Below are 90166 nucleotides of genomic sequence, written 5' to 3' on the forward strand. Positions count from 1 at the left end.
GCCACCATCGCCTCCGCGACGGCCTTCCTCTACGCAGCCGCCGCCATGGTTCTTATCCGCCGCATCGCGCGAGCGTCATGAGTTCCGGGACGGACTCTGAATCCAATAGGCCTGACATTTATCTCGACCTTTCGAAAGGAATTTTGCTCAAAAATGAAAAGATTTTCGAGCCAATCGAGATTGACGCTTCTCAATACTTTATCGTTGAAAGTGCCCCGCTTGGACTTGCGCGTTTCTTGACAGTCTTGGCGACGATAACCGGCGCCGTTCAGACGCGTGCGGTGAAGTGGAGTAATTATATCGCCTGACCGACGGCATTCGCTTGGGAGCACATGGCGAAGCACCCTATCGCACTCCGTTTTTCCTGAAATGGCAGCTAAGACAGATCAGCAAGGAATCACCCGCATGGCCAAGGAATTCGCCGGCAAGCGCGTGATCGTCATGGGTGGCAGCCGTGGCATCGGGCGCTCGATCGCATTGGGGTTCGCAGCGCAGGGCGCGGCGGTTTCGATCTGTGCGCGGAATCCGGGACCGCTCGATGCGACGCGCCGGGAGATCGAGGCTCTCGGCGTGACGGCGCACGCGGCCAGCGTCGATCTCGCGGACGCAAAGGCGATCGAGGCCTATGTGCCGCAGGCAGTAGCCGCGCTCGGAGGCCTGGATGTGCTCGTCAACAACGCTTCCGGCTTCGGCCATGCGGATGACGAGGAGGGCTGGGCCGCCTCGCTGACCATCGACATGATGGCGATCGTCCGCGGCAGCCACGCGGCGGTCCCGCACATGAAGCCAGGTTCGTCGATCGTGAACATCTCCTCGATCTCGGCGCTGCGGGCCTCATCCCGCTCGGCGCCCTATGGCGCGATCAAGGCGGCCGTGATGCACTACACGGCGAGCCAGGCGAAGATGCTGGCGAAGCAGGGCATCAGGGTGAACGGCGTCGCCCCCGGCTCGATCGAGTTCCCCGGCGGGACATGGGAGGATCGGAAGACCTCTAACCCCGAGCTCTACCGGGCGACCCTTGCCAGCATTCCCTTCGGCCGGATGGGCAGACCGGAGGAGGTCGCCGAAGTCGTGCTCTTCCTCGCTTCGGACAAGGCGAGCTGGGTCACCGCCCAGACAATCGTGGTCGACGGCGGGCAGCTGGTTGGACCCTGATCCCGATTTGCCCAAGCGACAACAATGATTGACGTTGCGAAAGCCGAGGCTCACACCGACCGAGCGTTCCCAGGATGTCGAGCCGAGGAGATCGCATGGAATTCCTCCTGGTCCTGGCCTTCCTCGCCCTGTTCAGCCTGAGCGCGCTGGCGGGGCTGGCGCTGCGCAAGCGCCTGCACGAGCGCCATCTGACCAGCGAGAACATGGAGTCGATCAGGCTGGTGACCGGGCTGATGGTCACCTTCGCCGCGCTGATCCTCAGCTTGCAATTGTCGACGGCGCGGACGCATTACGACCTGACCAGCGCCCATCGCTCGGCCTATGCCGCGCGCCTCGCCAATCTCGACCAATGCCTGCGCGTGTTCAGGGCGGCGGCCGAGCCGACCCGGCTGAAGCTTCGGCAGTACACCGCCGCGGTGATCGCGAGCACCTGGCCGCGCGAGACAGCGCCCGAGGTCGCGGGCATGCCCGATCCGCGCGGCATGGCGGTGCGCGGCGAGGACAGCGGCCTGACCCGCTTGATAAACGCGATCGGCGCCGAGGTCGACGGGCTCGAGACCGCCGGGCTCGAACACTCGGCGGCCCGTTGCCGCGCCGCCTATGCGGCCGTTCCGGCGGCGAGGTGGAACGTCATCGAGGATGCGAACACGGCCTCGGGCGGATTCTTCGTCGGCATCGTCAGCTTCTGGCTCAGCCTGGTGTTCCTGAGCTTCGGCCTGCAGATCCCGCGCCGCGCGCTCAGCGCCGCCGTATTGGCGATCGGGGTGCTCTCGGTCTCCAGCATCATGTTCGTGATCGTCGATCTCAGCCTGCCCTATGAGGGCGTTTTTCACGTCTCCAGCGCGGCGATGCGCGATGCGCTCGCCGACATGGTGCGATAAGGAAGCGAAGTTCTCCGCGACCTCGCCGGCTCCTGCTGCGAGGGCTTGAAAGTAGGCGCATCGGATGCGTCAGCGCGCCGTCATGTGGCACGTACGGGAGATTGAGACATGAGAGGCCTCGTTCTTGGATTGTTGGTTCTTCTACATGCCTCAGGCGCGTTGGCCTGCAACGGTTTCCTCGGTGTGAATTATGCGGAAATCAATGCTCGGCAGATCCTCGTCGAAGGCCTGATCCGCTCGGTGCGCCCCGTTCGTCCTATCCGCGAAGCCGTTGTCGATCATGCCTTTGAGATCGAGGTTCGCTCGACGCTCAAGGGACCTGCGCTGCGATCATGGACGGTTTTGGTCACGATGCAGGGAGTCTACAGTGACTGGCCGGAAAAAGGGGCCGTGTATATCGGATTTGAGCTGGTGGACCCGTTTCATGGGGTCGGGCGCATTCGAGGGCATCGAGCGTGCCGACCTATTGGAATTGTGCGTGCAACTCCGGAGAATCTGAGAAAGATCGAAACGAATATTATCGAGGATTCCCGGTGGTGAGTATCGCGTTCCAGCGTCGAGACTTACCGCGTTCCTTTGAGTGACGTGTTGAAGCCGTGACCAGACATATGTCTGTATTCCCGCCGGCTCCCGCCGCGAGGGTCTGCAAGGCGAGCGCAACCCAAGGGGTGCGCGGGGTCCGGTCGCGGCGGCCTTTCGCCGCCATGGCGAATGTCGATGTCGAAGTGTCGAAGCGGCAAATGCTCGCCGCTGCCGAACCCCGCGCGCGGTTCTCTTGAAGGTGCCTCGCCGTGCCATCGGGTCGGGCAGACCCGGCTTCGCCCGGCGAGGCTCCTCCGCCATGCTTGGTGGAGCATGCTCTGATCGGAAAAGTGGTGCCCACTTTTCCGGACCATGCCCCCAGCCCGCGACGGCTGTTCAAGGCGGACACCGCTCTCCCGCCCGGCCGCACGACGCCTCGCGACAGCCCCCTTGGTCGGGCGGGACGGAGAGAGAATACGACAGGTTTCGGGAGCGGGGATTGATTGGAGAGTTGTCCCCGCGGCGATGGGTCGCCGCACGCCGTCATGCTCGCCCTCGTGGCGAGCATCCACGTCTTGAATCACAGTCTTGGACCAGCGAAGCTAAGACGTGGATGGTCGGGACAACAAGCCCGACCATGACGGAAAGGGCGCGGGAAACCCTCTTCTTCCAGGAGGGGTTCCAGGCTGTGCCTAGTTCTCCGCCCTTAGCGCCTCGGCCAGAAACCCCGCCAGCGCCTTGACCGCCGGCGTCGGACGGCCCGGCGCGAGATGCAGCGCGATTTCGGAGGCCGGCAGCGAAGGCAGCCCTTCCGCCTCGCCGAGCAGGCGCAGGCCTTCCCGCGCCGTGCCGGCCTTGACCACGGTCAGCGCCGCACCGGCGGCAGCGACAGCCTCGACCGCGCCGATGCTGGAGGAGGAGAACAGGATGCGCCAGGGCCGGCCGGCCTCGTTGAGCGCCGCGAGCGCCCATTCGCGGTACATGTTCGGCGCTTTCAGAAGCGCCAAAGGCAGCGGTCCTGCAGGAGGGAAATCGTGTCGGTCGGACCAGGCCCAGGCGGTGCGCTCGGCCCGCAGCACCTCGCCGCCGCCGTCGCCCGCCTTCTGCGTCGCCAGGACGAGGTCGAAGGCTTCGCCGAGGCTGCCGATCAGGTCGCGGGTGAAGCCGGTGGTGACCTCGAGCTCGACTTCGGGATGGGAGCGGGCGAAACGGGCGAGCGTCTCCGGCAGCACGATGGTGGCGTAGTCGTCCATCACCGCGAGCCGGACGCGGCCCGACACGCTCTGGGCCCGGACGACGTCGAGCGCCTCGTCATGCAGCGCGACGATGCGGCGGGCATAACCGAGGAAATCCTCGCCGGCGCGCGTCAGGAGGACCTCCTGCGGCGAGCGCTGCAGCAGGGTCTGGCCGGCGATCTCCTCGAGCTTGCGCACCTGCGTCGAGATGGTCGACTGCGTGCGATTGAGTGCAGCGGCGGCGCGGGTGAAGGACCGCAGTTCCGCGATGGTGACGAAGGAACGCAGCAGGTCGATATCTATATTGCGCAGTGCCGTCACCCCGTTCTCCCTCCGCCCTCATCCTGAGGAGGGCGCGTAGCGCCTGTCTCGAAGGATGCTCCAGCTTGCCACTCGAGCCTCCTGGAGCATCCTTCGAGACGCGATCCATTCGGATCGCTCCTCAGGATGAGGGCTGAGTTTCCATTCGGCTTGCAAGGTCTTTCGCGCCCGCAGCATGGACGGCGCCGATCATCCAAATCGAATAATTCAATTTTGGCTGGCCGGGCACGCCCGCTAGCTATAGGGCGAGCCCTTCTGTTCGGACGTAGCGTCAACGAGGTCAAGCATGCCGAGGCTGAGATCCGCCACCACCACCCATGGCCGCAACATGGCCGGCGCCCGCGGCCTCTGGCGCGCCACCGGCATGAAGGATTCGGACTTCGGCAAGCCGATCATTGCGGTGGTGAACTCGTTCACCCAGTTCGTGCCGGGCCATGTCCACCTCAAGGACCTCGGCCAGCTCGTCGCGCGCGAGATCGAGAAGGCCGGCGGCGTCGCCAAGGAATTCAACACAATCGCGGTCGATGACGGCATCGCGATGGGCCATGACGGCATGCTCTATTCGCTGCCCTCGCGCGAATTGATCGCCGACAGCGTCGAATACATGGTCAACGCCCATTGCGCCGATGCGATGGTCTGCATCTCCAATTGCGACAAGATCACGCCCGGCATGCTGATGGCGTCGATGCGTCTGAACATCCCGGTCGTCTTCGTCTCGGGCGGGCCGATGGAGGCCGGCAAGTACATCGCCGAGGGCGTGCTGAAGAAGGTCGACCTCGTCGACGCCATGGTCGCCGCCGCCGACAGCAGGTATTCTGACAGCGAAGTCGAGGTGATCGAGCGCTCGGCCTGCCCGACCTGCGGCTCCTGCTCGGGCATGTTCACCGCCAATTCGATGAATTGCCTGACCGAGGCGCTTGGCCTCGCGCTGCCTGGCAACGGCTCGACGCTGGCGACCCATGCCGACCGCAAGCGCCTCTTCGTCGAGGCCGGGCACCTGATCGTCGACATCGCCAAGCGCTACTATGAGCAGGACGACGAGAGCGTGCTGCCGCGCAATGTCGCGAGCTTCAAGGCCTTCGAGAACGCGATGACGCTCGACATCTCGATGGGCGGATCGACCAACACGGTGCTGCACCTGCTGGCGGCGGCGCATGAGGCGCAGATCGACTTCACCATGGCCGATATCGACCGGCTCTCGCGCAATGTGCCGGTGCTGTGCAAGGTCGCCCCGGCCGTCGCCAACGTGCACATGGAGGACGTCCACCGCGCCGGCGGCATCATGGCGATCCTCGGCGAGCTCGACCGCGCCGGCCTGATCGACACCTCGCTGCCGACCGTGCACAGCGCGACGCTGGGCGAGGCGCTTGAGCGCTGGGACATCAGGCAGACGCAGAGCGAGGCGGTGCGCTCCTTCTACAGCGCCGCGCCCGGCGGCGTGCCGACGCAGACCGCCTTCAGCCAGGACCGGCGCTATGAGGAGCTCGACCTCGATCGTGAAAAGGGCGTGATCCGCGAGAAGGCGCATGCGCATTCGCAGGATGGCGGCCTCGCCGTGCTCTACGGCAATATCGCGCTCGACGGCTGCATCGTGAAGACGGCCGGCGTCGACGCCTCGATCCTGACCTTCTCGGGCACGGCGGTGATCTTCGAGAGCCAGGATGCGGCTGTCGAGGGCATCCTGAACCGCAAGGTCAAGGAAGGCGACATCGTCCTGATCCGCTATGAGGGGCCGCGCGGCGGGCCGGGCATGCAGGAGATGCTCTATCCGACGAGCTATCTGAAGTCGAAGGGCCTCGGAAAGGCCTGCGCGCTGGTCACCGACGGGCGCTTCTCCGGCGGCTCCTCGGGCCTGTCGATCGGCCATGTCTCGCCCGAGGCGGCCGAGGGCGGCGCGATCGGCCTGGTCGAGAGCGGCGACGTGATCGAGATCGACATACCCAGGCGCAGCATCGTCCTCAAGGTTTCCGACGAGGAGCTGGCGCGCCGGCGCGCCGCGATGGAGGCCAGGGGCAAGGACGCCTGGAAGCCGGCGGCGCCGCGCAAGCGCAAGGTCTCGACCGCGCTGAAAGCCTATGCGGCGCTGGCGACCAGCGCGGCCAAGGGAGCGGTGCGGGCGATCGACTGAGCCGACCCGAGCCAGCGGAGGCCCCGGCATGAGCGAGCTCTGGGGGGTGGTGGCCGCGGCGGCGTCGAGCGCGCTTGGAGGAACCTCCATCGCCGCGACGCGCTATCTCGTCGGCCATCTCGATCCCCTGGCGATCGGCTCCTTCCGCTTCGGCATCGGCTGCCTGTTGCTCGCCCCGGTCGCCCTGCTCGGCGACCGGCGCTGGCCCGAGCGCGGCGACTGGCTCCAGACCGCCGGGCTCGGCCTGCTCTTCTTCGCGCTCTTCCCGATCCTCTTCAACGCCTCGCTGATCCATACGAGCAGCGCGCGCGGGGCGCTGGCTCTCTCGACCCTGCCGCTGCTGTCGCTGGTCGTCGTCGCGGCGCTGGGGCGCGAGCGTTTGACAGCGCGCAAGACCGCCGGGGTGCTGATAGCGATGGCGGGCGTCGGCTTCGCGCTGCTCTCAGGGCTTGCTGATGCGCCGCCGCAGGCCTGGCGCGGCGATCTCCTGATGATCGCGGCGGCCTTGTGCATGGCGCTCTATGGCATCTGGTCGAAGCCGGTGATCAGCCGCTGCGGCCCGATCCCGTTCACGACGGTCGCGATGGCGGTTGGCGCTGCGGCGCTGATCCTGATCTCGCTGGTGCGCGGCAGCTTCGATGCGGTGGCGCAGTTTGCCATCCCGCAATGGTCGGCGGCGCTCTATCTCGGCGTGATCGGCGCCGCGCTGACCTTCTATCTCTGGGCCTTCGCCTTGGGGAAGGCATCGCCGACCAGCGTCGCGGTCACCGTCACCGTGAACCCGGTCACGGCTTCGCTCGTGGCCGCGGCCGTGCTGAACGAGCCGATCGGCTGGAACCTCGCGGTCGGGATCGTGGTCGTCGGCATCGGCATCTGGCTCGCGACCACGGATGGGCGCAACGCGCCTCTCAGCGGCCGCTAAGGGGACCCAGCGTCACATCTTCGCCACGGATCGTCCGGACAAAAGCCGCATCGACAAATCGACGTGCCGGCGCGGCAGAGCGCTGGCGCGCGGATTCTGGAGGTGGCCTTGCCGGCGTTCCTGATCGCAGCCCTGCTCTGGCTCGGGCTTCTCTCACCTTCGATCGCGCAGGCGCCGCCGGCCACCCTCTCCGACAATGCCGAGTCGATTGCGGTGGTGATCGGCAACAAGATCTACAAGCAGACCAGCACGGTCGACTTCGCCCATAACGACGCCGAGGCGATCAAGGCCTATCTCACCGGCACGCTCGGCTTCCGCGAGCAGAACGTCTTCCTGCTGAAGGACGCGACGCTCGGCGAACTCACCCAGATGTTCGGCAGCGAGGCCAATCCGCAGGGCGGCAAGCTCTGGCGCAGCGCGGTCGAAGGGCGTTCCAACGTCTTCGTCTACTATTCCGGCCATGGCGTGCCTGATCTCGCCACGCGCCAGCCCTTCCTCTTGCCGCAGGACGGCAATCCCAATGCCAGCGAGAGCGGCTATGCGCTGCAGACGCTCTACCGGAACCTCGAGCTGGTGCGGCAGAAGATCGGAGCGCAGCGCCAGCTGATCGTGATGATCGACGCCTGCTTCACCGGCGAGACCGGGCGCAAGGGCGAGAGCCTGCTTGCCGTCTCGGCGCCGGGGTTCACCCCGGCCAAGCCGCGCACGGGCGGTGGCATCGTCAAGCTGGTCGCGACCTCCGGCACGACGCCGGCCAACTGGGACGAGACCCAGAAGCTCGGCCTGTTCACCAGCCGCTTCCTGATGGGCGCTGCCGGGCTGGCGCGTCCGGCTGGCGCGCCCGAGACCGGGCCGCTCGCCTGGTCCGATCTGCAACGCTACCTCAAGGACAGTGTCGAGGCCGCGGCCCGGCGCGACAGCGGCCGCGAGCAGGCACCGGAGATCGACCTCGCCTCGATTGCGCTGCCGGTGGCGCAGCCGGTGCCAGCTGTGGCGCGCGCCGTCGCACTGGCGCGGGACGAGGCCAGCTGGCAGCGGGCCAAGGCGGCGGGTGAGCGAAGCGCGCTCGAGGGTTACGTCGCGCGCTGCGGCGAGACCTGCCAGTACCGCGAGGCGGCGATGGCGCTGTTGCTTGAAAAAAGCCGCAGTGGCGAGGCCGCCACCGACGAGCAGAACTGGGTCAGGCTCGGGGGCTCCGGGCGCTACGAGGACTATCTCAAGGGCTGCGGCACGGTCTGCGCCTATCGTTCGCTGGCGGAAGGCTATCTCGGCCGCACCGACGCCTCGCGCGATCCGCGCGTGCAGGACTGCGACGAGCTCGCCGGCGATCCCGCCGATCCCGACCGGCGCGAGGGCGTCAAGGGCGTGAAGTTCGCGCGGATCGATGCGCGCGCCGCGATCGCGGCCTGCAAGCAGGCGGCGGAGTCGCAGCCGCAGATCAGGCGGCTCTCCTATCAGCTCGGCCGCGCCTATGACAAAGCCGAGCGCTACAAGGACGCACTGGCTGCTTACGACAAGGCGGCCGATGCCGGCAGCGCCGCGGCGATGAACAATCTCGGTGCGCTCTACGAGAACGGCCAGGGCAGCAAGGTCGACCTGCAGAAGGCCTTCGGCCTCTATGAGCAGGCCGCCGGCACCGGCAACGCCATCGCGATGAGCAATGTCGGGCGCATGCTGCAATATGGCCGCGGCCGGGCGCGCGACGAGGCGGCATCCTTGCGCTGGTACCAGAAAGCGGCGGAGGCGGGCGACGCCTTCTCGATCGCCAAGCTGGTGCCGGCCTATCTCGAAGGGCGTCCGGGCTTCCCGAGGAATCCGCAGAAGGGGTTCGACCTGTTCCGCCAGGCCGCCGACAAGGGCGACCCGATCGCGATGGTCTCGATGGCGACGCTGATCGACAACGGCTTCGGCTCCTACTTCCCCGGCACGAGTTCGCTGCAGATGCTGATGAAGGCGCTGGCGAAGGGTGAGGCCGGCGCGGCGGCGATCTCGTCGAGCGACGTCTCCGAGCAGAAGCTGAAGCCGGACACAATTCGGGCCTTGCAGCGGGCGGCGCAGAAGGCCGATCATTACAGCGGCGCGATCGATGGCCGCTTCAACCCCGTTTTCGTGCGGGCGCTGGACGGCTATGCGCGCTCGCTGGAGCAGGAGCACTAGAACCCGGCCGTGAGCGGTTTGCTGCGCAGCCTTTTCGTCACCGGACTGCTCGTCTCCGGAGCCGGCGCCGCGCGCGCCGATGCGCTGTCGGCCTGGCTCGACACCATCGCCGCCTGCGCCGGCAAGCGCGATCTCTCGCTGGCCGTGGTCGGCTTCGATGCCGGCCAGCAGGTCTTGTCGCGCACGCAGGCCGACGAGGTGCGCCTCGCCATCGAGAGCCGGCTGCAGAGCGAGGGGCGGGTGAGGCTGGCGGCGAGCGCCGACGTCGTCCGCATCAAGACGCTGCGCGACAGCCTCAACCTGCAGAAGCCGGGCGAAGCTGAGGCGCAGCTCCGGCGGGCGTTCGACGGCGATGCCAGCGTCTTCTTCACCGAGCCGGCGCGGCAGGAGGACAAGGCGAGCTTCCGCCTGCAGGCGATCACGAAGACGGGTGACTGCAAGGCGACGAGCGAGCCGGTCGAGATCGCGATCAGGACCAAGCCCGGCGTGGTCGATGTCGACCAGGTCATGAGCCGGGCGGTCGATAATTTGGTGCGCGCCGCGCCCGACCTCCGGCGGGTCGATATCTGCCCCTTCGCCGCGGCGAGCGGCTACAGCACCTGCAGCGCCGCGCTCGGCGAGCGGTTGCTGCTCGCGCTCGATGCCGAGTCACGCTCGGACGATCGCGTCCTGCGCGCCCGGCCACTGGACATCCGCAAGGCCGCGCCAGGACAATGCGCTGCTTCCAGCGGCGAGATGACGGCACATGGCCGCTTCGCCAGGGATCGCGACGGCCAGAGCTGGATGGAGCTCGAATTCCGCCGCGGCGATGCCGTGGTGGCCCCGACCGGGCGCAATCGCATTCCGGTCGAGGGACTAGGCTGCGACCCGGCGGTCAGGCCTTTCCTCGAGCATGTCGCCGCTACAGCCGGCTCGGACCGGGCGCGGCTCGCGCTGCTGCCGGCGGCCTCGCCCTTCGCCAAAGGGCGGCGGCTCGATGTCCGCATCGAGGGCAAGGCGGGCACGAAACTTTATTGCTGGGTGCTGGACTCGGATGGCACCGCCTCGGTCGTGCTGCCGGTTCGCGGCGGGGAGGGCCGGAGCGTGCTGCGCGCCGGCGGCCAGTCCTATCCCTATGATTTCGGGCTGACCGACATCGTGCTCGACGCCGCCTTCGAGAACCTCTTCGCCTGCTTCGGCACCGACGCCGAGCTGCCGGGAGCCTTGCGCGAGCGCTGGCTCAGGGCGGCGCCGAGCACGAGCGACGATGCGGCGATCCTGGCGCCCGACGAGGTGCTTGACCTGATCGAGAAGTTGCGGGCGGTACCGGGCGTGGTGGAAGCGACGGTGCCGATCGTGGTGCGCTGACGCAGCATCCTACGCTTGGTCATCCCGGACGCAGCGAAGCGGAGAGCCGGGATCCATGTCTGAGCCTCACTGATAAACGTTCAGGCATGGGTCCCGGTTTCCCTCCGGTCGCCCGGGACGACCGGTCAGTTTCAAGCGCTCCCTTGTTTTCTTCCCTAGGCTCAAGCACCTAAGAGAGATGCACCGTCGTCTCGTCTTCGAGGAGCCGATTTCGCGCGCGGCGATCTGGAGCCGGCGGCTGGCCCTGTTCGGGCTGACGGTCGTCGCGCTGGCCGTGCTGCTCTTCCGCTCCGGCCAGCCCTCGGTCGAGCGGCTGGCGCCGATCGCCGGCGCCTATGTCTTCGTGCTGCTGGCCTTCCTGCTGGCGCTCGCCGCCTTCGTCCGGATCTGGCAGGAGGGGCATCGCGGCGTCGCCATCGCCGTGCAGGCCTTCCTGCTCTGCCTGCTGCTGCTGGCTCCGGTCGCCTATGGCGGTTTTCAGCTCGCGACCCTGCCGCTCATTGCCGATGTCTCGACCGATATCGACGAGCCGCCGGCCTTCAGTCGTTCGCGCGTGGCGCTTGGCGCCAGAGGCGGGATCGTGCCGCCCGATGTTCCGGCCGAGCGGCGCAAGGCGCAGCGCCAGGGCTATCCTAAGGCCGTGCCGATCGTGCTCGAACTGCCGGCCGAGATCGCCTACGACATCGCCCGTAAGGCCTGCGTCAACCTCGGCTGGCAGGTACTGGAGGGCGCGGCGCCGGGCGGGCGCAGCGGGGCGGGGCGGCTCGACGCCGTGGCGCGCTCGCGCGTACTGCGCCTCTATGACGACATCACCATCCGCATCCGGCCGCGCGCCGACGGCAGCCGCATCGACATCCGCTCGGCCTCGCGGCTGGGCGGCTTCGATTTCGGCGCCAACGCCAGGCGCATTGCGGCGTTCGAGGAAGAGGTGAAGCTGCTGGTGGAATTGCGCTGAGCGGCATCGCCGTCATTGCGAGCACAGCGAAGCAATCCATGAGACTTAGAGCACTGCCACCTCTGGATTGCTTCGTCGCTATTCTCCTCGCAATGACCGTTGAGCCTCAGGCCAGCCGGTAGCGGCTCGCCAGCAACGGCGATGCATCGTTACAGAGCACCACGCCGCGCTCGACCAGATCCTCAAGCTGCGCCAGCACCGAGAGCGAGGCGGCGCCTAAGAGGCGAGGCGGCAGTTCCTGATAGATCGGTGGCACCATCTCGGCGATCGTCTCGTCGCCGGCCTGCAGACGGCTGAGGATTGCCGCCTCGCGCAGGCGCCGATGCTGAACCAGCCCGCGCAGGAAGCGCTGCGGCTCGCGCACCGGGCCGCCATGGCCCGGCCAGTAGAGCCGGTCCTCGCGGACGCGCAGCTTCTCGATCGAGGCCATATAGGCGACCATCGAGCCGTCGGGCGGGGCGACGATCGTGGTCGACCAGGCCATGACATGGTCGCCCGAAAACAGGGTGTTCTCTTCCGGAAGGGCGAAGGCGAGGTGGTTGGCGGTGTGGCCGGGCGTCTCCAGTGCCTCAAGCGTCCAGCCCGGGCCGGAAACGGCGTCGCCCTCGGCCATGATCAGATCGGGCGCATAGTCCCGGTCGGCTGAGGCGTCGAGCGGGTTGATCTCGCCCAGCACCAGTTCGCGCGCCGGCCGATGCAGGCCGCAGCCGACGATGCGCGCCCCGGTCGCCGCCTTCAGCTCCCGCGCTGCCGGGGAATGGTCGCGGTGGGTGTGGGTAATGACGATGTCGGTGACGGTCTCGCCGGCGATCGCCGCCAGCAGACGCTCGACATGGCCGGGATCGTCCGGGCCGGGATCGATGATCGCGATGCGCCCGCGGCCGACGATGTAGCTGCAGGTGCCGGTGAAGGTCATCGGCCCGCCATTGCCGGCGATCAGGCGACGCACCAGCGGCGAGAGCTGCACGAGTTCGCCCGAAGCCGCGCCAGGGTCGCGGTCGAAGTCGAGCGGCTCGTCGGTCTCGGGAGTGGGGCTGGTCATCTGCACATCCAGAAGCGGGCATGATCGCCGGCTTGTCGGCCGGCGGGCCATTTCCTATAGACGAACGAGCCGGGCGTCGACGGCCCGAAGAAGAAGGACGAGATCCGATGGCCGAGACGCTGCCACTGCCCGCCACCTCCATGGTCAACGCGGCTCTGCCGGCCCTGTCGGGTCCGCGCAGCCGAGTCCTGCGCAATGTCGGCCTCGCCGTCGTCGGCAGCCTGCTGATCATTGCCGCCGCCAAGGTCAAGGTGCCGTTCTGGCCGGTGCCGATGACGCTGCAGACGCTGGCGGTGCTCGGCCTCGGCGCCGCCTATGGCGCGCGCCTTGGCGCTGCGACGGTCGCGCTCTATATCGCCTATGGCCTGTTCGGCCTGCCGGTCTTCACCAACACCCCGCCGGTCGCGGCCGGCCCGCTCTATCTGCTCGGACCGACCGGCGGCTTCCTCATCGGCTTCGTCGCTGCGGCTGCGATCGCCGGCTGGGCCGGCTCGCGCGGCGCCTCGCTCTGGCGCCTCGCCGGCGGCGTGGTGCTGGCCGAGATCGTGCTGATGGCGTTCGGCTTCGCCTGGCTGGCGCTCGGGGCGCAGATGGCGAGCGGAGCGACCGGTATCGGCTTCGCCAAGGCCTGGGCCGCCGGCGTGCAGCCCTTCCTGCTCGGCGACCTGATCAAGGCGGCGCTGGCGGCGAGCCTGGTCGGCGCCGGCTGGTCGGTGCTGAAGCGCCGCGGCTGAACTGGTCGACACCGCAGAATCCGAGCCGGGGCATAGCCCCGGCTTTTTTGTTGCCTGGAAATGACGCGGAGCGTCAGCCTGCCGGCTTCTGGCCGGTGCAGACCTTCTTCACCGGCTGCAGGAACATGTCGAGCTCCATCATGTTGCCGCAGCGGTCGCAGCCGGCGAGCAGCATGGTGAGGCCGAGGACGGCGATGAGGCGGAAGGCGGATGTCATGCGAGCGCGGCTCCAGATTGCGGCGCGAGCATAACGAAGCGTCTCACCGCGCGCCACCGCACCGCTTGTGCATGCTGAGGCAGGCGGGCGATCGGTTCACGCATCAACTCGACAGGTCCGGGCGTTGCCTTTACAGGAGACTCAACCTATGCGTGCTTAAGCAATTTGAATTTGCGACTAGAGGCTCGATCCGAGTCCGCAGTGAACGCCTGTTCATAGTAATCGATCCCGTTTACCGGTTGTAAAGCGCCGCAGTTGCACTCTTAAGATGATTTCTTGACTGCGGATCGAATGCCGGGGGGCACGCGATGCGTGAAATCGGCTTCGGCTTTATGTTCAGCCTGGCCATGGCTTTGGCGGCTTTCCTCGTGGCGGCCTGGCCGGTTCCGGGACAACCGATCGCGGCCTTTTTCCCATCGGGAACGTCCCAACCCGACATGGCGCGCGCCATCGCCAAGGCGGGAGGCAGCATCCTCCAACTGGACGCCGGTGCAGCTGTCGCGATCAGCGTCGGCGACGCGCGCGATTACGCGACATCCCTTTATCGGGCGGGCGCCTGGCTCGTCATCGACGGTTCACTGGCTCAATCATGCATCCGTCAGGCAAGGAATCTTTCGAATGGGTGAGGTCGAGCGGCTCCGCGCACGATTCGCCAGGCTCCTCATTGCGCTCCTGTGGGCGAATGTCGCGCTGCTCCTGATCGGAACGCCGTCTGGCGGGCCGGCTCAGGCGAACCTGACGGCGATGGGCGCCGCGCTGGCGATCATGGGCACATTGGCTTGGCGGATTGACCGGATCGGCTGGGTCACGCGCCAGGTCACCAGCGTCGTGCTCGTCGGCCAAGTCATGCTCCTGGTCTACGCCTTCGCCGGCCACCCCTATCAGGCCGACCTTCACATGTATTTCTTCGCCATGCTGGCGGTGCTGGCCGGCTGGCTCGACTGGCGCATCTTCCTGCCTGCGACGCTGGCGATCACCGTTCACCATCTCGCTCTCAGTTTCGTCTATTCCGCGGGGGTCTTCCCCGGTGGCGGTGATTTGCGCCGGGCGTTGTTGCATGGTGCCATCGTCACCGTCCAGGCGGGGGCGCTGAGCTGGATCGTCTGGGCGCTGCGGCTGGCGGTGGAAGCGTCCGAGCGCGAGCGCAGCGAGGCCCAGACGGCCAGGGCGGTCGCCGACGAAGCGCGCCGGGATGTCGCGGAAACGACGGCGCAAGCTGCGAGTGAACGGCGCCGGATGCTCCACGACCTCGCCAATGAATTCGAACGCAATATCGCCGCGATCGCGCGGGCGGTGATCGCCTCGATCTCGTCGTTGCGGGCGGCTTCGCAACAGATGCGTGACGGCGCCGCGGAAGTGTCGCAGCGCTCGACGGCCGCCTCGGAGGCGTCGCGGCAATCGTCCTCGAACGTCATCGCCATCACCGCGGCGACGTCGGAACTGGCCGATTCCTTCACCGAGGTCGACCGTCAGGTGAACGAGGCCTCCCGCCTCGTCGGCGACACGACGCAGCAGGCGCTCACCGTGCTCGACCGTGTCGGCGATCTCTCGCGCAAGGTGCACGAGATCGGCAACGTGACCAATGTCATCTCGACCATTGCCCGGCACACCAACCTCTTGGCCCTCAACGCCTCGATCGAGGCCGCCAGGATCGGCAGTATGGGCGGCGGCTTCGCCGTCGTCGCGCACGAGATCAAGGGTCTCGCCGACGAGACCTGGCGTGCGACCGAGCAGATCCAGAGCCAGATCGACGCGATCGGCGTGTCGGGTGCCGATGCGGTCCAGGCGATCGATGCGATGACGGCGACGATCGAGACGCTCAACCAGATTTCGCGCGCGGTTGCGATCGTCGTCGAAAAGCAGAATGTCGCGACCGCGGGAATTGCCGAGAACGTCAGGCGCGCCGCCAGCGAGACGGTGACGGCCGGGGGGCATATCGACATCGTCAATCGCGTCGCTGGAGAAACCGGCGAAGCCGCGCATCATGTCGCCGATTCAGCCGATGCGCTGGCGCGCCAGTCGGCCGATCTCGATACTGAAGTGGCGCAGTTCCTCGGGCGGATTCGCGCTGCCTGAGACAGATTATCTACTGCGGTGGCACCTTCTCCGCCGCTTCAGGCCGGTACTGAAATGCGCTACTGCGCCTCCAGCACGAGTTCCAGCGTCATCAGCACCGGATTGTCGCCGCGCCGAAGCGCGCCTTGCGCCATGCCGCCGGTATAGTCGACCAGCGCGATGGCGAGCGCCGCTTCTGGCTTGCCGTCCATGCCAGGGGCGACATGGCCTGCGGTGATCGCGATCTCGGTGGCAAAAGGTTCGATCGAGCGGCCATCGGCGAAGCGGGCGCCGATGGTCGAGCCGACGCCGCCATGGATGACGGCGTGGGCGATGCCACGCTCGGCGCAGAATTCTTCCAGCGCGGTGAAGACGTCGCGGTTCGGCCGTAGCCGCAGCACGAAGAACCGGCCGGCGGCTTCTGCGCCAGTGCTTAGCCGCTCCGCCGGCATGAACAGCTTGAAATTGGTCTCTGGGTCATGGCCGGCGACGAAGCCGGCGCCATCCAGCCCGACTGCATCGACGCTGATAGGTTCGGCCAGGAAGCTCTGGTCCGGCAGGATATGGCCGCCATTGTGCCTGCCATGGGCCTCGCGCCAGAGCGCGTGGCCGTGGAAGAACGGCGCGCCGTCGCGCTCGCCGAAGGTCAGCGCTCCCGTCTCGATCCGGGTCACGCCCTCCGGCCGGAAGGTCTCGCTGTAGAAGGCGGCATGCTCCGGCGTGGCCGACAGCGCCGGCATGACATAGGCGAAGGGTGCCAGCGGCAGTCCCGCCGGCAGGCGCAGCACACCGCTGGAAAAGCCCTGCGCCGCGAAGGCCTCTGCGATCGCGTCGAGCAGCAGACCGGGCTTTAGCTCCAACGAGAGCTTGCGACCGTGCGCCTCCAGCCATTGGATGCGCTCGGGCTCGGCCGGCCCCGGCTGCTGGATCGTCCTCACGCCGAAGCCCCCGGCGCGCGCACGAAGTCGAGCAGGCCGCGCTTCTCCAACTCGTCGCGCACCAGCCGCTTGGGCACCTTGCCATAGCCGGATTTCGGCAGCTCCTCGAAGAAGAAGAAGCGCTTCGGCATCTTGTAGCGCGGGATCTTCTCGGCGAGGTAGCCCGCCAGCTCATTCTCGTCGACAGGGCTGCGCGCGACGCAGACGGCGACGCCAATCTCGCCCCAGACCGCATCGGGCACGCCGAGGACCGCGGCTTCCGCGATCGCCGGATGCGTCAGGATCTTCTCCTCGATCTCGCGCGGATAGATGTTCGAGCCGCCGGAGATGTACATGTCCGAGGCTCGGCCGGTGATGTAGACGAAGCCCTGTTCGTCCATATGGCCAAGGTCGCCGGTGCGGAACCAGCCATTGCGGAAGGACTTCGCATTGGCCTCGGGGTTCTCGTAATAGCCGGCGAAGACGGCCGGGCCGATCACGCAGATCTCGCCGGTCTCGAAGGGTTTGAGCTCTTCGCCCTCGTCGTTCTGGATCGAGACCTGGATGCCGGTGCGCTCGACGCCGCAGCTGCCGATGCGCGCCGCCGGCCCGTCCTCTTCCTCGTGCAGATGGGTCGGCAGCACCGTGATGTTGCCGGTGACCTCGCCGAGGCCGAAATACTGCACCAGCACCTTGCCGAGCTTCTTCAGCGCCGTCTTCTGGTCCTCGCGATACATCGGCGCGCCGGCATAGATGACATGGCGCAGGCTGGAATGATCGTGCTGATCGACGGCCGGATGCTCGACCAGCATCTTCAGGATCGTCGGCACCGTGAAGATATTGGTGACCCGGTGCTTTTCGATCAGCCGGAAGGCTTCGTCGATGTCGAAGCGCTCGGTCGGCAGCAGGATCGAGGGCGCGCCGCGCGCCGACAGCACGAGCTGGTGCACGCCGGCGCCATGCGAGAGCGGCGCGACCACGAGCGAGGCGTCGGCTTCCGTCGAGCCCGGCACGAGGTCGGCGAGATGGTTGGTGATGACGAAGCCCATCTGGCCATGGGTGAGCACCGCCGCCTTGGAGCGTCCGGTGGTCCCCGAGGTGAAGAAGAACCAGCAGGGATCGTCGCGGTCGACGACGGCGTCCGGCACGCGGCTGCCCTGATGCGCGGCGATCGCCTCGGTCAGCGTCGTCTCGCCGAAGGCGCCCGCGCCGATCCGCCAGGTAAACTGCAGCGCCTTGCTTTCCTTGGCGACCGCCGCGGCATGATCGGGGAAATCGCCATGGCAGAGGAAGCCCCTGGCGCCCGAGGAGGTCGCGAGCCAGGCGACCTCGTCCGGCATCAGCCTAAAATTGGTCGGCACCCAGACGGCGCCCAACCGGAAGGCGGCGAACATCGAGACGAACATCTCGTCGCAATTCTTCGAGTGGACGAGGATGCGGTCGCCCTTGCCGATGCCGCGCGCCGCCAGCGCAGCGCAGAGCGCATGTGTCGCCGCATCGAGCTCGGCCCACGTCCAGTGCCGCTCTCCCCAGATCAGCCCGGGCCGGTCGCCGAAGCGGCGGGCATTGCGCGTCAGGACATGCGCGAGGTTCATTACCCGTGTCGTCACGGGCTTTTGCCCACCGGTCGGGCCGGTATTCGCAGCGCTCGTCATGGCGTCGTCTCCGCTGTCCTGATCTCGTCTTGCGCCGGCCTCGCTTGCCGCCGGTCGAGCATGGCGGCGATCCTCGCCTCGACTTGCCGTGCCTCGTGGCGCAGCAGGGCGGCGAGCTCTTCCTGGCGCTGCTTCTGCATGCGCGTTTCGATCGCGGCGATGCTGAGCGCTCCGGCGATACGTCCGTCGGGATAGCGCACGCCGACGCCGATGCCCCAGGAATTGGTGACGATGCGGCCGGGATTGAGGGCATAGCCTTGCGCCCGAGCCAGTGCGATGTCGGCGATGAGCTGCGCCGGCGAATAGGCCGGATAGCGGGCGGCGAGGATGGCACCATTGGCCTCGATCATCGCCGTGGCTTCGGCGTCCGGCATCAGCGCCAGCATGGCGAGCGAGCCGGCGCCGACCCCGAGCGGGTGCTGGTCACCGGCCTGGAGGGCGTGGGTGCGCACCGGCCAGGTGCCTTCCTCGCGATGCAGGCAGATGACGAAGCGGTCGCGCCGGATCGAGAAGAAGCTGGTGTCCTGCGTCGTGTCCGAGAGCGCCCGCAGGCTGGGCATGGCGAGGTCGAGCAGGCCGTGGCGCTGGCCGCAGAGCAGGCCGAGGACGAAGGCCTCCTCGCCGAGATGGTAGCGCCGCGTGCGCGCCTCCTGCTCGACGAGGCCCGCCCGCATCAGCGCCAGCAGCAGGCGCCGGACGGTCGGCTTGTTCAGGCCGCTCTCCTCGACGATCTCGCTGAGCGGCAGGCCCGATGCGCTCTCGCGGCCGACGAGCGCCAGCAATCGCAAAGCGCGGTCGACACTCTGCGAGCCTGACAGATCGGGCGTCGATAGGGCCTCGGGCTGCATTTCCTCGATCGCATTTGGGTCCATGATGCGGACCTCTCATCTGCTTAAAGGTGTAGATGGCAGCGTCTGCGATTGCAACAGCGGTCGATCCGTGTATGTTCCAGCCGGAACGAGCGAGGCAATTCGCCATAATATGGACCCGTCAGGCTGGCGGGCGGATGGGAGGAGCGGCCCTTATGGCCGAGACAAGCACGGGCGCGGCCGCTGGCGCGCATGCCAGCGCAAACTCTAGCGACGGCGTCGCCGCGGTCCTGGAGAGTCTCGACCATACCCCGAAGCGCGTCGGCTCGGCGCTGGTGCGTCCGCTCGAGGTGATCGCCGCGTGCCTGCTCGTCGCCATCGTCACGCTTCTGCTCGCCGGCGTGACCTCGCGCTATGTCCTGTCGATCCCGGTGGTCTGGATCGACGAGGCCGCCTCGATCTGCTTCCTCTGGCTCGCCATGCTCGGCGCCGCCATCGCGATCGACCGCAATGAGCATCTGCGCCTGACGCTGTTCGTCGGCATGCTGCCCGAGCGCCTGCGCGGTCTCGCCCACGCTTTCGGTCTGCTCGCGGTCGCGACCTTCCTCGCGGTGATGACCTGGCCGGCGATCGACTATGTCATCGAGGAATCCTACGTCACCTCGGCGGCGCTCAACATTCCCTCGAGCTATCGCGTCTCGGCGATCGCCTTCGGCATCATCGCCATGCTGGCGCTGGTGCTGACCTATGCGGTCCGGACCTGCACGCTGCGCGATCTCCTGATCTCGGCTGCGGTGATCGGCCTCGTCGCGGCCGCCTTCTTCCTGCTGACGCCGGTGTTCAAGACGCTGGGCTACGTCAACATCGCCATCTTCCTGCTCGGTGTCGTCGGCCTCTGCCTCGTCGCCGGCGTGCCGATCGCCTTCTGCTTCGGGCTGGGGGCGCTCTGCTTCCTGTCGTTCAGCACCAGCGTGCCGATCTTCGTGATGATCGGGCGCATGGACGAGGGCATGTCGAGCCTGATCCTGCTTTCGGTGCCGATCTTTGTGCTGCTCGGCTGCGTGCTCGACTCGACCGGCATGGGCAAGGCGATCGTCGACTTCCTGGCTTCGCTGCTGGGCCATGTCCGCGCCGGCATGTCCTATGTGCTGCTCGGCTCGCTCTTCCTGGTCTCCGGCATTTCCGGCTCCAAGGTCTCCGACATGGCGACGGTGGCGCCGGCCCTGTTCCCTGAGATGAAGCGGCGCGGCTATCAGCCCAGGGAACTGATCGCGCTGCTCTCGACCGGCGCAGCCATGGCCGAGACGGTGCCGCCCTCGATCGTGCTGATCGTGCTCGGCTCGGTCGCCGGCGTCTCGATCGCCGGGCTCTTCACCAACGGCCTCGTCGTCGCGACCGTGCTGCTGCTCGTGCTCGCCATCCTGGCGCGCTGGAAGGCGCGCGGCGAAATGCTGAAGGGCGTGCGCCGTGCGCCTTTCACCGTGATCTGGAAGACGGCGCTGGTCGCGGCGCCCGCGCTCGTCCTGCCCTTCCTGATCCGCAGCGCGGTCGGCGGCGGCGTCGCCACCGCGACCGAGGTCTCGACGATCGCCGTGCTCTACGCGCTGATCGTCGGCATCATCCTCTATGGCGGCATCAGCTGGCGCACCTTCTATGGCATGCTGGTCGAGACCGCGGCGCTCTCGGGTGCGATCCTGCTGATTTTGGGCACCGCCTCGGCGATGGCCTGGGCCCTGACACAGACCGGTTTCGCCCGCGACCTTGCCACCGCGATGTCGCATCTGCCCGGCGGCTGGATCAGCTTCATGGCGGTGACGGTCGTCGTCTTCATGATCCTCGGCTGCGTGCTCGAGGGCCTGCCGGCGATCGTGCTGATGGCGCCGCTGATGTTCCCGATCGCCAAGAGCCTCGGCATCAACGATGTCCACTATTCGATGGTGGTGGTCACCGCGATGAACATCGGCCTGATGACCCCGCCGATCGGCATCGGCTTCTACATCGCCTGCAAGATCGGCAATGTCGAACCGGACGAGGCGATGGGCGCGATCTGGCCCTATCTGCTGGCCTTGCTCGCCGGCCTTGCCATCATCGCCTATGTCCCGTCCTTCTCGACGATGTTCCTGTGATGGGCAGGGCCGGTACGTCGCCCTCTCCTGCGAGCCCTCATCCTGAGGAGCCATGCCGGAGGCATGGCGTCTCGAAGGATGTTTCAGATGTCTGCGGAGCCTCCTGGAGCATCCTTCGAGACGCCGCTCCGCGGCCCCTCAGGATGAGGGCTGAATGGGGCATGCCAGTTCGGTATGGCCGCCAGCCATCGCGATCAGTTGCCCAAGCGGTATGTGCCGCGCCAGCATGACCAAAACGCCTTCATGCGCCCGCTCAGGGGCGCGCTGACCAATGAAGAACCTTCAGGGAGGAAAGACCATGTCGATCTCACGCCGCACGATCCTGCAGGGCGCCACCGCCGCCGCCACGATTGGCACCTTCTCGGTGGCCCGCGCCCAGACGCCGGAATTCACCTATAAATACGCCAACAACCTGCCGCTGGCGCATCCGATGAACGTGCGTGCCGCCGAGGCGATGGAGAAGATCAAGGCCGAGACCAATGGCCGGGTTGTCATCCAGATCTTCCCGAACAACCAGCTCGGCTCCGACACCGACATGCTGAACCAGGTCCGCTCCGGCGGCGTCGAGTTCTTCACGCTGTCGCCGCTGATCCTGTCGACCCTGGTGCCGAACGCCTCGGTCAGCGGCATCGGCTTCGCCTTCCCGGACTATGACGCGGTCTGGAAGGCGATGGACGGCGAACTCGGCGCCTATGTGCGCGGCCAGATCGCCAAGGCGAACCTGCATGTCCTCGACAAGATCTGGGACAATGGCTTCCGCCAGATGACCTCGTCGAAGGGCCCGATCAACTCGCCCGCCGACCTCAAGGGCTTCAAGATCCGCGTGCCGGTCTCGCCGCTCTGGACCTCGATGTTCAAGGCCTTCGACTCGGCCCCGGCCAGCATCAACTTCGCCGAGGTCTACACAGCGCTGCAGACCAAGATCGTCGATGGCCAGGAGAACCCGCTTGCGATCATCGCGACCGCCAAGCTGTTCGAGGTCCAGAAATACCTCTCGCTCACCAACCATATGTGGGACGGCTTCTGGTTCCTGGCCAATCGCCGTGCCTGGGAGCGCCTGCCGCAGGACCTGCGCACGATCGTCGCCAAGAACATCGACGCCGCGGCTTTGCTGGAGCGCGCCGACGTCGCCAAGCTCAATGCCGGCCTGCAGGCGGAGCTGACCTCGAAGGGCATGGTCATCAACCAGACCAAGGCCGACGAATTCCGGGCCACGCTGCAGAAGGCCGGCTTCTACGGCGAGTGGAAGGGCAAGTACGGCGACGAGGCCTGGGCGATCCTGGAGAAGGCGGTCGGCGGCAAGCTGGCCTGAGGTCTTCGGACGACCGAACCACTGCCGTCATGGTCGGGCTTGTCCCGACCATCCACGTCTTGATCGAGGACGGTGGTAAAGACGTGGATGCTCGGCACAAGGCCGAGCATGACGGAGCGCGGTCCTCGCCTTCGCGTCATTGCGAGCGAAGCGAAGCAATCCAGGATGGCTTGCGCTGTCCTTTCTGGATTGCTTCGTCGCTTTCGCTCCTCGCAATGACGACTGGGCCTCAGCCACCCTTCTTCGCGCCCTTGCCCGGCTCGCTGAAGTCGAGCTGCTTCTGCAGGCCAAGCTGGACGACGAAGGCCGGCACTGCCTCCAGGCCCGTGTCCTTGGTCCTGCGCCAGGCCGCCGATGCGGTCGCGGTCATGCCGTTGCCGAGGCCGCGGGCATAGTCGAGCCCGATGCTCGAGGTCCGCGTCTTTGCATCGAGCCCGAGATAGTCCTCCAGCTTCTGCCGGAGGCTCAGCGAGAGCGCGTTGGTGTCGTTGAAGCGGGCGGTGAGCTTGCCCTCGTGCTGGGTCACAAGGTTGATTACCGCGAAGGGCAGGGTGGTGTCCTCGACCGTGCGGCCCGAGGACAGATCGAGCGTCAGCCACTCATTGGGAATGCGCAGCTTCGCCGTATAGAGCAGCGTCTTCTCGTTCTCGAATTCCTTGTCCGGGAAGATGATCTGCAGCGGCGAGAGCGAGGCCTCGAAGCTTGCGCCCTTGAGCGAAGTCGAGACGAACAGGTTCGGCTGCAGCCGGTAATTGTCGCGGCGCAGGCCGAGATAGTCGATGCCGTTGGTGAAGCGGGTCCGCGACGCCATGAAGGAGACGCCGATCTCGGTGTCGCCCTGGCGCCAGGCGATGCCGGGCGTGATGCCGAGCGTCGCGAGGTTCTCGTCCTGCGGCAGGAAATCGCCATGGGCGAAGACGTTGCGCTCGTTCAGCGCGGCAAGCCGCGCCTCGGCATTGGCGAAGAGCCTGAAGGAGCCGAGGCTGAGATTGAGCCGCTCGCGCCAGGTCAGGCTGCTGCGGCGGCGCGACCAGGTCTGCTCGTTCTCGAGCGCGAGCGAGGATTGCAGGGTGAGGTTCTCGCCAATGCCGGTCGCGTGCTTCAGCGTCAGCGTGTGCTGCCGGCTGGCGGCGAGCTGGCGCGGATCGTATTGGGTATCGATGAGCAGCAGGTCGAGCCCGTAGCTGTCCTGCATCGTGCCGCGCAGATAATTCCAGCTCGCGAAGCCCGTCAGTGTCGGGCTGCCCTTCTCGCCCTTGCTGTTGGTCGGGCTGGAGTCGAAGCCGCCGCGCAATCCGACGACGGCGGTGGAGACCAGAGTCTCAGCCGTATCGTCTCGGGCGACGGCCGGCACGGCGTTGAGCAGGGCGCAAAAGAGCGCGAAGACTGAGCCGACAGCACGCATGAACATTACCCCTCTCAGTAGAGAGTAGCTGATTATGCCTAATGCAGCGTTAATATAGCTAAGTTATCGAATGTAATTTGGAGAATAGATCTCAGATAATAAGCGATTATCTGGGAGAATTGGGTTGATGTATTGGGAGCGGTGCCGGTTAAGGCTAGCAAGTATGGTTAATGATGTGTATAGGTTGCGTTCAAAATAAAATACAACCAAAACGTGCATATCGCTTCGATGCCCGGAGCGAGTGCAGGGAGAGAAAGATGAAATACGCAATTGTTCTTGCCTCGATCGCCGCCTTTTCCGTCACGCCCGCCCTCGCCGGCGGCAAGGGTGGGCGCGGCGGCGGCCTTCTCGGCGGTGTCGTTACCTCGGTGGCGTCGGTCACGGCTGCCGTCTCCAACGTCAAGGTGCTCAACAACGTCTCGGTCCTGAGCGGCAACGGCATCCTGAACGGCAACAAGGTCAGCGTCGGCCGCGGCGGCATCGGCATCGGCAATGGCGGGCATGGCTGCGGTTGCAACTGACCCCTGACGAGAGCCGGCGGACCATGCGGCGCAGAGGAAGGTGAGAAGAGGGGCGCTGGTCGCCCCTCTTCTCATGGACGAAGGTCCGATATTGCCTACCTGCCGATCGGTAGGCTAGCTTTATGCGGAGACAGCGGAGCATGATGGCGGCGATGGACAGTTTCGATGCGGTCGGCGGCAGCACGCTGCGCTCGCCCTATTTCGGCGAGGAGCACGAGGCGCTGCGCGACCAGCTGCGCCGTTTCGTCGCGAACGAAGTCAAGCCGCACGGTCTCGCCTGGGAAGAGGCTGGCATGGTGCCGCGGCAGGTGCTGGCCCGCATGGGCGAGCTCGGCTTTCTCGGCATCCGCTATCCCGCCGAGTATGGCGGCTCCGAGCTCGATACGCTCGCGACCGTGGTGCTGGCCGAGGAGCTCGGCCGCTCGACCTTCTCGGGCTTCGCCATCACCGCGCTGGTCCACACCGACATGGCCTCGGTCCATGTCTTCAATGCCGGCAGCAAGGCGCAGCGTGACCGCTGGATGCCTGATATCGTCGCCGGCAAGGTGATCTGCGCCATCGCCGTCACCGAGCCCGACGCCGGCTCCGACGTGAAGGGCATCCGCACCACGGCCCGGCGCGAGGGCGACAGCTACGTGCTGAACGGCGCCAAGATGTTCATCACCAATGGCGTCCATGCCGATCTCTACTGCGTCGCCGCCAAGACCGATCCTGCGGGCAAGCCGTCGCAGTCGGTCTCGATGTTCCTGGTCGAGAAGGGCACGCCGGGCTTCCGCGTCAGCCGCGCCCTCGACAAGCATGGCTGGCGCTCCTCCGACACGGCCGAGCTGGTCTTCGAGGACTGCCGGATCCCGGCCGAGAACCTGCTCGGCGGCGAGGGCCGCGGCTTCTACGCGATCATGAGCAACTTCCAGAACGAGCGCACGGTGATCGGCGCCATGGCGATGGGCGAGGCGCAGGCCGCGATCGAGTTGACGGTCGACTATGTCCGCACCCGCACCGCCTTCGGCGCGCCGCTCTGGGACAAGCAGGCGATCCGCCAGAAGCTCGCCATGCTCTCCGCCAAGGTCGAGGCCGGGCGCCAGCTCGTCCACCATGCCGCCTGGCTCGATACCAGGGATTTCGATGCGACGCGCGAGGTCTCGATGGTCAAGGCCTATTGCGGCGAGCTGGTCAACGAAGTCATGTACGCCTGCGTCCAGTTCCATGGCGGCATGGGTTTCATGCGCGAGAGCGCGATCGAGCGCATGGCGCGTGACGCCCGCGTCCAGGCGATCGGCGGCGGCGCCACCGAGGTCATGCTCGAAGAGGTGGCGAAGCGGCTGTGACGGTCGTGACCGGACGCGCCGAGCGGGCGGAGCTCGAAGGCGGCGCGCGCCGCCTGATCCTCGACCATGCAGCGCGCCTGTTGCGCAGCAACGGCTATCATCAGACCAGCCTGCGCGAGATCGCCGAGGCGGTCGGCATCCGCAAGGCCAGCCTCTACCACCACTTCCGTTCGAAGGAGGAGATCGTCGAGGCGGTGGTCAATGACGGTGTCGGCTTCGTCCATGACGCTGTGCTCGCCGCCCTGGACGCGACCGGCAAGGCCGATATGCGCCGCCGGCTCGAAGCGGCGATCGCGGCGCATCTTGCCGCGCTGCACGGCCATTCCGACTATACCTGTGCCAGCATCAAGGTCTTCAGCTTCGGCGAGAACCCGACGCCGGAGAGCGTCCGCGGCACGCGCCGCGCCTACGACGATCTCTGGCGGGCGCTGATCGAGGAGCTCGCTAGTGCAAGAGCGCTCACGCCCGGCATCGCGCCAGAGCGGTTGCGGCTCTTCCTGCTTGGGGCGATGAACGGCTCGGTCGACTGGTACCGGCCGGAGCGCTTCGACATCGCGCAACTCGCCGGCGAACTCACGGCCCTGGTCGCGCCGGCTGAAACGGCCTGAAGGGAGCCGGGCGTCCGTTTTAACCCGCCCTTGACCGCTGCCGGACAAGGGTACGGCATGACGCGCGATGGCCTGTTTCGATTTGGTGGCGAATTTCGTGATTCCGCCCGCGAGGCGGCGTTTCGAGATGCGCGCTTCGGCGAGACGTTGCGGCAGTGCCGGTTGATCTTCCTGATCTCGGCTGTGCTCAACACGCTCTTCCTCGCCAGCGACTGGCGCTTCCACGGCACGCCGCATTTCTTCGTCGCCGTCCCGGCGCGGCTGATGGTCGTCTTCGCCTCGCTCATGTGCTTTGCGCTGGTGCGCAGGGCGACCGCTTTCTCGCAGGCGCAGGCCGTCCTGATCGGCTGGGAGGTCATGACGGCGCTGATGGTCGCGCTGCTGGTGTCGTCCCGCAGCGATCTCGCGCTCTTCGTTGTGCTGATGCTGCCCTCGATCTTCTACCTCGTAGCGCCGACCGCCTTCCGCTGGACGCTTGTGCTTGGGGTCGGCTGCAGCGCGCTGATGCTCGCCGGCTATCTCGGCAACGGGCCGATGCCGTCGACCTTGCCCGGGCTGATCCTCGTCCTCGTCATGCTCAACTTCGCGCTCGGGCTGGTCGTCGTCCACGGCAACCGCCTGCGCCGGCTCGAATGGGCGGCGACCCAGGCCGAGCGCCAGGCCAAGGACGAGCTCGGCGCCAGCCAGGCGATGATCGAGCGCATCTTCATGGCGGTGCCGATCCCGCTCGTCGTCACCTCGCGCGGCGACGGCCGCTTCCTGCGCGGCAATGATGCCGCCAAGCGCTATTTCGGCGACGAGGTCGCGCAGGCGCAGGTCCAGGACGTGCTGCTCGATGGCGGCAATCGCCGGGTCATCGCCCGCCTGCTCCACGCTCACGACCAGATCGAGGGGCATGAAGCTCAGGTGCGCGACGGCGGCGGCGCCGTTCGCGACGTGCTGATCACCGCGACGACGCTGCCGGTCGGAGAAACGCCCGCCGTCGTCGCCGGCATCGTCGACATCACCGATCGCAAGGCGGCCGAAGCCCGCACCCGCCGCCAGGCGACGCATGACGCGCTGACCGGTCTGCCGAACCGCCTGCTGTTCGGCGAGCGGCTGCAGCAGGCGTTGACGCGGATGGCGAGCAGGGGTGGGGCGGTCTGCCTCTTCCTGATCGATCTCGACGACTTCAAGTCGATCAACGACACGCTCGGCCATGACGCTGGCGACGCATTGCTGATCGAGGCGGCGAGGCGGCTCGCCGCCGCGATCGGCCCTGACGAGCTGGTCGCTCGGCTCGGCGGCGACGAATTCGTCGTGCTCTCGACGCAGCGGTTGACGGGGTTTGAGGCGCTGGTGAAAGGCGAGGCCCTGATCGAGGTGCTGCGCCGGCCCTGCGAGCATGCCGGGCAGATGATCGCGACGCGGGCGAGCCTCGGCATCGCGCTGGCGCCCGAGCATGATCGCGACGGCGTCGAACTGATGAAGGACGCCGATCTCGCGCTCTATCGGGCCAAGGCGAACGGCCGCAACATGGCGATCGTCTACGAGCCGGCGATGCGCGCCGCGATGGCGCGCCGCGTCGCGGTGTGCCAAGGGCTCGCCGGTGCGCTGAAGCAGGAACGCATCCTGCCCTATTATCAACCGCAGGTCGCGGTCGACACCGGGCGGATCGTCGGCTTCGAGGCGCTGGCGCGCTGGCGCCATTCCGAGCGCGGCATCATTCCGGCCGCCGCCTTCCAGGAAGGTTTCCAGGACGCCGAGATCGCCAACGGGATCAGCGACGCGATCATCGCGGCCGCCATCGGCGACCTGCGCAGCTGGCTCGATGCCGGGCTCGATGTCGGCCATGTCTCCGTCAACCTCGCTGCCAGCGTCTTCCGTGATCCGGCGTTGCCGGAGCGTCTGCTCGGTCAGCTCGCCGCTGCCGGCGTGCCGGCCAGTCATTTCGGTGTCGAGGTCACCGAGACGGTACTGCTAACCCGCAATGCCGACGAGGCCGAGCGCACGCTGAAGACCTTGCGCGCCGCAGGCCTGCGCGTCGCGCTCGATGATTTCGGCACCGGCTACGCCTCGCTCACCCATCTCAAGCGCTTCCCGGTCGACGCGCTCAAGATCGACCGTGGCTTCGTCAGCCATGTCACCGAGAATGGCGGCGACGCCGCGATCGTGCGGGCGCTGATCCGGCTCGCGGCCGATCTGCGGCTCGACGTCATCGCCGAGGGCGTGGAGACCGCCGAGCAGGAAGCTTTCCTGAAGGAGCAGGGCTGCCGCTTCGCCCAGGGCTATCGCTACGCCAGGCCTGCCCCGGCCGGCCGCGTGCCCTGGCTGCTGCAGCTGCCCAACCTGCTGCCCAAGGGCGACGCCATGCACGGAGATAGCGCCGCCGCCTGATCAGGCGCACTGGTCGCGGTGTGGTTTTCGTGGCGCTATGCTGCTCTCTGTTTTGATGTCGAGAGCCTCGCATGCGTGCCTTCTATCACCCCGACCAGTCCAAGCACGATCCGCAGCAATATATGCGCTTCGGCCAGATCGTCGCGCCGAAGGACCTGCCGGAACGGACGGAGAGGTTGCTCGGCGCGCTGGCCAAGCACGGCATCGCGCCGGAGCGCCCGGCCGAGCATGGCACCGGCCCGATCCTCGCCGTCCACGATGAAGGCTTCGTCCGCTTCCTCGAAGGGTTGTGGCAGCGCTGGCTCGCTCTGCCCGAGCGCGGACCCGAGGCCTGGCCCAACACCTTCCCCTATTGGAGCGGCCGCACCGACGAAGATGTCCGTCCGCCCTGCCGCCCGACCGGCATTGTCGGCCAGATGGGCTGGTATCTCGGCGACATGTCGGTGCCGGTCGGCGAGCATTGCTGGCTCTCCACCCTGCGTTCGGCCGAGACGGCGGTCTCCGGCGCCGAGGCGATCCTCGCCGGCGAGCGGGCGGTCTATTCGCTCTGCCGGCCCTCGGGGCACCATGCCCGCGCCGATCGCGCCTCCGGCTTCTGCTATCTCAACAATACTGCGATCGCCGCGCAACGCCTGCGCTCGAAGTTCGGCAAGGTCGCGATCCTGGACGTCGATGCCCATCACGGCGACGGCACCCAGCAGATCTTCTATCGCCGGAACGACGTGCTCACCATCTCGGTCCATGCCGATCCGGTGAACTACTACCCCTTCTTCACCGGTTATGAGGATGAGCGCGGTTACGGGCCAGGGGAAGGTTTCAACTTCAATTTGCCGCTCGCCCCTGGCGCCGGCGGCGCCGAGATGGAAGCGGCGGTCGACCGCGCCGGCCGCGCCATTCGCGAGTTTGGCGCCGAGGCGCTGGTGATCGCGCTCGGCTACGACGCCCATAAGGACGATCCGATCGGCGTGCTCAAGCTGGAGGCCGCCGATTTCGGCACGATCGGCGAGCGGGTGAAGGCGCTCGGCCTGCCGACACTGGTGGTGCAGGAAGGTGGCTACGCGATTGAGGCGATCGGCGATTGCCTCGACGCGTTCCTGGGCGGGTTCAAGTAGGCCTTCCTTCTCCCCTCGGGGGAGAAGGTCCCGGCAGGGGGATGAGGGCGCTTTGACCGGGTGAGACGAAAAAAGGGCCGCTTGCGCGACCCTTCCCTCATGCGTCAGCGCTTCGCGCTGCCACCTTCCCCCCCGAGGGGAGAAGGCTCCGCTACTCCGCCGCCTCGCGACGCGGCAGCACCCAGTCCGGGCGGACCCAGTGGCAGGTGTAGCCGGCCGGGTAGCGCTCGAGATAATCCTGGTGCTCCGGCTCGGCCTCCCAGAAATCGCCCGCGGGCTTCACCTCGGTGACCACCTTGCCCGGCCAGCGGCCCGACGCGTTCACCTCGGCGATCACCTCCTCGGCGATCGTCTTCTGCGCCTCGTCGACATAGTAGATGCCGGAGCGGTAGCTGGTGCCGAGATCGTTCCCCTGGCGGTTCAGCGTGGTCGGGTCGTGGATCTGGAAGAAGAACTCGACCAGCTGCCGGTAGCCGATCTTGGCGGGATCGAAGATGATCTCGATCCCTTCGGCATGGGTTCCGTGATTGCGATAGGTCGCGTTTTTCACGTCGCCGCCGGTGTAGCCGACCCGGGTCGTCTCGACGCCGGGGAGCTTGCGGATCAGGTCCTGCATGCCCCAGAAGCAACCGCCTGCGAGTACAGCACGTTCCGTCATATGAAACCTCCTTGATCGCGGCTAGATAAGCATAGGCACGCGAATTCGCCACGTCGCTGCGTTTGGTTACATCTGACAACGCCTTGATCGGGAGGGCTGTCAGATCACCGCCTCGATCAGGAAAGGCCCCTTGCGGCCGAGCGCCCCCTGGAACAGCCTGGTGAATTCCTCGGCCGTCGTGGCGCGGCCGGCCTCGACGCCCATGCCCTTCGCCATCGACACCCAATCGAGCGTCGGCTCGTCGAGATTGAGCATCAGCTTGGCGTTGCGGCCGAAATCGTTGACCCCGACATTGCGCATCTCGCCATGCAGGATCGCATAGGTCCGGTTGGCGAAGACGACGGTGACGACGTCGAGATTCTCGCGCGCCTGCGTCCACAGGCCCTGGACCGTGTACATGCCGGAACCGTCGGCCTGCATGCCGATCACCTTGCGGTCGGGGCAGGCGACCGCCGCGCCGACACACAGAGGAATGCCTTCGCCGATCGAGCCGCCGGTGAGCTGGATGTAGTCGTGCTGGGGCGCGCCGTGGCAGTCATAGTAGAAGCTGCGGCCCGACGAGACCGACTCGTCGCAGATGATCGCGTTCTCGGGCAGAAGGCGGGCGACGATGGTGCAGACCTTGTCGGCGTCGAGCGTCCCGGTCGGCAGGGCCCCGTCGGCTGCCTGCGGCGTGGCGATGAAGGCCGGCGGCGTCGCCCGCGCCGAGAGCTCGTCGGCCAGCGCCTCGATCGTCCCCGGCAGGTCGTCGCCGGGCACGGCCAGTTGCTCGACCTGGCAGTTCTCGTGCACCAGCCGGCCGGGCTTGCCCGGATAGGCGAAGAAGCCGACCGGCACCTGGGCGCCGATCAGGACGAGCAGGTCGATGTCCTTGAGCTGCTGCAGCGCCATGTCGATCGGATAGAACACCTTCGGGATGGCGACGCGGCCGGCGCCGCGCTCGATCCGCCCGTTCGACATCTGCGCGAAGATCTGCGCGCCGGTCGCAGCGCAGACCCGCGCCGCCATCGCCATCGGTCCCTCGCGCAGCGCCGAGCCGGTCAGCATGATCGCGGCGCGCGAGCCGTGCTTGCGCAGCAGGCCGGCGACCGCGCGGATCTGGGCCGCATCGACCTGCCTGGGCGCCGGCACCGGCGTGCGCGTCAGCTCCGCCGGCTCGACGCTGCCCCAGGCGCAGTCGGCCGGCAGGATTACCGTGGTGACGCCGGGCAAGGACAGCGATGCGGCATAGGCTTCGCCGATCGCCGGGCCGACATCCTCAGGCGAGGCGATGCGGCGCACGAATTGCGACATCGGCCGGGCGAGGCTCTCGATGTCGCTGGTCAACGGTGCATCGTGCTGGAGATGGTAGGTCGCATGGTCGCCGACCACGTTGATCATCGGGGTCCAGGCGCGTCTGGCGTTGTGCATGTTGGCGAGCGCGTTGGCCATGCCCGGCCCGCAATGCAGCAGCGTCGCCGCCGGTTTGTCGGCCATGCGGGCGTAGCCGTCGGCCGCACCGGTGACCACGCCCTCGAACAGGCCGAGCACGCAGCGCATCTGCGGCTTGCGGTCGAGCGCCGCGACGAAATGCATTTCCGAAGTGCCGGGATTGGCGAAGCAGACATCGACATCGTTGACCAGCAGCGTGTCGCACAGGCGGTCGGCGCCATTCATCCGGGAGAACCTCTTAGATAGCCAAGGGCGCTTTGCGCCGAATGCTGCGAGGGGAAGGGATCACTACGAGAGTGTCAAACAAGAGAATGTCATTGCTTCCCCAAGTCCGGGTGATGCCGCCTTGACGGAATTGCATATGCATTTAACGTGAATTGGAACGAAGCTTGCTTTATCGGACACGATCGGGCTGCGTTGGCCGGGGTGTCCGCAGCAAGCGGGAACAAGAGGGGAAGAGGTTCGTCATGACAGGTGTGAAGCGTATCGGGGCGCTGGCCGGGATCGGTCTTGCGGCTCTCATCGCCGCGGGCGGCGCGCAGGCGCAGACCAAGGTCAACATCGGCATTTCCGGCTGGACCGGCTTCGCGCCGCTGACCCTTGCCAAGGAGGCCGGCATCTTCGCCAGGAACGGCCTCGACGTCTCGATCAAGAAGATCCCGCAGAAGGATCGCCACCTCGCCATCGCCTCGGGCGACATCCAGTGCGCCGCGACCACGGTCGAGACCTGGATCGTCTGGGACGCAGCCGGCATCAAGACCAAGCAGATCTTCCAGCTCGACAAGAGCTATGGCGCCGACGGCATGGCCGTGCGCGGCTCGACCGCCTCGATCAAGGACCTCAAGGGCAAGACGGTCGCGGCCTCCGCGCCCGGCACCTCGCCCTATTTCGCCCTCGCCTGGATCCTCAAGGAGAACGGCATGTCGGTGAAGGACGTCAACGTCGTCAACATGGAGCCCGGCCCGGCGGCGCAGGCCTTCATCGCCGGCCAGAACGACGCGGCGATGACCTATGAGCCCTATCTCTCGGCCGTGCGCGAGAAGCCGGAGGCTGGCAAGATCATCGCCACCACCCTCGACTATCCGATGGTGATGGACACCTTCGGCTGCACGCCGAAATTCCTGGCCGAGAACGATGCGGCCGCCGTCGCGCTGACCAAGAGCTATTTCGAGGCGCTGGAGCTGATCAAGGCCGACCAGGCTAAGGCCTATGGCATCATGGGCGCCGACGTGAAGCAGACCGGCGAGCAGTTCGGCAAGTCGGCCGGCTATCTGCGCTGGTCGGACTCTGCCGGCAACAAGGCCTTCTTCTCCGGCGAGTGGCAGGCCTTCACCAACAAGGCGGCCGACCTCCTGCTCGAGATCGGCCTGATCAAGGCCAAGCCCGACATCGCCACTCTGGTCGAGACCAAGTACGTCGCCGGCAAGTGAGCGAAGACGTCCTGCCGGACGTTCTGACCGCCGGCCTGCGTGTCGTCTTCTGCGGCACGCAGGCCGGAGCGGTCTCCGCCCGGCGGGGCGCCTATTATGCCGGCCCCGGCAACAAGTTCTGGAAGACCCTGTTCGAGACCGGGCTGATCCCTGAGCCGCTCGGTTCCTCGGATTTCCGGGAGCTGCCGCGATACGGCATCGGCTTCACCGATGTCGCCAAGGCGACGTCCGGCCCGGACACGGCGCTGATGCGGCACCATGTCGATAGCGTCCGCTTCCTGGCCAAGATTCGTGAATTCGCTCCGGCGATCGTCGCGTTCAACGGCAAGCGTGCCGCCCAGGCGGCGCTGGGTGAGGAGAAGGGACTCAAGCTCGCCTATGGTCTCCAGCCATCCCTCCTTGCAGGCAGCCGAGTCTTCATCCTGCCCTCCACCTCCGGGGCGGCCTCCGGCTACTGGTCCATCGAGCCCTGGCGTGAACTCGCCGCCCTCGTGAAGGAAACAAGTTCTAGACGATGAAACCACTTCAGCCGGTCTCCGCTGCCGCCCGTGTCGGCTACGGCATCGCCTTCTTCGCGCTCTTCGTCGTCGTCTGGTCGGTCGCGACCTTCGGCGGCTATGTCCAGAAGCTGTTCCTCGCCGATCCGCTGACCATGGTCGGCGAAGGCTGGAACCTGCTCGTCAACCATGGCTTCATCGTCGATATCGGCATGACGATCTGGCGCGTCGTCGGCGGTTTCGTCCTCGCCGTCGTCTTCGCCCTGCCGCTCGGCATCCTGATGGGCGCCTACAAGCCCATCGAGGCCTTCCTCGAGCCCTTCGTCTCCTTCGCGCGCTATCTGCCGGCCTCGGCCTTCATCCCGCTCTTGATCCTCTGGGCCGGCATCGGCGAGACGCAGAAGCTGCTCGTCATCTTCATCGGCTCGTTCTTCCAGCTCGTGCTGATGATCGCGGTCGCGGTCGGCGGCATAAGGCGCGACCTGGTCGACGCCGCCTACACATTGGGCGCCAGCGATTCCTCCGTGGTGCGCCGCGTGCTCCTGCCCAATGCCGCGCCCGAGATCGCCGAGATTTTCCGCCTCGTCCTCGGCTGGGCCTGGACCTATGTCATCGTCGCCGAGCTGATCGGCTCCTCCTCCGGCATCGGCCACATGATCACCGACAGCCAGGCGCTGCTCAACACCGGGCAGATCATCTTCGGCATCATCGTCATCGGCCTTATCGGTCTGATCTCGGATTTCCTCTTCAAGGCGGTCAACCAGCGCCTGTTTCCGTGGGCGCAGGCATGAGCAAGCTTCTGATCGACCAGGTCGGCAAGGTCTTCCCGGCCCGCGGCAAGGGCCAGCCGACGCGGGCGCTGATGCCGACCTCGCTCACCGTCGCCGACAACGACTTCATCACGATCCTCGGCCCCTCCGGCTGCGGGAAGTCGACGCTGCTGCGCATCATCGGCGGGCTGGAGACGGCGAGCGAGGGCAAGATCCTGCTCGACGGCGCCCCCGTCACCGGGCCGGGCGCCGATCGCGGCTTCGTCTTCCAGAGCTATACGCTCTTTCCCTGGCTCAGCGTGGTGCAGAACATCGCCTTCGGCCTGCGCGAAAAGGGCATGCCCGAGCGCGAGCGGCTCGACATCGCCCGCAAATGGGCCGAGCGCGTCGGGCTTGCCGGCTTCGTCGACCATTTCCCCAAGCAGCTTTCCGGCGGCATGCAGCAGCGCACCGCGATCGCAAGGGCACTCGCCAACGATCCCAAGATCCTGCTGCTCGACGAGCCCTTCGGCGCTCTCGACAACCAGACCCGGGCGCTGATGCAGGAAATGCTGCTCGGCATCTGGGAGCGCGAGCAGAAGACCGTGCTCTTCGTCACTCACGACATCGAGGAGGCGATCTTCGTCGGCTCCCGCGTGGTGGTGATGAGTGCTCGCCCGGGGCGGATCAAGGCCGACATCCCGATCGAGCTGCCGCATCCCAGGCCCTACACGATCAAGACCACGCCGGAGTTCGTCGCGCTGAAGGAGCGGCTGGTCGAGGAGATCCGGGTCGAAGCTGTGCTCGCGGCCGAAGGGCACTAGCCACCAAGCCACCATACCGGTTGACTCGGGTCCGGTATGGTGGTTCCTTCCATGCCGAAATTGGCCTGACCACATGGCCAAATCGATGCCGCCCACGATGCGCGGCGCGGGGAAGGATCCGGGGAGCTGATGCCGCTCGCAGTCGTCGAGTCGCCACGTCTGTATCGGCAGATCGCCGATCAGTTGCGCCATCTCATCGACCAGCATGAATTCCCGGTCGGCAGCCGCCTGCCGCCCGAACGCGAACTTGCGGAAAAACTGGGCGTTTCCCGCCCCTCGGTGCGCGAGGCGCTGATCGCGCTGGAAGTCGAGGGCCGCGTCCGCATCCGCATGGGCTCGGGCGTCTACGTCGTTGATCCCGCCCAGGCAGCCGCACAGCTCGCCGGCGCCGGCTTTCCCGTCGAGGGGCCGTTCGAGGTGCTCGCGGCGCGCCGGCTGGTCGAGGGCGCCGTCGCGGCCGATGCGGCGGGGCAGGCGACGCCCACGCAGCTGGCCGGGCTTGCCGGCATCCTCGGCCAGATGGAGCAGCCCGGTTTGCCGGCGGAGCAGCTGATCGCGCTCGACCGCGCCTTCCATGTCGAGATCGCGGCGATACTGGGAAACACCGTGCTGGTGCGCTGTGTCGGCGAGCTTTTCGACCAGCGCATGAGCCCGTATTTCCGCCAGCTCGCGCAGTATTTCGAGAACGAGGACTCGTGGCGCTCGGCGGCGCGCGAGCATCGTGCCATCCATGCTGCACTCGCCAACGGCGACCGCGAGGCGGCACGCGCGGCGATGTGCGCCCATCTCCAGGCCTCGCAGGAGCGCTTTTCGCAGAGCTTCGGCGACACCGACTTCAAGCGGGCAGGCGAGCGTCAGCGCCGGCCGCGCCCGATCAAATGACGCAAGGCCAGATCTTATTCGTGACCTTCAGGGAGGACAGACGATGAAACTGCATTACGCTCTCGCCGCGCTCGCCGCCGGCGCTCTCTTCGCCGGCGCCCCGGCGCAAGCCCAGACCAAGCTGAAATGGGCCCATGTCTACGAGACCTCCGAGCCCTTCCACACCGAGTCGGTCTGGGCCGCCGAGGAGATCAAGAAGCGCTCCAACGGCAAATACGAGATCACGGTCTACCCGGCCTCGCAGCTGGGCAAGGAGACCGACATCAACCAGGGCCTGACGCTCGGCACGGTCGACATGATCATCTCGGGCTCCAGCTTCGCCGCCCGCGCCTATCCGCCGATCGGCGTGACCTACTACCCCTTCATCTTCCGCGGTCCCGACCATCTCCTCGCCTATGTGAAGAGCGACGTCTTCAAGGAGATGGCCAAGGGCTATGAGGAGAAGAGCGGCCACCAGATCCTGGCCGTAACCTATTACGGCACGCGCCACACCACCTCGAACAAGCCGATCAAGACCTGCGCCGACATGAAGGGCCTGAAGATCCGCGTGCCCGACGTGCCGGCCTATCTCGCCATGCCGCGCGCCTGCGGCGCCAACACCACGCCGATCGCCTTCGCCGAGGTCTATCTGGCGCTCCAGAACGGCACCGTCGAGGCGCAGGAGAACCCGCTCAACACCATCGACGCCAAGAAGTTCTACGAGGTCCAGAAGCACATCATCCTGACCGGGCACATCGTCGATCACCTCAACACGGTCGTCTCGAAGCAGCTCTGGGCCAAGCTCTCGACGGAGGACAGGAAGATCTTCACCGACGTCGCCCAGGAGGCAGCCGAGCGCGCGACCAAGAAGATCCAGGCCGACGAGACCAAGCTCGTGCAGGTCTTCAAGGATCGCGGCCTGACCGTCACCGAGATCGACAAGGCAGACTTCCTCGCCGCCGTGCAAAAGAATGTCAGCTTCGAGCAGTTCGGCTATCGCAAGGCCGACTGGGAGCGCATCCAGGCGATCAAGTGAGCTGACTAAGGGCTCGTCATGCTCGGGCCTGGCCCGAGCATCTCTTTCAGGAGATTCTCGGGTCTGCGCTTCGCTCCGCCCGAGAATGACGCCTGGCACGCCGCCTTCGTAAGAAAAGACCATGCCATGACCACGACGCCGGAAGTCCATACCCAAGTCACCAGCGAGGAGATCGCCCACGTCTTCGACGAGGCGCCGCCGCCGGCCGATCTTTCCGGCTATGGCCTCGAGGACTGGTTCACGCTCGCAGCCTTCTGGCTGATGGTCGCCTGCGTCGTGGCGCAGTTCTTCACCCGCTATGTCCTCAACGACAGCTTCGCCTGGACCGAGGAGATCGCGATCTATGCGCTGATCGTCGTCGTCTTCCTGGGATCCTCGCTCTGCGTGCGCGCCTCGCGCCATATCCAGGTCGATTTCCTCTATCGCTACCTCTCGCGTGGCGCCGGCCGGGCGCTTTCGACCGCCGTCGATGTCATCCGCATCGGCTTCTTCGCCTATGGCACGGTGCTGACCCATCGCTATGCCCAGCTCATTCCCGACGAGATGATGACGACGATCCAGTTCCCGAAATCTGTGGTGTTCTACGCCGTCGTCATCGCCTTCGCGCTGATGACGCTGCGCGCGATCCAGGTTGCCTGGCAGAATTGGCGCCGCGGCTATTCCGTGCTGGAGCGTCCCTCGGCCTTCGACGGCTCGGAGGCCTGATCGACCATGCTGATCCTGATCGGGACCTTCCTGACCCTGATGGTGCTCGGCGTGCCCGTCGCCATCTCGATGGCGGTCGCCTCGCTCGCCTTCATCCTCGTCTCCGGCACGGTGCCGGACGTGATCCTCGCCCAGCGCATGATCGCCGGCGTCGAGAGCTTCCCGCTGCTGGCGGTGCCCTTCTTCATCCTCGCCGGCAACCTGATGAACATCGCCGGCGTCACCGGCCGCATCTATTCCTTCGCCGTCGCGCTGGTCGGCTGGATGCGCGGTGGCCTCGCGCAGGTCAACATTATCGGCTCGGTGATCTTCTCCGGCATGTCCGGCACCGCGATCGCCGACGCCGCCGGCATCGGCACCATCGAGATCAAGGCGATGAAGGACCATGGCTACTCGGCCGAGGTCGCGGTCGGGGTCACCGCCGCCTCGGCGACGCTCGGGCCGATCATCCCGCCCTCCTTGCCCTTCGTCATCTACGGCATGATGGCGAACACCTCGATCGGCGCGCTCTTCCTCGGCGGCGTCATCCCCGGGGTGATGATGACGCTGTTCATGATGGTGACAGTCGCGATCTTCGCCCGCATCTACAAATGGGGCTCGGACACCAAGTTCTCGCTGCGCGAACTCGGCTCGGCCGGCGTCGAGGTGCTGGTCGTCATGGGCTTCCCGGTCCTGGCCTATGGGCTGGTCTTCGCCGGGCTCGATCCCAACCTCGCCATCGGCATCGCACTCGCGGTCCTGTTGGCGCTCGACTACTATTTCGACTTCTCGGCGGTGATGGCGCTGATGACGCCGGTCATCCTGATCGGCGGCATGACCATGGGCTGGTTCACGCCGACCGAGGCCGCCGCCGCGGCGGTGATCTGGTCGCTCTTCCTCGGCCTGGTCCGCTACCGCTCGATGACCATGCGCAGCCTGACCAAGGCGACATTCGATACGATCGAGACCACGGCCTCGGTGCTGTTCATCGTCACCGCCGCCTCGATCTTCGCCTGGCTGCTGACGGTGTCGCAGACGGCGCAGCTGCTCTCCGACCTGATCCTCGGCTTCACCCAGAACAAATGGGTGTTCCTGATCCTGGTCAACCTGCTGCTGCTCTTCATCGGCTGCTTCCTCGACACCATCGCGGCGATCACCATCGTCGTGCCGATCCTGCTGCCGATCGCGCTGAAGCTCGGCGTCGACCCGATCCATTTTGGCCTGATCCTGACGCTCAACCTGATGATCGGATTGCTGCATCCGCCGCTCGGCATGGTGTTGTTCGTGCTTTCGCGCGTCGCCAAGCTCTCGGTCGAGCGCACCACCATGGCGATCCTGCCCTGGCTGGTGCCGCTCTTCGCGGCGCTGCTCGCAATCACCTTCATCCCCGAGCTGACGCTCTGGCTGCCCCGCACCATGGGCATGATCCGATAGCTTTGCGGGGCGGACTGGCGAGATCGGCTGGCCGCCCCCATTTCCCTGTCAGGAGGTTGACAGCAGCATGCAGCCGACGGGGATCGGCCTTGCACCGAACCCTCTGTTACGCTGCCGCGAGTGATCGCCATCTTTGGTGGCGAAGGGGCACTGCCGCGAGGTGGAGCCATGCGGGCGCTGATTGCGAAGATGTTGTCCCGGTTGGTCCGGGAACCCAGAATTGACGTCGTATTCGCCGACGGATCGCTCTATTCGGCCGGGCAAGGTGCGGTGCCTGCGGTCAAGTTGCGTATCGCCGACCGCGAAACCGAGTTCAGATTGGCCCTCGATCCCGAGCTCGCGCTCGGCGAGGCGGTGATGGATGGCCGCATCATCGTCGAACGCGGCACGATCTACCAATTGCTGGAGACCCTGGTCTGCGGCCTGTCTCGCCAGCCGCCCTCGGTCTGGGCCGGGACACTGGGCCGCCTGCGCACCGCGGTGCGGCGTTTGAAGCAGCACAACACCCCGGCCTGGGCCAAGAGCAACGTCCACCACCACTACGACCTGAAGAGCGAGTTCTTCCGCCTCTTCCTCGATGCCGACCGGCAATATTCCTGCGCCTTCTTCGAGCATCCGGGTGCGACGCTCGAAGAAGCGCAGGCCGCCAAGAAGCGCCGCATTGCGGCGAAGCTGGCGCTGAAGCCGGGCCAGCGCGTGCTCGACATTGGCTCCGGCTGGGGCGGGCTCGGCCTCTCGATCGCGAAGGAGACCGGAGCGAAGGTCACCGGCATCACCCTCTCCGAGGAACAGCTCGCCGCGTCCAGCAAACGAGCCGAGGAATCGGGCCTTCCGGTCGAGTTCCGCCTGCAGGATTATCGCGCCCTGACCGAGCGTTTCGACCGCATCGTCTCGGTCGGCATGTTCGAGCATGTCGGCGTCGGCTACTACCGCGACTACTTCCGCAAGGTCCGCGACCTGCTCGAGGATGACGGCGTCGCGCTGATCCACACGATCGGCCGCAGCACCCCGCCGGGAGCGACCAATCCCTTCATCGCCAAGTACATCTTCCCCGGCGGCTATATCCCCGCTTTGTCGGAAGTCACGGCGGCGGTGGAGAAGGAGGGGCTGATCGTCACCGATGTCGAGGTGCTGCGCCTGCATTATGCCGAGACGCTGAAGGCCTGGCGCGAGCGCTTCCTCGCCCATCGCCAGGAGGCGGTGGCGATGTATGACGAACGTTTCGCCAGGATGTGGGAGTTCTATCTCGCTGCGTCCGAGGCGAGCTTCCGCCATGACGGCCTCGTCGTCTTCCAGCTCCAGCTCGCCAAGCGGCTCGGCACGCTGCCGATGACGCGCGACTACATGACCGACAAGGGCAGGGCGGCTGCTGAACCGGTCGAACGAGCGGCCTGAGCGCTTGAGATTGAGCTGCCGCGGTGCCGCCGCTAGGTTCGGACCCGGCGGGGGCCAGCGGAGGTCAAGCATGCGATCATCGGTGATGGCGCTCGCGCTAGCGGCGCAGATGTCGGCTCTTCCAGCCCTCGCCCAGGAGCGCCAGCCCCGCGACGAGTTCTTTTGGCTCGGCGAGATCAACAAGGCCACGGCCGTGATCAACACGGATGAGGGCCTGCTCGACAAGGTGTTGGCGCCGCGCATCGCCGCCGGACTGTCCAAGGTTCTGAGCGACGGTGCCAAGCCCGGCGCGAAGCGGCCTTCGACTGTGATCAGCTTCGAGCCGCTGCTGATCGCAGCTGGCGGGCAGGAGGTCACGCTGCTGCATGCCGGCCGTTCGAGCCAGGACATGCATGCGACCTACCGTGCCGCGATCCTGCGCGACGACATGCTGGCGCTCGCCGAGCAGCTCAACCGCACCACGGCGACGCTGGTCGCTCTGGCGGAGAAGCACGCCGCGACCATCGTGCCGAACTACACCAATGGCGTCGCCGCCCAGCCGAACAGCCTCGGCCACACTTTGCTCGGCCATGCCGCCGGCCTCGAACGCGATGCGCAGCGCATTCGCGAGGCCTATGCCCGGATCGACCGCTCGGCGATGGGCACGACCGTGCTCAACGGCACGAGCTGGCCGCTCAACCGCAAGCGTATGGCCGATTATCTCGGCTTCGCGGCGATCGTCGACAACGCCTATGACGCCGGCCAGATCTCCTCGGCCGAACATCCGGTCGAGGCCGGTGCGATCGTCACCAGCATCGCGCTGCATGCCGGCGCCTTCGTCGAGGACGTGATGACGCAATACGCCTTCGCGCGGCCCTGGATGCTGCTGCAGGAAGGCGACGGCAACACCTATGTCTCCAGCGCCATGCCGCAGAAGCGCAATCCCGGCCTGCTCAACACCACGCGCCAGCAGGCCTCGACCGCGCTCTCGCTCGCCATGGGGGCCGCGATCCAGGCCCACAACATCACGCCGGGGATGAGCGACCCCAAGGATGTCAGGCCCAACAGCGCGATGGTGAAGAGCGCGGTCACCGTGCTCGCCAATTGGGACCGCATCCTGAAGGGGCTGGTGATCAGCCCCGAGCGGGCGCTTGAGGAATTGAACGGCGACTGGACGGCCTCGCAGGAGCTCGCCGACCTGCTGATGCGCAAATACAGGCTGCCCTTCCGCGTCGGCCACCACTTCGCCTCCGAGGTCGTGACCCACGCCAAGGACCACGACATCAAGCCGCTCGACTTTCCTTATGCCGAGGCGAAGCGGATCTATGCCGCGGCGGTCAAGGGCACGGAGTATCCGGCGGAGCTGCCGATCAGCGAAGCCGAGTTCCGCGCTGCGCTCGACCCCGTCGCGATCGTACGCAGCCGCGCAACCGCAGGCGGCCCGCAGCCGGCCGAGATGGAGCGGATGCTGGCGGCGGCGAAGGGCAAGATCGCGGAGCAGGGTACCTGGATCAAGGAGCGGCGCGAGCGGATCGCCGACTCGCTCGGCAGGCTCGACAGGGATTTCGAGGCGCTGCGCGCCCAGGCGCAATAGCGGAAGTCTCAGCCAGGCGCCCGTCCGACATAGCGGGCTCGCGGGCGGATCAGCCGGCCGGTCTCGTTCTGCTCCAGCGCATGAGCGAGCCAGCCGGTGCAGCGCGCCGCGGCGAAGATCTGGAACGGCGCGGTCTCCGGCAATGCGAGTTTCGCCGCCAGCGCCGACAGCGCGAAGTCGATGTTCGGTTCCTCGCCCGTCAAGGCGGCGATGGCGGCCTGGGCCTGCGCATAGGCCGGCGGCGGCTCGAACGCTGCGAACAGGGCTCGCGCCCGCGGGTCGCCGTCGGGATAGAGCGGATGGCCGAAGCCGGGCAGCCTGGCGCCGGCCTCCAGCCTTGCCGCCAGCGCAGCCTCCAGCCCGTCCCGCTCGATCTCCCGCATCAGTGCCAGCACGCGCGGCGCGACACCACCATGCGAGGGCCCTGAAAGCGCCGCGAGCCCCGCCAGCGCGCAGGCGGCGAGCGAGGCGCCGGTCGAGGCGGTGACGCGGGCGGCGAAGGTCGAGGCGTTGAGCTCATGGTCCGCGAGCAGGACGAGCGCCCGCCGGATCGGCTCGGCGCCTTTTGCTTCGCAACCCCAGGCCCGGGCCAGCCGGGCATGGATCGGCCCTTCGCCCGGCCCACCGGCGATCGCGTCGACCAGCGTGTCGAGCACGGCGGCGGCTTCGAGATAGAGCGCCTTCTTGGCGCGCCCGACCATAGGCCGGTCGGTCGCGGTCCGCGCTGCGATCGTCGCGAAGACGCGCGCCAGTGGCTCGCCCGGCGGCACGATCGTCGCCAGAGGCGGGAAGCGCTGCGTGCCGCAATCCCAGAGCAGGCGCGCGACGTCTTCCAGCTTGGCGCTCTCGGCGAGGCGGGCCGCATCCTGCCCGCGATACCAGAGGCCGCCGCGCTCGATCGTGGTGATGCTCGAAGACAGGACAGGCTCGCCATAGGCGATGGCATCCTCGGCGATCGCGGCCGGACGCCGGCCGCGCGCCTTGCGATGCTCCAGCCGGGCGATGTCCTCGGCACGGTACAGGCTGCGCCTGGAATCGCCTTCGTCGCCGCGCGCTTCGATCAGCCCGCGGCTGACATAGGCGTAGAGCGTCTGCGGCTTCAGCCCGAGCCGCGTCATCGCCTCCTGTGCCGTCAGCCAGTCCTGCATCGCCCTTCCTTAGATATATTGATTATATTGTTCAAGATTGATTGTTGCAATGCGGGAGCCGATTTTCGAGCCGAACGCTTTTGAGGAGTTCCTGACATGTCCGATGGTCTCGATGACGTCGTCGCCGCCCATACCGTGCTTTCGGAAGTCGACGGCGCTGCCGGCCGCCTGGTGATCCGCGGTCACAGCCTCGCCGAGCTTGCTGGCAGCACCAGCTTCGAGGAGATGGCGGCGCTGATGTTCGATGGGCTGCTGCCCGGCCTGCCGCTGGGGCGCGAGTTCCCGGCCGCGCTCGGCAAGGCCCGCACCGATCTCTTCGGCATCGTCGAGCGCACTGCGCTCTCGGACGATCTCGGGCCGGTCGAGGCAATCCGCGCTTGGACGGCGCAGATTGCTGACGGGGAGGAGGCTGACACGGCGCTGAGGCTGCTCGCCGCGCCAGCCGTCTTCACTGCCGCCGCAGTCCGCAAGCGGCGTGGGCTCGCGCCGATCGCGCCCGATCCGGCCCTGTCGCAGGCGGCCGACACGCTGCGCATGCTGCGCGGCGAGGCGCCGACCTCCGCCCAAGCCGCGGCGCTCGACACCTATCTCGTCACCGTCGCCGATCACGGCCTCAACGCCTCGACCTTCGCGGCGCGCATCGTCGCCTCGACCCGAGCCGGGCTGGTCTCGGCGGTGCTGGCCGGGATCAGCGCGCTCAAAGGCCCGCTGCATGGCGGCGCGCCGGGGCCGGTGATCGAGATGCTCGATGCAATTGGCGAACCGGCCAATGCCCGCGCCTGGCTGGAGGATGCGTTGGGTCGCGGCGAGCGCCTGATGGGCTTTGGCCACCGCATCTACCGCGTCCGCGACCCGCGGGCCGATGCGCTGAAACAGGCGATCGCCAGGCTCGGCGCCGATGCCGGGCGCCTGCGCCATGCCGAGGCGGTCGAGCAGGCGGCGCTCGCCATCCTGCGCGAGCGCAAGCCCGGCCGTTCGCTCGAAACCAATGTCGAGTTCTACACGGCGCTGCTGCTGGAGGCGCTCGGCTTCCCGCCGGAGGCTTTCACCTGCGTCTTCGCGCTCGGCCGCACCACCGGCTGGCTCGCCCATGCCCGCGAGCAGATCGAGACCGGCCGCCTGATCCGGCCGCAATCGGTCTATGTCGGCCCGCAGCCGCGGCAGGCGGCCTGAAGGACTCGTCATGCTCGGGCTTGACTCGAGCATCTCAGGCAGGGGAGGGCTCCGGCAGGCGCCTTCTCGTCATAAGATTCTCGGGTCTGCGCTTCGCTCCGCCCGAGAATGACGCCCTAGGTCAGGCCTCGCGCGTCAGCCAGACCGCGTAGAGTTCAGCCTCACCGCCGCTCGCCACCAGCTCGACGCCTCCCGGGGCATCCAGCACCGCACTGTCGCCGGCGGAAAGCGCCGCGCCGTTCACCTGCCAGTCGCCCTTGCGGGCGACCAAGACCAGCAGGCCTTTGTTTGCGTCGAGCGAGCCTGCGCCGGAGAGACGCTCGACCCGGTGCCGCCAGCGGCCGCGCCGGCTCATCACGTTGAGATCGTCGATCGGGCCGTCGACCAGCAGCCCCTCGACCGCCCGGTCGGCGGCGAAAGCGTAGGGCGCGCTGCTGCGATCAAGCCGCATACGCTCGCCATCGCCGAAAGCTAGTGTGATGCCGGCCCCGGTCAGCACCGACAGGGTCCGGTCGATGCCCGGGAAGGACGAGAACGGTCCGTCCTGCCCGACATGGGCCATGCTGATGCGCCAGTCGAAATCATTCAGCGAGGCGCCTCCCGGCGCCACCGCGATCTCGGTCGTCGTCCCGCCGCCGTTCTTCCACGGCATGACCAGGCAGTCGGCGGCGCGGATGATGCGCATGGAACGATCCTTCGAATTCAAGCAGCCACCCTTGTCATTCCGGGGCGCCCGAAGGGCGAACCCTGAACCCACGACGGGGTGCGACGTGGTGATCAGTAAGGTTCACCCAGTCGTGGGTTCCGGGTTCTCCGCTGCGCGGAGCCCCGGAATGACACATGGGTTCAGCCCAGGATGCCGGGCAGGTTCAGCCCCTTCTCGCGGGCGCAGTCGAGCGCGATGTCGTAGCCGGCATCGGCATGGCGCATCACGCCGGTGGCCGGGTCGTTCCACAGCACGCGCGAGAGGCGGGCTGCCGCGTCATCCGTGCCGTCGGCGCAGATCACGACGCCCGAATGCTGCGAGAAGCCCATGCCGACGCCGCCGCCATGATGCAGGGAGACCCAGGTCGCACCTGACGCCGTGTTGAGCAGGGCGTTGAGCAGCGGCCAGTCGGAGACCGCGTCCGAGCCGTCCTTCATCGCTTCCGTCTCGCGGTTCGGCGACGCGACCGAGCCGGAATCGAGATGGTCGCGGCCGATCACCACCGGCGCCTTGAGTTCGCCGGTCCTGACCATCTCGTTGAAGGCGAGGCCGAGCCGGTGGCGATCGCCGAGGCCGACCCAGCATATCCGCGCCGGCACGCCCTGGAACGCGATGCGCTCGCGCGCCATGTCGAGCCAGTTGTGCAGGTGCGTGTTGTCGGGCAGCAGTTCCTTCACCTTGGCGTCGGTCTTGTAGATGTCCTCCGGGTCGCCCGAGAGGGCGGCCCAGCGGAACGGGCCGATGCCGCGGCAGAACAGCGGGCGGATATAGGCCGGCACGAAGCCGGGGAAGGCGAAGGCGTTCTCCAGCCCCTCGTCCTTGGCGACCTGGCGGATGTTGTTGCCGTAGTCGAAGGTCGGGATGCCCATGTCCTGGAAGGCGATCATCGCCTCGACATGCTCGCGCATCGAGGCGCGGGCCGCCTTCTCGACGGCCTTCGGATTGCCTTCGCGCGCCTGCCGCCACTGACCCATGGTCCAGCCCTTCGGCAGGTAGCCGTTGACCGGGTCGTGGGCCGAGGTCTGGTCGGTGACCATGTCCGGCCGGATGCCGCGGCGGACCATCTCGGGCAGGATCTCGGCGCAGTTGCCGAGCAGGCCGACCGACTTGGCCTCACCGTTCTTCGTCCAGTGCTCGATCATCGCCAGCGCCTCGTCGAGGCTCGCGGCCTTCTCGTCGAGATAGCGGGTGCGCAGGCGGAAATCGATGGAGTCCGGGTTGCACTCGACCGCGAGGCAGGAGGCGCCGGCCATCACCGCGGCGAGAGGCTGGGCGCCGCCCATGCCGCCGAGGCCGCCGGTCAGCACCCATTTGCCCTTGAGATTGCCGCCATAGTGCTGGCGCCCGGCCTCGACGAAGGTCTCGTAGGTGCCCTGCACGATGCCTTGCGTGCCGATATAGATCCAGGAGCCGGCCGTCATCTGGCCGTACATGGCGAGCCCCTTCTTATCGAGCTCGTTGAAATGGTCCCAGTTCGCCCAGTGCGGCACGAGATTGGAATTGGCGATCAGGACGCGCGGCGCATCCTTGTGCGTGCGGAACACGCCGACCGGCTTGCCGGACTGGACCAGCAGGGTCTCGTCGGCCTCGAGTTGGCGCAGGGCAGCGACGATGCGGTCGAAATCCTCCCAGGAGCGGGCGGCGCGGCCGATGCCGCCATAGACCACGAGCTCCTGCGGGTTTTCGGCGACATCCGGATGCAGGTTGTTCATCAGCATGCGCAGCGGCGCTTCGGTCAGCCAGCTCTTCGCGCTGAGCTCGGTGCCGGTGGCGGGGCGGATGACGCGGGTATTGTCCAGGCGGGTCATGGCTTGCTCCGTTCGAGCTGGGTCGCAGCGGCGAGCGCGGCGTCGATCATGGCGGAAAGGGTGGCTTGCAGGCTGGCGGCCTTGCCCGGAGCGAAGGTCCAGGGCGCAGCTTCGTCGGTGAGATAGGCTGACAGAGCGATCTCCATCTGGAGCGCGTGCACGTGTTCGGCCGGCTGGCCGTAATGCCGGGTGATCCAGCCGCCCTTGAAGCGGCCATTGACCACCTGCGTGAAGGCGCTGCCGGCCATCGCCTGCGCCGCCGCGGCTTCCACGGCAAGCGCAGCGCTCTGGCCCGAATTCGTGCCGAGATTGAGCGTCGGCAGCGTGCCGGGGAACAGGCGCGGAATCACCGACTTGATCGAATGGCAGTCCCAGAGCAGGCAGAAGCCGTGCTGCGCCTTGGCGTGTGCGATCTCGGCGGCGAGCGCGTCATGATAGGGCTGGAAATAGGCCTCGCGCCGGCGGGCGATCTCGGCCTCGTCCGGCGCGGCCTGCCAGATCGGCGCGCCGTCGAAGGTGGTGGTCGGCACCAGCTCGGTCGTCGCCTGGCCGGGATACAGCGAGACGCCGGCCGGGTCGCGGTTGAGGTCGATGACGAAGCGCGAGAGCTGCGCTTCGATGATGGTCGGCTGGAAGCGCTCGGCGAAGCCATAGAGCTGGCGCATATGCCAGTCGGTGTCCTCGACCAGTTGTCCGCGCGCATTGAGCTGCGTCGCAATCTCGGCCGGCAGGCCGGTGCCGGGATGCGGCATCGACAGGACCAGCGGCGAGGCGCCGCGCGTGACGGAGACGATGTCGGCGCTCATGCGGAGAGCTCCGCGAAGCTGTCGACGCCAGCCGCCTTGCCGAGCGCGCCCGAGAGCACGAGCCCGGTCGCGGCGGCGAGGTCGGGGGCGAGGTAGCGGTCTTCGGTCAGCGGCGCGATTCTTTCGCGGATCAGCGCCAGCACCGGCTCGAGGCGCGGTGAGGTCTTCAGTGGGCGGTGATGCTCGATCGCCTCGGCCGCGGCCATCAATTCGACCGCGATGATGCTCGCCGCATTCTTCGCCATCTCGATCAGGCGGAAGGCGCCATGCGTCGCCATCGAGACATGGTCTTCCTGATTGGCAGAGGTCGGGATGGTGTCGACCGAAGCCGGATAGGCCCGCTGCTTGTTCTCGGAGGCCAGCGCCGCGGCAGTCACCTGCGCGATCATGAAGCCGGAGTTGAGGCCGGCGTCACGGGCGAGGAAGGGCGGCAGGCCACTCATCACGGGGTCGACCAGCAGCGCGATGCGGCGTTCGGCGAGGTTGCCGATCTCGCAGATGGCCATCGCCAGCATGTCGGCGGCGAAGGCGACCGGCTCGGCGTGGAAATTGCCGCCCGAGACGATCTCGCCGGGGCCGAGCACCAGCGGATTGTCGGTGACGGCATTGGCCTCGATCGCCAGCGTCGCCGCGGCATTGCCGAGGAGATCGCGCACCGCGCCCATCACTTGCGGCTGGCAGCGCAGCGAATACGGGTCCTGGACCTTGCTATCGCCGAAGCGGTGGCTCTCGCGGATCTCGCTCTTTGCGATGAGGTCGAGCAGCAGGGCCGCGACCTTGATCTGGCCGGGCTGGCCGCGCAGCTGCTGGATGCGCGGGTCGAACGGCGTGTCGGAGCCCTTCAGCGCATCGACCGAGAGCGCGCCGGCGATCAGCGCCGCATCGAAGACGCGGGCGACGCTGGCAAGGCCGGCGAGCGCGAGGGACGCCGAGACCTGCGTGCCGTTGATCAGCGCCAGGCCTTCCTTGGCGCTGAGCGCGAGCGGCGCCTGACCGATCCGTTTCAGCGCCTCGGCTGCGGGCAGGACTTCGCCCTTCAGCCTGATCTCGCCAACGCCCATCAGAGCGGCGGTCAGGTGGGCGAGCGGGGCAAGGTCGCCGGAAGCGCCGACCGAGCCCTTGGCCGGCACGACCGGCAGCGCACCGGCCTTGAGCGCGCCGACCAGCGCCTCGACCACGACGGGGCGGACGCCCGAGGCGCCGCGCGCCAGGCTCGCCGCCTTCATCGCCAGGATCAGCGCGACCACGGAATCGGGGAGAGCAGGGCCGGTGCCGACCGCATGTGAGAGGATGAGGTTGCGTTGCAGCGTGGCGAGATCATTGTCGGCGATGCGCACGCTGGCGAGCTTGCCGAAGCCGGTATTGACACCATAGGTCACGATGCCCTTGGCGACGATGTCGTCGACGATCGCCTGGGCGCCGGCGATCGCGCCGGTCTGCGTCAGGGCGACGGTGGCGCCGTCGATGACATGGCGCCAGTCGGCGAGGCAGGCCTTGCCGGGGGTGAGCGAGAGCGTGGTCATTGTCCGTTCCGGATGCGGGTGTGAAGCGGGTTAAAGCCGATGCGGTAGGCGAGCTCGGCCGGGCGCTCGATTTCCCAGATGACGAGATCGCAGGCCTTGCCAGCCTCCAGCGTGCCGATCTCGTCCTGAAGTCCGAGGGCGAGCGCGGCGTTGCGGGTCATGCCCGCCAGCGCCTCCTCAGGCGTCAGCCGGAACAGGGTGCAGCCCATGTTCATGGTCATGAGCGGCGAGGTCAGCGGCGAAGTACCGGGATTGGCGTCGGTGGCGAGCGCGATCGGCACGCCATGCTGGCGCAGCAGCTCGATCGGCGGCTTCACGGTTTCGCGCAGGAAATAGAACGCGCCGGGCAGGACGACGGCGACCGTGCCGGCTTTGGCCATGGCGATCACCCCGGCCTCGTCAAGATGTTCGAGATGGTCGGCCGAGAGTGCGCCGAAGCCGGCCGCCAGCGCCGCGCCGCCGAGATTGGAGAGCTGCTCGGCATGGATCTTGACGGGCAAGCCCCTGGCCTTGGCCGCAGTGAAGACGCGGGCCGTCTCCTCGGGCGAGAAGGCGATGCCCTCGCAGAAGACGTCGACCGCGTCGGCGAGGTTTTGATCGGCGATGGCATCGAGCATCGGGCCGCAGACGAGGTCGATATAATCGCCCGAACGTCCCTTGAACTCGGCGGGAACCGCATGGGCGCCGAGAAAGGTGGTCTGTACGCCGACCGGGCGCTCGCGCCCGAGCCGGCGGGCGACGGTGAGCACCTTCACCTCGCTGTCGATGTCGAGCCCGTAGCCCGACTTGATCTCGACCGTGGTGACGCCCTCGGCGATCAGCGCCGAGAGGCGCTTGTCGGCGCTGGCGAAGAGCTCGTCCTCGCTCGCCGCGCGGGTCGCCTTGACTGATGAGACGATGCCGCCACCGGCGCGCGCGATCTCCTCATAGCTCGCACCCTTCAGGCGCAATTCGAACTCGTGGGCGCGGTCGCCGCCATAGACGAGATGGGTGTGGCAATCAATCAGGCCGGGCGTGATCCAGCGGCCTTCGCAGTCGGTCACCTCGGCGTTGCCGAAGCCGGGCGCGTTGCTGCGCGGGCCGGCGAAGACGATGCGGCCTTCCTGAGCGACGACGGCGCCATTCTCTATCGCGCCATAGGGCGTGCCGGTATCGGCCACCATGGTCGCGAGCCGGGCATTGGTCCACACTCGGTGGCTGGGGGAAGGGGTCGCCGCCACGTCGCTTCCTCTCGACTTCGTCCACTTTCAGATTATGCTAGACAATTGCATATGCAAATAGCAAGCTCGATTTGCATATGCAAATAAAAAGGAAAGCCGCGTGACCGGACACACGACTCTGCACCTCGCCCAGGCGCTGCTGCCCGAGGGCTTCGCCGAGAACGTCTCGCTGACGCTCGATCAAGGAGTGATCATGTCGGTCGCGGCAGGGCAGGCGGCTCCTGCGGGCGCAACGAAGCTGTCAGGCCTGGCCTTGCCCGGCCTGCCCAATCTGCACAGTCACACCTTCCAGCGCGGCATGGCGGGCCTGGCCGAGCGCCGCGGCGCCTCAGAGGATTCGTTCTGGACCTGGCGCGAGGTGATGTACCGCTTCCTCGACCGGCTGAGCCCCGACGATGTCCAGGCGATCGCGGCGCAGGCCATGGTGGAGATGCTGGAGGGTGGCTTCACTGCGCTCGCCGAGTTCCACTACCTCCATCACGACAAGGACGGTGCCGCCTATGCCGACATCGCCACCATGGGCAGCGCGATCGCGGCGGCGGCCGAGCAGACTGGCATCGGCCTGACCCTGCTGCCGGTGCTCTATCGCTACGGCAATTTCGGCAAGGCGCCGGCCGCGGCGGGACAGCGCCGCTTCCTCAACGATCGCGACGCCTATGCCCGTCTGATCGAGGGCAGCGAGAAGGCGGTCGCCGGTCTTTCCGATGCCCGCGTCGGCTTGGCGCCGCATTCGCTGCGCGCGGTGGCACTCGAGGACCTCAACTGGGTCGCGGAGCTGCGCAAGGATGTGCCCTTGCACATCCATGTCGCCGAGCAGACCCGCGAGGTCGAGGACAGCCTCGCCATCACCGGCCGGCGGCCGGTTGAATTGCTGATGCAGAACACCGCGGTGAACGAGCGCTGGTGCCTGATCCACGCCACCCATCTCAGCGATGCCGAGCGTGATGCCATGGCGCTCTCCGGCGCGGTCGCGGGCCTGTGCCCGATCACCGAGGCCAATCTCGGTGACGGCATCTTCGACGGTGTGCGCTATCGGGCAAAGGGCGGGCGCATCGGCGTCGGCAGCGATTCCAATGTCGAGATCGGCGCCGGCGGCGAGCTGCGCGTGCTCGAATATTCGCAGCGCCTGCGTGACCGGCGTCGCGCGCTCTGGGCTGAAGCTGGCGTCTCAGCCGGCCTGCGGCTCTGGACGGATGCCTGCGCCGGCGGCGCCCAGGCTTGCGGGCGCAGCATCGGCGCGATCGCCGTCGGCCGTCGCGCCGATCTCGTCACCCTCGACGCTGACCATCCCGCGATCGTCGGCAAGGCCGGCGACGTCGCGCTCGACAGCGCGATCTTCGCCGCGCCTGCCTTGCCGGTCGCGGAGGTGATCGTTGGTGGAAAGCCTGTGGTCAGCGGCGGCCGGCACATTGACCGCGCCCGCATCGCTGCCCGCTATGGCCAGGTGATCCGCAACCTCCTCGCCTGAACGACAGGGAGCCATGAGCGCACCTCAGATCGACGCCGTGTCGCTGGACGGAGCCGGCCCGCTCTACGACCAGATTCGCCGCGCCATCCGCGATCTGATCCTGGCCGGCACCTGGCCGCCGGGAACGGCGGTCCCGGCCGAGCATGCGCTGATGGAGAAGCTCGGCGCCTCGCGCATGACCGTGCACCGTGCGCTGGCGCAGCTCGCTCGCGAGGGCTTGATTACCCGCCGTCGCCGCTCGGGCACGATCGTCGCGAGCCCGCCGGCGAGCCACGCCATGCTCGACATCCTCTCAATCCCGCAGGAAGTTCGCGAGCTCGGCCAAATCTATAGCTACCGAATCCTGCAGAGGAGCAACGGTAAGGCGTCGCGCGATCTCGCCACCCGCTTCGAGCTCGGGCGCTCCGCCAATGTCGCGCATCTGACCTTGCTGCATTTCGCCGATGGCGCGCCGCATGTGCTGGAAGACCGGGTGATCCATATCGAGACCATCCCGCAGGTCACCGACGAGAGCTTCGCCGAAACTCCGCCTGGCGACTGGCTGCTGCAAAACAGCCTGTGGACGCAGGCCGAGCACGCGATCAGCGCCATCGCGGCCGAGGCGCAGGAGGCGGAGCTTTTGAAGATCGATGCCGGCGAGCCTTGTCTGCTGGTCGAGCGCCGGACCTGGAACCAGGCCGAACCGATCACGGCGGTGCGACTGCTCTATCCCGGCGGCCGCCACCGCTTCGTCGGCCGCTTCGGACCTTACGGCAGCGTTTGAGGGGAGCGGCGGGGATGGCCCGCCGCTCGCCATGTTGTCGCAATCAACATTCGTAACGGACGCGGCGGCCCCATTCGTCGCGGCCGACGCAGACACGTCTGGGCGAGGTCGCATCGCCGATGATGGCGCCGCCGACGCCGCCGATCGCCGCACCCGCCAAGGCCCCGCCGGCACGGCCGGTCGCGGCGCCGCCGATCAGCGCGCCAGCGCCGGCGCCGATCAGGGCGCCCGTCGCGGTTCGCTCTTCGCGCGGGGTACAGGCGCCGAGCGCAGCTGCCGCGGCGGTCACCAGAAGAAGTTTCCTGATCATCGCTGTTTCGTTCCTTTGAAAGCCGACGGCTTCGCTACGAGACATTCAAGATCGCTGTCGTGGTGTGCCGCGGATGGATTGCTCGGCAGCGCCACTTGGCGCTTGCTCGCCGCCTAAATCGTGCCGGCCGGAGCCGCACGCTCGATCGATCGTCCAACCGAATGAGCCGGCTTTTGTTCCACGGGCGATCAGCTCCGCTGCAAAGCCCGCTGCAGCAGCGCCGGGCCGCCGAGAACCCTCTCGAGACCATGCGATTTTTGTCGGCGGCGGAGGGAACCCGGTCGCGTGCACCGGGTTGATGGGACGAGCCGGCCCGAAGGTCGGCCGCCTACGCTATTCATGGAGGGACCGATGAGCGCTACGATGACCGCAGCCTCTCACGCCGCCAATCCGCTGATCGCCGGAGCGCGTGTCGCCGGCACCGAAGTCTACAACACCGCCGGCGAGCATCTCGGCTCGATCTACGACGTCATGCTCGACAAGGCGACGGGTAAGGTCGCCTATGCGATCATGTCGTTCGGCGGCTTCCTTGGCCTCGGCGAGAAGTATCACCCGATCCCGTGGAGCATGCTCGACTACGATGTCGAGAAGGGCGGCTATGTCGTGCCGCTGACCCGCGAGAAGCTTGAGGCAGCCCCGATGTACGGGGCCGATGGCGAGCCGGACTGGCACGACAAGGAGTATGGCAAGCGCGTGCACGACTATTACGGCACGATGCCCTACTGGATGATGTGAGAGCGCGCCTCAGGGCCGGCGTTCCACACAAAGGCGCAACTCACGGCGGTCGCTATCCCCCCAGCCGGATCGTCGTGATTGCGTGGTGCGGGCCGAAAGGTCCGCACCTTTTTTATGCGCGCTTGCTCCCCATGGACGCGGAACCTCGGGCGAAGCCGTGCGTCATTGAGTGCCGGCCGGGGATTTCCCGCGGCGGGGCGGCTCCCATCGCGCAGCGTTGAGGTCATCATGCACATTCGTTACGGCTATCGCATAGAGCTCGTTTGCGAGCAGCCAACCGCTCTGCTCACATTGCTCGACGTCCACCCCTCGCGCCGCCATGATCTGATCCGGCCCGACGAGATGCGTGTGACCCCGCTGCGAGGCCCGGGCCGGCCGATCGCGCTCAGCCAGCATCTCGACCCGTTCGGCAACATCTGCCGCCGCCTCGTCGCGCCGGCGGGTGGCGTGAGGATCGCCTGCGAGGGCCTCGTCCATGACAGTGGTGCGCCCGACAATGTCGATCTCTCAGCCAGTGAAATCGCTCCAGCGGAGCTGCCCGACGCGGTCCTCCCCTATCTGCTCGGCAGCCGCTATTGCGAGACCGACCGGTTGGCGGACACGGCCTGGAGTCTGTTCGGCCAGGTCGAGCCGGGCTGGGCCCGCGTGCAGGCAGTGACCCAGTTCGTCCACAATCATGTCAGCTTCGGCTACGCCTTCGCGCGCAACACCCGCACTGCGGCCGAGACCTTCAACGAGCGTATCGGCGTCTGCCGGGACTTCGCCCATCTCGCGATCACCCTGTGCCGCTGCCTCAACATTCCGGCGCGGTATTGCAACGGCTATCTCGGCGACATCGGCGTGCCGCCCGATCCGGCGCCGATGGATTTCAACGCTTGGTTCGAGGTCTGGCTCGGCGGGCGCTGGCATACCTTCGACGCCCGCCATAACCAGCGTCGCATCGGCCGCGTCGTCATCGCGCGCGGCCGCGACGCCACCGACGTTCCGATGCTGACCTCCTTCGGCCCGCACTGGCTGCAGCGCTTCGAGGTTGTCACCGAAGAGGTCGAGGACGAGCCGGTGCAGACCGTGTCGGCGATATCCCGCCTTGTTCCCGCCAAGAGGGACGCCCATATCGCCGCCTGATGGCGAATGTATCGGACCCGTTGCCCGTGCTCGAAACGCAGGCGCAGCAGCGCTGCTTCCGCGTCATCGCCAATGCGCGCGCCGGCGCGGTGCTGGAGGCGGGCGCGGACGTCTTTGCGCAGCGCATCGCTACGGCGTTCGAGGTCGCCGGTTGCCGGGCTGCGGTCGAAGTGGTGTCGCCACGCCAATTGCAGGAGCGCTTGCGGGCTGCGGTCGCCGACGAAGGCGTCACCACCGTCATCGCCGGCGGCGACGGCACGATCAACGGCGCTCTGCCGGTACTGATCGGCTGCAAGCGGCCCGTCGGCGTGCTGCCGCTCGGCACGGTCAACGTGCTCGGCCGCGACCTCGGCCTCGTCGGTACGCTGGAGGAGCAGATTACCGCGGTCTGCCAGGGCGCCCCGGTCGCGATGGATCTTGGCAGTGTCAACGGCCGGCTGTTCCATTCGATTTCCGGCATGGGCTTCTTCAGCCTGATGGCGCGCCAGCGCGAATATGCCCGCCGCCGCTTCCCGTTCAGCCGCCTCGTCGCCTTCCTCTTCGCCGCGACGCGCTCGATCCTGTTCACCCATGCGATCCGCATCGAGATGGAGATCGCCGGCGAGCGCCGTCAGGTCCAGGCGGATGCAGTCCTGGTCACCGTCAACCAGTTCGACGGTGCCGAATGGCGCCGTAGCCGTCTCGATGGCGGCGAGTTCGAGGTGCACATCCTCGACACCGGGGGGCTGCTCTCGCGGGCCAAGGCGGCGTTCTCGATGCTGACCGGCAGCTGGCGAAGCTCCCATAACCTCGTCTCGCTGACCGGCACGGCGGTGACGATCATCCGCCGTGACAAGCGCCGGGGCCATGTCACCTTCGACGGCGAGGTCGAGCGCAGCGCCAGCCCGTTCGCGTATCGCCTGCTGCCGGGCGCGTTGCAGGTGATCGCCGCCCGGCCGGCCGAGCCCGAGCCCGAGCCGTTGCCCTATCCAGCCGAGTACCAGTTCCCGTCATGAGGCCCTCGATGTTTCTGCTCCAGCCGCGCTTCCTTCTGCCTGTCGCGGCGATCTTCGGCTTCATCGGCCTGGCCTTCTATGTCGTCTCCGACGGCAGTTCCGCGCTCGACAGCGCGCTGGTTATGCTGTTCCGCGACCCGGCCAACCCCTCCATGCCGATCGGCCCTGCCTGGTTCCGGGAGATGATGCGCGACCTGACCGCGCTCGGCAGTTTCATCGGGCTCGGCGTCGCTACCGTGATCGCAGTCTTGACCTTGCGGCTCTGCGGTCACCGACCCCTGGCGATCGGCCTTCTGGCCAGCGTCTTGCTGGCGACGGCGGCGAGCACGGTGCTTAAGCTCGCCTTCGGACGCGAGCGGCCCGACATTGTCGAGCATGCCGCGCTGACCTTCACGGCGAGCTTCCCGAGCGGCCATGCCTTCCTGGCGGCTGTGGTGCTGCTCAGCATCGCCAGCTTCGTAGGCATCGCCTCGCATCGAGCCGATATCGCCCGGCTCTGCCTATGGGTCGCCTGGACGCTGATGATCGCGATCGGCCTAAGCCGGGTCTATCTCGGCGTGCACTGGCCGAGCGACGTACTCGGCGGCTGGTGCCTGGGTGTCGCCTGGTCGAGCCTGGCCACCTACCTGATCGGCCGGATTGCAGCCCAGACGGAAGCCAATCTCGCGCAGGCTCTCGCGGCACGGAGCGAGCCTCTTGCCTGAGGAAGCCGGAACCGGGCGCGGGCGTCGGCGTTGATGGGAGCGCCGAGCCGGCGCCACTGCAACGGAGTTCCTGATGACGCTGTCCCGCAATACGCTTGTTCTTCTGGTCGCTCTGCTCGTTCTCGGACTCGGGGCCGTCAGCTACGCGCTCTATCAGGAGAAGAAGCAGCCGGAGGGCGTCGAGATCTCGGTCGGCAAGAACGGCCTGTCAATCAAGGAGAAGTGACGGTTCAGCTGTTTGCCAGGATCATGTTCCGCACGATCGGGTAGATCTGCCCGTCCCATTTGCGGCCCGAGAACACGCCGTAATGCCCGACACCGGCCTGCATGTGGTGGCGTTTGCGAAACGGCTTGAGCCCGGAGCACAGGTCGTGGGCGGCGGCCGTTTGCCCGAGCGAGCAGATGTCGTCGCGCTCGCCCTCGACGGTCATCAGCGCCGTGCGGCGAATGGCGCGGCAATCGACCGTCTCGCCGCGATAGGTCAGCGTGCCCGCAGCCAGACGCGCCTCCTGGAATATCCACTGCACCGTTTCGAGATAAAACTCGGCAGGCAGGTCCAGGACAGCGAAATACTCGTCGTAGAAGGTCTTGATCGCCTCCGCCTTCTCCACCTCGCCGGTGGCGAGATGGGTGAACAGGTCGATATGCGCGTTGATGTGGCGGCTCATATTCATCGCCATGAAGGCGCCGAGCTGGATGAAGCCCGGATAGACCTTGCGGCCGGCGCCTGGATGGCGCGTGGGCACGCGTGCGATCAGGTTCTTCTCGAACCAGCCGATCGGCTTGTCGGTGGCGAGCTTGTTGACCGTCGTCGGATTGATCCGGGTGTCGACCGGTCCGGCCATCAGCGTCATGCTGCGTGGCTGTGCAGGGTGAGCGGCCTGGGCCATCACTGCCGCTGCGGTGAGCACTTGCACACAAGGTTGGCAGACAGCGACGATGTGGGTCTCAGGACCGAGCGTCTCGATAAAGCGGATCAGATAGTCGACATAGTCGTCGTAGCCGAACGCCCCGGCCGAGAGCGGCACTTCGCGCGCATTGTGCCAGTCGGTGATGTAGACGTCGTGGTCTTGCAGTAGCGTCGCCACGGTGTTGCGCAGCAGGGTGGCGAAGTGGCCGGAGAGCGGCGCCACGACCAGCACCTTCGACTGCTGCAGGTCGGTGTCCTTCCTGAAGTGCAGCAGCGTGCCGAAGGGGAGGGTCAGAGCCGCCTCTTCGGTGATCGGCACCTCGCGATTGCCGCTCACCACCTTGTCGATGCCGTAGGGCGGCCGGTCATGGGTCAGCCCGGCGCGTGATATCAGTTCGTAGCCTGCAGCCACGGCGGACGCGCTCAAGGGCTGGCTGAGCATCGCCCGGCTGCCGAGTGCAACGATTGCAGCCTGCGCAAGCGTACGGGCCGGATTGATGAGGTCCGATTGGGCCTGATAGGCGAGATAGAGCATTCGTCAGCGACCCCGATAGAGCCAGCGGCAAGCGCGCAAGGCTATGTTGCGCTGCAGCAATCGCGGTTCGCAAGCACGTTTTCCATGTCGCATTCTCTGGAACATGTTTTGCTATGAACCTTGATCGAGCATGCGGAGGATGCCGAATGGCCGCCACCTTGACGATCAGCAGCAAGAATTATTCCTCCTGGTCCCTGCGAGGCTGGCTGCTCTGTCAGCTTGCCGGGCTCGAGGTGGAGGAGATCCTGCTCTCGGTGGATGACCCGTCAGCGCGGGCGGAGCTGTTGCTGCTCTCGCCTTCATTCCTGGTGCCTTGCCTCCGCCACGACGGCGTCGAGGTCTGGGATACGCTCGCGATCGCAGGCTATCTCGACGAACTCAGGCCCGATGCCGGCCTGCTGCCGCGGGAGGTGACGGCGCGCGCCCATTGCCGTTCGATTTCGGGCGAGATGCATTCCGGCTTCGCCAATTTGCGTTCGGCGCTGCCGATGAACCTCAAGGCTCACTATCCGGGCTTCAAGGTCTGGACCGGCGCGCAGGCCGACATCGATCGCGTCACGGAGATCTGGCGCGACTGCCTTGCTCGCTATGGCGGGTCTTACCTGTTTGGCGGGGACCTGACCATGGCCGACGCAATGTACGCGCCGGTCTGCCTGCGCTTCCTGACCTATGACGTCGTGCTCGATCCGGTCAGCGAGGGCTATTGCCAGACGATCATGGCCTGGCCGGCGCTGCGTCGTTGGATCGAGGCCGCGAAGCTCGAGCCCGAGGAGCTGGAGGAACTCGACGCGGAGTTCTGACGCGCGTCCGCCTGAAATCTCAGATTCTGCATGCCGGCGCGTCGCTGGCGCATGGCGCGAGCCGCGCAAAGGCGTTAACACGACCTCCATCGTTGCGATGAACCGCGGAGGCCCTGCGCATGAATGCTCCCTTCAAAAACCTGATCGCCGGCGAGTGGACCAGCTCGCAGAGCGTCTCGCGCAACATCAACCCCTCGAACACCAACGACGTCGTCGGTGAGTACGCGCAAGGGTCGGTCGAGGACCTGAACAACGCAGTCGCCGCCGCCAAGGCTGCTTTCCCGGCCTGGAGCCGTACCACCCCGCAGGAGCGCTACGAGGTCCTGAAGAAGGCCTCCGACGAGATCCTCGCCCGCAAGGACGAACTCGGCCGCCTGCTGTCGCGTGAGGAAGGCAAGACCCTGCCGGAAGGCATCGGCGAGGCTACCCGCGCCGGCCAGATCTTCGCCTTCTTCGCCGGCGAGTGCCTGCGCCTGAACGGCGAGAGCATTCCCTCCGTGCGTCCCGGCGTCGGCGTCGAGGTCACCCGCGAGCCAGTCGGCATCGTCGGCATGATCACGCCCTGGAACTTCCCGATCGCGATCCCGGCCTGGAAGATCGCCCCGGCTTTGGCCTACGGGAACTGCGTCGTGATCAAGCCGGCCGACCTCGTGCCCGGTTCGGCCTGGGCGCTGGTCGACATCATCCAGCGCGCCGGCCTGCCCAAGGGCGTGCTCAACCTGGTGATGGGCCGCGGCTCGGTCGTCGGGCAGGCGCTGCTCGAGCATAAGGATGTGCACGCGATCTCCTTCACCGGCTCGGTCTCGACCGGCCGCAAGGTCGCGGCCGCCTGCATCGCCGGCAACCCGATGAAGAAGGTCCAGCTCGAGATGGGCGGCAAGAACCCGCTCGTCGTGCTCGACGACGCGGATCTCAAGGTTGCGGTCGAGGCTGCAGTGCAGGGCGCCTTCTTCTCGACCGGCCAGCGCTGCACGGCCTCCTCGCGCCTGATCGTCCAGGCCGGCATTCATGACCGCTTCGTCGAGGCGGCGATCGAGCGGCTGAAGGGCGTCACCGTCGACGATGCGCTGAAGGCCGGCACCACGATCGGCCCGGTCGTCGACCAGAGCCAGCTCGACCAGGACCTGAAATACATCCAGATCGCCCGCGACGAGGGCGGCAAGCTCGCCTGGGGCGGCGAACTGCTCAACCGCGAGACCCCCGGCTTCTATTTGCAGCCGGCGCTGTTCACCGAGACGACCAACGCCATGCGCATCTCGCGCGAGGAGGTCTTCGGCCCGGTCGCCAACGTCATCCGCGTCAAGGATTACGAGGAGGCGCTCGCGGTCGCCAACGACACCGAGTTCGGCCTGTCCTCGGGCATCTGCACGACCTCGCTGAAGCATGCGACGCACTTCAAGCGCAATGCCGAAGCCGGCATGGTGATGGTCAACCTCGCGACGGCCGGCGTCGACTACCATGTGCCGTTCGGCGGCCGGAAGGGCTCCAGCTACGGGCCGCGCGAGCAGGGCGCCTATGCCCGCGAGTTCTACACCACGGTGAAGACCTCCTACACGCTCGCTTGAGCCTGGCGTCATCCAGGATTATCGGGGCCGCGCCGCAAGCGCGGCCTTTTTCGTATTGCTCTTCGGTTTGTTCTTCTCAGCCCTCATCCTGAGGAGCCGCGAAGCGGCGTCTCGAAGGATGCTCCAGGAGGCTCGCGAGACCACTGGAACATCCTTCGAGACGCGAGCTGTGCTCGCTCCTCAGGATGAGGGCTGTGAGTTTCCACGAGCCTCGAACAACGCGCTCAATCGAACAGCACCTGCTCCAACCCGGCGATGCTCGGCAGCAGCAGATGGCTGAGCGGGCGTAAGACCTCGGCGCTGCCGGCTCCGGTCAGCACGGCGATGCGATAGCCTGCTCCTGCCGCAGCCGCCATGTGCATGTCATGGCTGGAATCGCCGACGACGGCGACGGCATCCGCCGGCAGGCCCGTAACGCTGCAGAAGCCATCGACCATGCCGCGTCCAGGCTTCGCGCCATGGCCGGAATCATAGCCGCATTGGAAAGCCAGATGCGGTTCGAGGCCGAAGCGCTCGGCCGTCGCTAGAACCGCCGCTTCGCTGTCGCTGGACGCGATGCCGAGGACGAGCCCGCGGCCGGTGAGAGCTGCGAACAGGGCAGCAAGATCGCAAACGGGCACGGCGGCCACGACAGCGGACCGGAACAGCGTATCGAGCTGCTCGGTCAGATCTTCCACGCCGAACGGCGCACCCGCTTCCGCCCAGGCCTGCGCCACGTCCTCGGTATTGCCGGAGGCGAGCAGCCCGTCGGAGGTGGCGTAGCCTGTCGCAGGGTCGACACCGGCGATCGTCAGCAGCCGCGCCGCCAATTCGGTATCGCCCCGGGCTGCGAGCCGGCCTGCGCCGAGATTGGTCGGTGCCCAGCTCGCCTGATAGTCGATCAGCGTGCCGTCCTTGTCGAACAGGATGCCGCCTATGGCCGGCCTGGTCATGACGCTACCGGAATGACGTCGACCTTGACATCGAGCTTTTGGCTGCCGGGGCCGACCAGCACGCCGTCGAGCGGCGAGACGTCGGCATAGTCGCGCCCGGTCGCAGTGACGATGTGGTCGTCGGCGACAACGAGGTCGTTGGTCGGATCGAGCCCGATCCAGCCGGTCTCCGGCCCGCACCAGAGGATCACCCAGGCATGGGTGGCGTCGGCCCCTTCGAGCCGCGGCTGGCCCTCCGGCGGGATGGTGCGCAGATAGCCGCTGACATAAGCCGCGGGCAGGCCGAGGCCACGCAGCCCGGCGATCATGATCTGGGCGAAGTCCTGGCAGACGCCGTGGCGGTTGGCGAAGGCCTCGCGGATCGGTGTCGAGACCTCGGTCGCCTCCGGGTCGTAGACGAACTCCTTGCGGATGCGGCCCATCAGCTCGCTCGCCGCCTCGAAGACCGGCCGCTTCGTCGCAAAGCTCCTGCGGGCGTAGTCGGTGATCTCCGACACGGTCGGCACTAGCCGGCTGGGATAGAGATACTGGGCCGGGGAAGTCGGAGACAGGCTCTGTGCCTGCAGCGCGAGCTCGGCGACCTCCTCCCAGCGCCGGGTCAGGCCCGGGAAGGGGGCGGCCGCCCGCGTCACCTCGACGCGCGAAGTCATCTCGATCCTCAGCTCGCGATGCGATCTGGCGATGGTCAGCGCGGTCGTGCGATTGCCGAAGAAGCAGACCCCGTCCCGCCGCTCGGCTCCGCGCGGGTTCACCGCAAGCTGGCTCGTCAACACGCGCTGGCCGGCCCCGTCGCGCGGCAGCACGCGCAGGATGCAGCGCGCAAACGGCACCGGCCGGCTATAGGCGTAGGCGGTGAGATGGCGAATGGCGTAGATCACGCCGTCTCCCTTACGCGAGTCGCGTCATCCGCGAACCTTCCGGCCGGGAGTTCTGCAGGAAATAGCGCTCGGCCACCGCGTTCGAGAGGCCCATCAGCAATTGCTCGAAAAAGAGGATGCCGGTGCGGTCGAGCCGGCTGGCTTCCGCGGTGCGGCATTCGGCGGCGAGCTTGAGCGCGAGCCGGCGCGGCTCCTCCAGCATGCCGTCGTCGTGAAGCGAGGGCAGGGCTGCGATTTCGGCATCGAGCCGCTCGATCTGGAAAGCTACGGAGCGTGGATTATAGGGGTCGAGCATGACGAGATCGAGAACGGGTTGCAGCGCGGCGCCGAGCATATAGCGCGAGCGATAGGTGATCTGAGAATCCGTCAGGTCGAGCAAGGCGTCGAGGCAATTGCCGGGCGCGTCGTTCTCGACGAAATGACGGGCGAAGCGGCAGGTGGTGACGCCGCGCTCGATCCGCCGGCCGATGTCGAGGAAACGCCAGCCGGCGCCGCGCACCATGTTCTCCTGCGACAGGCCCGAGAAGGCGGCGAGCGATTTCAGCGCGCTGTCGGCGATCTCGAAGGCCTCGCCCTCGCTCTCCAGCTTGCCCGGTTCGGCGAGCTGGCGTTGCAGATCGCCGAAGAGTCGCCAGGCGTCGACTGAGAGCCGCTCGCGGATGACGGAGGCGGTGCGTCGCGCCTCGCGCACCGAGGCGGCAGCCGAACCGTACTGGTCGAAGTCGTGCAAAGCGAAGCGCGCCTGCGCCGCGACCGAGCGGGCCTTGGTGGTCGTCGGCGCCGCGCCCCAGGCCACGAGCAGGTTGGCGAGCCTCTTGATCGTCTCGGCATGACCCGGCGCCTGGTCATCGGCATTGATCAGCCGGCCGAGCAGGGCGCGCACCAGCCGCAAGGTCGCCTCGCTGCGCTCGAGATAGCGGCCGAGCCAGAACAGGTTGTCCGCGGCGCGGCTCGGCAGGATGCCGACGATGCGGCGGATCGCGATCCGGTCCGGGCTCGGCAGCAGCGTCACCTGCTCGACTGGCCGGTCGGAGGTGATCCAGACGTCGCTGGAGCGCACGCCCGCGCGCATGGTCACGGCCCGCGCGTCACATTCCTCGGAAATGCGGCAGAAGCCCCCGGGCATCACCTGCCAGCCATCGGGCGTCGCGGCGGCGAAGACGCGCAGCGTCATCGGCCGGGGGTCCAGCCGGCTGCCTTGCATCACCGGCATGGTCGAGAGGCGGACCACCTCCTGCCCGACATAGTCGAGCCCGCGCTCGGCGATCCGGGCGCGCAACGCCGCGCGCTCGCTCCTGTCGAGATCGGCGACCAGCATGGTGCCGCCGTCGAGCCCGTCGCCGGGCGCGCGAAAGGCGGGCGCGACGCTCATCTGCTCCAGCCTGTCGAGCACGATCCCGCGCTCGCGCGGCTGGCCGCACCACCAGGTCGCGATGTTCGGCAGGACCAGCTCCTCGCCGAGGATCTCCCGTGCCAGCCGCGGCATGAACCCCATCAACGCCCGCGCCTCGACCACGCCGGAGCCGAGTCCGTTGGCGACGACGACGTTGTCGGCCCGCACCGCGTCGACCAGGCCTGGCACGCCGAGCGCAGAACGGGCGTTGAGCTCCAGCGGGTCGGCGAAGTCGCCGTCGATGCGCCGCCAGATCACGTCGGCGCGCTTGAAGCCGGCGATGGTGCGGACATGCACGAGTCCGTCGCGCATGACGAGGTCACCGCCCTCGACCAGCAGGAAGCCGAGATAGCGGGCGAGATAAGCCTGCTCGAAATAGCTCTCATGCATCTGACCCGGGGTCAGCAGGCAGATGCGCGGCTCGACGCGCCGGGCGCGCGCGACGAGCCCGGCGCGGAACCCCTGGAAGAAGGCGGCAAGCCGCTCGACATTCATCGTCCGGAACAGGTCCGGGAAGGCGCGGCCGATGGCGAGGCGGTTCTCCAGCGCATAGCCCGCGCCGGATGGCGCCTGGGTGCGGTCGCTCAGAACCCACCAGCGCCCGTCGGGGCCGCGCCCGAGATCGGCGGCGTAGATCTGGAGCTGTCCGGCCCCGGCCGTGCCCTGCACGGGCCGCAGATAATCGGGGCTGCCGGTGATGGCGGCGGCCGGCAACGCGCCATTGGCGATCAATCGGCCGGGCCCGTAAATGTCGCCGAGCACGGTATCGAGCAGCTGCGCGCGCTGGGCGACGCCGGCGGCGATCGTCTTCCACTCCTGCCCGGTGAGGACGAGCGGTGCGTGATTGAGCGGCCAGGAGCGCTCGCCGGCGAGCGGGTCGCTCTCGTCGAGATCGCCATGGACGCGATAGGAGACGCCGGTGTCGCGCACATGCCGGTCGGCCAGGCCGAAGCGTCGCTGCAGCTCGTCGCCCGAGAGCGCCGACCATTCGGCCAGGAAGGGTTCCCAATGCGGACGGATCGCGCCGTCCGGCGCCATCAGCTCGTCATAGGCGCCGGGCAGCGGCCGATAGCCCGCGAGCAGAGCGTTGCGGCGCTCAGCTCGCGCCCGCGTCGAACTCGGTCGGCGCTGCAGAGCCATGCTTGACCTCAAACCCCGGGGGGGCGACGCAGGTCGAGGGTCATCGGGAACTCCGGACTCCGCTCTTCGACGGGAATCGCCAGCGGCCCCGGACTATGGCCGATCGCCTCGAAGCGGGCGAGTCTCCTCGCCTCCGCTTCGTAGGAATTCACAGGCGGTGTCTCGTAACTGCGACCGCCGGGATGCGCGACATGGTAGACGCAACCGCCGAGCGAGCGTCCAGCCCATGTGTCGACAATGTCGAAGGTCAGCGGCGCATGCACCGGAATCGTCGGATGCAGGCCGGAGGCCGGCTGCCAGGCCTTGAAGCGCAGGCCGGCGACGCTGGTCCCAGCGGCGATCTCGGTCAGCGGCAGCGCCCGGCCATTGCAGGCGATCACATGCCGTCCGGGGGTGATGCCGCTCGCCTTGACCTGCAGGCGCTCGACCGAGCTATCGACATAGCGCACGGTGCCGCCGATCGCGCCGTCTTCGCCCATCACATGCCACGGCTCCAGCGCCTGGCGCAATTCCAGCTCGACGCCGCCCTGGTTGATCCTGCCGAAGAAGGGAAAGCGGAACTCGTGCTGCGCCGCGAACCAGGCCGGATCGAAGCGGTAGCCGGCTCGCGCGAGATCGGCGAGCACATCGCAGAAATCCTGCCAGACGATCTCCGGCAGCATGAAGCGGTCATGCAGGCTGGTGCCCCAGCGCACCAGCTTGCCGGCCTGCGGCTCGCGCCAGAACCAGGCGATCAGCGCCCGGATCAGCAGCTGCTGCGCCAGCGACATCCGCGCATCCGGCGGCATCTCGAAGGAGCGGAACTCGATCAGCCCGAGCCGGCCGGTCGGGCCATCAGGCGAATAGAGCTTGTCGATGCAGATCTCGGTGCGGTGGGTGTTGCCGGAGACGTCGATCAGGAGGTTGCGGTAGAGCCGGTCGACCAGCCAGAGCGGGATCGCCGGATCCTGTGGGCCGGGCGTCTGCGCCAGCGCGATCTCGAGCTCGTAAAGCTGGTCGTGCCGGGCCTCGTCGACGCGCGGTGCCTGGCTGGTCGGGCCGATGAACAGGCCCGAGAACAGATAGGACAGCGACGGATGGCGCTGCCAGTAGAGCACGATGCTCTTCAGCAGGTCCGGCCGGCGCAGGAACGGGCTGTCGGCCGGGGTTACGCCGCCGAGCACGACATGGTTGCCGCCGCCGGTGCCGGTGTGGCGCCCGTCGACCATGAACTTCTCGGCGCAGAGCCGCGACTGGCGGGCCTCCTCGTAGACGCCGCGGGTGATCGCGACGGCCTCGGCCCAGTTCTTCGCCGGGTGGATGTTGACCTCGATCACGCCGGGATCGGGCGTGACCTTGATAACGTTGAGGCGCGGATCGTGCGGCGGGGCGTAGCCCTCGATATGGACGGGCTGGCCAGTCTCTTCCGCCGTCGCCTCGATGCTGGCGATCAGGTCGAGATAATCCTCCAGGCGCTCGACCGGCGGCAGGAAGACGCAGAGCACGCCGTCGCGCACCTCGATGCTGAGCGCGGTCCGGACCGCCTCTGCCCCGAGCTCCTGCTCGACGATGTCCTGTCGCGCGGTCTGCGGCTCACTGCTACCGGCCGGGCGCGTCGGCTGGACGGGACCCTCGAAAACTGGTGGCGGATCGGCGGCGCGCGGCGCGCTCGGCGATCCGGATGCGGCGGGCGGCAGCGGCCCGCGCGGCTCAAGCGGGTCCTGCGGATGGATATGCGGATAGGCCTTGGCCGGGACATGCGGCAGCGATCCGAGCGGCAGCCGGAAACCGACCGGTGAATCGCCCGGCACCAGGAAGAGCTTGCCGCGCCGGAGCTTCCATTTCTCCGAGCGCCAGCGCCGGTCCTCCGCTGCAGCCTGCCAGCGCTGGACGGGAATGACGTAACCGCTCGGCTTGCCGAGCCCGCGCTCGAAGACGCGGACCATGCGGGCGCGCTCCTCCGGGTCGGACAGCTTCGGGTCGAGCGGATCGACATTCTCCGGCAGCTGGCCCTCCTTCACCAGCCAGTGCCCGGTGTCCTCATAAGCCGGCAGCACATAATCGGCACCGAGGCCGAGCCGCTCGGAGAGGCCGGCCGCGAGTGCCTCGACTGCGGCCGAGGTCGGCACGACCTCATGCTCGCGATCTTTCCCGGTCTTCGCCCCCGGCTCGCGCGCGATCAGCGCGGCATTGCGCCAGATCGGCTCGCCATCCTCGCGCCAGTAGAGCGCGAAGGCCCAGCGCGGCAGGCTCTCGCCAGGATACCATTTTCCCTGGCCGTAATGCAGCATGCCGCCCGGCGCGAAGCGCTCGCGCAGGCGCCGGATCAGGACGTCGGCGCGCTCACGCTTGGTCGGGCCGACCGCGGCGGTGTTCCATTCCTCGCCGGTCTGGTCGTCGATCGAGACGAAGGTCGGCTCGCCGCCCATGGTGAGCCGGACATCCTGCGCCTGGAGATCGGCCTCGACCTGTTCGCCGAGCGCATCGAGCTCGGTCCAGGATGCGTCCGAGAAGGGCAGGGTGATGCGCGGCACCTCGTGCACGCGCGTCACGCTCATGTCGAAGGCGAACTGCGTCTCGGCATAGCTCGCCAGGCCGCTGACTGGGGCGGCCGAGCGGTAATGCGGCGTCGCCGCCAGCGGCAGATGGCCCTCGCCGGTGAGCAGGCCCGAGGTCGGGTCCATCCCGATCCAGCCGGCGCCGGGAAGATAGACCTCGGCCCAGGCGTGCAGGTCGGTGAAGTCCTTGTCGGTGCCGCGCGGGCCCTCCAGCGGATCGATGTCCGCCTTCATCTGGATCAGGTAGCCGGAGACGAACCGGGCGGCGAGGCCGAGATGCCTGAGGATCTGGACGAGCAGCCAGGAGGTGTCGCGACAGGAACCGGACTTGAGCTGCAGCGTCTGCTCGGGCTCCTGCACGCCGGGCTCCATCCGGATGCCATAGGCGATCATCTGCTGGAGCCGGGCATTGAGGTCGACGATGAAATTGACGGTGTTGGTCTTCTCGCGCGGGATCGTGGCGAGAAATTCGGCGAAGAGCGGCCCGGTCTCCTCCTTGACCAGATAGGGCGCGAGTTCGTCGTGCAACTCTTCGGGATAGGCGAAGGGGAATTCCTCGGCTTCGCTGGCGACGAAGAAGTCGAACGGGTTGATGATCGATAGCTCGGTGACGAGATCGACCTCGATGCGGAACTCGGTCACCGGCTCCGGAAAGACATAGCGCGCCAGCCAGTTGCCGTTCGGGTCCTGCTGCCAGTTCACGAAATGCTGTGCCGGCGTGACCTTGAGCGAATAGCTCTTCACCGCCGAGCGGCAATGCGGCGCCGGCCGCAGCCGGATGATCTGCGGACCGAGCGTGACCGGTCGGTCGTAGCGGTAATGGGTGAGGTGATGCAGTGCAGCGATGATGGCCAAGAGCGAGCGCCTGCTTTGCTTCGAAACCAGCCGGATCGGCCGGAGCCTGTCACGATAGCGGCAGAAGACGCTGGAGCAAGCGGCTTCCTGCGCAGAAATGCGCCGGCAATTCAGGCTGTTGCGCAACAAGCGTGCAAGCAGCGGGCGGTTTCACAGACAGTGTTCGCCCTCCGCTGGACATCGGCGACGATCTGGCCACAGAGTGCGCGCCAACGGGCGCCCGGGAGTGCCCGCACACAGCACAATGGGGATTTCCATGCGTCATGTAGCGAAACTGATGGCGGCTTCCGCCTTCGTCGCCCTGCTGGCGAGCGCCGCCCAGGCGCAGACGCCCAAAGACACTATCGTGATGGCCAAGCAGATCGACGATATCATCACGCTCGATCCGGCCGAGGCCTTCGAGTTCTCCGGCGTCGAGGTCGTCACCAATCTCTATGACAAGCTGATCGGCGTCGATCTCAAGAACAACAATGCCCTTGTCGGCGAACTCGCCGAGAGCTGGACCGTCAGCCCCGACAACCTGACCTACACCTTCAAGCTCCGCCCCGGGATCAAGTTCCACTCCGGCAATCCGCTCACCGCCGCCGACGTGGTCTATTCCTTCCAGCGCGCAGTGACATTGAACAAGTCGCCGGGCTTCATCCTCACCCAGTTCGGCCTGAACAAGGACACGGTGCTGGATAAGGTCAAGGCGGCGGACGACAACACCGTCGTCATCACCGTCTCCAAACCCTTCGCGCCGAGCTTTTTCCTGAACTGCCTGACCTCGGGCGTCGCCTCGATCGTCGATTCCAAGCTGGTCAAGGCCAATGAGAAGGACGGCGATTGGGGCAATGGCTGGCTCAAGCTCGCTTCGGCCGGCTCCGGCGCCTACAAGGTCCGCGCCTACCGCCCGAACGAGCAATACGCGCTCGACGCCAACGAGGGCTGGTACAAGGGCGCGCCGAAGAGCAAGCGCATCATCGTTCGCCACGTCGCCGAGCCGGCCTCGCAGCGCCTGCTGCTGGAGAAGGGCGACATCGACATCGCCCGCAATCTCTCCAAGGACCAACTCGCCGCGGTCAAGAGCAACGCCAATGTCGAGATCACCCAGGGCGACAAGGGCTATATCCTCTATCTCGGCCTGAACCAGAAGAATCCGAACCTCGCCAAGCCTGAGGTCCGCGAGGCCCTGAAATGGCTGGTCGACTACGACGCGATCGAGAAGAACATCGTCGAGGGCACCTATAAGGGCCACGAGTCCTTCCTGCCCAAGGGCTTCCTCGGTGCCATCGAAGACAGGCCCTACAAGCTCGACGTCGCCAAGGCCAAGGAGCTTCTCGCCAAGGCCGGCCTGCCGAACGGCTTCACCGTCACGATGGACACCCGCTCGGTCAACCCGATCACCGACATCGCCCAGGCGATCCAGTCGACCTGGGCCCAGGCCGGGATCAAGCTCGAGATCCTTCCTGGCGACGGCAAGCAGACCCTGACCAAGTACCGCGCCCGCACCCACGACATCTATATCGGCCAGTGGGGCCCGGACTATCTCGACCCGCACACCAATGCCGAGACCTTTGCCATCAACGAGGACAATGGCGAGGAGGCAAAGTCGAAGACGCTGGCCTGGCGCAATGCCTGGGACATCCCGGAGATGACCAAGATCACCCAGGCCAATGTGCTCGAAAGCGACGCGAGCAAGCGCGCCGCCGTTTATGGCGATCTGCAGCGCGAGCACCAGAAGGTCTCGCCCTTCGTCATCATGTTCCAGCAGATCGAGGTCTCGGCGCAGCGCAAGAACGTCGACAATTGGGTGATCGGGCCGAGCTCCGACACCAATTTCTACGCTCCGATCACCAAGAACTGAGGCATCTGCAGCGGAACCCGTCGTAGCCCCCACCAGGCTGCGGCGGGTTCTTGCTTTGCCGTCCCGTGCGGGCGGGCGTTGCCCCCAAGAACAAGAAAGGACGGAGCCGACGATGGTCGCCATCAGCGCACCGACTCCCCCCGCCCCGCCGCGCGCCAAGAGCCGCGCCGCCCGCTGGGCCAAGATCCTCGGCCGCGAGCTGACCACAGTCGCGATCACCATTTTCGGCCTGCTGCTGGTCACCTTCCTGATCGCGCGGGTCATGCCGATCGATCCGGTGCTCGCCGTGGTCGGCGACCGCGCTCCGGCCGATGTCTACGACAAGGCGCGCCTCGCCCTCGGCCTCGACAAGCCGTACTGGCAGCAATTCGCCACCTATATCGGCAAGGTCTTCACCGGCGATCTCGGCACTTCCGTGCTGACGGCGCAGAAGGTCACCGACGACATCAAAACCGTGTTCCCGGCGACGCTGGAGCTGGCGACGCTCGGCACGCTGATCGGCGTCGCGCTCGGGGTGCCGCTCGGCATCCTCGCCGCCGTCAACCAGGGCCGCTGGATCGACCAGATCGCCCGCGTCATCGGCCTGATCGGCTATTCGATCCCGGTCTTCTGGCTCGGCCTGATGGGGCTGTTGCTGTTCTACGCCAAGCTCGGCTGGGTCGCGGGACCGGGGCGCCTCTCGGTCGCCTATCAGGACTTCGTCACGCCAGTCACCGGCATCGTCATGCTCGATGCCGCCATGCAAGGCGAATGGGACGCGGTCGTGGACGCCTTCTGGCACCTGATCCTGCCGGCCTCGGTCCTCGGCCTGCTCTCGGTCGCCTATATCAGCCGAATGACCCGCAGCTTCATGATCACCGAGCTGCAGCAGCAATATGTCGTCGCGGCTCGGGTGAAGGGCCTGTCGGAATGGCGCGTCGTCTGCGGCCATGCGCTCGGCAACGCCTTCGTGCCCTTGGTCACCGTGATCGCGCTCTCCTACATGCATCTGCTCGAAGGCTCGGTGCTGACCGAGACGATCTTCGCCTGGCCGGGTCTCGGGCGCTACATCACCAATGCGCTGCTCAACGCCGACATGAACGCAGTGCTCGGCGGCACGCTGGTGGTCGGCGCCGTCTTCATCGCGGTCAACCTCTTCTCCGACATCCTCGGCCGGCTGGCCGACCCGCGGGCGCGCTGAGGGAGGATGGCTATGTCCGATCAAACCGCCACCTCTGTCACCTGGCATGCCTGGCTGACCACGACCTCGCCGGAATCGCGCCGGCAGGCCAGGCTCGGCCAGCTCTACCGGCAATGGCTCGCCTTCAGGAAGAATCCGGCTGCCGTGGTCGGGCTCGCGATCGTCGTGTCGCTGCTGCTGATCGCCGCCTTCGCGCCGCTGATCGCGCAGCATGACCCGCTCGCGCAGGCGCTCGACCAGCGCCTTCTGGCGCCCTCGGCCAAGCACTGGTTCGGCACCGACGCGCTCGGCCGCGACATCTTCAGCCGCGTCGTCTACGGCGCCCGCGTCACGCTGGTGATCGTCATGCTCGTCGTCATCACGGTCGGGCCGGTCGGACTGCTGATCGGCTGCGCCGCCGGCTATTTCGGCGGCTGGGTCGACACCGTGCTGATGCGCATCACCGACGTCTTCCTCGCCTTCCCGCGCCTCGTGCTGGCGCTCGCCTTCGTCGCGGCGCTGGGGCCGGGCCTGGAGAACGCGGTCATCGCCATCGCCGTCACGGCCTGGCCGCCCTATGCCCGTGTCGCCCGCGCCGAAACGATGATCATCCGCAATGCCGATTACATCTCGGCGATGCGCCTGCAGGGCGCGAGCCAGATGCGGATCGTGCTGAAGCATGTCGTGCCGATGTGCATGCCCTCGCTGATCGTGCGCACCACCTTCGACATGGCCGGCATCATCATCACGGCCGCCGGCCTCGGCTTCCTCGGCCTCGGCGCTCAGCCGCCGATCCCGGAATGGGGCGCGATGATTTCGACCGGCCGCGAGCAGATCTTCGACCAGTGGTGGGTCGCGACCTTCCCGGGCATCGCCATCTGTGTCGTCGCGCTCGGCTTCAACCTGCTCGGCGACGGCTTGCGCGACGTGCTGGATGCGAGGTGAGCAGCATGTCTGATCAAGCTCTGCTGACGCTCGACGACCTGCGCGTCGACTTCCACACCCCGACCGGCATCGTCAATGCGGTGCGCGGGCTCTCCTTCACGCTTGGCCGCGAGAGGCTCGGTATCGTCGGCGAATCCGGCTCCGGCAAGTCGATGACCGGCCGCGCCATCCTCGACCTGATCCCGCATCCCGGCGTAGTGACGGCCAAGCGCATGGAATTCCGTGGCCAGAACCTGACGACGATGGACAAGCGTGCCCGCCGCAAACTGCGCGGCCGCCACATCTCGATGGTGATGCAGGATCCGAAATTCTCGCTGAACCCGGTCCAGACCGTCGGCGACCAGATCGCCGAGGCCTATCGCGTCCATCACAAGGCGAGCGCGCGCGAGGCCAAGGAGCGCAGTCTTGCCATGCTCGAGGCCGTGCAGATCCGCGAGCCCCAGCGCGTCTACGATCTCTACCCGCATGAGGTCTCCGGCGGCATGGGCCAGCGCGTGATGATCGCGATGATGCTGATCGCCGAGCCGGAAATCCTGATCGCCGACGAGCCGACCTCGGCGCTCGACGTCACCGTGCAATTGCAGGTGCTGAAGATCCTCGACGATCTCGTCACCAGCCGCGGCATGGGGCTGATCTTCATCAGCCACGATCTGCATCTGGTTAAGTCGTTCTGCGACCGCGTCATCGTCATGTATGGCGGCAAGGCGATGGAGACGCTGCCGGCGAGCGAGCTCGACAAGGCACAGCATCCCTACACGCGTGGCCTGCTCGGCTGCCTGCCCGATCTCGACCATCCGCGCGAGAAGCTCGCCACCCTCAACCGCGACCCGGCATGGCTGGCATGAGCACGAACTCCGCGATCAACGTCGACAAGCTCAACGTCTCCTTCGGCGACTCGCATGTCGTGAAGGACCTCTCCTTCGCGGTCGAGCCGGGCGAGAGCTACGGCATCGTCGGCGAATCCGGCTCGGGCAAGTCGACCGTGCTGCGCGTCCTGGCAGGCCTCAATCGCGACTGGAGCGGCGAGGTCGACATCCTCGGCAAGCGTCAGCCCAAGATCCGCGACAAGGCCTTCTACCGCGCCGTCCAGATGGTCTTCCAGGACCCTTACGGCTCGCTGCACCCGAAGAAGACCGTCGACGACACCCTGGCCGAGCCGCTCGCCATCCACGGCATCCGCGACGCCGAGGTGAAGATCAGCCGCGCCATGCAGGATGTCGGCCTGCCGACCTCCTTCCGCTTCCGCTATCCGCACCAGCTCTCGGGCGGCCAGCGCCAGCGCGTCGCCATCGCCCGCGCTCTCGTGCTGGAGCCAACGATCCTCTTGCTCGACGAGCCGACCTCGGCGCTCGACGTCTCGATCCAGGCCGAGGTTTTGAACCTGCTGCAGGCGCTGCGCCACGAGCGCAAGCTGACCTATATCCTGGTCAGCCACGACCTCGCCGTGGTCGGTCATATGTGCGAGCGGCTGCTCGTCATGCAGTTCGGCCGCGGCGTCGAGGAGATGACGGCGGCGACGCTCGCCGCTCGCGCCCCGCAGACGGCCTATGCCCAGCAATTGCTGACGGCGAGCGAGGGCTTCAGGCGGGCGGGGTAGTGTGCCAGCGCGTCATGCTCGGGCTTGACCCGAGCATCTCAGGCCGGAAGAGTTCTGGCTTGGCGCCCACTGGTCCTAAGATTCTCGGGTCTGCGCTACGCTCCGCCCGAGAATGACGGCATAGCAGCCCTGTTACCCAAACCGTTTGGCAAGCCGCATGCTTGGTCGCATTGTCGTCGCAGGATTCGGTTCGACTGGGCCGATCAGGAGTATGCCGCCATGGACGCCATCGCCGAACGCCTGCTGAAGCCGGAGGCTGCGCCGGAGCGCACGCCGGTCCCGCCCTTCGATCTGGTGATCTTCGGTGCCGGCGGCGACCTTGCGCTGCGCAAGCTCTTTCCAGCTTTGGCCCAGCGCAACGAGGAGGGCGTGCTGCCGGAGGAGAGCCGCATTGTCGGCATCGTCCGCAAGCAGGACGATGTCGAGGGCATTCCCAAAGAGATCGCTGCGAAGCTCGCCGCCGCCGGCCTGCCGCAGGACCGCATCGCCGCCTTCCGCCGTCGCCTCACCATGGTGTTGCTCGATGCGGTCAAGCCCGAGACCTATGGCGCGCTGAAGGAAGCGCTCGGCGAGTCCCAGCGGGTGCGCTCGTTCTATCTCTCGACGCCGCCGGACCTGTTCATCCCGATCTGCGAGAATCTCGCGCATTCCGGAATCCTGACGCCGACCTCGCGCGTCATCCTGGAGAAGCCGCTCGGCCGCGATTTGGCTTCCGCCCGCGCGATCAACGACGCCGTCGCCCGCATCCTGCCGGAGAGCCGGACCTACCGGATCGACCATTATCTCGGCAAGGAGACGGTGCAGAACCTGCTGGTCCTGCGCTTCGCCAACACGCTGTTCGAGCGTTCCTGGTCGAGCCGCGACATCGACAATGTCCAGATCACCGTGGCCGAGACGGTGGGCTTGGAATCCCGCGCCGGCTACTATGACAAGGCCGGGCATCTGCGCGACATGGTGCAGAACCACGTCTTGCAACTGCTCTGCCTGTTCGCGATCGAGCCGCCGAACCAGCTCGAGGCCGATGCGGTCCGCGACGAGAAGGTCCGGGTGCTGAAGGCGCTGCGGCCGATCGTCGGCCCCGACGTACAGCGCCACACGGTCCGCGGCCAGTACGGGCCGGGCGTCATCGATGGCCAGCGGGTCAAGGGTTATGCAGAGGAGCTCGGCCATGTCAGCGGCACTGAGACCTTCGTCGCGATCCGCTGCGAGCTCGACACCTGGCGCTGGGCCGGCGTGCCGATCTATCTGCGCACCGGCAAGCGCATGGCGCAGCGCTATTCCGAGATCGCCGTCACCTTCAAGCCGGTGCCGCATTCGATCTTCGGCCGCGCGCCAGGCTGCGAGGAGCTCTACGCCAATCGCCTGATCATCCGGCTTCAGCCTAATGACGGCGTCCAGCTCCAGCTGATGATGAAGGTGCCGGGCTCGGGCAAGCTCAAGGTCGTGCCGCGCCAGCTCGACCTGCGCTACGAGACCGCCTTCGACGTGCGCACGCCCGATGCCTATGAGCGCCTGCTCACCGATGTGATCCGCGGCGACCAGACCCTGTTCATGCGCCGCGACGAGGTTGAGCAGGCCTGGGCCTGGATCGATCCGATCCTTGCCGGCTGGCAGGAGTACTATCCCCAGCCGCATCGCTATGCCGCCGGCTCCTGGGGACCGTCGCAGGCGATCGGGTTGATCGAGCGCGAGGGCCGCTCCTGGGCCGATCCGGAGTTCGGCGAGTGAGCGCGGCCGGCCCGCTGATCCGCCATCGCTTCGAAACGCTGGCCGACGCCTCCGAGGCGCTGGCCGAAGCGGTCGCGATCCGACTGCGTGCGCTCGTCGCGGCGCAGGGCAGGGCGCTTCTCGCCGTGCCGGGCGGGACCACGCCAGCGCGCTTCCTTGTAGCGCTCGGCGCGCATGACCTGCCTTGGGAAGGCATCACGCTGATGCCGACCGATGAGCGCTTCGTCGCTCCCGACGATCAGGCCTCGAACGAGCGCATGATCCGGGCGGCCTTCGCTCCCTTGCGCGAAGGCCGGACTCCGTTTGTCTCGTTCCATAACGCCGGCGATGACCTCGCCGCGGCCGCAGCCAGCCTCGACCGCGTGCTGAAGACCCTGCCGCCGCTTGACATCGTCGTCAGCGGCATGGGGGCGGACGGGCACATCGCCTCACTCTTTCCCGGTGAGACGGCGGTGCTGACCGCGCCGGCTTCGGTGCATGCGCTCGCCGCCACCCCGCCCGACCTGCCGCCCCGGCTATCGCTCTCGCCGGCCCGGCTGCAGGGCGCCGGCCATGTCGCCCTGCTGATCTCCGGACAGGAAAAGGACCGGGTGCTGGCCTCGGCGGTCGAATTGCCCGGCGCTTTCCCGGTCGGCCTGCTGCTCTCGCGTCCGCAGGGGCTCGACGTCTACTGGGCCAAGGCGTAAGCGACATCTTCAGCCCTCATCCTGAGGAGCCGCGAAGCGGCGTCTCGAAGGATGGTCGATATGTCTCCGGAACCTGCCGGAGCATCCTTCGAGACGCGAGCTTTGCTCGCTCCTCAGGATGAGGGCTGAGGGTAAGATCAGGAGAAATGCCGATGTCGATCGCTCCCGAAATCGCCCGCCTCAAGGCCTGCGGCGTCGTTCCCGTCGTCGTCATCGATGAGGTCGAGATCGCCGTGCCGCTGGCGGAGGCTCTGCTTGCCGGCGGCATCGACGTCATCGAGATCACCTTGCGCCGCCCGGCTGCGATGGCGGCGCTCGATCTCGTCGCCAAGAAGGTGCCGGGCATCCTGCCGGTCGCCGGCACGGTGGTGACGCCGGCCCAGGCGGCCGAGGTCCACAATGCCGGCGCGCTCGCCGTGGTCAGTCCCGGCTTCACCGAGAGCGTCGACGAAGCCATGCGCAAGACCGGCCTGCCCTGGCTGCCGGGCGTCGCCACCGCCTCCGACTGCATGCGCGCCGTCTCGGCGGGACGTCTGACCTGCAAGTTCTTCCCGGCCGAGCAGGCCGGCGGCGTCGCTGGCCTCAAGGCGCTCTCGGGCCCGTTCCCGCAGATGCAGTTCTGCCCGACCGGCGGCGTCTCGCTCGCCAATCTCGGCAGCTATCTCGCTCTGCCGCAGGTGATCTGCGTCGGTGGTTCCTGGCTCGTCCCGGCCGACGCGGTGAAGAACCGCGACTGGGCGCAGGTGACGAAGCTGTCCAAGGAAGCGCGCGAGAAGGTCGCGGAACTGCGCGGCTAGTCCTCGTCGCGCACTGCGCTCCAGGCCAGCTCCTGCGCATAGGTGCGGATGTCGGCCGGCCAGCCTGCGGCCTGCCGGAAGAAGCCGATCTCGTCATTGGCGAAGAGGGCGCGCGTTGCCTCCTCAAAGCCCGGAAGGTTGCCGGCGAGCGCGCTCATGAAGCGGTAGGCGGCCTCGCGGGCGATGCGCCCTTGCGTCTCGCCGCGGTCACCGCGCCGGGCTTCGTCGATCAGGCGCCTCAACGCCTGCGAGGCGCCGCCGGGCTGCGCCGACAGCCATTCCCAATGCCGCGGCAGCAAGGTCACCTCGCGCGCGACCACGCCGAGCTTGGGTCGCCCGCGCCCGCGCGGCTCGTCCCCCAGCCGCGCGACGATCTCGGCTGGCGTGCCGCGCAGGTCGAGATCGACTACCCGTCCGGTCGCATCGTCGAAGGTCAGTAGGGCTGCGTCCGGTCGCTCGATCAAGTGTTGTTGCACCGCTAGGGCGACCTCGGCCAGGCGGCCGCGGGCCAGTATGCTGTTGCCGTTGAAGGCGGTGGAAAGGCGATCGGCATCGGACATGGTCGGCTCCAGCGTGATACCATTAAATACCCGGATAAAAATACTTGAGTCAATATTGCCCGGGTGATATTTGCGGCGCCCCATATGAGGAGGGCGCGATGCGTCACGAGGACAGGAAGGTCGCCGTCGCGGCCTACAAGGAGCGCAAGGTCGTCGCCGGCATCTATCTGCTGCGCTGCCTTGCGACCGGCGAGCGCTGGGCCGGGCGGGCGCCGGATCTCTCGACGATCCAGAACCGCATCTGGTTCACGCTGCGCCACGGCAGCCATCGCGGACGAACGCTGCAGGCGGCCTGGAACGCGCATGGCGAAGGCGCCTTCGCCTTCGAGGAGATCGAGCGGCTCGACGAGGAGGCGCTGGAGGCCGGCCGCGAGCGCGTCATGAAGGCGCGGTTGGCGCATTGGTGCGCGGAACTGGGCGCGGAGGCGGTGTGAAGTAGGGCGCGGGGAACCCTCTCCTGGAAGGAGAGGGCAGGGTGAGGTGTAGGCCGTTCGACCAGCGCCGCGAGCGCTTACCGTGCGGTCGGGTTCAGGCTAACGATGTCTCTCCCGAACACCTCACCCCCACCCCTCTCCTTCCAGGAGAGGGGATCCCGCGTTTCCTCACCACGGTTGAGCGTCAGGCCGCCAGCCGCTCAACCACCAGCTCCGCGATCGCCAGCGAGCTCGTCAGCCCGGGGCTCTCGATGCCGAGCAGGTTGACCAGCCCCGGCACGCCGTGCACCGCCGGCCCGTCGATGCGGAAATCCGGCATCGGCTCGCCCGGCCCGTGCAGCTTCGGCCGGATGCCGGCATAGTCGGCGACGAGCGCATTGTCCGGCAGGCCGGGCCAATAGGTCCGGATCGCCGCATAGAACTTTTCGGCGCGGGCGGGGTCGACGACGAGGTCCTGGTCGTCCTCGACCCATTCGACATCGGGGCCGAACTTGACGCGCCCGGCCATGTCGATGGTGGCGTGGATGCCGAGGCCTGCCGCTTCCGGCACCGGATAGACCAGATGCGAGAAGGGCTGCTTGCCGAGCAGCGAGAAGTAATTGCCCTTGGCGAAGGACTGCTTCGGCACATGCTCGGCCGGAAAACCGTCGAGCTTGCCGAGCAGGCGCGGAGCGCCATGGCCGGCCGAATTGACCACCGTGTTGACGCTGTAGGTCGCCGGGTCCTCGCCGCCGAAATCGACGCTGAAGCCATCAGCCTGGCGGCGCCAGGCCAGGATCGGCGTGTTCAGCGCCAGCGAGCCGCCGGCCGCCTCGCATTCGCCGAGCAGCGAGAGCATCAATGCATGGCTGTCGACAACGCCGGTCTCAGGCGAGAGCAGGGCAACCTCGCACGTGATCTCCGGCTCCAGCGCCTTGGCCTCAGCACCATCGAGCCAGCGCAGCGAGGTGACGCCGGAAGCCTCGGCGCGCGCCGCGATCGTCTCCAGCGCCGGACGCTGGCCGGCATGGGTGCCGACGATCAGCTTGCCGCAGGCCTTGTGCGGCAGGCCGCGCTCCCGGAGATAGACGTACAGGAGCTTGCGCCCCTCGACGCAGACCCGCGCCTTCAGCGAGCCCGGCGGGTAGTAGATGCCGGCATGGATGACCTCGCTGTTGCGCGCCGAGGTCTGGGTGCCGATGCCGTCCGCGGCCTCGGCGATCACGACCTCGCGCCCGGCGAGCGCGAGCGCACGCGCCGTCGCGAGGCCGACGACGCCGGCCCCGATCACCAGGCAATCGATGTCGCTCATGCCGCGCGCTGCGGCATCGCCATCTCGACCAGACTAGCCCAATAGGTCATGCCCACGGGGATGGCCTTGTCGTTGAACTCATAGGCGGGGTGGTGCAGCCCGGCGGACTCGCCATTGCCCATGAAGATGTAGGCGCCGGGACGCTCCTCGAGCATGAAGGAGAAGTCCTCCGAGCCCATGGTCGGCGGCACCGTGGTGTCGATCGCCTCCTTGCCGAAGGTGCTCTTCGTCGCGCTGGTGACGAAATCGGTCTGGCCGGCATGGTTGAAGGTGACCGGATAGCCGCGCTCATACTCGATCTCGAAGGTGAGGCCGAAGGCCTGGCAGGTGCCGGTGACGATCTCGCGGAAGCGCTTCTCGGCGAGGTCGCGCATCTCCGGCGAGAGCGAACGCACCGTACCCTTGATCACGGCATGCTGCGGGATGACGTTGAAGGCCTCGCCGGCCTGCAGCGCCGTCACCGAGACCACGACGGAATCGAGCGGGTCGGCATTGCGCGAGGCGATCGTCTGCAGCGAGGTCACGATCTGGCAGGCGGAGACCAGCGGGTCGATCGTCTCGTTCGGCTTGGCGGCGTGGCCGCCGCGGCCTTCCAGCTTGATCAGGAAGCGGTCGGCTGCCGCCATCATCGGCCCCTTGCGGATGGCGAACTGGCCGATCGGCAGGCCCGGCATGTTGTGCAGGCCGTAGACCTCCTGCACGCCGAAGCGCTCCATCAGCCCGTCCTTGCACATCTCGCGGCCGCCGCCGCCGCCTTCCTCGGCCGGCTGGAAAATCACGATCGCGGTGCCGTCGAAATCGCGGGTCTGCGCCAGATATTTGGCGGCCCCCAGGAGCATGGCGGTGTGCCCGTCATGGCCGCAGGCGTGCATCTTGCCGGGCACGGTCGAGCGATGCTCGAGATTGGTTTCCTCATGGATCGGCAGAGCGTCCATGTCGGCGCGCAGGCCGATGACCTTGCCGGAATCCTGGCCCTTGCCCTTGATCACGCCGACGACGCCGGTGCGTCCGATCCCGGTGACGACCTCGTCGACGCCCCACTCCTTCAGCTTGTCGGCGACGATGCCGGCGGTGCGCTGCACGTCGAAAAGCAGCTCGGGGTGGCGGTGGAAGTCGCGGCGGATCGCGCTGATCTCGGGTTCGATCGCGGCGATGAGATCGGATTTGGGCATGGTGTCCTCGACAGGTCGCGGCCCTGCGGAAAGCAGGTCGGCAGAAAACGGGTTGCCAGGCGCGCACGCTAGCCCGGAGCCATGCGTCCTGTCCAAGCCGATTGCGGCATGAGGGGTGGGAGACTGGCGAATGCGTCGCGTTGCGTTGTTCTTATCGTCGGGAAAGGGTTAAGAGCGCGGAGCCGGAGAGTGTTGCTCCGGACGATCCCGAGCTGACGAGTGCTGCCATGTCCGAGGCGAACACGATCCGCGATGTCACCATCCCGGAGCTGCCGAACCATTATCGCGGCAAGGTCCGCGAAAATTACGACCTGCCGGACGGACGCCGGATCATCATTGCCACCGACCGGCTCAGCGCCTTCGACCGCGCCATCGCCTGCATCCCGTTCAAGGGCCAGGTGCTGACGCAGACCGCGCGCTTCTGGTTCGAACAGACTGCCGACATCTGCCCCAACCACGTCATCGACTATCCCGACCCGAACGTCGTGGTCGGCAAGAGGCTCGACATCCTCCCCGTCGAGATCGTGGTGCGCGGCTATCTCGCCGGCACAACCGGCACCTCGATCCTGACCATGTACAAGCAAGGGCAGCGCGAGATGTACGGCGTGCGCTTTCCGGACGGCTTGCGCGACAACGAGGCGCTGCCGCAGGCGATCATTACCCCGACCAGCAAGGCTTTCGACGGCGGCCATGACGAGCCGCTCTCGCCGGCGCAGATACTGGAGCAGGGCCTGCTGACCAAGACGCAATGGGAGACGCTCTCCGACTATGCGCTGAAGCTCTTCGCCCGCGGCCAGACGCTCGCCGCCGAGCGCGGCCTGATCCTCGCCGACACCAAATACGAGTTCGGCACCGATGCCGAGGGCAGGATCATCCTGGCCGACGAGATCCACACTCCCGATTCGAGCCGCTACTGGTTCGCCGGCAGCTATCCCGAGCGTTTCGCCAAGGGGGAGAAGCCGGAGAGCTTCGACAAGGATTTCGTGCGCAACTGGGTCGCGGCACGCTGCGACCCCTACAACGAGCCCATCCCCGCGATTCCGGACGAGCTGATCGAGCAGACCTCGCAGGTCTACATCAAGGCGTTCGAGACGATCACCGGCCAGACCTTCGTGCCGCCGGCGGCGGACGTGCCGCCGCTGGAGCGGATCAGGCGCAATCTCGCGCGCTATTTCTGAGGCGCGCCGACCCTGTCAGAAGCACTATTCCGGCTGGATGCCCGCCGCCTTGACGATCTCGGCCCACTTCTTGATCTCGATCGGAACGAAGGCCCTGAGCTCTTCCGGAGTGCTGCCCTCGGGCTCGATGCCGGCGGCGAGCAGGCGCTCCTGCGTCGCCTTGTCGTTGAGCGCGGCGGTGAAGGCCTGGTTGAGCTTCTCGATCACCGGGCGCGGCGTCTTCGCCGGGGCGAAGGCGGCGAACCAGGCGGCGAGGTCGTAGGCGGCGACGCCGGCCTCCGCCATGGTCGGCAGGTCGGGCGCCAGCGGGCTGCGCTTGGCGGTCGAAACGGCGAGCCCATTTATCTTGCCGGCCTTCACCTGCGGCAGCGTCGTCGAGATGTCGGCGAACACGATCGAGATCTGGCCGCCGAGCAGATCGGTGATCGCCTGCGGGTTGCTGCGATAAGGCACGTAAGTCAAGTCGAGCCCGGCCAACGATTTCAACATCTCGCCGGCGATGCGCGACGAGCTGGAGCCGGCGCCGAAGGTGAGCTTGCCGGGATTGGCCTTGGCATGGGCGACGAGATCCGCGACCGTCTTCGCCGGCACGGAAGGGTGCGTCGTCAGCGCCAGCGTGATCGTGCCGAGCTTGCCGACCGCTTCGAAATCCCTGACCGCGTCGTAGGGCACGCTCTTGAGCAGGCTCTGATTGGCGCCGTGGGTGGTGTTGGTGGTGATCAGCAGCGTATGGCCGTCGGCATCGGCACGGACCACGTTCTGGGCGGCGAGGATGCCGCTGGCGCCGGGCAGGTTCTCGATCACGACCGGCTTGCCGAGGCTCCTGGACAGGTGCTCGCCGAGGATGCGCGCCAGTGCGTCAGTGGCGCTGCCGGCGGCGAAGGGCACGACGAACTTGATGTTCTTGGCTGGAAAGTCCTGCGCTGCGGCCGGCAGAGCCAACCCGGCGACCACCGCTGCACTCGACAGCAGCCAACGCCTCGTCTTCATCTCTCCCCTCCCTCGTTTTGACTGTTATTGAGAGATCTGACGCATCTGGGCGCTCATGCTGTCCCATGCGGCCATTCAAGCCCGCAAGTCATTGATTATACAATTGAAATTATTGTATTTCTGTAATAGAAATCAACTATTGGAGGTCATGTCCGGCGGTGTGCCGTCGCGATGGTGCCAGCGTTGGCGACGGTGTCGACGGAAGGAGAAGGCTTGATTTGCCTCGGAGGGTGGCGATTGTGCCGTCGCGCGCTCATCGGTCCGGCGAGGTGGGCGAACATCCGGCGCGGATGGAACAGCCGCGACCCTCGCGCGTTGATCGCTGACCGTCCTTGTCTCGAATGGGAGGCTGCCATGCGCCGCCTGATCGTTCTCGCCGCTTCGCTCGTTCCCCTCTTCGTCTTCACCGCCCATGACGCTTCGGCGCAGGGATGGGGCGGCAGAGGCTTCCACGGCGGGGGCATCCGCGCAGGTGGCTTCGGCGGCGGTGCGTTCGGTGGCGGACAGCGTTTCGGACTGGCGGGACGGAACTTCGGCGGCTTTCGCGCGGGCGGCTATGGCTATCGTGGCGGCTTCTACCGCGGCTCCGGCTGGGGCTACCGGCCGGGTCGCTGGCATGGTGGTGGCGGCTTTTACGGACGTCCGGGCTATTGGCGCCGTGGCTATTACGGCGGCGGCTGGGGCTGGGGTGCTGGAGCCGTGGCTGCAGGTGCCGTTCTGGGGGCTGCTGCTGCTTACCCCTACTACTACGGTGACTCCGGCTATTACGGCTCGTCCTATTATTATCGCCGGCCGTACTACGCCGGACCTTACTACGCCGCTCCTGTGTCATCGGGCATCGGCAATTACTGCCAGACGCCCGTGCGGACCTGCCGGTTGATCAATCCATCCGATCTCGGGGCCGGCTGCTCCTGCCGCGTCGCCGGCGGGCGGGCTCGCGGCAGCGTCGTTCCCTAGGGACGGCAGATCGCTTGAAAGGCGCGTCTGTGGCCGGCGCGCGCCCTGCGATCTCAGACGCCGAACTCCTGCCGCCAGCGCTCGATGTCGTCGAGCGAGACATTCGAGCCGCATAGCACCAAGGCGACCCGATCGCCCGGCTTGAACTGGTCCTTACGCGCCATCGCGGCTGCCACCGTGCAGGAAGCGGCCGGTTCGAGCAGGACGCGCCCGTTCTGCAGCACCCAGACCAGCTCGCGCACCGCTTCCGCATCGGGGACGACGACGATCTCCTCGAGGAACTGGCGCGCTGCCGCCATGGTCCGCTCGGTCGCGAAGGGTGCGCCGAGCGTTCGCGCGATCGAGGTCGGGCGGATCGGCACCGGCTTTCCGGCCTCGAGCGCCTGCGTCATCGTCGTCGCGCCCTCGGTCTCGACGCCGTGGATGCGCACGGCCGGGTCGAGCCCCTTCAGCGCCGCGCCGACACCGGCCGAGAAGCCGCCGCCGCCGATCGAGATGAAGACATGGTCGATCCGCCCGCCGGCATCGGCCGCGAGCTCTAGCCCGACCGTGCCATGGCCGGCGATGATCGCCGGGTCGTCATAGGAATGGACATGGGTCATGCCCTTGCCCTCGTACTCCTCCGCCTTGGAGAAGGCGGCGAGCGCATCCTCGCAGAGCTCGACCTCGCCGCCGGCCTCCTGGGTCAGGCGGATATTGAGCGGGGCGACGTTCTTCGGCATCAGCACCAGCGCCCTGATGCCGAGCATGCTGGCGACCAGCGAGACGGCGATGGCGTGGTTGCCGCCGGAGACGGTGACGACGCCGCGCGCCCGCTCGGCCTCGGACAGGCCCAGCAGCTTGTTGTAGCAGCCGCGCACCTTGAACGAGCCGGCCAGCTGCAGGCTCTCGACCTTGACCACGGTCTCGACGCCGAGCCGGGCCGAAAGGCCGGCGCTCATGAAGGTCGGCGTGCGCCGGACCTTGCCGGCGATACGGTTGGCGGCGGCCTGGATGTCGGCGAGGGTGACGTCGAAGTTCATGGCGGACTCACGGGAAGCTTTGCTTGGCCGGCACAACAGCGCGCCGGGTGCTGCCCGGTCAAGCGCGCAGAAGCGATTGACGACAGGCAATGCCAGCGTAGCCTGCCGGCACGGTTCCTGCCTCTCGGGCTATTTCTGGAGATTTTCACCCGTGCGTTATTCCCCCAAGGAGATGCTGGCCAAGCTGGTGTCGTTCAACACCGAGTCCTGGCGCAGCAATCTCGATCTCATCCATTTCTGCCGCGACTATCTCGCTGCGCACGGCGTCGAGAGCACGATCGTGCCGAGCCCGGATGGACAGAAGGCCAATCTCTACGCGACCGTGGGCCCCAAGGTCGAAGGCGGCATCGTCCTCTCCGGTCATACCGACGTCGTCCCGGTCGAGGGCCAGGACTGGAGCTCCGATCCGTGGACGCTGACCGAGCGCGACGGCAAGCTCTATGGCCGCGGCTCCTGCGACATGAAGGGCTTCGACGCGATCGCGCTGGCGCTGGTGCCGGAGATGCTCGAAGCGGGCTTGAAGCGGCCCTTCCACATCGCGCTCTCCTATGACGAGGAGGTCGGCTGCATCGGCGCCGCGATCATGATCGAGGCCATGGTGGAGGCGGGCCTGAAGCCCTCGGCGGTGATCGTCGGCGAGCCCTCGATGATGCAGGTCGTCACCGGCCACAAGGGCGGTACCCGCATGAAGACGACGGTGCGCGGACATGCCGTGCATTCGAGCCGCGTCGACATCGGCGTGCCCGCGGTTATGGTCGCCGGCAAGCTGATCGCCTGGCACGACGAGGTGATGGCGCAGAACAAGGCGAATGCGCAGCCCGGTATCCCGTTCGAGCCGCCCTATTCGACGCTGCATGTCGGCGTCGTCGCCGGCGGCACCGCGGTCAACATCACCGCCGAGCATGCCAGCTTCAGCCATGAGGTCCGGGTCATGCCCGGCGACGATACGGACTATGTCGCGCGCTACCTGGCCAAGATCGCCGATCTGGAAGGGCCGATGAAGGCGATCGCGCCCGAAACCGGCATCACCATGGAGATCACCTCCCAGACGCCGCCGCTGGCGCCGGAGAAGGAAGGCGCCGCCGAGACGCTGTCGCGCCGCATCACTGGCGACAATGCCAGCCATGTCGTTGCCTACGGCACCGAGGGCGGCCTGTTCCAGGCGGCAGGCTGGTCGACCGTGGTCTGCGGCCCCGGCGACATCGCCCAGGCGCATCAGCCGGACGAGTTCCTCACCGTGGCCCAGCTCGACGCCGGCACGGCCTTCGTCCGCGCGCTGATCGCGGAGCTGGCCCGCTGAGGCGAAAGGGGCGGGGTGCTTCCTTGCGGGTGTTCACCCCGTCCTTCGCAGCTTCGTGCGTCACATTAGTTGTATTCGCAACAAAGTTCGATCTGGAACGAAGTCGATCGGCCGCACTGGACGCGGGCTTCGAACCGTCATTAATCTGCCGCCTTCGTCGGCCTGCCGCCAAAATAAGCAGGTGGCCGGCACCGCTCCTGGGGAGGAGTGGTTTCTAACCAAAAGGGAGCAGTCTCACATGTCGTTCAAGACCCATTGCCTGGCAGCCGTGGCGGCTCTGGCCTTGATGTGCGGGGCTGCGCAAGCCCAAACCTTGCGATACGCCAACCAGGGCGAGCTCAAGTCGCTCGATCCCTATACCGTCAACGAGACCACGACGAACGCTCATCTCGGCCATCCCTATGAGGGCCTGACGGCGCGCGGTAAGGACCTCAAGATCGAGCCGGCCCTCGCCGAGAAGTGGGAGATTTCGGCGGACGGCCTGAAATGGCGCTTCTACCTGCGCAAGGGCGTCAAGTTCCATGACGGCTCGGATTTTACCGCCGATGACGTGATCTTCTCGGCCGACCGCGTCCGCGCCCAGGGCTCGAACTTCACCACGCGCATCCCGACCAGCGCCAAGTTCGTCAAGGTCGACGACCACACGGTCGATGTGATCCTGACCGCGCCGAACCCGATCCTGAACGCGCAGTGGGACACCTGGTACATCATGTCGAAGAAATGGGCGGAGGCGAACAACGCCGTCGCTCCGACCCCGGCGGCCGCGACCACCCCGAGCCACGCCTCGCTCAACGCCAACGGCACCGGCCCTTACAAGATCGAGAGCCACCAGCCGGGCGTGAAGACCGTCTTCAAGCTCAACGAGAACTACTGGAAGAAGATCGAAGGCAACATCAAGGAGATCATCTTCACGCCGATCTCCTCGGACGCCACCCGCGTCGCCGCGCTTCTCTCCGGCGAGGTCGACGTGATCGAGCCGGTTCCGATCCAGGACATCCAGCGCGTCAACGCTTCGGGCAACGCCCAGGTCCTGACCGGCCCCGAGCTGCGCACCATCTTCCTCGGCTTCGACCAGACCCGCGACGAGCTGCTCGAATCGAGCGTCAAGGGCAAGAACCCGTTCAAGGACCCGAAGGTCCGTCAGGCCTTCTACCAGGCGATTGACATCGAAACGATCAAGAGCCGCGTCATGCGCGGGCTCTCGACCCCGTCGCCGCTGATGATCGCGCCGGAGCTCTATCCGCATGCCGGCTTCACCCGCGCCAAGTTCGACACCGAGGCCGCCAAGAAGCTGCTCGCCGAGGCCGGCTACCCGCAGGGCTTCGAGCTCGGCATGGATTGCCCGAACGACCGCTACGTCAACGACGGCCAGATCTGCCAAGCCGTCGTCGGCATGCTCGCCCGCATCGGCATCAAGGTGAACCTCAACGCCCAGCCCAAGGCGCAGTATTTCGCCAAGGTGCTGAAGCCCGGCGGCTACAAGACCTCGTTCTACCTGCTCGGCTGGACCCCCGGCACCTTCGACAGCCACAATGTCCTCTACGACATCCTCGGCTGCCGCGATGTCGTCGGTTCCTCGCGCGGCGAGTCGAACCTCGGCAATTACTGCAACAAGAAGGTCGACGAACTGACCGACAAGATCCTGGTCGAGTCCGACACCGCCAAGCGCAACGCCATGATCGGCGAAGCCTACAAGATGACCGTCGACGAGTTCTCCTACATCCCGCTGCATCAGCAGGCCCTGGCCTGGGGTGTGTCGAAGAAGGTGAAGCTCGCCCAGCGCGCCGACAATTCGGTGCTGCTCTACTACGCCACCAAGGAGCAGTGAGGGCCTGAGGGCGCGTAGGCGAGGAGCCAACGCGCCCTTTCTCTATCTGCAGCAGAGAGGCCGTTCCTGCGGAGCGGCTTCAGATTCCTTTTAAGGGCGACCATGCTCGCATTTGTCCTGCGCCGGCTGTTCCAGTCGCTGATCGTGATGCTCGCGGTCGCGCTCATAGCCTTCGCCATGTTCCGCTTCGTCGGCGACCCCGTGAACCAGATGGTCGGCGTCGACACGCCGCAGGAGCAGGTCGAGCAACTGCGCCGGACGCTCGGCCTCGACGAGCCGGTGGTCGTCCAGTTCGCGCGCTACATCTACAACGCCGCGCGGCTCGAATTCGGCGTATCCTACCAGTTCCGCCTGCCGGTGATCTCGCTGCTCGGCGAGCGCGCCCCGGCGACGCTCGAGCTCGCCTTCATGTCGGCGCTGTTCTCGCTCCTGGTCGGCATCCCCATGGGCGTCTATACCGCGCTGCGCCGCGACAGCTGGCTGGCGAAGATCTTCCAGACGGTGTCGCTGGTCGGCATCAGCCTGCCGACCTTCCTGATCGGCATCCTCCTGATCTACCTGTTCTCGGTGACGCTCGGCTGGCTGCCTTCCTTCGGGCGCGGCGAGGTCGTCAAGATCGGCAACTGGTGGACGACCGGGCTTTTGACCGCCTCTGGCTGGAAGGCGCTGATCCTACCTTCGATCACGCTCGGCCTGTTCCAGATGACGCTGATCATGCGCCTCGTCCGGGCCGAGATGCTCGAGGTGCTGCGCACCGACTATATCAAGTTCGCCCGTGCCCGCGGCCTCAAGACGCGCGCCATCCATTTCGGCCATGCGCTGAAGAACACGCTGGTGCCGGTCATCACCATTGCCGGCCTGCAGCTCGGCTCGATCATCGCCTTCGCCATCATCACCGAGACGGTGTTCCAGTGGCCGGGCATGGGCCTGCTCTTCCTCAAGGCGGTGCAGCAGGTCGATATCCCGATCATGGCGGCCTATCTCATGTTGATCTCCTTCCTATTCGTCAGCATCAACCTGATCGTCGACCTGCTCTACGCGCTGGTCGATCCGCGCCTGCGCGCGACGGTCGGGGCGCATTGAGGCCGGTCATGAGCGCGCAACCCACATCCCCTGCGAAGCATCCGCCCTCGCTCTGGTTCCGCATCCTCGACAGCGACATTCTCGCGAGCTTCCTGCGCTCCAAGGTGACGATGGTCGCCGCCGTGATCGTGCTGGTGCTGTTCGTCGGCGCCTTTTTCTCGCCCTGGATCGCGCCGACCAACCCCTTCGACCCGGCGACGGTCTTCCTCGCCGACGCCAACATCCCGCCAGCCTGGCAGCAGGGCGGCGATCCCAAGTTCATCCTCGGCACCGACGACCAGGGCCGCGACCTCTATTCGGCGATCCTCTACGGCCTGCGCGTCTCGCTGATCGTCGGCCTGCTCGGCGTCGCCTTGGCGGCGACGATCGGCATCACGCTCGGCCTGCTCGCCGGCTATCTCGGCGGCCGGGTCGATTCGCTGATCATGCGCATCGCCGACGTGCAATTAACCTTCCCGGCGATCCTGATCGCGCTGCTGATCGACGGCGTCGTCCGTGGCATCTTCAAGCACGCCAACCGCGAGGACACCGCACTCTATGTGCTGGTGATCTCGATCGGTCTTTCCTTCTGGGTCCAGTATGCCCGCACCATCCGCGGCTCGACCCTGGTCGAGCGCAACAAGGACTATGTCCAAGCCGCCCGCCTCGTCGGCCTGCCCGCGCCGCTGATCATGCTGCGCCATGTCCTGCCGAACGTAATCGGACCAGTGCTTGTCATCCTGACCATCAACCTCGCGCTCGCCGTGATCACCGAGGCGACGCTTTCCTTCCTCGGCGTCGGCCTGCCGCCGACCCAGCCCTCGTTGGGAACGCTGATCTCGATCGGCAACCGCTATCTGTTCTCGGGCGACTGGTGGATCGTGACTTTCCCGGGCGTGACGCTCGCCATTTTGGTCCTGGCGGTGAACCTGCTGGGCGACTGGCTGCGCGACGCCCTCAATCCGAGGCTCCGATGAGCAGGATTTGCTGTGCAAGCTGCTGTTCGCGCAGCAAATGCCTGCCGATGCCATGTGTTTTACGCAGATTAGACCCGTGACAGACAAATGGCTCAGTCCTAGGCGGTGTGGACGGATTTTACCAAGACGAATGCTGCGGCGAGAGCGACAATGGCTGCGAAATTTCGCTTGGTCTTTTCGCAGCGTAGGGCAACGC

Annotated in this window: 80 protein-coding genes; 54 read left to right on the forward strand and 26 right to left on the reverse strand. The window is 67.0% G+C overall.

All coding sequences use genetic code 11. The features are described from left to right. From ACFPOB_RS18850 to ACFPOB_RS18865, 4 genes are all read left to right on the forward strand, one after another. On the forward strand, positions 1 to 308 hold a 308-nt coding region (locus ACFPOB_RS18850; RefSeq protein WP_377799904.1), incomplete at its 5' end, for a hypothetical protein. A gap of 97 nt (positions 309 to 405) precedes the next feature. Continuing rightward, positions 406 to 1155: an SDR family NAD(P)-dependent oxidoreductase gene (locus ACFPOB_RS18855; RefSeq protein ID WP_377799905.1), complete on the forward strand. Its 750-nt coding sequence runs from the start codon at positions 406 to 408 to the stop codon at positions 1153 to 1155. Between the two features lie 95 nt (positions 1156 to 1250). Then, complete coding sequence (locus ACFPOB_RS18860) at positions 1251 to 2036, forward strand: bestrophin-like domain (protein ID WP_377799907.1); 786 nt, start codon at positions 1251 to 1253, stop codon at positions 2034 to 2036. Between the two features lie 108 nt (positions 2037 to 2144). After that, positions 2145 to 2576 (forward strand): hypothetical protein, encoded by a 432-nt coding sequence (locus ACFPOB_RS18865; RefSeq protein ID WP_377799908.1) that lies wholly within the window; start codon positions 2145 to 2147, stop codon positions 2574 to 2576. A gap of 674 nt (positions 2577 to 3250) precedes the next feature. Here ACFPOB_RS18865 and ACFPOB_RS18870 read toward each other — a convergent pair. Further along, complete coding sequence (locus ACFPOB_RS18870) at positions 3251 to 4114, reverse strand: LysR substrate-binding domain-containing protein (protein WP_377799909.1); 864 nt, start codon at positions 4112 to 4114, stop codon at positions 3251 to 3253. A gap of 286 nt (positions 4115 to 4400) precedes the next feature. On the opposite strand from ACFPOB_RS18870, the gene ilvD reads away from it, so the two are divergent. The 5 genes from ilvD (at position 4401) to ACFPOB_RS18895 (ending at position 11623) form a co-directional block, all read left to right on the forward strand. Further along, positions 4401 to 6242 carry a dihydroxy-acid dehydratase gene (gene ilvD, locus ACFPOB_RS18875; RefSeq protein ID WP_377799910.1) on the forward strand — a complete coding sequence of 614 codons (1842 nt, stop codon included), beginning with the start codon at positions 4401 to 4403 and terminating at the stop codon, positions 6240 to 6242. Between the two features lie 28 nt (positions 6243 to 6270). Then, positions 6271 to 7164, forward strand: coding sequence for a DMT family transporter (locus ACFPOB_RS18880; protein ID WP_377799911.1), 894 nt, complete (start codon positions 6271 to 6273; stop codon positions 7162 to 7164). A gap of 102 nt (positions 7165 to 7266) precedes the next feature. Continuing rightward, positions 7267 to 9321 carry a caspase family protein gene (locus tag ACFPOB_RS18885; protein ID WP_377799912.1) on the forward strand — a complete coding sequence of 685 codons (2055 nt, stop codon included), beginning with the start codon at positions 7267 to 7269 and terminating at the stop codon, positions 9319 to 9321. Positions 9322 to 9330: 9 nt separating this feature from the next. Beyond that, positions 9331 to 10668 carry a hypothetical protein gene (locus tag ACFPOB_RS18890; protein WP_377799913.1) on the forward strand — a complete coding sequence of 446 codons (1338 nt, stop codon included), beginning with the start codon at positions 9331 to 9333 and terminating at the stop codon, positions 10666 to 10668. A 178-nt stretch (positions 10669 to 10846) separates the two neighbouring features. Continuing rightward, complete coding sequence (locus ACFPOB_RS18895; protein ID WP_377799914.1) at positions 10847 to 11623, forward strand: DUF1499 domain-containing protein; 777 nt, start codon at positions 10847 to 10849, stop codon at positions 11621 to 11623. Positions 11624 to 11729: 106 nt separating this feature from the next. Here the strand turns inward: ACFPOB_RS18895 and ACFPOB_RS18900 are convergent, their stop codons facing one another. Beyond that, positions 11730 to 12665 carry an MBL fold metallo-hydrolase gene (locus tag ACFPOB_RS18900; protein WP_377799915.1) on the reverse strand — a complete coding sequence of 312 codons (936 nt, stop codon included), beginning with the start codon at positions 12663 to 12665 and terminating at the stop codon, positions 11730 to 11732. A 107-nt stretch (positions 12666 to 12772) separates the two neighbouring features. Here ACFPOB_RS18900 and ACFPOB_RS18905 point away from each other — a divergent pair, with 107 nt between their 5' ends. Next, positions 12773 to 13399 carry a biotin transporter BioY gene (locus ACFPOB_RS18905; protein WP_377799916.1) on the forward strand — a complete coding sequence of 209 codons (627 nt, stop codon included), beginning with the start codon at positions 12773 to 12775 and terminating at the stop codon, positions 13397 to 13399. A gap of 73 nt (positions 13400 to 13472) precedes the next feature. On the opposite strand, the gene ACFPOB_RS18910 is transcribed toward ACFPOB_RS18905, so the two are convergent. Then, positions 13473 to 13616 (reverse strand): hypothetical protein, encoded by a 144-nt coding sequence (locus ACFPOB_RS18910; RefSeq protein ID WP_377799917.1) that lies wholly within the window; start codon positions 13614 to 13616, stop codon positions 13473 to 13475. A 308-nt stretch (positions 13617 to 13924) separates the two neighbouring features. Here ACFPOB_RS18910 and ACFPOB_RS18915 point away from each other — a divergent pair, with 308 nt between their 5' ends. Beyond that, complete coding sequence (locus ACFPOB_RS18915) at positions 13925 to 14242, forward strand: hypothetical protein (RefSeq protein ID WP_377799918.1); 318 nt, start codon at positions 13925 to 13927, stop codon at positions 14240 to 14242. After that, a complete protein-coding gene (locus tag ACFPOB_RS18920; RefSeq protein ID WP_377799919.1) occupies positions 14235 to 15692 on the forward strand; it encodes a methyl-accepting chemotaxis protein in 1458 nt (485 codons plus the stop codon). Before ACFPOB_RS18915 ends, ACFPOB_RS18920 begins: the two co-directional genes overlap by 8 nt. A gap of 59 nt (positions 15693 to 15751) precedes the next feature. On the opposite strand, the gene ACFPOB_RS18925 is transcribed toward ACFPOB_RS18920, so the two are convergent. The 3 genes from ACFPOB_RS18925 to ACFPOB_RS18935 are packed head-to-tail and all read right to left on the reverse strand — an operon-like array spanning position 15752 to position 19115. Beyond that, complete coding sequence (locus tag ACFPOB_RS18925; protein WP_377799920.1) at positions 15752 to 16609, reverse strand: PCC domain-containing protein; 858 nt, start codon at positions 16607 to 16609, stop codon at positions 15752 to 15754. Then, on the reverse strand, positions 16606 to 18243 hold the full coding sequence (locus ACFPOB_RS18930; protein ID WP_377799921.1) for an acyl-CoA synthetase: 1638 nt from the start codon (positions 18241 to 18243) through the stop codon (positions 16606 to 16608). The genes ACFPOB_RS18925 and ACFPOB_RS18930 overlap by 4 nt, the downstream gene beginning before the upstream one ends. Beyond that, positions 18240 to 19115 (reverse strand): IclR family transcriptional regulator, encoded by an 876-nt coding sequence (locus ACFPOB_RS18935; RefSeq protein WP_377799922.1) that lies wholly within the window; start codon positions 19113 to 19115, stop codon positions 18240 to 18242. Before ACFPOB_RS18935 ends, ACFPOB_RS18930 begins: the two co-directional genes overlap by 4 nt. A gap of 152 nt (positions 19116 to 19267) precedes the next feature. Here ACFPOB_RS18935 and ACFPOB_RS18940 point away from each other — a divergent pair, with 152 nt between their 5' ends. Together ACFPOB_RS18940 and ACFPOB_RS18945 are read left to right on the forward strand one after the other, a co-directional pair. Further along, on the forward strand, positions 19268 to 21178 hold the full coding sequence (locus ACFPOB_RS18940; protein ID WP_377799923.1) for a TRAP transporter large permease: 1911 nt from the start codon (positions 19268 to 19270) through the stop codon (positions 21176 to 21178). Between the two features lie 298 nt (positions 21179 to 21476). Then, the gene (locus tag ACFPOB_RS18945) at positions 21477 to 22490 is read left to right on the forward strand and encodes a TRAP transporter substrate-binding protein (RefSeq protein ID WP_377799924.1); all 1014 of its coding nucleotides are present in this window, start codon (positions 21477 to 21479) and stop codon (positions 22488 to 22490) included. Between the two features lie 229 nt (positions 22491 to 22719). On the opposite strand, the gene ACFPOB_RS18950 is transcribed toward ACFPOB_RS18945, so the two are convergent. After that, positions 22720 to 23901 (reverse strand): hypothetical protein, encoded by a 1182-nt coding sequence (locus tag ACFPOB_RS18950; RefSeq protein ID WP_377799925.1) that lies wholly within the window; start codon positions 23899 to 23901, stop codon positions 22720 to 22722. 251 nt (positions 23902 to 24152) lie between these two features. On the opposite strand from ACFPOB_RS18950, the gene ACFPOB_RS18955 reads away from it, so the two are divergent. The 5 genes from ACFPOB_RS18955 (at position 24153) to ACFPOB_RS18975 (ending at position 29840) form a co-directional block, all read left to right on the forward strand. Continuing rightward, positions 24153 to 24416: a hypothetical protein gene (locus ACFPOB_RS18955; RefSeq protein WP_377799926.1), complete on the forward strand. Its 264-nt coding sequence runs from the start codon at positions 24153 to 24155 to the stop codon at positions 24414 to 24416. Positions 24417 to 24568: 152 nt separating this feature from the next. Further along, positions 24569 to 25744 (forward strand): acyl-CoA dehydrogenase family protein, encoded by a 1176-nt coding sequence (locus ACFPOB_RS18960; RefSeq protein WP_377799928.1) that lies wholly within the window; start codon positions 24569 to 24571, stop codon positions 25742 to 25744. Beyond that, entirely contained in the window at positions 25741 to 26352 is a 612-nt protein-coding gene (locus ACFPOB_RS18965) for a TetR/AcrR family transcriptional regulator (protein WP_377799929.1), read from the forward strand. The genes ACFPOB_RS18960 and ACFPOB_RS18965 overlap by 4 nt, the downstream gene beginning before the upstream one ends. Before the next feature lie 57 nt (positions 26353 to 26409). Then, on the forward strand, positions 26410 to 28728 hold the full coding sequence (locus ACFPOB_RS18970) for a putative bifunctional diguanylate cyclase/phosphodiesterase (RefSeq protein ID WP_377799930.1): 2319 nt from the start codon (positions 26410 to 26412) through the stop codon (positions 28726 to 28728). Between the two features lie 71 nt (positions 28729 to 28799). After that, positions 28800 to 29840 (forward strand): histone deacetylase family protein, encoded by a 1041-nt coding sequence (locus tag ACFPOB_RS18975; protein WP_377799931.1) that lies wholly within the window; start codon positions 28800 to 28802, stop codon positions 29838 to 29840. A gap of 151 nt (positions 29841 to 29991) precedes the next feature. Here the strand turns inward: ACFPOB_RS18975 and msrA are convergent, their stop codons facing one another. Both msrA and ACFPOB_RS18985 read right to left on the reverse strand, forming a co-directional pair. Beyond that, positions 29992 to 30498 carry a peptide-methionine (S)-S-oxide reductase MsrA gene (gene msrA / locus ACFPOB_RS18980; protein WP_377799932.1) on the reverse strand — a complete coding sequence of 169 codons (507 nt, stop codon included), beginning with the start codon at positions 30496 to 30498 and terminating at the stop codon, positions 29992 to 29994. Positions 30499 to 30597: 99 nt separating this feature from the next. Beyond that, the gene (locus ACFPOB_RS18985) at positions 30598 to 32154 is read right to left on the reverse strand and encodes an acetolactate synthase large subunit (protein ID WP_377799934.1); all 1557 of its coding nucleotides are present in this window, start codon (positions 32152 to 32154) and stop codon (positions 30598 to 30600) included. Between the two features lie 251 nt (positions 32155 to 32405). On the opposite strand from ACFPOB_RS18985, the gene ACFPOB_RS18990 reads away from it, so the two are divergent. From ACFPOB_RS18990 to ACFPOB_RS19035, 10 genes are all read left to right on the forward strand, one after another. Continuing rightward, entirely contained in the window at positions 32406 to 33359 is a 954-nt protein-coding gene (locus ACFPOB_RS18990; RefSeq protein ID WP_377799983.1) for an ABC transporter substrate-binding protein, read from the forward strand. Then, the gene (locus tag ACFPOB_RS18995) at positions 33356 to 33877 is read left to right on the forward strand and encodes a mismatch-specific DNA-glycosylase (RefSeq protein WP_377799935.1); all 522 of its coding nucleotides are present in this window, start codon (positions 33356 to 33358) and stop codon (positions 33875 to 33877) included. Before ACFPOB_RS18990 ends, ACFPOB_RS18995 begins: the two co-directional genes overlap by 4 nt. Beyond that, the gene (locus ACFPOB_RS19000) at positions 33874 to 34647 is read left to right on the forward strand and encodes an ABC transporter permease (protein ID WP_377799936.1); all 774 of its coding nucleotides are present in this window, start codon (positions 33874 to 33876) and stop codon (positions 34645 to 34647) included. The genes ACFPOB_RS18995 and ACFPOB_RS19000 overlap by 4 nt, the downstream gene beginning before the upstream one ends. Continuing rightward, positions 34644 to 35429, forward strand: a complete 786-nt coding sequence (locus tag ACFPOB_RS19005; protein WP_377799937.1) for an ABC transporter ATP-binding protein — start codon at positions 34644 to 34646, stop codon at positions 35427 to 35429. Before ACFPOB_RS19000 ends, ACFPOB_RS19005 begins: the two co-directional genes overlap by 4 nt. Positions 35430 to 35558: 129 nt before the next feature. Next, positions 35559 to 36311 (forward strand): FadR/GntR family transcriptional regulator, encoded by a 753-nt coding sequence (locus ACFPOB_RS19010; protein ID WP_377799938.1) that lies wholly within the window; start codon positions 35559 to 35561, stop codon positions 36309 to 36311. A gap of 43 nt (positions 36312 to 36354) precedes the next feature. Continuing rightward, complete coding sequence (locus ACFPOB_RS19015) at positions 36355 to 37326, forward strand: sialic acid TRAP transporter substrate-binding protein SiaP (protein WP_377799939.1); 972 nt, start codon at positions 36355 to 36357, stop codon at positions 37324 to 37326. A gap of 126 nt (positions 37327 to 37452) precedes the next feature. Further along, positions 37453 to 38031, forward strand: coding sequence for a TRAP transporter small permease (locus tag ACFPOB_RS19020; protein ID WP_377005878.1), 579 nt, complete (start codon positions 37453 to 37455; stop codon positions 38029 to 38031). Between the two features lie 6 nt (positions 38032 to 38037). Further along, entirely contained in the window at positions 38038 to 39444 is a 1407-nt protein-coding gene (locus tag ACFPOB_RS19025) for a TRAP transporter large permease (RefSeq protein ID WP_377799940.1), read from the forward strand. Between the two features lie 189 nt (positions 39445 to 39633). Further along, on the forward strand, positions 39634 to 40839 hold the full coding sequence (locus ACFPOB_RS19030; protein ID WP_465248448.1) for a class I SAM-dependent methyltransferase: 1206 nt from the start codon (positions 39634 to 39636) through the stop codon (positions 40837 to 40839). A 70-nt stretch (positions 40840 to 40909) separates the two neighbouring features. Next, positions 40910 to 42412: a lyase family protein gene (locus ACFPOB_RS19035; protein ID WP_377799942.1), complete on the forward strand. Its 1503-nt coding sequence runs from the start codon at positions 40910 to 40912 to the stop codon at positions 42410 to 42412. An 8-nt stretch (positions 42413 to 42420) separates the two neighbouring features. On the opposite strand, the gene ACFPOB_RS19040 is transcribed toward ACFPOB_RS19035, so the two are convergent. Further along, positions 42421 to 43560: a citrate synthase family protein gene (locus ACFPOB_RS19040; RefSeq protein ID WP_377799943.1), complete on the reverse strand. Its 1140-nt coding sequence runs from the start codon at positions 43558 to 43560 to the stop codon at positions 42421 to 42423. A gap of 96 nt (positions 43561 to 43656) precedes the next feature. Here ACFPOB_RS19040 and ACFPOB_RS19045 point away from each other — a divergent pair, with 96 nt between their 5' ends. After that, positions 43657 to 44733: a citrate synthase/methylcitrate synthase gene (locus tag ACFPOB_RS19045; protein ID WP_377799944.1), complete on the forward strand. Its 1077-nt coding sequence runs from the start codon at positions 43657 to 43659 to the stop codon at positions 44731 to 44733. A 121-nt stretch (positions 44734 to 44854) separates the two neighbouring features. Here the strand turns inward: ACFPOB_RS19045 and ACFPOB_RS19050 are convergent, their stop codons facing one another. The 5 genes from ACFPOB_RS19050 to hutI form a co-directional block, all read right to left on the reverse strand. Beyond that, positions 44855 to 45418 (reverse strand): HutD/Ves family protein, encoded by a 564-nt coding sequence (locus ACFPOB_RS19050; RefSeq protein WP_377799945.1) that lies wholly within the window; start codon positions 45416 to 45418, stop codon positions 44855 to 44857. Positions 45419 to 45579: 161 nt separating this feature from the next. Continuing rightward, on the reverse strand, positions 45580 to 47247 hold the full coding sequence (gene hutU, locus ACFPOB_RS19055) for a urocanate hydratase (protein ID WP_377799946.1): 1668 nt from the start codon (positions 47245 to 47247) through the stop codon (positions 45580 to 45582). Continuing rightward, positions 47244 to 48053 carry an N-formylglutamate deformylase gene (gene hutG / locus ACFPOB_RS19060; protein ID WP_377799947.1) on the reverse strand — a complete coding sequence of 270 codons (810 nt, stop codon included), beginning with the start codon at positions 48051 to 48053 and terminating at the stop codon, positions 47244 to 47246. The genes hutU and hutG overlap by 4 nt, the downstream gene beginning before the upstream one ends. Beyond that, the gene (gene hutH, locus ACFPOB_RS19065) at positions 48050 to 49576 is read right to left on the reverse strand and encodes a histidine ammonia-lyase (RefSeq protein ID WP_377799948.1); all 1527 of its coding nucleotides are present in this window, start codon (positions 49574 to 49576) and stop codon (positions 48050 to 48052) included. The genes hutG and hutH overlap by 4 nt, the downstream gene beginning before the upstream one ends. Further along, positions 49573 to 50739, reverse strand: a complete 1167-nt coding sequence (gene hutI, locus ACFPOB_RS19070) for an imidazolonepropionase (protein ID WP_377799984.1) — start codon at positions 50737 to 50739, stop codon at positions 49573 to 49575. Before hutI ends, hutH begins: the two co-directional genes overlap by 4 nt. A 157-nt stretch (positions 50740 to 50896) precedes the next feature. Here hutI and ACFPOB_RS19075 point away from each other — a divergent pair, with 157 nt between their 5' ends. Both ACFPOB_RS19075 and hutC read left to right on the forward strand, forming a co-directional pair. Then, positions 50897 to 52264, forward strand: coding sequence for a formimidoylglutamate deiminase (locus tag ACFPOB_RS19075; RefSeq protein WP_377799949.1), 1368 nt, complete (start codon positions 50897 to 50899; stop codon positions 52262 to 52264). Positions 52265 to 52277: 13 nt separating this feature from the next. Continuing rightward, entirely contained in the window at positions 52278 to 53027 is a 750-nt protein-coding gene (gene hutC / locus ACFPOB_RS19080) for a histidine utilization repressor (RefSeq protein WP_377799950.1), read from the forward strand. 43 nt (positions 53028 to 53070) lie between these two features. On the opposite strand, the gene ACFPOB_RS19085 is transcribed toward hutC, so the two are convergent. Further along, positions 53071 to 53337, reverse strand: coding sequence for a glycine zipper domain-containing protein (locus ACFPOB_RS19085; RefSeq protein ID WP_377799951.1), 267 nt, complete (start codon positions 53335 to 53337; stop codon positions 53071 to 53073). 351 nt (positions 53338 to 53688) lie between these two features. On the opposite strand from ACFPOB_RS19085, the gene ACFPOB_RS19090 reads away from it, so the two are divergent. The 5 genes from ACFPOB_RS19090 (at position 53689) to ACFPOB_RS19110 (ending at position 57122) form a co-directional block, all read left to right on the forward strand. Then, positions 53689 to 54072 carry a PRC-barrel domain-containing protein gene (locus ACFPOB_RS19090; protein WP_092155724.1) on the forward strand — a complete coding sequence of 128 codons (384 nt, stop codon included), beginning with the start codon at positions 53689 to 53691 and terminating at the stop codon, positions 54070 to 54072. A gap of 228 nt (positions 54073 to 54300) precedes the next feature. Beyond that, positions 54301 to 55197, forward strand: coding sequence for a transglutaminase-like domain-containing protein (locus tag ACFPOB_RS19095; protein WP_377799953.1), 897 nt, complete (start codon positions 54301 to 54303; stop codon positions 55195 to 55197). Beyond that, positions 55197 to 56192: a diacylglycerol/lipid kinase family protein gene (locus ACFPOB_RS19100; RefSeq protein WP_377799954.1), complete on the forward strand. Its 996-nt coding sequence runs from the start codon at positions 55197 to 55199 to the stop codon at positions 56190 to 56192. The genes ACFPOB_RS19095 and ACFPOB_RS19100 overlap by 1 nt, the downstream gene beginning before the upstream one ends. Positions 56193 to 56200: 8 nt before the next feature. Continuing rightward, positions 56201 to 56896, forward strand: coding sequence for a phosphatase PAP2 family protein (locus tag ACFPOB_RS19105; RefSeq protein ID WP_377799955.1), 696 nt, complete (start codon positions 56201 to 56203; stop codon positions 56894 to 56896). Between the two features lie 73 nt (positions 56897 to 56969). Beyond that, complete coding sequence (locus ACFPOB_RS19110) at positions 56970 to 57122, forward strand: hypothetical protein (RefSeq protein ID WP_175506680.1); 153 nt, start codon at positions 56970 to 56972, stop codon at positions 57120 to 57122. Positions 57123 to 57126: 4 nt separating this feature from the next. Here ACFPOB_RS19110 and ACFPOB_RS19115 read toward each other — a convergent pair whose 3' ends face one another. Further along, positions 57127 to 58341: a polyhydroxyalkanoate depolymerase gene (locus tag ACFPOB_RS19115; RefSeq protein WP_377799956.1), complete on the reverse strand. Its 1215-nt coding sequence runs from the start codon at positions 58339 to 58341 to the stop codon at positions 57127 to 57129. Between the two features lie 146 nt (positions 58342 to 58487). Here ACFPOB_RS19115 and ACFPOB_RS19120 point away from each other — a divergent pair, with 146 nt between their 5' ends. After that, on the forward strand, positions 58488 to 59141 hold the full coding sequence (locus ACFPOB_RS19120; RefSeq protein ID WP_377799957.1) for a glutathione S-transferase family protein: 654 nt from the start codon (positions 58488 to 58490) through the stop codon (positions 59139 to 59141). Between the two features lie 119 nt (positions 59142 to 59260). After that, on the forward strand, positions 59261 to 60706 hold the full coding sequence (locus ACFPOB_RS19125; protein ID WP_377799958.1) for an aldehyde dehydrogenase family protein: 1446 nt from the start codon (positions 59261 to 59263) through the stop codon (positions 60704 to 60706). Positions 60707 to 60930: 224 nt separating this feature from the next. Here ACFPOB_RS19125 and ACFPOB_RS19130 read toward each other — a convergent pair whose 3' ends face one another. Genes ACFPOB_RS19130 through ACFPOB_RS19145 form a run of 4 tightly spaced genes read right to left on the reverse strand, consistent with a single transcriptional unit; the run spans position 60931 to position 68441 of the window. Then, on the reverse strand, positions 60931 to 61638 hold the full coding sequence (locus ACFPOB_RS19130; protein WP_377799959.1) for an HAD family hydrolase: 708 nt from the start codon (positions 61636 to 61638) through the stop codon (positions 60931 to 60933). Beyond that, entirely contained in the window at positions 61635 to 62516 is an 882-nt protein-coding gene (locus ACFPOB_RS19135; RefSeq protein ID WP_377799961.1) for a transglutaminase family protein, read from the reverse strand. Before ACFPOB_RS19135 ends, ACFPOB_RS19130 begins: the two co-directional genes overlap by 4 nt. 10 nt (positions 62517 to 62526) lie before the next feature. Beyond that, positions 62527 to 65049 carry a circularly permuted type 2 ATP-grasp protein gene (locus ACFPOB_RS19140; RefSeq protein ID WP_377799962.1) on the reverse strand — a complete coding sequence of 841 codons (2523 nt, stop codon included), beginning with the start codon at positions 65047 to 65049 and terminating at the stop codon, positions 62527 to 62529. 8 nt (positions 65050 to 65057) lie between these two features. Further along, positions 65058 to 68441: a transglutaminase family protein gene (locus ACFPOB_RS19145; protein ID WP_377799963.1), complete on the reverse strand. Its 3384-nt coding sequence runs from the start codon at positions 68439 to 68441 to the stop codon at positions 65058 to 65060. A gap of 244 nt (positions 68442 to 68685) precedes the next feature. On the opposite strand from ACFPOB_RS19145, the gene ACFPOB_RS19150 reads away from it, so the two are divergent. The 8 genes from ACFPOB_RS19150 (at position 68686) to eda (ending at position 77199) form a co-directional block, all read left to right on the forward strand. Then, the gene (locus ACFPOB_RS19150) at positions 68686 to 70287 is read left to right on the forward strand and encodes an ABC transporter substrate-binding protein (RefSeq protein ID WP_377799964.1); all 1602 of its coding nucleotides are present in this window, start codon (positions 68686 to 68688) and stop codon (positions 70285 to 70287) included. A 112-nt stretch (positions 70288 to 70399) separates the two neighbouring features. Next, positions 70400 to 71467 (forward strand): ABC transporter permease, encoded by a 1068-nt coding sequence (locus ACFPOB_RS19155; RefSeq protein ID WP_291677726.1) that lies wholly within the window; start codon positions 70400 to 70402, stop codon positions 71465 to 71467. Between the two features lie 12 nt (positions 71468 to 71479). After that, positions 71480 to 72391: a nickel transporter permease gene (nikC, locus tag ACFPOB_RS19160; RefSeq protein WP_377799965.1), complete on the forward strand. Its 912-nt coding sequence runs from the start codon at positions 71480 to 71482 to the stop codon at positions 72389 to 72391. A gap of 5 nt (positions 72392 to 72396) precedes the next feature. Next, positions 72397 to 73236, forward strand: coding sequence for an ABC transporter ATP-binding protein (locus ACFPOB_RS19165; protein WP_377799966.1), 840 nt, complete (start codon positions 72397 to 72399; stop codon positions 73234 to 73236). After that, positions 73233 to 73988, forward strand: a complete 756-nt coding sequence (locus tag ACFPOB_RS19170) for an ABC transporter ATP-binding protein (RefSeq protein ID WP_377799967.1) — start codon at positions 73233 to 73235, stop codon at positions 73986 to 73988. The genes ACFPOB_RS19165 and ACFPOB_RS19170 overlap by 4 nt, the downstream gene beginning before the upstream one ends. Before the next feature lie 219 nt (positions 73989 to 74207). Next, positions 74208 to 75716, forward strand: coding sequence for a glucose-6-phosphate dehydrogenase (gene zwf / locus ACFPOB_RS19175; RefSeq protein WP_377799968.1), 1509 nt, complete (start codon positions 74208 to 74210; stop codon positions 75714 to 75716). Continuing rightward, positions 75713 to 76402 (forward strand): 6-phosphogluconolactonase, encoded by a 690-nt coding sequence (gene pgl, locus ACFPOB_RS19180; RefSeq protein WP_377799969.1) that lies wholly within the window; start codon positions 75713 to 75715, stop codon positions 76400 to 76402. Before zwf ends, pgl begins: the two co-directional genes overlap by 4 nt. A 152-nt stretch (positions 76403 to 76554) precedes the next feature. Beyond that, on the forward strand, positions 76555 to 77199 hold the full coding sequence (gene eda / locus ACFPOB_RS19185) for a bifunctional 4-hydroxy-2-oxoglutarate aldolase/2-dehydro-3-deoxy-phosphogluconate aldolase (protein ID WP_377799970.1): 645 nt from the start codon (positions 76555 to 76557) through the stop codon (positions 77197 to 77199). Here the strand turns inward: eda and ACFPOB_RS19190 are convergent. Next, positions 77196 to 77759, reverse strand: coding sequence for a DUF2239 family protein (locus ACFPOB_RS19190; protein WP_377799971.1), 564 nt, complete (start codon positions 77757 to 77759; stop codon positions 77196 to 77198). The genes eda and ACFPOB_RS19190 overlap by 4 nt on opposite strands. Positions 77760 to 77857: 98 nt before the next feature. Here ACFPOB_RS19190 and ACFPOB_RS19195 point away from each other — a divergent pair, with 98 nt between their 5' ends. Then, complete coding sequence (locus ACFPOB_RS19195; protein WP_377799972.1) at positions 77858 to 78193, forward strand: GIY-YIG nuclease family protein; 336 nt, start codon at positions 77858 to 77860, stop codon at positions 78191 to 78193. Between the two features lie 184 nt (positions 78194 to 78377). Here the strand turns inward: ACFPOB_RS19195 and ACFPOB_RS19200 are convergent, their stop codons facing one another. Continuing rightward, on the reverse strand, positions 78378 to 79484 hold the full coding sequence (locus ACFPOB_RS19200) for an NAD(P)/FAD-dependent oxidoreductase (protein WP_377799973.1): 1107 nt from the start codon (positions 79482 to 79484) through the stop codon (positions 78378 to 78380). Beyond that, positions 79481 to 80656, reverse strand: a complete 1176-nt coding sequence (locus tag ACFPOB_RS19205) for a M20 aminoacylase family protein (protein ID WP_377799974.1) — start codon at positions 80654 to 80656, stop codon at positions 79481 to 79483. Before ACFPOB_RS19205 ends, ACFPOB_RS19200 begins: the two co-directional genes overlap by 4 nt. A 227-nt stretch (positions 80657 to 80883) precedes the next feature. Here ACFPOB_RS19205 and ACFPOB_RS19210 point away from each other — a divergent pair, with 227 nt between their 5' ends. Continuing rightward, positions 80884 to 81834 carry a phosphoribosylaminoimidazolesuccinocarboxamide synthase gene (locus ACFPOB_RS19210; RefSeq protein ID WP_377799975.1) on the forward strand — a complete coding sequence of 317 codons (951 nt, stop codon included), beginning with the start codon at positions 80884 to 80886 and terminating at the stop codon, positions 81832 to 81834. A 24-nt stretch (positions 81835 to 81858) separates the two neighbouring features. Here ACFPOB_RS19210 and ACFPOB_RS19215 read toward each other — a convergent pair whose 3' ends face one another. Continuing rightward, positions 81859 to 82824 (reverse strand): Bug family tripartite tricarboxylate transporter substrate binding protein, encoded by a 966-nt coding sequence (locus ACFPOB_RS19215; protein WP_377799976.1) that lies wholly within the window; start codon positions 82822 to 82824, stop codon positions 81859 to 81861. A 354-nt stretch (positions 82825 to 83178) separates the two neighbouring features. On the opposite strand from ACFPOB_RS19215, the gene ACFPOB_RS19220 reads away from it, so the two are divergent. Next, positions 83179 to 83781, forward strand: a complete 603-nt coding sequence (locus tag ACFPOB_RS19220) for a hypothetical protein (protein ID WP_377799977.1) — start codon at positions 83179 to 83181, stop codon at positions 83779 to 83781. A gap of 53 nt (positions 83782 to 83834) precedes the next feature. Here ACFPOB_RS19220 and ACFPOB_RS19225 read toward each other — a convergent pair whose 3' ends face one another. Beyond that, the gene (locus tag ACFPOB_RS19225; RefSeq protein ID WP_377799978.1) at positions 83835 to 84803 is read right to left on the reverse strand and encodes a threonine ammonia-lyase; all 969 of its coding nucleotides are present in this window, start codon (positions 84801 to 84803) and stop codon (positions 83835 to 83837) included. A gap of 151 nt (positions 84804 to 84954) precedes the next feature. Here ACFPOB_RS19225 and argE point away from each other — a divergent pair, with 151 nt between their 5' ends. From argE to ACFPOB_RS19245, 4 genes are all read left to right on the forward strand, one after another. Further along, positions 84955 to 86103 (forward strand): acetylornithine deacetylase, encoded by a 1149-nt coding sequence (gene argE / locus ACFPOB_RS19230; protein WP_377799979.1) that lies wholly within the window; start codon positions 84955 to 84957, stop codon positions 86101 to 86103. Between the two features lie 238 nt (positions 86104 to 86341). After that, the gene (locus ACFPOB_RS19235) at positions 86342 to 87931 is read left to right on the forward strand and encodes an ABC transporter substrate-binding protein (protein WP_377799980.1); all 1590 of its coding nucleotides are present in this window, start codon (positions 86342 to 86344) and stop codon (positions 87929 to 87931) included. 102 nt (positions 87932 to 88033) lie between these two features. Continuing rightward, the gene (locus ACFPOB_RS19240) at positions 88034 to 89014 is read left to right on the forward strand and encodes an ABC transporter permease (RefSeq protein ID WP_377799981.1); all 981 of its coding nucleotides are present in this window, start codon (positions 88034 to 88036) and stop codon (positions 89012 to 89014) included. 8 nt (positions 89015 to 89022) lie between these two features. After that, on the forward strand, positions 89023 to 89970 hold the full coding sequence (locus ACFPOB_RS19245; protein ID WP_377799982.1) for an ABC transporter permease: 948 nt from the start codon (positions 89023 to 89025) through the stop codon (positions 89968 to 89970). The last annotated feature ends 196 nt before the right edge of the window (positions 89971 to 90166 follow it).

The sequence above is a fragment of the Allobosea eneae genome, assembly GCF_042657265.1.
Classification (GTDB): domain Bacteria; phylum Pseudomonadota; class Alphaproteobacteria; order Rhizobiales; family Beijerinckiaceae; genus Allobosea; species Allobosea eneae.

Excerpts from the sequence above, each read along its gene's own strand:
- ACFPOB_RS18855 (WP_377799905.1), top strand. The coding sequence starts at position 406 with ATGGCCAAGGAATTCGCCGGCAAGCGCGTGATCGTCATGGGTGGCAGC.
- ACFPOB_RS18860 (WP_377799907.1), top strand. The coding sequence starts at position 1,251 with ATGGAATTCCTCCTGGTCCTGGCCTTCCTCGCCCTGTTCAGCCTGAGC.
- ACFPOB_RS18865 (WP_377799908.1), top strand. The coding sequence starts at position 2,145 with ATGAGAGGCCTCGTTCTTGGATTGTTGGTTCTTCTACATGCCTCAGGC.
- ilvD (WP_377799910.1), top strand. The coding sequence starts at position 4,401 with ATGCCGAGGCTGAGATCCGCCACCACCACCCATGGCCGCAACATGGCC.
- ACFPOB_RS18880 (WP_377799911.1), top strand. The coding sequence starts at position 6,271 with ATGAGCGAGCTCTGGGGGGTGGTGGCCGCGGCGGCGTCGAGCGCGCTT.
- ACFPOB_RS18895 (WP_377799914.1), top strand. The coding sequence starts at position 10,847 with ATGCACCGTCGTCTCGTCTTCGAGGAGCCGATTTCGCGCGCGGCGATC.
- ACFPOB_RS18900 (WP_377799915.1), bottom strand. The coding sequence starts at position 12,665 with ATGACCAGCCCCACTCCCGAGACCGACGAGCCGCTCGACTTCGACCGC.
- ACFPOB_RS18905 (WP_377799916.1), top strand. The coding sequence starts at position 12,773 with ATGGCCGAGACGCTGCCACTGCCCGCCACCTCCATGGTCAACGCGGCT.
- ACFPOB_RS18910 (WP_377799917.1), bottom strand. The coding sequence starts at position 13,616 with ATGACATCCGCCTTCCGCCTCATCGCCGTCCTCGGCCTCACCATGCTG.
- ACFPOB_RS18915 (WP_377799918.1), top strand. The coding sequence starts at position 13,925 with ATGCGTGAAATCGGCTTCGGCTTTATGTTCAGCCTGGCCATGGCTTTG.
- ACFPOB_RS18920 (WP_377799919.1), top strand. The coding sequence starts at position 14,235 with ATGGGTGAGGTCGAGCGGCTCCGCGCACGATTCGCCAGGCTCCTCATT.
- ACFPOB_RS18930 (WP_377799921.1), bottom strand. The coding sequence starts at position 18,243 with ATGACGAGCGCTGCGAATACCGGCCCGACCGGTGGGCAAAAGCCCGTG.
- ACFPOB_RS18935 (WP_377799922.1), bottom strand. The coding sequence starts at position 19,115 with ATGGACCCAAATGCGATCGAGGAAATGCAGCCCGAGGCCCTATCGACG.
- ACFPOB_RS18940 (WP_377799923.1), top strand. The coding sequence starts at position 19,268 with ATGGCCGAGACAAGCACGGGCGCGGCCGCTGGCGCGCATGCCAGCGCA.
- ACFPOB_RS18945 (WP_377799924.1), top strand. The coding sequence starts at position 21,477 with ATGTCGATCTCACGCCGCACGATCCTGCAGGGCGCCACCGCCGCCGCC.
- ACFPOB_RS18950 (WP_377799925.1), bottom strand. The coding sequence starts at position 23,901 with ATGTTCATGCGTGCTGTCGGCTCAGTCTTCGCGCTCTTTTGCGCCCTG.
- ACFPOB_RS18955 (WP_377799926.1), top strand. The coding sequence starts at position 24,153 with ATGAAATACGCAATTGTTCTTGCCTCGATCGCCGCCTTTTCCGTCACG.
- ACFPOB_RS18960 (WP_377799928.1), top strand. The coding sequence starts at position 24,569 with ATGGACAGTTTCGATGCGGTCGGCGGCAGCACGCTGCGCTCGCCCTAT.
- ACFPOB_RS18970 (WP_377799930.1), top strand. The coding sequence starts at position 26,410 with ATGACGCGCGATGGCCTGTTTCGATTTGGTGGCGAATTTCGTGATTCC.
- ACFPOB_RS18975 (WP_377799931.1), top strand. The coding sequence starts at position 28,800 with ATGCGTGCCTTCTATCACCCCGACCAGTCCAAGCACGATCCGCAGCAA.
- msrA (WP_377799932.1), bottom strand. The coding sequence starts at position 30,498 with ATGACGGAACGTGCTGTACTCGCAGGCGGTTGCTTCTGGGGCATGCAG.
- ACFPOB_RS18985 (WP_377799934.1), bottom strand. The coding sequence starts at position 32,154 with ATGAATGGCGCCGACCGCCTGTGCGACACGCTGCTGGTCAACGATGTC.
- ACFPOB_RS19000 (WP_377799936.1), top strand. The coding sequence starts at position 33,874 with ATGAAACCACTTCAGCCGGTCTCCGCTGCCGCCCGTGTCGGCTACGGC.
- ACFPOB_RS19005 (WP_377799937.1), top strand. The coding sequence starts at position 34,644 with ATGAGCAAGCTTCTGATCGACCAGGTCGGCAAGGTCTTCCCGGCCCGC.
- ACFPOB_RS19010 (WP_377799938.1), top strand. The coding sequence starts at position 35,559 with ATGCCGCTCGCAGTCGTCGAGTCGCCACGTCTGTATCGGCAGATCGCC.
- ACFPOB_RS19015 (WP_377799939.1), top strand. The coding sequence starts at position 36,355 with ATGAAACTGCATTACGCTCTCGCCGCGCTCGCCGCCGGCGCTCTCTTC.
- ACFPOB_RS19020 (WP_377005878.1), top strand. The coding sequence starts at position 37,453 with ATGACCACGACGCCGGAAGTCCATACCCAAGTCACCAGCGAGGAGATC.
- ACFPOB_RS19025 (WP_377799940.1), top strand. The coding sequence starts at position 38,038 with ATGCTGATCCTGATCGGGACCTTCCTGACCCTGATGGTGCTCGGCGTG.
- ACFPOB_RS19030 (WP_465248448.1), top strand. The coding sequence starts at position 39,634 with ATGTTGTCCCGGTTGGTCCGGGAACCCAGAATTGACGTCGTATTCGCC.
- ACFPOB_RS19035 (WP_377799942.1), top strand. The coding sequence starts at position 40,910 with ATGCGATCATCGGTGATGGCGCTCGCGCTAGCGGCGCAGATGTCGGCT.
- ACFPOB_RS19040 (WP_377799943.1), bottom strand. The coding sequence starts at position 43,560 with ATGCAGGACTGGCTGACGGCACAGGAGGCGATGACGCGGCTCGGGCTG.
- ACFPOB_RS19045 (WP_377799944.1), top strand. The coding sequence starts at position 43,657 with ATGTCCGATGGTCTCGATGACGTCGTCGCCGCCCATACCGTGCTTTCG.
- ACFPOB_RS19050 (WP_377799945.1), bottom strand. The coding sequence starts at position 45,418 with ATGCGCATCATCCGCGCCGCCGACTGCCTGGTCATGCCGTGGAAGAAC.
- hutU (WP_377799946.1), bottom strand. The coding sequence starts at position 47,247 with ATGACCCGCCTGGACAATACCCGCGTCATCCGCCCCGCCACCGGCACC.
- hutG (WP_377799947.1), bottom strand. The coding sequence starts at position 48,053 with ATGAGCGCCGACATCGTCTCCGTCACGCGCGGCGCCTCGCCGCTGGTC.
- hutH (WP_377799948.1), bottom strand. The coding sequence starts at position 49,576 with ATGACCACGCTCTCGCTCACCCCCGGCAAGGCCTGCCTCGCCGACTGG.
- hutI (WP_377799984.1), bottom strand. The coding sequence starts at position 50,739 with ATGGTGGCCGATACCGGCACGCCCTATGGCGCGATAGAGAATGGCGCC.
- hutC (WP_377799950.1), top strand. The coding sequence starts at position 52,278 with ATGAGCGCACCTCAGATCGACGCCGTGTCGCTGGACGGAGCCGGCCCG.
- ACFPOB_RS19085 (WP_377799951.1), bottom strand. The coding sequence starts at position 53,337 with ATGATCAGGAAACTTCTTCTGGTGACCGCCGCGGCAGCTGCGCTCGGC.
- ACFPOB_RS19090 (WP_092155724.1), top strand. The coding sequence starts at position 53,689 with ATGAGCGCTACGATGACCGCAGCCTCTCACGCCGCCAATCCGCTGATC.
- ACFPOB_RS19095 (WP_377799953.1), top strand. The coding sequence starts at position 54,301 with ATGCACATTCGTTACGGCTATCGCATAGAGCTCGTTTGCGAGCAGCCA.
- ACFPOB_RS19100 (WP_377799954.1), top strand. The coding sequence starts at position 55,197 with ATGGCGAATGTATCGGACCCGTTGCCCGTGCTCGAAACGCAGGCGCAG.
- ACFPOB_RS19105 (WP_377799955.1), top strand. The coding sequence starts at position 56,201 with ATGTTTCTGCTCCAGCCGCGCTTCCTTCTGCCTGTCGCGGCGATCTTC.
- ACFPOB_RS19110 (WP_175506680.1), top strand. The coding sequence starts at position 56,970 with ATGACGCTGTCCCGCAATACGCTTGTTCTTCTGGTCGCTCTGCTCGTT.
- ACFPOB_RS19115 (WP_377799956.1), bottom strand. The coding sequence starts at position 58,341 with ATGCTCTATCTCGCCTATCAGGCCCAATCGGACCTCATCAATCCGGCC.
- ACFPOB_RS19120 (WP_377799957.1), top strand. The coding sequence starts at position 58,488 with ATGGCCGCCACCTTGACGATCAGCAGCAAGAATTATTCCTCCTGGTCC.
- ACFPOB_RS19125 (WP_377799958.1), top strand. The coding sequence starts at position 59,261 with ATGAATGCTCCCTTCAAAAACCTGATCGCCGGCGAGTGGACCAGCTCG.
- ACFPOB_RS19130 (WP_377799959.1), bottom strand. The coding sequence starts at position 61,638 with ATGACCAGGCCGGCCATAGGCGGCATCCTGTTCGACAAGGACGGCACG.
- ACFPOB_RS19140 (WP_377799962.1), bottom strand. The coding sequence starts at position 65,049 with ATGGCTCTGCAGCGCCGACCGAGTTCGACGCGGGCGCGAGCTGAGCGC.
- ACFPOB_RS19150 (WP_377799964.1), top strand. The coding sequence starts at position 68,686 with ATGGGGATTTCCATGCGTCATGTAGCGAAACTGATGGCGGCTTCCGCC.
- ACFPOB_RS19155 (WP_291677726.1), top strand. The coding sequence starts at position 70,400 with ATGGTCGCCATCAGCGCACCGACTCCCCCCGCCCCGCCGCGCGCCAAG.
- nikC (WP_377799965.1), top strand. The coding sequence starts at position 71,480 with ATGTCCGATCAAACCGCCACCTCTGTCACCTGGCATGCCTGGCTGACC.
- ACFPOB_RS19165 (WP_377799966.1), top strand. The coding sequence starts at position 72,397 with ATGTCTGATCAAGCTCTGCTGACGCTCGACGACCTGCGCGTCGACTTC.
- ACFPOB_RS19170 (WP_377799967.1), top strand. The coding sequence starts at position 73,233 with ATGAGCACGAACTCCGCGATCAACGTCGACAAGCTCAACGTCTCCTTC.
- zwf (WP_377799968.1), top strand. The coding sequence starts at position 74,208 with ATGGACGCCATCGCCGAACGCCTGCTGAAGCCGGAGGCTGCGCCGGAG.
- eda (WP_377799970.1), top strand. The coding sequence starts at position 76,555 with ATGTCGATCGCTCCCGAAATCGCCCGCCTCAAGGCCTGCGGCGTCGTT.
- ACFPOB_RS19190 (WP_377799971.1), bottom strand. The coding sequence starts at position 77,759 with ATGTCCGATGCCGATCGCCTTTCCACCGCCTTCAACGGCAACAGCATA.
- ACFPOB_RS19195 (WP_377799972.1), top strand. The coding sequence starts at position 77,858 with ATGCGTCACGAGGACAGGAAGGTCGCCGTCGCGGCCTACAAGGAGCGC.
- ACFPOB_RS19200 (WP_377799973.1), bottom strand. The coding sequence starts at position 79,484 with ATGAGCGACATCGATTGCCTGGTGATCGGGGCCGGCGTCGTCGGCCTC.
- ACFPOB_RS19205 (WP_377799974.1), bottom strand. The coding sequence starts at position 80,656 with ATGCCCAAATCCGATCTCATCGCCGCGATCGAACCCGAGATCAGCGCG.
- ACFPOB_RS19210 (WP_377799975.1), top strand. The coding sequence starts at position 80,884 with ATGTCCGAGGCGAACACGATCCGCGATGTCACCATCCCGGAGCTGCCG.
- ACFPOB_RS19215 (WP_377799976.1), bottom strand. The coding sequence starts at position 82,824 with ATGAAGACGAGGCGTTGGCTGCTGTCGAGTGCAGCGGTGGTCGCCGGG.
- ACFPOB_RS19220 (WP_377799977.1), top strand. The coding sequence starts at position 83,179 with ATGCGCCGCCTGATCGTTCTCGCCGCTTCGCTCGTTCCCCTCTTCGTC.
- ACFPOB_RS19225 (WP_377799978.1), bottom strand. The coding sequence starts at position 84,803 with ATGAACTTCGACGTCACCCTCGCCGACATCCAGGCCGCCGCCAACCGT.
- ACFPOB_RS19235 (WP_377799980.1), top strand. The coding sequence starts at position 86,342 with ATGTCGTTCAAGACCCATTGCCTGGCAGCCGTGGCGGCTCTGGCCTTG.
- ACFPOB_RS19240 (WP_377799981.1), top strand. The coding sequence starts at position 88,034 with ATGCTCGCATTTGTCCTGCGCCGGCTGTTCCAGTCGCTGATCGTGATG.
- ACFPOB_RS19245 (WP_377799982.1), top strand. The coding sequence starts at position 89,023 with ATGAGCGCGCAACCCACATCCCCTGCGAAGCATCCGCCCTCGCTCTGG.